The organism is Dethiosulfovibrio peptidovorans DSM 11002, from assembly GCF_000172975.1.
GTDB lineage: Bacteria > Synergistota > Synergistia > Synergistales > Dethiosulfovibrionaceae > Dethiosulfovibrio > Dethiosulfovibrio peptidovorans.
Genome location: NZ_ABTR02000001.1, coordinates 1301545 through 1416887 on the forward strand (window position 1 = coordinate 1301545; position 115343 = coordinate 1416887).

At 55.1% G+C, this 115343-nt stretch carries 103 protein-coding genes (1 of these 103 running past the window's edge); 57 read left to right on the top strand and 46 right to left on the bottom strand.

Annotation, left to right across the window (positions count from 1 at the left end):
• The 4 genes from DPEP_RS06240 to DPEP_RS06255 all read right to left on the bottom strand — a co-directional run.
• A protein-coding gene (locus tag DPEP_RS06240) for a 3-isopropylmalate dehydratase small subunit (protein ID WP_005660557.1) crosses the window boundary here: on the bottom strand, positions 1–455 show its 5' portion. 34 nt of this gene lie to the left of the window's left edge; 455 of the gene's 489 nt are visible here — the first part of the coding sequence; it begins with the start codon at positions 453–455; the stop codon falls past the left edge of the window.
• Positions 456–457: 2 nt separating this feature from the next.
• Positions 458–1717, bottom strand: coding sequence for a 3-isopropylmalate dehydratase large subunit (locus DPEP_RS06245; protein WP_005660558.1), 1260 nt, complete (start codon positions 1715–1717; stop codon positions 458–460).
• Positions 1718–2073: 356 nt separating this feature from the next.
• Positions 2074–2997: a carbon-nitrogen hydrolase family protein gene (locus tag DPEP_RS06250; protein ID WP_005660560.1), complete on the bottom strand. Its 924-nt coding sequence runs from the start codon at positions 2995–2997 to the stop codon at positions 2074–2076.
• A 27-nt stretch (positions 2998–3024) separates the two neighbouring features.
• Positions 3025–4635, bottom strand: a complete 1611-nt coding sequence (locus DPEP_RS06255) for a peptide chain release factor 3 (RefSeq protein WP_005660563.1) — start codon at positions 4633–4635, stop codon at positions 3025–3027.
• A gap of 258 nt (positions 4636–4893) precedes the next feature.
• Between DPEP_RS06255 and DPEP_RS06260 the strand changes: the two genes are divergently transcribed.
• Together DPEP_RS06260 and DPEP_RS06265 are read left to right on the top strand one after the other, a co-directional pair.
• The gene (locus tag DPEP_RS06260) at positions 4894–6444 is read left to right on the top strand and encodes a S10 family peptidase (RefSeq protein WP_005660564.1); all 1551 of its coding nucleotides are present in this window, start codon (positions 4894–4896) and stop codon (positions 6442–6444) included.
• Between the two features lie 22 nt (positions 6445–6466).
• Positions 6467–7360 carry an MBL fold metallo-hydrolase gene (locus tag DPEP_RS06265; protein WP_005660566.1) on the top strand — a complete coding sequence of 298 codons (894 nt, stop codon included), beginning with the start codon at positions 6467–6469 and terminating at the stop codon, positions 7358–7360.
• A 49-nt stretch (positions 7361–7409) separates the two neighbouring features.
• On the opposite strand, the gene DPEP_RS06270 is transcribed toward DPEP_RS06265, so the two are convergent.
• The 4 genes from DPEP_RS06270 to DPEP_RS06285 form a co-directional block, all read right to left on the bottom strand.
• On the bottom strand, positions 7410–7958 hold the full coding sequence (locus DPEP_RS06270; RefSeq protein WP_005660568.1) for a phosphoribosyltransferase family protein: 549 nt from the start codon (positions 7956–7958) through the stop codon (positions 7410–7412).
• Between the two features lie 13 nt (positions 7959–7971).
• Positions 7972–9075, bottom strand: a complete 1104-nt coding sequence (locus tag DPEP_RS06275) for a hypothetical protein (RefSeq protein WP_005660569.1) — start codon at positions 9073–9075, stop codon at positions 7972–7974.
• Positions 9076–9143: 68 nt separating this feature from the next.
• Positions 9144–10463, bottom strand: coding sequence for an SH3 domain-containing C40 family peptidase (locus tag DPEP_RS06280; protein WP_083797545.1), 1320 nt, complete (start codon positions 10461–10463; stop codon positions 9144–9146).
• Between the two features lie 4 nt (positions 10464–10467).
• The gene (locus DPEP_RS06285; protein WP_005660574.1) at positions 10468–11277 is read right to left on the bottom strand and encodes a ZIP family metal transporter; all 810 of its coding nucleotides are present in this window, start codon (positions 11275–11277) and stop codon (positions 10468–10470) included.
• A 157-nt stretch (positions 11278–11434) separates the two neighbouring features.
• Here DPEP_RS06285 and rlmN point away from each other — a divergent pair, with 157 nt between their 5' ends.
• Positions 11435–12460 carry a dual-specificity RNA methyltransferase RlmN gene (gene rlmN / locus DPEP_RS06290; RefSeq protein ID WP_005660576.1) on the top strand — a complete coding sequence of 342 codons (1026 nt, stop codon included), beginning with the start codon at positions 11435–11437 and terminating at the stop codon, positions 12458–12460.
• Position 12461: 1 nt separating this feature from the next.
• A complete protein-coding gene (locus DPEP_RS06295) occupies positions 12462–13049 on the top strand; it encodes a ribonuclease HI family protein (RefSeq protein ID WP_005660577.1) in 588 nt (195 codons plus the stop codon).
• A 51-nt stretch (positions 13050–13100) separates the two neighbouring features.
• Here the strand turns inward: DPEP_RS06295 and DPEP_RS13485 are convergent, their stop codons facing one another.
• Entirely contained in the window at positions 13101–13250 is a 150-nt protein-coding gene (locus tag DPEP_RS13485; protein WP_156775083.1) for a hypothetical protein, read from the bottom strand.
• A gap of 136 nt (positions 13251–13386) precedes the next feature.
• On the opposite strand from DPEP_RS13485, the gene DPEP_RS06300 reads away from it, so the two are divergent.
• Positions 13387–15504, top strand: a complete 2118-nt coding sequence (locus DPEP_RS06300) for a PAS domain-containing sensor histidine kinase (protein ID WP_005660580.1) — start codon at positions 13387–13389, stop codon at positions 15502–15504.
• 21 nt (positions 15505–15525) lie between these two features.
• On the opposite strand, the gene DPEP_RS06305 is transcribed toward DPEP_RS06300, so the two are convergent.
• Together DPEP_RS06305 and DPEP_RS06310 are read right to left on the bottom strand one after the other, a co-directional pair.
• Entirely contained in the window at positions 15526–17463 is a 1938-nt protein-coding gene (locus tag DPEP_RS06305) for a DUF2207 domain-containing protein (protein ID WP_040382451.1), read from the bottom strand.
• A 4-nt stretch (positions 17464–17467) separates the two neighbouring features.
• Complete coding sequence (locus DPEP_RS06310) at positions 17468–18025, bottom strand: LemA family protein (RefSeq protein ID WP_005660582.1); 558 nt, start codon at positions 18023–18025, stop codon at positions 17468–17470.
• A 197-nt stretch (positions 18026–18222) separates the two neighbouring features.
• Between DPEP_RS06310 and DPEP_RS06315 the strand changes: the two genes are divergently transcribed.
• The 3 genes from DPEP_RS06315 (at position 18223) to DPEP_RS06325 (ending at position 25701) form a co-directional block, all read left to right on the top strand.
• Positions 18223–21099 carry a PD-(D/E)XK nuclease family protein gene (locus DPEP_RS06315; protein ID WP_005660583.1) on the top strand — a complete coding sequence of 959 codons (2877 nt, stop codon included), beginning with the start codon at positions 18223–18225 and terminating at the stop codon, positions 21097–21099.
• A complete protein-coding gene (locus DPEP_RS06320; protein WP_005660584.1) occupies positions 21086–24568 on the top strand; it encodes a UvrD-helicase domain-containing protein in 3483 nt (1160 codons plus the stop codon). Before DPEP_RS06315 ends, DPEP_RS06320 begins: the two co-directional genes overlap by 14 nt.
• Positions 24569–24735: 167 nt before the next feature.
• Entirely contained in the window at positions 24736–25701 is a 966-nt protein-coding gene (locus DPEP_RS06325) for a hypothetical protein (RefSeq protein ID WP_005660586.1), read from the top strand.
• Positions 25702–25774: 73 nt separating this feature from the next.
• Here the strand turns inward: DPEP_RS06325 and DPEP_RS06330 are convergent, their stop codons facing one another.
• The 3 genes from DPEP_RS06330 to DPEP_RS06340 are packed head-to-tail and all read right to left on the bottom strand — an operon-like array spanning position 25775 to position 27824.
• On the bottom strand, positions 25775–26551 hold the full coding sequence (locus tag DPEP_RS06330) for a polysaccharide deacetylase family protein (RefSeq protein WP_005660587.1): 777 nt from the start codon (positions 26549–26551) through the stop codon (positions 25775–25777).
• Entirely contained in the window at positions 26548–27033 is a 486-nt protein-coding gene (gene ybaK, locus DPEP_RS06335; protein ID WP_005660588.1) for a Cys-tRNA(Pro) deacylase, read from the bottom strand. Before ybaK ends, DPEP_RS06330 begins: the two co-directional genes overlap by 4 nt.
• Positions 27034–27083: 50 nt before the next feature.
• Positions 27084–27824 (bottom strand): IclR family transcriptional regulator, encoded by a 741-nt coding sequence (locus DPEP_RS06340; protein WP_005660589.1) that lies wholly within the window; start codon positions 27822–27824, stop codon positions 27084–27086.
• Between the two features lie 251 nt (positions 27825–28075).
• On the opposite strand from DPEP_RS06340, the gene DPEP_RS06345 reads away from it, so the two are divergent.
• The 6 genes from DPEP_RS06345 (at position 28076) to DPEP_RS06370 (ending at position 33008) form a co-directional block, all read left to right on the top strand.
• Positions 28076–29470, top strand: coding sequence for a YfcC family protein (locus tag DPEP_RS06345; RefSeq protein WP_005660590.1), 1395 nt, complete (start codon positions 28076–28078; stop codon positions 29468–29470).
• A gap of 15 nt (positions 29471–29485) precedes the next feature.
• Complete coding sequence (locus DPEP_RS06350) at positions 29486–30679, top strand: M20 metallopeptidase family protein (protein WP_005660591.1); 1194 nt, start codon at positions 29486–29488, stop codon at positions 30677–30679.
• Positions 30680–30788: 109 nt separating this feature from the next.
• Entirely contained in the window at positions 30789–31100 is a 312-nt protein-coding gene (locus tag DPEP_RS06355) for an ArsR/SmtB family transcription factor (protein ID WP_005660594.1), read from the top strand.
• The gene (locus DPEP_RS06360) at positions 31090–31335 is read left to right on the top strand and encodes a thioredoxin family protein (protein ID WP_005660596.1); all 246 of its coding nucleotides are present in this window, start codon (positions 31090–31092) and stop codon (positions 31333–31335) included. Before DPEP_RS06355 ends, DPEP_RS06360 begins: the two co-directional genes overlap by 11 nt.
• Before the next feature lie 93 nt (positions 31336–31428).
• Complete coding sequence (locus DPEP_RS06365) at positions 31429–32592, top strand: permease (protein ID WP_005660597.1); 1164 nt, start codon at positions 31429–31431, stop codon at positions 32590–32592.
• Positions 32589–33008: an arsenate reductase ArsC gene (locus tag DPEP_RS06370; protein ID WP_005660598.1), complete on the top strand. Its 420-nt coding sequence runs from the start codon at positions 32589–32591 to the stop codon at positions 33006–33008. The genes DPEP_RS06365 and DPEP_RS06370 overlap by 4 nt, the downstream gene beginning before the upstream one ends.
• A gap of 114 nt (positions 33009–33122) precedes the next feature.
• Here the strand turns inward: DPEP_RS06370 and DPEP_RS06375 are convergent, their stop codons facing one another.
• The 4 genes from DPEP_RS06375 to DPEP_RS06390 are packed head-to-tail and all read right to left on the bottom strand — an operon-like array spanning position 33123 to position 35589.
• Entirely contained in the window at positions 33123–34067 is a 945-nt protein-coding gene (locus DPEP_RS06375; RefSeq protein ID WP_005660600.1) for an NAD(P)/FAD-dependent oxidoreductase, read from the bottom strand.
• Positions 34068–34080: 13 nt separating this feature from the next.
• Complete coding sequence (locus tag DPEP_RS06380) at positions 34081–34611, bottom strand: YeeE/YedE thiosulfate transporter family protein (RefSeq protein WP_005660602.1); 531 nt, start codon at positions 34609–34611, stop codon at positions 34081–34083.
• 10 nt (positions 34612–34621) lie between these two features.
• Positions 34622–34852, bottom strand: coding sequence for a sulfurtransferase TusA family protein (locus tag DPEP_RS06385; RefSeq protein WP_005660603.1), 231 nt, complete (start codon positions 34850–34852; stop codon positions 34622–34624).
• A 44-nt stretch (positions 34853–34896) separates the two neighbouring features.
• The gene (locus tag DPEP_RS06390) at positions 34897–35589 is read right to left on the bottom strand and encodes a YeeE/YedE thiosulfate transporter family protein (protein ID WP_198003048.1); all 693 of its coding nucleotides are present in this window, start codon (positions 35587–35589) and stop codon (positions 34897–34899) included.
• 94 nt (positions 35590–35683) lie between these two features.
• On the opposite strand from DPEP_RS06390, the gene DPEP_RS06395 reads away from it, so the two are divergent.
• Complete coding sequence (locus DPEP_RS06395; protein WP_005660606.1) at positions 35684–36589, top strand: LysR family transcriptional regulator; 906 nt, start codon at positions 35684–35686, stop codon at positions 36587–36589.
• Here DPEP_RS06395 and DPEP_RS06400 read toward each other — a convergent pair.
• Both DPEP_RS06400 and DPEP_RS13810 read right to left on the bottom strand, forming a co-directional pair.
• Positions 36555–36794, bottom strand: a complete 240-nt coding sequence (locus DPEP_RS06400) for a sulfurtransferase TusA family protein (RefSeq protein WP_005660608.1) — start codon at positions 36792–36794, stop codon at positions 36555–36557. The two genes, DPEP_RS06395 and DPEP_RS06400, sit on opposite strands and share 35 nt — an antisense overlap.
• A gap of 405 nt (positions 36795–37199) precedes the next feature.
• Positions 37200–37568, bottom strand: coding sequence for a hypothetical protein (locus DPEP_RS13810; protein WP_198003049.1), 369 nt, complete (start codon positions 37566–37568; stop codon positions 37200–37202).
• A gap of 63 nt (positions 37569–37631) precedes the next feature.
• On the opposite strand from DPEP_RS13810, the gene DPEP_RS13655 reads away from it, so the two are divergent.
• Complete coding sequence (locus DPEP_RS13655) at positions 37632–38003, top strand: transposase (protein WP_050771307.1); 372 nt, start codon at positions 37632–37634, stop codon at positions 38001–38003.
• Positions 37964–38599 carry an IS66 family transposase gene (locus DPEP_RS06410; RefSeq protein ID WP_005660611.1) on the top strand — a complete coding sequence of 212 codons (636 nt, stop codon included), beginning with the start codon at positions 37964–37966 and terminating at the stop codon, positions 38597–38599. Before DPEP_RS13655 ends, DPEP_RS06410 begins: the two co-directional genes overlap by 40 nt.
• On the opposite strand, the gene DPEP_RS06415 is transcribed toward DPEP_RS06410, so the two are convergent.
• Together DPEP_RS06415 and DPEP_RS13270 are read right to left on the bottom strand one after the other, a co-directional pair.
• The gene (locus DPEP_RS06415; RefSeq protein ID WP_005660612.1) at positions 38550–39299 is read right to left on the bottom strand and encodes a P-loop NTPase family protein; all 750 of its coding nucleotides are present in this window, start codon (positions 39297–39299) and stop codon (positions 38550–38552) included. The two genes, DPEP_RS06410 and DPEP_RS06415, sit on opposite strands and share 50 nt — an antisense overlap.
• A 27-nt stretch (positions 39300–39326) precedes the next feature.
• Positions 39327–39584, bottom strand: coding sequence for a methylmalonyl-CoA mutase family protein (locus DPEP_RS13270; RefSeq protein ID WP_005660613.1), 258 nt, complete (start codon positions 39582–39584; stop codon positions 39327–39329).
• 294 nt (positions 39585–39878) lie between these two features.
• Between DPEP_RS13270 and DPEP_RS06425 the strand changes: the two genes are divergently transcribed.
• A complete protein-coding gene (locus DPEP_RS06425) occupies positions 39879–40871 on the top strand; it encodes an ABC transporter substrate-binding protein (RefSeq protein ID WP_005660614.1) in 993 nt (330 codons plus the stop codon).
• 19 nt (positions 40872–40890) lie between these two features.
• Entirely contained in the window at positions 40891–42636 is a 1746-nt protein-coding gene (locus DPEP_RS06430; protein WP_005660615.1) for a choline/carnitine O-acyltransferase, read from the top strand.
• Between the two features lie 71 nt (positions 42637–42707).
• Here the strand turns inward: DPEP_RS06430 and DPEP_RS12820 are convergent, their stop codons facing one another.
• Both DPEP_RS12820 and DPEP_RS06440 read right to left on the bottom strand, forming a co-directional pair.
• Positions 42708–44837 carry a CHASE2 domain-containing protein gene (locus tag DPEP_RS12820; RefSeq protein ID WP_005660616.1) on the bottom strand — a complete coding sequence of 710 codons (2130 nt, stop codon included), beginning with the start codon at positions 44835–44837 and terminating at the stop codon, positions 42708–42710.
• Positions 44834–45724: a hypothetical protein gene (locus DPEP_RS06440; protein WP_005660617.1), complete on the bottom strand. Its 891-nt coding sequence runs from the start codon at positions 45722–45724 to the stop codon at positions 44834–44836. The genes DPEP_RS12820 and DPEP_RS06440 overlap by 4 nt, the downstream gene beginning before the upstream one ends.
• 117 nt (positions 45725–45841) lie before the next feature.
• On the opposite strand from DPEP_RS06440, the gene DPEP_RS06445 reads away from it, so the two are divergent.
• A complete protein-coding gene (locus DPEP_RS06445) occupies positions 45842–47074 on the top strand; it encodes an HD-GYP domain-containing protein (RefSeq protein WP_005660618.1) in 1233 nt (410 codons plus the stop codon).
• Here the strand turns inward: DPEP_RS06445 and DPEP_RS06450 are convergent.
• Positions 47055–48248, bottom strand: a complete 1194-nt coding sequence (locus DPEP_RS06450) for a M20 metallopeptidase family protein (protein WP_005660619.1) — start codon at positions 48246–48248, stop codon at positions 47055–47057. The genes DPEP_RS06445 and DPEP_RS06450 overlap by 20 nt on opposite strands.
• Positions 48249–48771: 523 nt before the next feature.
• Here DPEP_RS06450 and dapA point away from each other — a divergent pair.
• From dapA to DPEP_RS06475, 5 genes are read left to right on the top strand one after another with little or no spacing between them, the layout of a single operon-like run.
• Positions 48772–49650: a 4-hydroxy-tetrahydrodipicolinate synthase gene (dapA, locus tag DPEP_RS06455; RefSeq protein ID WP_005660621.1), complete on the top strand. Its 879-nt coding sequence runs from the start codon at positions 48772–48774 to the stop codon at positions 49648–49650.
• Between the two features lies 1 nt (position 49651).
• Positions 49652–50302 (top strand): 4-hydroxy-tetrahydrodipicolinate reductase, encoded by a 651-nt coding sequence (locus DPEP_RS06460; RefSeq protein ID WP_005660623.1) that lies wholly within the window; start codon positions 49652–49654, stop codon positions 50300–50302.
• Positions 50284–50982, top strand: coding sequence for a 2,3,4,5-tetrahydropyridine-2,6-dicarboxylate N-acetyltransferase (dapD, locus tag DPEP_RS06465; RefSeq protein WP_005660625.1), 699 nt, complete (start codon positions 50284–50286; stop codon positions 50980–50982). The genes DPEP_RS06460 and dapD overlap by 19 nt, the downstream gene beginning before the upstream one ends.
• Before the next feature lie 2 nt (positions 50983–50984).
• Positions 50985–52205, top strand: coding sequence for an aspartate kinase (locus tag DPEP_RS06470; protein ID WP_005660636.1), 1221 nt, complete (start codon positions 50985–50987; stop codon positions 52203–52205).
• Positions 52205–53302: an aspartate aminotransferase family protein gene (locus DPEP_RS06475; protein WP_005660638.1), complete on the top strand. Its 1098-nt coding sequence runs from the start codon at positions 52205–52207 to the stop codon at positions 53300–53302. The genes DPEP_RS06470 and DPEP_RS06475 overlap by 1 nt, the downstream gene beginning before the upstream one ends.
• On the opposite strand, the gene DPEP_RS06480 is transcribed toward DPEP_RS06475, so the two are convergent.
• Positions 53286–54899 carry an ABC transporter permease gene (locus DPEP_RS06480; protein ID WP_005660643.1) on the bottom strand — a complete coding sequence of 538 codons (1614 nt, stop codon included), beginning with the start codon at positions 54897–54899 and terminating at the stop codon, positions 53286–53288. The two genes, DPEP_RS06475 and DPEP_RS06480, sit on opposite strands and share 17 nt — an antisense overlap.
• Positions 54875–55876, bottom strand: coding sequence for an ABC transporter substrate-binding protein (locus DPEP_RS06485; protein ID WP_005660646.1), 1002 nt, complete (start codon positions 55874–55876; stop codon positions 54875–54877). The genes DPEP_RS06480 and DPEP_RS06485 overlap by 25 nt, the downstream gene beginning before the upstream one ends.
• 176 nt (positions 55877–56052) lie before the next feature.
• On the opposite strand from DPEP_RS06485, the gene DPEP_RS06490 reads away from it, so the two are divergent.
• The 3 genes from DPEP_RS06490 to gyrB all read left to right on the top strand — a co-directional run bounded on the left by DPEP_RS06490 (position 56053) and on the right by gyrB (position 59663).
• Complete coding sequence (locus DPEP_RS06490; protein ID WP_005660649.1) at positions 56053–57480, top strand: hypothetical protein; 1428 nt, start codon at positions 56053–56055, stop codon at positions 57478–57480.
• A gap of 73 nt (positions 57481–57553) precedes the next feature.
• Positions 57554–57745, top strand: coding sequence for a hypothetical protein (locus DPEP_RS06495; protein ID WP_005660650.1), 192 nt, complete (start codon positions 57554–57556; stop codon positions 57743–57745).
• Positions 57746–57749: 4 nt separating this feature from the next.
• Complete coding sequence (gene gyrB, locus DPEP_RS06500) at positions 57750–59663, top strand: DNA topoisomerase (ATP-hydrolyzing) subunit B (RefSeq protein WP_005660652.1); 1914 nt, start codon at positions 57750–57752, stop codon at positions 59661–59663.
• A 71-nt stretch (positions 59664–59734) separates the two neighbouring features.
• Here gyrB and DPEP_RS06505 read toward each other — a convergent pair whose 3' ends face one another.
• Positions 59735–60097 carry a response regulator gene (locus DPEP_RS06505; protein ID WP_005660654.1) on the bottom strand — a complete coding sequence of 121 codons (363 nt, stop codon included), beginning with the start codon at positions 60095–60097 and terminating at the stop codon, positions 59735–59737.
• Between the two features lie 156 nt (positions 60098–60253).
• Between DPEP_RS06505 and DPEP_RS06510 the strand changes: the two genes are divergently transcribed.
• The 5 genes from DPEP_RS06510 (at position 60254) to DPEP_RS06530 (ending at position 65014) form a co-directional block, all read left to right on the top strand.
• Positions 60254–61015, top strand: coding sequence for an acyl-CoA dehydratase activase (locus DPEP_RS06510; protein ID WP_005660656.1), 762 nt, complete (start codon positions 60254–60256; stop codon positions 61013–61015).
• A 5-nt stretch (positions 61016–61020) separates the two neighbouring features.
• On the top strand, positions 61021–62172 hold the full coding sequence (locus DPEP_RS06515; protein WP_040382460.1) for a double-cubane-cluster-containing anaerobic reductase: 1152 nt from the start codon (positions 61021–61023) through the stop codon (positions 62170–62172).
• A gap of 43 nt (positions 62173–62215) precedes the next feature.
• Positions 62216–63208 carry a sugar ABC transporter substrate-binding protein gene (locus tag DPEP_RS06520; RefSeq protein ID WP_005660659.1) on the top strand — a complete coding sequence of 331 codons (993 nt, stop codon included), beginning with the start codon at positions 62216–62218 and terminating at the stop codon, positions 63206–63208.
• An 85-nt stretch (positions 63209–63293) separates the two neighbouring features.
• Entirely contained in the window at positions 63294–64052 is a 759-nt protein-coding gene (locus tag DPEP_RS06525; protein ID WP_005660661.1) for an ATP-binding cassette domain-containing protein, read from the top strand.
• Positions 64052–65014 carry an ABC transporter permease gene (locus DPEP_RS06530; protein WP_005660662.1) on the top strand — a complete coding sequence of 321 codons (963 nt, stop codon included), beginning with the start codon at positions 64052–64054 and terminating at the stop codon, positions 65012–65014. Before DPEP_RS06525 ends, DPEP_RS06530 begins: the two co-directional genes overlap by 1 nt.
• Here the strand turns inward: DPEP_RS06530 and DPEP_RS06535 are convergent.
• From DPEP_RS06535 to DPEP_RS06550, 4 genes are all read right to left on the bottom strand, one after another.
• On the bottom strand, positions 65011–65970 hold the full coding sequence (locus DPEP_RS06535; RefSeq protein ID WP_005660664.1) for an ABC transporter ATP-binding protein: 960 nt from the start codon (positions 65968–65970) through the stop codon (positions 65011–65013). The genes DPEP_RS06530 and DPEP_RS06535 overlap by 4 nt on opposite strands.
• Complete coding sequence (locus tag DPEP_RS06540) at positions 65945–67639, bottom strand: ABC transporter permease (protein WP_005660666.1); 1695 nt, start codon at positions 67637–67639, stop codon at positions 65945–65947. Before DPEP_RS06540 ends, DPEP_RS06535 begins: the two co-directional genes overlap by 26 nt.
• On the bottom strand, positions 67599–68615 hold the full coding sequence (locus DPEP_RS06545) for an ABC transporter substrate-binding protein (RefSeq protein ID WP_005660668.1): 1017 nt from the start codon (positions 68613–68615) through the stop codon (positions 67599–67601). The genes DPEP_RS06540 and DPEP_RS06545 overlap by 41 nt, the downstream gene beginning before the upstream one ends.
• Before the next feature lie 71 nt (positions 68616–68686).
• Positions 68687–69463, bottom strand: a complete 777-nt coding sequence (locus tag DPEP_RS06550; protein WP_005660670.1) for an HD domain-containing protein — start codon at positions 69461–69463, stop codon at positions 68687–68689.
• 118 nt (positions 69464–69581) lie between these two features.
• Here DPEP_RS06550 and deoC point away from each other — a divergent pair, with 118 nt between their 5' ends.
• The 7 genes from deoC (at position 69582) to DPEP_RS06585 (ending at position 77094) form a co-directional block, all read left to right on the top strand.
• Positions 69582–70259: a deoxyribose-phosphate aldolase gene (gene deoC / locus DPEP_RS06555; RefSeq protein WP_005660672.1), complete on the top strand. Its 678-nt coding sequence runs from the start codon at positions 69582–69584 to the stop codon at positions 70257–70259.
• 82 nt (positions 70260–70341) lie between these two features.
• On the top strand, positions 70342–71748 hold the full coding sequence (gene pepV, locus DPEP_RS06560; RefSeq protein WP_005660674.1) for a dipeptidase PepV: 1407 nt from the start codon (positions 70342–70344) through the stop codon (positions 71746–71748).
• A 10-nt stretch (positions 71749–71758) separates the two neighbouring features.
• Complete coding sequence (locus DPEP_RS06565) at positions 71759–72433, top strand: RraA family protein (RefSeq protein ID WP_005660677.1); 675 nt, start codon at positions 71759–71761, stop codon at positions 72431–72433.
• 93 nt (positions 72434–72526) lie between these two features.
• Entirely contained in the window at positions 72527–73105 is a 579-nt protein-coding gene (locus DPEP_RS06570; protein ID WP_005660679.1) for a DNA-3-methyladenine glycosylase I, read from the top strand.
• Positions 73106–73209: 104 nt separating this feature from the next.
• Complete coding sequence (locus DPEP_RS06575; RefSeq protein ID WP_005660681.1) at positions 73210–74550, top strand: sodium-dependent transporter; 1341 nt, start codon at positions 73210–73212, stop codon at positions 74548–74550.
• A gap of 27 nt (positions 74551–74577) precedes the next feature.
• Positions 74578–75342: an ABC transporter substrate-binding protein gene (locus DPEP_RS12825; protein ID WP_198003051.1), complete on the top strand. Its 765-nt coding sequence runs from the start codon at positions 74578–74580 to the stop codon at positions 75340–75342.
• Positions 75343–75561: 219 nt separating this feature from the next.
• Positions 75562–77094, top strand: coding sequence for a glutamate synthase-related protein (locus DPEP_RS06585; protein WP_005660685.1), 1533 nt, complete (start codon positions 75562–75564; stop codon positions 77092–77094).
• A 250-nt stretch (positions 77095–77344) separates the two neighbouring features.
• Here DPEP_RS06585 and DPEP_RS06590 read toward each other — a convergent pair whose 3' ends face one another.
• Together DPEP_RS06590 and DPEP_RS06595 are read right to left on the bottom strand one after the other, a co-directional pair.
• The gene (locus DPEP_RS06590) at positions 77345–79195 is read right to left on the bottom strand and encodes a hypothetical protein (RefSeq protein ID WP_005660687.1); all 1851 of its coding nucleotides are present in this window, start codon (positions 79193–79195) and stop codon (positions 77345–77347) included.
• A 49-nt stretch (positions 79196–79244) separates the two neighbouring features.
• Positions 79245–79754, bottom strand: coding sequence for a hypothetical protein (locus DPEP_RS06595; RefSeq protein ID WP_005660689.1), 510 nt, complete (start codon positions 79752–79754; stop codon positions 79245–79247).
• A 208-nt stretch (positions 79755–79962) separates the two neighbouring features.
• Here DPEP_RS06595 and DPEP_RS06600 point away from each other — a divergent pair, with 208 nt between their 5' ends.
• The 4 genes from DPEP_RS06600 to DPEP_RS06615 all read left to right on the top strand — a co-directional run bounded on the left by DPEP_RS06600 (position 79963) and on the right by DPEP_RS06615 (position 86450).
• Positions 79963–81600, top strand: a complete 1638-nt coding sequence (locus DPEP_RS06600) for an ABC transporter substrate-binding protein (protein WP_005660691.1) — start codon at positions 79963–79965, stop codon at positions 81598–81600.
• Positions 81601–81707: 107 nt separating this feature from the next.
• Positions 81708–83138, top strand: coding sequence for a leucyl aminopeptidase family protein (locus DPEP_RS06605; RefSeq protein ID WP_005660693.1), 1431 nt, complete (start codon positions 81708–81710; stop codon positions 83136–83138).
• A 433-nt stretch (positions 83139–83571) separates the two neighbouring features.
• Positions 83572–85206, top strand: coding sequence for an ABC transporter substrate-binding protein (locus tag DPEP_RS06610; protein ID WP_005660695.1), 1635 nt, complete (start codon positions 83572–83574; stop codon positions 85204–85206).
• Positions 85207–85295: 89 nt separating this feature from the next.
• Positions 85296–86450, top strand: a complete 1155-nt coding sequence (locus DPEP_RS06615; RefSeq protein ID WP_005660696.1) for an amidohydrolase — start codon at positions 85296–85298, stop codon at positions 86448–86450.
• A 50-nt stretch (positions 86451–86500) separates the two neighbouring features.
• Here the strand turns inward: DPEP_RS06615 and DPEP_RS06620 are convergent, their stop codons facing one another.
• From DPEP_RS06620 to DPEP_RS06650, 7 genes are all read right to left on the bottom strand, one after another.
• The gene (locus DPEP_RS06620) at positions 86501–87694 is read right to left on the bottom strand and encodes a M20 family metallopeptidase (RefSeq protein ID WP_005660699.1); all 1194 of its coding nucleotides are present in this window, start codon (positions 87692–87694) and stop codon (positions 86501–86503) included.
• 28 nt (positions 87695–87722) lie between these two features.
• Complete coding sequence (locus DPEP_RS06625) at positions 87723–88397, bottom strand: hypothetical protein (protein ID WP_005660700.1); 675 nt, start codon at positions 88395–88397, stop codon at positions 87723–87725.
• A 12-nt stretch (positions 88398–88409) separates the two neighbouring features.
• Positions 88410–89147 (bottom strand): DUF5058 family protein, encoded by a 738-nt coding sequence (locus tag DPEP_RS06630; RefSeq protein WP_005660701.1) that lies wholly within the window; start codon positions 89145–89147, stop codon positions 88410–88412.
• A gap of 172 nt (positions 89148–89319) precedes the next feature.
• On the bottom strand, positions 89320–90930 hold the full coding sequence (locus DPEP_RS06635; RefSeq protein WP_198003052.1) for a PucR family transcriptional regulator: 1611 nt from the start codon (positions 90928–90930) through the stop codon (positions 89320–89322).
• Positions 90931–91016: 86 nt separating this feature from the next.
• Positions 91017–91811 (bottom strand): family 1 encapsulin nanocompartment shell protein, encoded by a 795-nt coding sequence (locus DPEP_RS06640; RefSeq protein WP_005660703.1) that lies wholly within the window; start codon positions 91809–91811, stop codon positions 91017–91019.
• Positions 91812–91830: 19 nt separating this feature from the next.
• Positions 91831–92184 (bottom strand): encapsulin-associated ferritin-like protein, encoded by a 354-nt coding sequence (locus DPEP_RS06645; protein ID WP_005660704.1) that lies wholly within the window; start codon positions 92182–92184, stop codon positions 91831–91833.
• Positions 92185–92261: 77 nt separating this feature from the next.
• Positions 92262–94445, bottom strand: a complete 2184-nt coding sequence (locus DPEP_RS06650; protein WP_005660705.1) for a sensor domain-containing diguanylate cyclase — start codon at positions 94443–94445, stop codon at positions 92262–92264.
• Positions 94446–94658: 213 nt separating this feature from the next.
• On the opposite strand from DPEP_RS06650, the gene DPEP_RS06655 reads away from it, so the two are divergent.
• Positions 94659–96104 carry a chemotaxis protein CheW gene (locus tag DPEP_RS06655; protein ID WP_005660706.1) on the top strand — a complete coding sequence of 482 codons (1446 nt, stop codon included), beginning with the start codon at positions 94659–94661 and terminating at the stop codon, positions 96102–96104.
• 40 nt (positions 96105–96144) lie between these two features.
• Here DPEP_RS06655 and DPEP_RS06660 read toward each other — a convergent pair whose 3' ends face one another.
• Positions 96145–97119: a biotin--[acetyl-CoA-carboxylase] ligase gene (locus DPEP_RS06660; protein ID WP_040382466.1), complete on the bottom strand. Its 975-nt coding sequence runs from the start codon at positions 97117–97119 to the stop codon at positions 96145–96147.
• A 120-nt stretch (positions 97120–97239) separates the two neighbouring features.
• Here DPEP_RS06660 and DPEP_RS06665 point away from each other — a divergent pair, with 120 nt between their 5' ends.
• From DPEP_RS06665 to DPEP_RS06680, 4 genes are all read left to right on the top strand, one after another.
• Positions 97240–97797, top strand: a complete 558-nt coding sequence (locus DPEP_RS06665; RefSeq protein ID WP_005660708.1) for a CD3072 family TudS-related putative desulfidase — start codon at positions 97240–97242, stop codon at positions 97795–97797.
• Between the two features lie 120 nt (positions 97798–97917).
• On the top strand, positions 97918–98943 hold the full coding sequence (locus tag DPEP_RS06670; protein ID WP_005660709.1) for an endonuclease/exonuclease/phosphatase family protein: 1026 nt from the start codon (positions 97918–97920) through the stop codon (positions 98941–98943).
• A gap of 96 nt (positions 98944–99039) precedes the next feature.
• Positions 99040–100731, top strand: a complete 1692-nt coding sequence (locus DPEP_RS06675; RefSeq protein ID WP_005660711.1) for a methyl-accepting chemotaxis protein — start codon at positions 99040–99042, stop codon at positions 100729–100731.
• Between the two features lie 37 nt (positions 100732–100768).
• Positions 100769–101500 (top strand): cyclase family protein, encoded by a 732-nt coding sequence (locus tag DPEP_RS06680; RefSeq protein WP_005660713.1) that lies wholly within the window; start codon positions 100769–100771, stop codon positions 101498–101500.
• A gap of 56 nt (positions 101501–101556) precedes the next feature.
• Here DPEP_RS06680 and DPEP_RS06685 read toward each other — a convergent pair whose 3' ends face one another.
• The gene (locus tag DPEP_RS06685; RefSeq protein WP_241760466.1) at positions 101557–103494 is read right to left on the bottom strand and encodes a S9 family peptidase; all 1938 of its coding nucleotides are present in this window, start codon (positions 103492–103494) and stop codon (positions 101557–101559) included.
• A 103-nt stretch (positions 103495–103597) separates the two neighbouring features.
• On the bottom strand, positions 103598–105220 hold the full coding sequence (locus DPEP_RS06690) for an ABC transporter substrate-binding protein (RefSeq protein WP_005660718.1): 1623 nt from the start codon (positions 105218–105220) through the stop codon (positions 103598–103600).
• Between the two features lie 484 nt (positions 105221–105704).
• Between DPEP_RS06690 and DPEP_RS06695 the strand changes: the two genes are divergently transcribed.
• From DPEP_RS06695 to DPEP_RS06710, 4 genes are read left to right on the top strand one after another with little or no spacing between them, the layout of a single operon-like run.
• On the top strand, positions 105705–106631 hold the full coding sequence (locus DPEP_RS06695) for an ABC transporter permease (RefSeq protein ID WP_005660719.1): 927 nt from the start codon (positions 105705–105707) through the stop codon (positions 106629–106631).
• Positions 106632–106644: 13 nt separating this feature from the next.
• Positions 106645–107553 carry an ABC transporter permease gene (locus DPEP_RS06700; RefSeq protein ID WP_005660721.1) on the top strand — a complete coding sequence of 303 codons (909 nt, stop codon included), beginning with the start codon at positions 106645–106647 and terminating at the stop codon, positions 107551–107553.
• A gap of 12 nt (positions 107554–107565) precedes the next feature.
• Positions 107566–108558: an ABC transporter ATP-binding protein gene (locus DPEP_RS06705; protein WP_005660723.1), complete on the top strand. Its 993-nt coding sequence runs from the start codon at positions 107566–107568 to the stop codon at positions 108556–108558.
• Positions 108555–109544, top strand: a complete 990-nt coding sequence (locus DPEP_RS06710; RefSeq protein ID WP_005660725.1) for an ABC transporter ATP-binding protein — start codon at positions 108555–108557, stop codon at positions 109542–109544. The genes DPEP_RS06705 and DPEP_RS06710 overlap by 4 nt, the downstream gene beginning before the upstream one ends.
• 44 nt (positions 109545–109588) lie before the next feature.
• Here the strand turns inward: DPEP_RS06710 and DPEP_RS06715 are convergent, their stop codons facing one another.
• Together DPEP_RS06715 and DPEP_RS13565 are read right to left on the bottom strand one after the other, a co-directional pair.
• The gene (locus tag DPEP_RS06715) at positions 109589–110731 is read right to left on the bottom strand and encodes an amidohydrolase (RefSeq protein WP_241760504.1); all 1143 of its coding nucleotides are present in this window, start codon (positions 110729–110731) and stop codon (positions 109589–109591) included.
• Complete coding sequence (locus DPEP_RS13565) at positions 110628–111707, bottom strand: MBL fold metallo-hydrolase (protein WP_005660729.1); 1080 nt, start codon at positions 111705–111707, stop codon at positions 110628–110630. Before DPEP_RS13565 ends, DPEP_RS06715 begins: the two co-directional genes overlap by 104 nt.
• Positions 111708–111836: 129 nt before the next feature.
• Between DPEP_RS13565 and DPEP_RS06725 the strand changes: the two genes are divergently transcribed.
• The 4 genes from DPEP_RS06725 to DPEP_RS06740 all read left to right on the top strand — a co-directional run bounded on the left by DPEP_RS06725 (position 111837) and on the right by DPEP_RS06740 (position 115341).
• Positions 111837–113207, top strand: a complete 1371-nt coding sequence (locus DPEP_RS06725) for an MATE family efflux transporter (RefSeq protein WP_005660730.1) — start codon at positions 111837–111839, stop codon at positions 113205–113207.
• Positions 113208–113315: 108 nt separating this feature from the next.
• Entirely contained in the window at positions 113316–114380 is a 1065-nt protein-coding gene (locus tag DPEP_RS06730) for a DUF362 domain-containing protein (protein ID WP_005660731.1), read from the top strand.
• 3 nt (positions 114381–114383) lie between these two features.
• The gene (locus DPEP_RS06735) at positions 114384–114860 is read left to right on the top strand and encodes a hypothetical protein (RefSeq protein ID WP_005660732.1); all 477 of its coding nucleotides are present in this window, start codon (positions 114384–114386) and stop codon (positions 114858–114860) included.
• A 1-nt stretch (position 114861) separates the two neighbouring features.
• Entirely contained in the window at positions 114862–115341 is a 480-nt protein-coding gene (locus DPEP_RS06740; RefSeq protein WP_005660733.1) for a methylated-DNA--[protein]-cysteine S-methyltransferase, read from the top strand.
• Positions 115342–115343 lie beyond the last annotated feature (2 nt).

The following is a 115343-nucleotide window of genomic DNA, read 5'->3' on the forward strand; positions in this document are numbered from 1 at the left end:
AGTCCGCCGGCGGCGATTATCCCACGGAGGTATTCGGGGAATGCCGGTACGGTCCAGCTTTCTCCGGTCGTTTCGTCCGAGATTACCCCGACCTCCATGTCCGCCGTCACCTCGTCGCCCTGAGATATCTTCTCTGCCGCCTCGGGGCAGACGAAGATGGGCAGCCCCACGTTTATGGAATTGCGGAAGAAGATCCTGGCGAAGGATTTAGCTATGACGCAGGAGATCCCCGCTCCCTTTATGGCGATGGGGGCGTGTTCCCTGCTGGATCCGCAGCCGAAGTTCTCTCCTCCGATAATGATGTCCCCCTGGGATATCTTTTTAGCGAAATCGGGGTCGCCGTCCTCCATGCAGTGGGCGCCCAGGGTTTCAGGATCGGCCGTGACCAGATATCTGGCCGGTATTATTACGTCTGTGTCCACGTGGTCTCCGAATTTCCAGGCTTTTCCTCTCATCGCTATGCCTCCTCCTGCGCCGGATCGGCGATGTGTCCCTTGACTGCGCTCCAGGCCGCCGTCACAGGGCTGGCCAGATATACCTCGCTCTTCGGGTGTCCCATCCTTCCGACGAAGTTTCTGTTGCTGGTGGACACGCATCTCTCGCCTTCCGCCAGAATCCCCATGTGTCCTCCCAGGCATGGGCCGCACGTCGGAGTGCAGACCGCCGCCCCCGCCTCGGTGAAGGTCCGGATGTAGCCCTTCTCCAGACAGGCGTTATATACCTCGTAGGACGCCGGTATGACTATGCATCGAACCGACGGATGGACCTTCTTCCCCTCGAGCACCGATGCCGCCGCCGCCATGTCCTCCAGCCTTCCGTTGGTGCAGGATCCGATGAAGACCTGCTGTATCTCGGTGTCTCCGAAGGTGGATGCCGGCCTTACGTTGTCCGGAGAGTGGGGCGCCGCCACCAGCGGCGTGAGCTTCTCCACGTCGATCTCCACCCGTTTGGCGTATTCGCATCCCTCGTCGGGATATCTGGCGGTGAAGGGGCGTGAGGCTCTAGCCTCGGCGTAGGCCAGGGTGGTTTCGTCCGGAACGAATAGTCCGGCCTTGCCTCCGGCCTCGACCGCCATGTTTGCTACGGTGAAACGGTGATCCATCGACATGGAGGCCAAGGCGTCTCCTCCGAACTCGAGGGCCATATATCTGGCTCCCTGTACCGATATCTCGCGCAGGACCGCCAGTATGAGGTCTTTTCCCGTGATATGTCTGGATATGGAGCCTCGGAAATCTATCCGTACCGTCGGAGGAACCATGAGCCAGGTCTCGCCTGTGGCCCAGGCCCCGGCCAGGTCGGTGGAACCCATTCCGGTTGAGAAGGCTCCCATGGCTCCGCCGGTGCAGGTGTGGCTGTCGGCGCCCAGAACTATGTCGCCCGGCAGTATATAGCCTTTTTCGGGAAGCATGGCGTGTTCGATACCGGCCCGTCCAACCTCCCAATAGAGCATTTTCTGCTCCGAGGCGAATATACGGGATTTCTTGGCCTGTTCCGCCGAGGCTATGTCCTTGTTGGGGGTGAAGTGGTCCGGAATTATGGCGCATCGCTTCCGATCGAACACCCGGCTTCTTCCCATGGCCGCCATGGCGTCTATGGCGGGAGGAGCGGTGATGTCGTTTACGAAGGCGAAGTCCACCGATACCCGGCAGATGGCTCCCTCTTTGACGGGATCCGTGCTGTGGCTGGCTATTATCTGAGATGCGAGGGTTCTCTTCATGTTGTCCTCCTTGCGTTTTTTGTGAGCACCGCCTTGGGAGGACCCGAGAGAAATAAAAAAGGGCCGATCCGCAAGACTGTGCGAAATCGGCCCTTGGAAGGTCGTTATCGATAGACGAAGGTAAACGCTACCGACGACTCCGGAGGGAGACTCCGCGGTCGATGGTTAGCGATAGGACGAGGCTGTTGACGATTACGTTTATATTCATCTCGCGGTTCTCCTTTCAGAGTTCGGTAAGTTGAGGAGGATTCTAGGGCATATGGGGGGAGATGTCAAGCCCGACAGGACGACTTTGATCGGAGCTGGCGTAGGCTCTCCGTTTGTATAAATACGTCTGAGATAATGCAAACTAAAATTTATTTATCCTGCACCACCAGTTTCAGCACGTCCGGTCTGGAGTAGTGGCCGCAGGGGTCGAACTCCATTCGGCTGGCCGGAACCTTCTGCATGTCCAGCTCGGCAAATATTATGGCTTCCTCGTCCCATAGGGTCTCAGTCACGGCGTGACCGTAGGGATCTATGACGCAGCTTCCGCCACGGCACACCGTGTCAGGAAGTTTAGCGATTTCGTCGGAACAGTTCAGGTCCTTGGGGTACATGTCCTTCGTGAAGTACATGTCGCAGTTGACGAAGTAGCATCGTCCCTCTATGGCGATGTGGCGAATGGTGGACTGCCATTCTTCGTTGTCGTTGGTGTTGGGAGAGATGTAGAGGGTCACTCCCTTTTCGTAGAGGGCGACCCTTGCCAGGGGCATGTAGCTTTCCCAGCAGATCAGGCTTCCGATCGGTCCCCAGGGCGATTCCGCCACGGGGAAGAGGTCTTTGTCACCGTCGCCCCAGACCACCCGTTCCGCCCCCGTTGGCTTCAGTTTCCTGTGGGAGAAGAGCAGTTCCCCTTTCGGGGAGAACAGCAGGTTGGAGTTGTAGAGCGTCGCCGATAGGGCGTCCCGTTCCGACACTCCGATGCTCAAAAACGCACCGGCCTCCTCGGCGGCTTTACCTAGAGCCTCTGTCTCCGGACCAGGGACCACTATGGAGTTATCGTAGTATTTTTTCCAGTCCTCCCGGCCTTCGGCGGTCCTGCTTCCCACCGTGAACCCGTAGGTGATCCCGTAGGGATAGCCTGGAATGAAAAGCTCGGGAAAAACGATCAGCTCCGCCCCTTTCTCGGCGGCTTTCTTGGTAAGGTCGACGGCTTTTTCCGTGGAGGCTTCGCTGTCGAACATGACCGGTGCCGCCTGGACCACTGCGATCCTACATGTGTCCTTTAACGTGAGCATTCTGTTTCCTCCTCAATAATGTTTAGGTTATTCCCCCGAGTGTTCGCAGGTCTTCAGAAACTGTACTTCCGGCCAGTGGTTCTCCACGTACTTAAGGTCCCAGTTGTTGGCCGCCAGGTAGACCAGCTGGTCGGCGCTGTCTTTGGCCAGGTTGTTCTGCTGGGTTTTCTCGAACTCGGCCATTTTCTTGAGGTCGTCGCAACGGACCCACCGTGCCACCGAGTATGGGGTGGAGTCGTAGCTGGCGTCCACCGAGTACTCGGCCTTGAGCCTGGCCACAGCCACGTCGAACTGAAGCACGCCGACGGCTCCCAGTATGAATATATTGTCGTTTATCGGCCGGAAAACCTGTATAGCTCCCTCTTCGGATAGCTGCAACAGCCCCTTGTGGAGCTGTTTGGATTTCATGGGAGAGTCCAGCCTGACCCTTCTGAAATGCTCCGGCGCGAAGCTCGGTATGCCAGTGTACTGAAGGGGCTCTTTGTCGGTAAAGGTGTCCCCTATCTTTATGGTGCCGTGGTTGTGTATGCCCACGATGTCCCCCGGCCAGGCCTCGTCGACCAGCTCTCTGTCCTGGGCCATGAATATGGTGGGGTTGGACATGGTTATGTCCTTGCCTATTCTGTGGTGCTTGACCTTCATCCCTCTTTGAAATTTTCCCGAGCATATTCTCATGAAGGCCAGACGGTCCCTGTGGGCCAGGTCCATGTTGGCCTGTATCTTGAAAACGAAGCCGGAGAACTCCTCCTCGTCGGGAGATACCGTCCTGGTCGTAGTCTTCCTGGGGCCGGGGCAGGGGGCTATTTCCACGAAGCTGTCCAGCATCTCCTTGACCCCGAAGTTGTTCACGGCGCTTCCGAAGAAGACCGGGGTTTGGCTGCCCTTAAGGTAGTCGTCCAGGTCGAAGGGGTTGGCCGCTCCCTCCAGAAGCTCCACATCGCCTCTCAGGTCGTCCGCCTGGGATCCCAGAAGCTCGTCCAGCCTGGGGTCGGACAGGTCGGATATCTCCGTCACCATGTCCTGTTCCCTCAGGGACTCGAAGCCGGCACGGAAGAGGGTGAGCTTTTTTCTGTATATGTCGTAGGTTCCCTTGTAGCCCTTGCCCATTCCCACCGGCCAGGTGAGAGGGGCGCACTCTATCTGTAGGGTTTCCTCTATGTCGGACATCACCTCTAAGGGTGACATTCCCTCCCTGTCCAGCTTGTTCACGAAGGTCATGATGGGGGTGTTTCTCATCCGGCAGACCTCCATGAGCCTCCTGGTCTGTTCCTCGACCCCCTTGACGCTGTCTATAACCATCACGGCGCTGTCCACGGCGGTGAGAACCCTGTATGTGTCCTCGGAAAAGTCCTTGTGTCCCGGAGTGTCCAGCAGGTTTATCTCGTAGTCCCGATATTCGAACTTCATCACCGAGCTGGTGACGGAAATTCCCCTTTCCTGCTCGATCGACATCCAGTCGCTGGTGGCGTGACGGGAGGCCTTGCGTGATTTCACAGCTCCCGCCATTGTTATGGCTCCTCCGAAGAGCAGGAGCTTCTCCGTAAGGGTCGTCTTTCCCGCGTCGGGGTGGCTTATTATGCCGAAGGTCCTGCGACGCTCTATCTGTCTTTTAAGTTCCGAGGAGTTGCTAACGGTCATGTGAATCCTCCCGATATGTCTCAGTATGAAAGGGGAGGTCAAAGGCCGGGAACCTCCCTAGAACAAGAAATTATACATCACATGGAGGGAATCATAAAGGATTATAGGTGTCGTCCGCTCGCACCCCTTGGGCTTTAACGCACCTTGCGTGTATAATTACAGCGCGTAACGAAAGGATCTGAAAGGGCTTATTGTTGAAGATGTTTAATTTAAAAATCCTGCTTTGTCAGTGTCTACCGAGAGGAGATAGTCGAAAAAATGAAAAAATCTTATCTGGCCCTGTTGTTGGGGGCGTTTATCTTAACCTGCCTGTCCTCCGTAGGATGGGCTGAGACGGAAAAGGATGTAGTTGCTCCGGAGGAACAGCCTAGGTCTCAGGAGGTCGTCCCGGAAAAGGCGATCGTGCCTTTGGACGCCTCCGTAACCGACCACACCGTGACGGTGGCAGGCAAGAAGTTGAACTATCGGGCCAGGGCTGAGTTGATGCCGGTGTTCGACGATAAGGGCGACGAACTGGGCAGGGTCTTCTACGTGGGCTACTCCAGGACGAAGGTCTCCGGAAAGGACAGACCTGTTACCTTCGCCTTCAACGGAGGCCCAGGCTCCTCGTCTCTTTTTCTCCACATGGGGGCTTTCGGCCCCAAGGTGGTCAAGTCCTCTCCCGATGGCATAGGCCTTCCCAGGCCTCCCTACGTCGTTCAGGACAACGGAGACACTATTCTGGAGGAGACGGACCTGGTTTTCGTCGATCCCATAGGGACCGGTTTCAGCAGAGGGTTCGATCCGGAGTCGAGCGAAAGTTTCTGGGGAGTTTCCGAGGACGTAGCTTCGGTCGCCCAGTTCATAAGGATGTATCTGACCAGAGAGGGCCGTTGGGGATCGCCTATATACATCGCCGGAGAGAGCTACGGTGGCATCAGGGCCACCGGGTTGGCGTCGGCTTTGATGGACATGGGCATAATGCCTTCCGGTATCATACTGGTGGCTCCGGTGGCGAGCTACGGCGACTTGGTTCCGGACAGCAGCAACGACAGGCCCTACATCCACGCTCTGCCCGCCATGGCGGCAGCGGCCTGGTATCATGGCAAGCTTCCGGAGGATCTTCAAAGCCTGCCTCTGGAGAAGGTCCTCTCCAATGCTAGGGACTGGGCCTCCGGCGCCTATCTGAAGGCTCTTTGGGACGGCAACGGGCTGTCCGAGGAGGAGTTCGAGGTAGTGCTGGAGGGGCTGAACCGCTATACGTCTCTTCCTGAGAGAGACATAAAAAGTCTGAACCTGAGGGTTCCTCCGGCGGTATTTCTCTCCGGGCTCCTCCAGGAGGATCGTCTCATGATCAGTCGCTACGATACGAGGCTCACCGGCCCGGGCGGCTGGTACGACTACGGAGAGGATCCCATGTTCACCCTGGTCGGTGCCCCTTACTACACGGCTTTCATGTCCTATCTCAGGGACGATCTCGATTTTTCCACCGACAGAGAATATCTGAGCGGTAACGACGAGGCTCTCTACCGCTGGAACTTCCAGTCCGGATCGGAGGGATTCGTAGGGTATCCCAACACAGTGGACCTCCTGGCCAGTGCTATGAGACGGTGCGACTTTCTCAAGGTATTCGTCGCCATGGGAGCTTACGATATGACCTGTACCGCCGATTCCATCCTCTATACGCTGGGACGTCTGGACGTTCCCGTGGAGAGGCTGAAGGAAAACGTCACGGTTAAGACCTACGACGGTGGTCACATGATGTACACCAATCCATCCGCCAAGGCGGCGCTTAAATCCGATCTGGACCGGTTCTTCGGGGGTAGATAGACATGAAGGGGATGGAGTCGCCATGGCGGATCTGAAACTGACACATCTCTTGGGAGATAGCTATGTCGTGGAGGGGCGCATAAAGCTGGGGCTCTGGGGACCTAAGGACGATACGGTTCTTCTGGATTCGGGCATGGACGAATCGTCCGGCAGGGCTTTGAGGCGCATGATCGAAAGGGAAGGCCGGCATCTGAGCTGGGTAGCCTGCACCCATTTTCACGCCGATCACGTCGGCGGATGCGCCTATCTGAAGAAGTCCACCGGCTGTTCCGTAGCGATGCCAGCCTTCGAGAGTCCGTTTCTGGAGGAGACGACCTACGAGCCGTCGTTCCTATGGGGGGCGTCGCCTTTCGGGGCTCTCAGGAACAAGTTTCTTATGGCTCCTGTGTGTCAGGTGGACCGACGGTTACCTCAGTCCGGAGAGTGGGAGGAAACCGACCTGAGGCTGGTCTCACTGGCGGGGCACTCTCCGGGGATGGTGGGCTACGTCACGCCGGACGAGGTCGCCTACGTGGGGGACTCGTTGTTCGACTCCGATATGGTGGAGGCCCACGGAATGCTTTACGTGGTGGACGTGGCGGAATGGCTCGTTACCCTCGATTTTCTGGAGAGGCTGGAGGCCCGGTGGTTCGTTCCCTGCCACGCTTCGACCGTGGAGGATCCCTCCGAGCTTATCTCCGTGACCAGGCGGCATCTATTGGATATATCCGACAGGGTTCTCACCCTTTGCAGAACCCCGATGACCAGAGACGACCTGTTGGGAAAGTTGATGGAATGGCTGGATAAGAAGATGGATCCCCTGAGATACGTCTTGAACCTCGGGGCCCTTTCGGCCCATCTCAGTTATCTGATAGACCGTGGAGAGGTGGAGCCCCTGGAGGATCGGGGGAGATTGCTCTGGAAAGCGGTGGATTGAGAAAAACAGGAGGGACCCGATCGTGGGTCCCTCCTGTCTATCGGTCGATCTATTTCTCCGTGGGGAATACCGGCAGAGTCTCCAGGAAGGTCACTCCTTCTCCGTCGTGACCTCCCTCCTCGAGCAGAGGTGCCGCCTGAGCCACCGTTATGGCTCCGGCCCTGTCGAGTATCTGTCTGGCCGATCGGAGGGACGCCCCTGTGGACACCACGTCGTCCACCAGACACACCTTTCGCCCTCTTATCTTGGCTACGTCCGATCCGTCCATTACGAGGGTCTGCTCTTCTGTGGTGGTTATCGACCTCACCGTCTCGACCAGAGGCTCCACCATGTAGCCTTTCACCGATTTTCTTATGACAACGTAGTTAAGCTTCATAATCCTGGCCATGGCGTGGGTCAGGGGAATAGCCTTCGCCTCGGGGCAGACCAGTGCGTCCAGGGATATATCGCCCAGTTTTTCGGTCAGCTTCTCGGCGCATCGTTCCACCAGTTCCGTGTCTCCCATCATCACGAAAGACGCTATGGACAGGTCTTTCGAGATGGCTACCTTGGGCAGTCGCCTGACCAGTCCCGCCAGGTGTAGCTCGTAAAAGTCCATAGAATACACCCTCCTATATCCCGAAAGCCAGTCTTACCGCCACTCCCGCCAGCAACCCGAAGAATGGATTCCACCTGGCCGAGGCGAACACGGTAGCTCCGATCACCATTCCCCAGGGGGTCATGCCGAAGGGGCCCTGAAAATCCGGAACCAGAGATACCGCTGCGGCCATGTTGGTGGAGAAGGTCACGAATACCCCCAGCACCAGCAGGAAGCCGGCGATGGACGAGCGGTGCACGTACCGTCCTATGGTGGGCAGCAGCTTGAACAGCAGCAGGACAGCCATTATGGCCATCATCATGACGGACGATCTAACCGGGTTCGGAGCCGTGGCGGTTCCGGATATGATGGATTCCACCGGAGCCCCTCCGAACAGAGTGGAGGCCATGTCGGCAAGGCTGGAGTAGATGGCCAGGTGATCTATGTCGGTGCCGACCCCTGCTATGCTGCCGGTTATCTTTCCGAAAGAGATGTTGGCTCCTATGTTGAGACAGGCCATGGCCAGGGCTCCGTAGAGTATCCTGGGATGGCGCCATATGTCCCACTTGACCATCCCGAAACGGAATTTTTCGTTTGCCCCGTCTATTACGTGAACGTCCAGATCCATCCCCCTGCTTCTCAGCAGGTAGTTGTACAGAAGCGTCGAGGCCAGGACGGACACGATGATGGTTTTGGCCAAATCTCTGGTCAGGAACCATACCACGAGAGCCACGGCGACCGAAGCCGAACCGGACCAGCGCTCCGACGAGAAAAGGTCTATGGCCACGTTGGCCAACATCAGGCCTACCCCGGCCATCATGGAGTTTACCACCACAGGACCTATCGCCGAGACTATCTTTTCGTTCATGCCCAGCATCGACGGTATCAGCAGGAACAAAGCCCCCCAGAAGACCATGCTGAGCCTTTCGGACAGATCCTTTCCCATTGTGCCTGCCAGCGTGATGGTCTCGGCCTGGAACGATATGGTGGCTACCGAGTTGAAATAAAGGGATCCGGCTATTCCCACCCCGAAGGCCAACGCCGTCGGCAGGGCGGCGAAGCCGAACATAAGGGCCAATAGCCCCTGAGGTATTCCGTTGACTACCACCGCAAGAGCGGCGAGTAAATCGGTAAACATAGCTGTGAGCAACTCCCTCCAAAAACGATATGGCTTACTTTATATCTTCTTGGAGGTAGAATGTCAACTTATGTTTCGGGAAGCCATGGAATCGTCAATCTGTCGATTCGATCCAGTATCAGTTTGCCCGGGGCGTGGTCCGGAAGGTCCTCTCCCAGATTCAGTGTGGATATCACGGTTTTGCCCACTATATACCGTCCTTCACTGCCTTTTTTCTCGGTCCTTATTCCCCACATGTCGTGGAGTATCAAGGGTTTTCCTCTGTAGGTTCCTATGTAGAGCATTATGTGTCCAGGCTGGCCTATCAGGGAGAAAAAAGGTATTCCCTCTCTCGAAATCGTATCTATCTTTTCCTGCCGAGACATCCTCTCCAGGGATATGACCTTACCCTCCTTTGCCTGAGCTCTTGAGTTCCTGGGCAGCCAGATGCCTAGAGGCAGCATAAGGTCTCTGGTTGTGGCGCTGCAATCCCGGTTTTTCAGGAAGCCTCCCCAGCCGTAGGGCTCGTTCATCAACTGTTCCGCCAGGGTCGCCGCACTCCAGGCGGTAGGTCTCAGGGGAGCCGGGGACACGGAGGTCATTGGTGCCCTCAGCTCGACGGACGAGGCGATTCCGTCCTGCCCTGCCATGGGAATCTCCACTGTGACGGTGGTCGCCCCTCTGCTTTTCATCGGCAGCAGTGTCCCTATCTTGGCCTTGAAGAGCGAACTACCGCGATATGCCAGGACGACGTCTTCTCTCGCTACCGCCGCCAGCTCCATGGATCTCCATTGCGTCGCCATTTCGTCGTTCACCGTCGCCAGGTCGGCCATGTCCACCCATCCCGAGGCGTAGGATGTATCGCACCATCCCCAAAGTCCGTCTTCCGAGAAATGAGACAGGTAGAGAGGTTCTCCGGCGTGGACCAGACTGTTCTGTAGGTAGTCGAAGGGGTAGCCCTCTCCCGGCAGTTCGGGAGACAGAAAGGCGGGGGATTTCGTAGGGAGCAGCCTCAAGGATGTCTCTCTCAGGGAGACTGCCCTCGTGCCCAGCTCTCCGACCGAGTCGACCCGGCAAGATTCGGCCATCCTTTTTTTCCATTCGTCGGTGCGAGGGGAGAGGTTTTCGCCGTAAACCCCGTCTCTACAGTAACGGTCCAGAACCCATAGGATAACCTCTTTGCCCTCTCTCGGCTCGTCCTGGTCCCAGGGAGAGTAGAAGCGTTTTTTGAGTTTTTCATAATGTCTCAGCTGAATTTCCTTGGGTATTATCGGTAGGTCCGGCTGGGAGACTGCGTGATACATTGGCGACTGTGGTATTCCCTCTATGCCTCCGAGTCCCCATGCGGGGAGTCGGAGGCATAGAAAAACCGCGACTATTGCGGTCGCTCGAACGGTTTTTAACCTCATCCCGCTAACCCAAAGCCACGTCTAGGATCATCATAATGGTGAACCCCAGCATGACTCCCATCGTTGCCAGGTCGCCGTTACCGCTCTGTTGGGATTCCGGAATAACCTCCTCCACCACGACGAATATCATGGCTCCGGCGGCGAAAGCCAGGGCGTAGGGAAGTATCGGCCTGGATATTCCCACTATGGCGGCTCCGATCACACCGGCGATGGGCTCGACCACGCCGGAAAGCTGGCCGTAGGTAAAGCTTTTGTTTTGCGAGAGTCCTTCCCTTCTGAGAGGTAGGGACACCGCCATTCCCTCGGGGAAGTTCTGTATGCCTATTCCCAGGGCAAGAGCTATCGCTCCAGCCAGGGTGGCAGAGGGGAGACCGTAAGCCACTGCGCCGAAAGCCACGCCAACCGCCAGGCCTTCCGGTATGTTGTGCAGGGTTATGGCCAGTACCAGCAGGGTGGTCCTTTTCCATCTGGTCTGTACTCCCTCCGCCTCGCTGGTAGGAAGTCCCAGGTGCAGGTGGGGCAGGTATCGGTCCACCAGCCTCAGGATGCCGCCTCCGGCAAGAAAACCTACGGCGGCCGGAATCCAGCCGGGAACTCCCATATCCTCGGACATCTGTATGGCTGGAGCCAGAAGGGACCAGTAGCTGGCTGCTATCATCACTCCCGCCGCGAAGCCTAGCATGATGTCCAGGGTCTTTTGCCCCGGTTCCTTGCTTACGTACACCATCCCGGAACCGGCGGCGGTCATTCCCCAGGTGAAGAGGGTCCCTATAAGCGCCTGAAGTACCGGGTGTAGTTGAATAAAACTTTCCATGTCGTAAAGGTCACCTCTCTTTTCTAAGAAAATACATACAGATATTCATAGCATGCCGGTAGGATTTTTGCAACTGGACCGTTTTTTTTAGCTATCTTCCGTCTATGTAGGTTACAATAGAGGACATATAAGAGGTTTATTTTTGAGGAGGAACACCATGTCGGATATGACCTACGGTCTAGAGTTCAATTACGATGAGTGGCGGAATTTCGTCGACGAGGCGGGAGAGCCGTCCTACAGAGCGGATCAGCTCTGTCAATGGATATACGGGAAAAAGGTTTTCGATATACATAGGATGACTAACCTCTCCAAGGATCTTCGTTCGAAGCTGGAGGGGCATCTGTACGTTCAGCCGCCCTTCGCCGTGGACGTTCAGAAGTCTTCGGACGGAACGGTAAAGTTTTTGTGGCGTTTTCTCGACGGTCAGGAGGTGGAGTCGGTCCTGATGGATCACGGCAACCACCATACCGCCTGTCTCTCCACCCAGGTGGGATGTCCCCTCAGGTGCGATTTCTGCGCTACCGGAAGACAGGGTTTCGTTCGGAACCTCACCGTGGGAGAGATAGTGGGGCATTTCCTGGCGATGGAATCCTGGCTGGGGCAGGACATAAAGAATATAGTCTTCATGGGAATGGGAGAGCCTCTGCTCAACTGGGAGAACGTAAAGAAGGCCATAGAAATCCTTAACCACCCCAAGATGAGGGGAATGGGAATCAGGAGGATAACCATATCGACCTCCGGGGTCGTCCCGGGAATTCTGGCCTTGGCCGATTCGGGGCTCGACGTTCGACTCTCCTTTTCTCTGCACGCTCCGAACGACCAAATTCGCTCGAAGCTCATGCCGGTCAACGAGCGTTATCCCCTGGGTCAGGTGGTAGAGGCTCTTCAGGAGTTCCAGAAAAAGACCGGCAACAGGATCACGGTAGAGTACGTTCTGCTCAAGAGGATCAACGACGAGCCCTCCATGGCCTACGAGATAGCCGCTCTTCTGTCCGATTTGGACGTGTACATAAACCTGATTCCCTATAATCCGGTGGTGGAACGTTACGGCAGACCCTCGGCCAGCAGGATAAATCCCTTTATGGCCACCTTGAGAGAACTGGGGTTGGAGGTCGAGTTGAGAAAGGAAAAGGGAACGGATATAGACGCCGCCTGCGGACAGCTCCGAGGAAAGAGAGGCTGAGATGGTCTGGAAGGCCCATTTCGACGGCGGTTCTCGAGGCAATCCCGGCATAGCCGGAGCGGGGGCGGCCTTGTATGACGACGAAAATCGTCTTGTATGGAGAGGGGCCGAACCTCTGGGAGAGAGGACCAACAACGAGGCGGAATATATGGCGGCCATCTTGGTTCTTAAAGAGGTACTCCGTCGTGGCTTGAGCGAGATAGAACTCTGTGGGGACAGCAAGCTGGTGATCAACCAGCTCTCGGGAGCCTGGAAGATAAAGGAGCCGAGATTGGGCGTTTTGGCCGAGGAGTTCAAGGCATTGGCTAAAGGTCTGTCGGTGAGGTTCCGCTGGGTTCCCCGGAAGGATAACTCCGAGGCGGACCGCATGGCCAACCTCGCTATGGACGGCCTGGCTCCTTCAGACGACGTTTCCTCCGAAAAGGAAGAGACTACCAGTCAAGCAGTGGTGGAGATAGTGGTCTTCTCCGATGGAGATGAACGGTATTTCGTAGATCTGCCCCGTCTTAGGTGCAGCTGCGAGGAGTTCTGCTCCAAAGGTGACTGCGTTCACCTTAAAATCTGTAGAGATGCGGGGTTCGCGCCCTGAAAAAAGGACGGGACCTCTAAAGGTCCCGTCCTGCGTTTATGTTTTTACGGATCAGTGAACCGAAACGGCGCTTTCCTGGACGACTCTTCGGAGATACCAGTTCCCCTCGCTGTCCTTGTCCCACAGAGAAGACGTCGATTCGATCTCGGTTACCGAGCTCATCAGGGGATACCAGTTCCCGCAGTCGTCCTTATTCCACATGGTTCGTTCCTCCTTAGTATAGTTTATTCTGATGTCGTTCTTGAAGTTGAGTTTATGATATACCTCGGTCGTGAACCTGTCAACCCTCATTCATAAAAAATATTGGATTGAACTTTTGTAAAAAGGAGGTCTCCAGATGGTGTTGCCTTTCCCCCACGGCGAGATGTGTCTTTCCATACTGGACTCGGTGCTCTACGGGCTGTTGGTCTACGATGGCGACAGGGTATCGTTCGCCAATAGAAAGGCCGTCAGCATCCTCGGTTACGAGGATCAGGAAGCCATAGTCGGTCGTCCCCTGCTCGATCTTATACATCCCGACGACAGGGCCGTTCTCTGGGAGAGGATCCCCAATGCCGCCGCCAGACATACGGTGGTGGGAGAGGAGAGGCTCCTTAAAAAGGACGGATCCTCGGCCCTGGTAGACATAGAGATTTTCCCGATGAAACCGGATGGGTCGGGAAAATCCCTCATGTTCCTGAGGGACATCTCCATGAGGAAGAGGGCGGAAGAGTCTCATTGGGAGAGCGAAAAGAAATACTGGCAGCTTTTCAACTCCATGGGCGACGGTGCTTTCATAAGCGGTACCATCCGTTCGGACATGCCGAATAGGATATCGGAGATCAACGACAGTTTCTGCCGTATGTTGGGTTTTAGCAGGGAGGATCTTGTCGGTCGTCCTGTTATAGATATGGTGGATTCCAGCTCCAGGGACGAGGCTGAGGGTATGTTCGACAGGCTTCTGGACGAAGGGGAGTTGCTGCTTACTCTAAATCTGTTGAGAAAAGACGGCCGGACTTTTCCGGCGGAGCTGTCGGCCAGGGTTATACCGCTTTGGGATTATCCCGTGGTGATGACGGTCGTGAGGGACCTTTCGGATAAAGTAAGGGCCTCCAGCAGGGTGCGATTCGCCGAGAAAAGATACGAATCACTGTTCGATAACCTGGTGGACGCCATGTCTCTCAACGAGATAATGACGGACGAAGAGGGCAAGCCGTGGAACTACAGGCTGCTGGAGGTCAATCGGGCCTACGAGACTTTGACGGGGATGGGAAGAGAGGAGCTCGTTGGAAAAACCGCCTTGGAGCTGTTCCCCGGCGAGGATTTTCTTCTTTTCGACCTGTACCATTCGATAGCTACATCCGGAGAGTCCAAGAGGTTCGTCCATTCCTCTATCGAAAAGGGAACGGTCTGGGACATGGTGGTTTTCTCGCCGGAAGAGGGGCAGTTCGCCCTTCTGATCAGGGATATCACAGAGGAGAGACGGCTGGAGAGACTTATCCGACAGACGGAGAAGCTTCGTTCCCTGGGAGAGCTCACTGGAGGTATCGCCAACGATTTCTTGGCCTATTTCCAGGCCGTCTCCGGCTACGGCGAGACCCTTCGAGAGGATTCCAGCGATCCTTCGGCCAGGGTCATAGGGAGCAGGATCATCGATGTTTCCGAAAGGGCCTTGTCGCTTATAAGAAAGCTTCTGGCGTTTTCCAAAAAGGGAGATGTAGACTTCTGCCCGGTGGACGTACACGACGTTTTATTGAAGCTACGGGGCCTTTTTTCCCACGGATTCGAGGAAGGCCCCGAGGTCGAGCTGTATCTGAAGGCCCCTATCGGTCGGGTGCTGGGCGACGAGGGGCAGCTGTACAACGCCTTCATGAATTTGATGCTGAACGCCAAGGAGGCCGACCCCGAGGGCGATGCAGTCACTGTTCACACCGGTTTTGCCCGTCTGGGCGAGGAAAGCTGTGGGGAGCTGTTGGGGGAGCCCTCCCCGGGCGATTTTATCCGCATATCGGTGGAGGATCACGGCTCGGGAATCGGAAGGAGCGATCTTTCCAGGATAATGGAGCCCTTTTTCTCCACCAAGAAAAACTCGATAGGCATGGGTTTGCCGGAGGTCTTCGGTATAGTTCGGTCTCACGGAGGAGGTCTGTCCATAGAAACGGAGGAGAGGAAGGGAACCACCGTTTCCCTGTTTCTGCCTCTTTTCAAGGAGGAATACGGTGGCAGCAGTTTTGAAGGGTTCGACTCGGTGTTGGAAGACTCCGGTCGGAGCAGGGAGTTCAAGCCGGTCCGTATAGTCTGCTCCCTCGAGGAATCCCTCTTAGGACATCGTCCTCGAGAGTCCAGGTTGGCTCTCGAGGAGATGGTCGATCGAGGTGAACTGTCCCTGGGGAATGCAGAGAGGATAGGCCTGATGATAGCGGAATATCGTTTCGAGGAAGCTTTGGGGCTTTTGAACGAAGAGGGCGGGGAGTGATCCCCGCCCTCTCTCTTGCGTCTACCAGCCGCCACCACCTCCACCGCCGCCGCCTCCGCCAGCAGAGCCACCGCCACCTCCGCCTCCGGAAAAGGCGGAATCCGATCCCGGGGCGGTAGAGGCCGAGGAGATCGCGTCCGAGAAGGAGGACCCCAGAGAGGATGCGAAATCTCCCATTCCTGCCGCATACAGAGGAGCGGATCCCACGTACCACGTCGGATTATATCCGCCGTCTCCTGAATCGACGGAGGAGAGCACCGATGCGAACTTCTCTCCCCATTTTTGCTCCAGTCCCAGAGCCAGAGCGTAGGGCAGGTACCTCTCGAACAGCTCGGGGGTTCTCTCCGGAGGGTTGAGGAGGTTGAGGCGATCTTCCTCCGCGACCTTTAGGTACATGGAGAATCCCTCTATCTCGTCCATCAGGCTCCTGCCCTCTTTGGTAGGTGCACTCAATATGGGAATGAAGAACACCGGTATGAAGGCTATTATCGGCATGGTCATTGCGCATATGGGTGAGAGTACGTAGAAAGTCAGGGAGATGGCCATCAGCATCAAGAAAAGCGTCAGAAGCAATACCAGCGTTTTTGTCAGGATCTTGAAGAAGGCCTTGAATCCGGAGTTCTCCCTCCACGTCTTTCGCAGGTTTCTGACCAGCCCCATGACCATGAAGCCCATGACCAGTGTGGCCACGGTTACCCCAAGTCCGAAGAAGATCTCTTCTTCTCCTTTCCCGAACAGGAAGAACGACGGAACCAGTATGGCCGTCATGATCAGCACCCCTATTATCCCGTAGCCGAGGTTGTTATCGTAGAGCCTTCCGTATTCGGCGTTAAGGCTGTCCGAAAGAGCTTCCTTGGCCGCTCCCAGGGTTTCGTGGTTTTCCTGTTTCAGCAGGATGCTCTCCCTGTCGCCCAGCAGGGTGTCGAATAGCCTTTTCTCCTCCGGAGGAATGGCTCCCTTTCGCCTGTCATCAGGGGTCTTCGTTATCTTGTACTTTTTTAAGAACCCCTCCTCCTCGGATATCACCAGATAACCCTTTACGGCCAGGGATATTATGGCGGAGGAGAAGGACCTGCCGTCGAAGCCCATTATGGACAACTGTCTCACTGCTGCGGGAGACATTCCCTCGGGAGGCAGGAACCTCGGAACGATGATGCCTTTCTTAGGGTCTTTGCCGACCTTCAGCCAGGCCCAGAAGAAGTAGATCAGACCGATCAAGACGGTCCCTCCGAACGCCAGGTCCAGGCCGTGATCGGTCATGAAATAGGCGTTTTTAGCAGGAGGAGCTACGATTCCCTTTGGCCATGACAGAGCGATGGTAAGCCCCTCTCCCGGAGCTAAGGGTCTGGTGATGGCAAAGGATGCCTCGCCTCCCTCCGCCTTCATGACAGCGAGCCTGTCCTTCGATCCCTGAATTCCGGTCCAGGCTCCGGTCTGGAGTATTCTAGCTCCTTCCGGGAGGTTAACGGTGCAGGATGCCTTTTCGATGGGGAACATCCAGCCGTTTCCCGTGACGTTCCAGTATAGCTCGTCGTACTCCTCGTAAAAGCCTATCTGACGGGCGGTCGTGTAAGATATCGTGTAGCGGTGTTCCCCCCTGGACAGAAGGTGGTCCGGGTTTCCTATCCTTACCCTGATTCCGTTGGACAGTCCCTCGGTGCTCCATTTCTCGGGTCTTCCGTCTCTCGTCACCTCGCTCACCTCGAAGGGGACCGTCATGGTTCCTCCTTCGGGCCTCTCGTAGACGGTGGGGAAGTCCCTGAATATTCCCCTCTTTATGTTATGGCCTTCCGCTACTACCGATATGGTCTCCGTCACCTTGACGGTACCGTCTATCTCGACGGATACGTCGCTTCGGAAATCGGATATGACCTCCGCCGCCTCGACGGGCATAACGCAGAGAAAGAGTCCCAGAATAAAGAGGGCGACCGCTTTCGCCAGCCTCATATCTGACCTCATGTCGCTAGAAGGACACCAGAGGAACCTCTCCCTCGGAGCGGTCCTCCAGTTCGAAGAACTCGGCCTTCTTGAATCCGAACGTCGACGCGATCAGGTTGGTTGGGAAGGTCTGTACCGCTATGTTCAGGTTTCTGGCAGAGCCGTTGTAATAACGTCTTGCCATCTGGATCTCGTCCTCCAGGGAGGAAAGCTGTCCCTGAAGCTGGACGAAGTTTTCGTTGGCTTTCAGGTCGGGATAGGCCTCGGCCACGGCGAAGAGGCTTCTCAGAGCCCCGGTCAGCATGGATTCGGCCTTTGCAGAGTCGCCTACTGATCCGGCTGACATGGAAGCCGATCTGGCCTCTGATACCTTTTCGAACACCTCTTTCTCGTGGGATGCGTATCCCTTTACCGTGTTCATAAGATTCGGTATCAAGTCGTGTCTCCGTTTTAGCTGGACCGATATCCCGCTCCAGGCCTCCTCGACCATGGTCCTCTTCTTGACGAGACCGTTGTAGGCCATGATGGCCCAAAGAGCCCCGACTGCCGCAATCGCCGATAATATGATCGCCGATGTTCCCATTTCAAGTCCTCCTTCGATTACATAGATTTTCACCATTGTAGCATCAGTTAGATTGATATGAAACTTGAAGTTTCCGTTCTACTGGTAGATACTATAAAAATAAAGTCGGTCGCTGGGTTGGTGATGACCTGACGATAGGTGGAGTCAGGGGAGGCGGGGCGGCCTCCCCTTTAATTTGCCTGCATCGGAGGATTTTTATGGCTTTGAGGATATACGAATACAGAAAAGTCGGATCGATGAAACCGATCCTGTCGAGGATTTCGATAGAACAGGGCAACCCGGTGGTCTACCTCGTCCCGGGATCGTCCGATCGGGAGTGGCTCAAGGATATCCTGCTCGAAGAGGGAACCTTCGGCAGGGAGGCCTTCCGAATCTGGCGTTGGGATGACCTATATCGGGAGGCCTGCTCCGCCACGGGATCGGTGCCTATGGTGCAGATCGATCCGCCTGACCACTGGCTGGCCCTTCATCATCTGGTTCGGGAAAGCCTGACCAGATGGAGCGATTTAATGCCTCCGGGGACAGGACAATCGAGTTTCGTTCAGACCCTGGGGGAGACGGTCAGGGAGCTCATAAGGGAGGAGGTTCCCCCGGAAGCCCTGTCGGAGGCTCTGTACCCCGACGGAGAGGATCATCCTGAAGAGCCGTCCTGGCTGCTGGCGAACCTCTACCGTCGTTATCTGGAGCTGTTGAGATCCAGAGGCCTTATGGACAGCGCCGCGGTCTCCACCGAGATTGCCTCCCTTATCGAGGAAAATCCGGAGGCGGCAAAATGGCTTCGACGATGGAGGATCGTTCTGGTCGGCTTCTACAGTTTCACCCACTCTCAGCTCGGCATGGTACGGGCCATGGTGAGGAATGGGGCGGACGTCACGTTGCTGTCCCCCGAGGCGGGACTGGAAGGAGAGTACGGAGCTCCTTCCCAGCTGGAGGGAGCGGACGTCTTAAGATCGAAGCCTTCCCAATCGGGATGTTTCGTCATATCGGGAGGGGCGGCCAGAGGCGAGATGGAGACCGTGGTCAGGGACCTGGCCCTCTGGAGCTCTGGCGAAGGCCCTCTGGCGGATAAGGGGAATTTTCCAGGTTGGGGGGAGGTCGGGATGACCGTCGACTTCAGGTCTACCTCTTTGGCCTCGGAGGTGCTGAGGCGCTACGCCGTTCCGTTCAGAAGGTCTGAGGGCCGCACCGTGGCGGAGACGATCCTGTGGGACACTGTCAGGAGGGCTTGGGATTGCTACAGGGACGGATGGCAGCCCGAACCTACGGCGGAGCTTCTCTGTCTGCCCTGGTTTTTCCACGGTCTCTCGGAGCGGTGGCTTGTTATGGCCTCTCCCAGAGGCCTCAAAGGGTGGAGGGATCTGGCTTCCTCGGAGGAGAGTCTAGCTGAACCTTTGGAGAGAGTGGTTGCATTTGCCGAAGCCATCGGAAAAGGCGGTACCGCCGAGGAGCTTCTGACCGCGATGAAAAGACTGGTGACCTCCTCTCCGGATTGGCGGGAAGTGCTGTCTTCACGGTTGGAGGACCGTCCCGAACTGGACGAGGTCGTCCTGGAGCTCGGATCGGCGGTCCAGGAATTGGATCGAAAGCTCGACCGAATCGCCGAGCTCCAGGCCGACCTGGGCGATCCGGGAAAGGCGGTTTTGAAAGGTGGCGACGCAATGGCGTTTCTCTCCGTCTGGGCAGAGAGCGCCGTCGTCTGGCCCGGAGCCTCCCGAAGCGGAACGATGACCCTTTACGGAGGCACTCCCCCGGTGTTGGCCCATCATCGTATCTGGGCCTTCTGCGGGGTTACCGCGAAGAATTGGCCCGGACCCATGGCGGAGTCGCCCCTTCTCGGCGACTGCCACAAGGAACTGCTTCACGATATGGATCTCAGGGGCAGCAGGCTGGACAGGACCCATCTGCCTCTCATGTCGGAGAAAAGGGCTCAGAGGGAGGTCCTGTTCAGGAGAATTCTGGCCTGTGGCGACGATCTAGTAATACTGTCTTATCCGTCTCTGGACGGGGCGGGACGGCCACTGCCGGAGAGCCCCTTTATCGGCGGTGCCTTGAGAGATCGTTGGATAGACGAATTGGGGAAAGAGGTCCGTTCGGTGGGGAACGTCCTTCCCCGCTGGGAGGAACCGGCGCTACTGCCATCGGAGGTTCAGGAACCGCCCAAGGGGATCGTGACGGCCAGGCCGGACCGTCGGTTGCCCTCGGATCCGATCATGGCGGAGATCCGCTCCATAAGGCTCAGCTCGATAGACTCCTTCGCGGCCTGCCCCTTCATGTTTAGATGCTCCCAGATAGTGGGTCTCGAACCCCCGGAGAGGCCGGGATACGACGGACGACTGGCCGGAACGGCGGCTCACAGACTATGGCGGGATGTCTGGAAGGCCTACGAGGTCGATAGAGACGCGGATCTGGCCTCTCTGGCCTGCGATATCTGGCCCTCCGTCCTCGAGGAGGTCTACAGAGGGTTGCTCTACTCTCCGGATCTCAAGCGAAGAGGCGACGCTCTTTTAAAGGACATCCTCAAAACCGCCGATTATCTGAGCGAACTTGAGGATATCGGACTCAAAAACATGAGGGTCGCATCCTTTCTCGAGTGGGAGCTGCCGGTCCTTGAGCTCGACGGGGTTCCCTTTACGGGCATAGCGGACAGGATAGACCTGTTGGACGACGGAACCGTTCTGATATGGGACTACAAATCCGGCGGCTCCTCGAAATACGATCGTTCTCTTCAGTTGGCCTGTTACGCCAGGTCTCTCGAGCTATCGGACAGCCTGCCCTTCGAGATGTCCAGAGTGGGAGGATACGGCTTTATCTGTCAGAGGGATCAGAAGGTCGTGGGAGCCGCCGACGAGGATCTTCGGGAGTTTATGGGGCTCTCTCCCAGGAGCAGGGTCGCCCTGGACACCCGGTTGAAAGACGCCTCGGATGTCATAGAGGCAGCCGCATTCGCCGCCAACTCCGGGCTTTTCCCTCCGAACTACGATAACGATCAGGCCTGTAGAAACTGTCCCTACAGCGGCCTCTGTCGCAGAGGCGAGCTCCACGGAAGGGAGGACGACGAAGATGACGATCGATAGGGAGATAGCCTCTCTGACCGATATGGTGAACTCTGCTACCCTTCCGGCACAGAAGGAGGCCATTACAGCCGAGGAGTCTCTGGTGGTGGTCAGCGCCGGAGCCGGCACCGGTAAGACCTGGACCTTGGCCTGGCGCTTCGTTTGGGCCGTGGCCACCGGAAGGGCCAGGGCGGGGGAGATCCTCACCCTAACCTTCACCGACAAGGCCGCCACCGAGATGGCAGAGAGGATCCGACTCCTTATGGAGGGGCTTCTTCCCAAGACGAAGGAACTCCCGACCGTAGCAGCCGCTCTAAGGGAGGGGCTGGAGAGTCTGGAGGATTCCTATATATCGACCATACACTCCTTTTCCTCCAGGGTAATAAGGGAGTCGGGGCTCTCTCTGGATCTGGATCCGGCCAGCCGGGTGGTCTCCGCTCCGGAAGAGGATCTGTTCTGGTCTCAGATGACCGATTGTCTGGACAGGCTGGACCGTCGCTGGGTGGGTCGTAATCTCTCCGGCGAGGTCAGGGATTTCGGCATAGCCCTGATGGAGGATCCCATGACCCTGGAGCTTCTGGAAAACTACGGGCCCTCCGGCGTGGTCCGTTTCGCAAGAGGTCTTATGGACATATCCTCCAGCAGAGGGGATCGTCCGGAAGATCTGCTCTCCTGGGCGGAGGAGCTCGACGAACGTCACGAGGCTGTGATCGCCCCCTTGATCGCGGCCTCGGTGGAGGAATGGCGATCGATCCATCGGATGTGGTGCGGGCCGAGGGGGATACTGTCCGGCCTGACCCTGGGCGACACGAAGCTGGGAATTCGTCTGGCCGGATTGAGGGACCGATGGTGCGAGGATATCGATGAGGATCGCTACATAGATTTTCTTAGGGACCTCTGCGAGGCGATAAAGGGAGCCCGCGGGAAGCTGGCCGACTCCATAGCGTCGCTTCTGCCGGAGGAGAAGGTCAAGGACCATCGAGAGAGCATATTGAGCCGGTCCTTCATTTGGAATCTGGCAGAGGAGGGGTGGAGTCAGAGAGAGTTGGACCTCACCAGAGGGCTGTTGAGACTCGTCGCCCTGTGCTGGTTCTGTTGGGAAAGCAGAAAGAGCGGAAGAGGGCTCATAGCCTTCGACGACATGCTCCTTCACGCCGGTCGAGCCCTGGAGAGAAACAGGGAATACGCCGGGCGGTTCAAAGAAGTCCTGGTGGACGAATTTCAGGACACCAACGGCCTTCAGGACAGGCTCATCCGTTCGGTGGTATCGGACGGGGACGCAAGGCTCTTTCTGGTGGGGGATCTTAAACAGTCCATCTACCGGTTTCGTCACGCCGACCTGTCCCTCTTCGGAAGCTATATATCGAAAGCCCGGAAGGGGGGACGTTACGTATCCCTCGACGTCAGCTTCAGAACCAGGGATGTCCTTCTCGACCGAGTGAACCGTCTGTTCGGCCATATATGGAGAGATGGTCTGGGAGCCACTCTGCATCACCGTTACGAATCGCTCCGGCCGCCGGTGGATCAACCCTGGCACGGGGCCAGACAAGACGTATCGGTCGCTCCCTGGGAAAATATAATACTGGAAGCGGGAGAGGACGAGAAACTATCCGCCGAGGACAGGCGGGATCGTTCCGCATCCCTTCTGGCGGCCAAACTGACCGGCATGGTCGGAGAGGAAACGATCTGGGACAAGGCGGAATCGTCGGCGAGGACCATGAGGTGGAGGGATGTCGCCATACTTGTTCCCTCCAGGACTCTTTTTCCATCGATCCAGAGGGTGCTGGGAGATCTCTGGGGCATTCCTCTTCATTTCGAGAAGAACACCGGCTATTACGCCAGGACCGAGGTGCAGGATTGCGTCGCCCTGCTGAGGTGTCTATTCGACCGAGAGGACCATCTCGCCTTGGCGGGATACATCTGTTCCCCCTTTTCCGGTCTCTCTCTGGCGGACGGATCGCGGTTGCTCGACCGGTCCGCCGGAAAGGATCTGTCGGAGGAACTGAGGGGCCAATATCCGGAGATATTCGCCCGGCTCGAGAGATGGAGGGAGATAGGGCTGGTCCAAGGCGCCTCCCGCGTCATGGAGGAACTGGTCGCCGACGGAGCCGTTCTCGACCGTTTCGCCGAGTGGAAGAGGAGGGGAGTGGCGGCGAATCTGAGGAGGACGGTGGATCTCCTTCGGGAATACGAGTCTACCCTGGGCAACGGACTTTCCGGCGCCGCCTCGTGGCTGGGGGAGGCCCTGAGGAAGAGGGCCAAGGAAGAGGAGGCCGGGGCTGTCGGCCCGGACGAGGACGTGGTCAGGGTTATGACGGTCCACGCCTCGAAGGGGCTGGAGTTTCCCGTGGTGGTTGTTGCCGGTTGCGACTCCAACGGAAAGGGTTTCCCGTCGTCGCTTATGCCCTCTGCCTATCTGGGAGCCGCCCTTTCCAGGGACGACGGCGGGAACGGAGATCCTATCAGCAGAAAGGTCCACAGACTGTTGGAGGAGACAGCCGAGAAAGAAGAGAGCGAGAGGCTCTTTTACGTGGCCTGCACCAGGGCCAGAGATTGTCTGATGTTGAGCGGTTCGTGGGATCCCCCGGAAGACTCCTGGTTCGACATGGCGATCCGGTCCGGAGAGGTCGATAAGGCGTCCGATGTGGATGGCGATCCCCCGGAAAGATCGATCGAGAGGTCTCTGCCAGAGAGAGGCCCGATAGTGACCATCTCCGGATCGCCCGGAGGCCTGGAGAGAATCAGCGCTACCTCCTGGGCTCTTTACCGTCATTGTCCCTACGGTTGGAGGCTCCGTTTCCGTCAGGGCTTGGACCTGACCTGGGAACAGCCCGACGGCGAGACGGGAGGCGGTCCGGACATGGGAAGCCTCGCCCATTGGATCCTGGCCCGATGGGACTTCTCCGTAGATGGCCTGGAAAAACTGCTTTCCTCGGAAAGATCCTTGCTCCCAGGAGATCTTAGACCTATATGGGGCGATAGGGAGACCAAGGATAGGCTGAGAGGGTGGCTCGTCGACCTGATCTCCTCCGAGGAGGGGCGAAAGCTTCGCCCTCTGAGGGACTCGGGATATCTCATGAGAGAGGCTCCTTTCAGGGTTCCCTTGAAGGACGGCCCCCTGTTGGTAGGGGCGGTGGATGTTATGTGGCCCGGAGACGACGGAGCCTATTCGATTCGGGATTACAAGATAACCCTGGAGGGAGGGGCCCCCGAAGGGCTATACGAGGACCAGCTTAGATTCTACGGCTTGGCCGTGACTCTCGGCATGGACGCTTCATCCGTCGATATGGCCCTGTGGCGTCTCAGGGAAAGGGGACGATCGGAGAAAGTCTTCCTGAGCCCCTTCGAAGACTGGGAAGGTCTGGCCGAGGAGATCCGTAAGGATTCGCTGGAGGCGGCTGCCGGTCCCTGGCCGAAGAGAGAGGATCGCTGCGAAAGCTGTCCGTTTTTCCGGCGCTGCCGCGGTGTGGACCGTTTGTCTAGAGGATAGCCATCGATAGCGACGTGTTCGACCTGGTGGTGCCTCTTCACGTGGTGTAGGTCATTATTTTTCAATAGGCGAAATCGCCCCGTCGAGAGCATCCGGCGGGGTTTTTTCTTGCGGTGTGACCGATGGGGTGTCAGAATTCGTGGAAATGGAGGAGAGGAGGAAAGAGCTTGAAGGAATTGGCCAACATATCGGTATACCCCTTCGATCTGGAGCCCTTCGGTTCCTGGGAGAGGGCGCTGGAGTTCCATCTGTCTCTGGGGCTGGACGGTCTGGAGGTCTTGACGGCCTTCGACGGCACCATGGGGGTTCCTAAGGACGTGGTCACCGCGGTCCATCTGCCATTCTGCATGGACTGGATGCCTCTTTGGAACGGAGGAGAGCTTGAGGGATCGTTCTCCCCGGAGGAGGAGGTCTATTTCAGGGGAGGTTCCTCCAGGGAAGATCTGGTGTCCAATCTGAGACGCTATCTCTTCGACGCGTCGTCCCTTGACCCGGCTTACGGGGTATTCCACCTAACCAACACCTCCGTAGGGGAGGTACTCGGGGGGATGAAAGCCAACGGCTCCCGTTCGGTGCTCCTCTCCGCGGCGGAGATGGTGAACGAGGCGGTGTCGATTTTCCCCCAAGGGGAGCCCCCCGTGAGGGTTTTCTTCGAGAATTTGTGGTGGGAGGGCTTGACCTTTCTTGATCTAGATTTACTAGACCTCTTTGCGTCGTCGTTGAACTTCTCCAACTGGGCCTTTCTGCTGGACACTGGCCATCTTCTGAACACCACGACGACCTGTCGGAACGAGGACGATGCCATGGATTATCTGACGTCAGTTTTGGGAGGGCTACCAAAGGAGATTCGCAGTCGCATAGAGGGGGTCCATCTGAGCTTGAGTCTGTCCGGCGAGATGAGGGAGGTCCATGATTGGCTGGATCACGATCCTGAGGAGGACTTTATGGTTCGACTGGACAGGGCCTGGAGAAGGATGTCCAAGATAGACCAGCATCGTCCGTTCAGGACCTCGGCCTGTCGCCGGTTGCTGGATCTGATGGAGCCCGACTATCTTACCCACGAGTTCATATGCGATGATATCGAGGACCGACGGAGCAAGATACTGACCCAGCGAAGGGCCCTGAACGGATAGAGTTGACCTAGTGAGGGCCAGAGCGGCACAGGTTAGATCCTGTCGGGCTATGCCGGTCGAGCCGAAAAGGGAATTATCTTTGCATGTCGTAAAGCTCACTCAACGTTAGGAAGCGGAAGCCTCTTTTGGTTAGATCCTCCACGGCGGCGCGAATTCCCTCGGCGGTGCCGGACTCGGGGTGATTCATGTGGCAGAGCACCACTCCGCCGGGCCTGACCGACGATATACTGTCTCTGACCCGATCGGCCGAGAAGGTAGCGCCTCCGTCGCCGTTGACTGAGAAACCTGCCACGACGTATCCCAGCTCCGTTACGATCTTCACCGAGGCCCTGTCGTAGTGGGCCGTTCCGGCCCGGAAGAATCGAGGTTTCTCCCCTGTCGATCTCTCGATGGTGTCCCCGCAGGTCTTTACCTCTGAGATCACCTCTGCCCGGTTTTTAGTTCCTGCTATGCCGTAGGCCGATCTTCCCGTCAGGGAAAGAGGCACGTGTCTGGTACCGTGGTTTCCTATCTCGAATAGGGGGTCTTCCGCCAGGGACGCGAACTCGTCTGGATGGGCCTCGATCCATCGCTCGTTTACGAAGAGGGTCGCAGGTATATCGTCTTTTCTCAGAAAAGCGATGAGCTCTTCGTCGTAGTCTCTTTCTTCTCCGGTGTAGGAGCTCTTGCCGCAGGCGTCGAATGTGAGGGCCAGGACCTTTTCGTCGGTGTCTATCTCCTTAAATATCCCCGGCAGATCCACGCCCCAGTCCATATCGGACGGTTCCGATGCTGCATATGCCGATATAGCCAGGAGGGCCGTCGCCGAGCCCACCAGGAGGGTTTTCAGAATCCTGGAGAGGGATGTCATCTGGTGAGCCTCCCCACCGTGGCGTCGGTGGCCCTTATCAGGTCCTCCGGGGACAGTGTCATCTGGAGCCCCCTCTGACCGGCGCTTACCGCTATTGTCTCGTGTCCTACGGCGCTCTCGTCCAGGTAGACCGGGTAGCCTTTCTTCGCACCTACCGGGGAGCAGCCTCCGCGCACGTAGCCGGTCAGAGGCTGCAGCTCCTTCAGGTGGACCATCTCCATCCTCTTGTTCCCGCTCAATGCGGCCAGTTTTTTCAGGTCCAGCTCTGAGGCTCCGGGGATACAGGCCATCACGATATCCCTCTTGGGGTCGTCTCCCCGGGCCACCAGGGTCTTGAATATCCTCTCGATCGGTAAGTTCACCTTGCTCGCCGCCGCTACGGCGCTGAGGTCTTCCTCGTCCACCTCGTATTCCAGGAGTTCCACGGAGATCCCAAGTCTTTCCAGTTCCCTGACGGCGTTGGTCTTCCTGTTTCCCTTCATTGCATTTTCCTTCCTTTTCGGAAATAAAAATCTTTCGATCAAGGTTCGATCTATGCCAGATTTCTCTCTATCCTTTTGGCCGTCTCCATGACCGGGATCACGAGATCTCTGCTTTTATCCTCGAACTTGAATCTCGGTCCCGAGAGGATGAGTCCGGCTATGAGATCTCCCCTCGGAGACAATACCGGAGCTCCTATGGCCATCCCTCCAGGGTTTATCTCCTCGATGCTGATGGAATACCCTCTCTCTCGAATCGCCGACAGCTCCTCCCTCAGCCTTATTGAGTCTATGAGGGTGTTTTCCGTAAAAGGTCTTAGAGTCTGATCGAGCATCCACTCTCTGAAGGTCTCCTGACAGTATGCCAGGAGGATCTTTCCCATCGCTCCGGCGTATATGGGAAGCTCTCCTCCTACCGAGAAGGAAAACTTTATCGCCTTGGGGGTCTCCACTATATGGACGCATCGAGCCACCTCGCCATCCGGTACGGCCAGGACCGTGGTCTCTCCTGCCTCCTTGACCAGATCCCTCATAGGGATATCGCTCTGCCTGACAAGTTCCTGTCTCATCTGACGTTCCTTCGCGAAGATCATCATCCTCGGTCCGAGGCGGTAGAGTCTGGTCCTGGGGTCCTGGATCACCCATCTGTCTTTTCCTAGGGACGTCAATATGCGGTGCACCGTGCTCTTCGGTATGTCGCTTCTTTCCGATAACTCCTTCAGGTCCATGGTTCCTCCGGCCAGAAAGAGGATCTCGAGAAGTTTCATGACCTTTTCCGTCAGTCCGTTGGACATTTTCAGAGTCCTCCCTCCGAATTACCCGTGTTTTTCAAGAGGCAGACAACATTTTCCACTCATAGGGGAGGTAAAGTCAATTGACATAATCCTGCAAATTGATAGAATTTCAAAATGGGAATGGCGTCCTGTAGAGAGGAATAGTATTCAATTGATGAGAAGGGGGCCCGATAAAGACGAGAATACCCGTCCTCTCCGGCGTTGTAGTTCCCGAAGTCTTTTTTATAAAACTAAATAGGGAGTGGTTCCAGGTGGAGAAAAAGCGTTGGTATAATAAGCTTCCCAATCCGTATGTCCTTCTTTTCATGATCATAATAGTGGCAGGGATAATGACCTACATCGTTCCGGCCGGGGAGTTCGATAGGGCCCAGGTGGGTACCCGTATGGGAGTGGTCGCCGGTACCTATCATCACGTGGAGCAGTCTCCCGTCGGTTTTTTCGACCTTTTCAAGGCCCTGCCCATGGGGATGGTCAAGGCGGCCAGCATCATATTCATCACCTTTATCTCCGGGGCCCTTTTCAATCTGCTTAACGCCACCGGGGCTTTGGAGAACGCCGTGGGAGTGATAGTCCGTCGCATAGGGGTGAACAAGAGTAACCGTCTCATATGGCTTATGACTTTCGTGTTCGGATTTCTAGGCGCTACGGTGGGTTTCGAGAACAACATAGCTCTGGTTCCCATAGCGGTTTTGGTGGCCCTGGCCCTCGGAGGGGATCTCATGGTGGGTGCGGGAATGGCCGTCGCCGGTATCGGGGTGGGATTCGCCACGTCGCCTATAAATCCCTACACCGTAGGTGTAGGAGCTGTCATAGCCGATCTCCCCATGTTCTCCGGGGCCCTGCTGAGGACCGGTTTTTGCCTGGCGAGTCTGGCTTTGGTGGCCCATCATACCTGTAGATATCTGGGTAAGATAAAGAAGAATCCCTCCGCCAGTCTGGTAGCGGGAATCGGCACTGATGGACTTTCGCTGACCCATCCCATAGAGGAATATTCCCTCTGCGGTAAGGACAAGATCGTCCTGACCTCCTTCGTTTTTGGGATGGCTACCATCCTGTTCGGCGTGTTCACCTGGGGATGGTATATTACCGAGATCTCGGCGGTCTTTATAATAATGGCGGTTGTGGCCGGGCTTTTGGCCGGTATGAACTCGGACGAGATTATAGCTAAGATGGTAAAGGGAGCGGGCGACATAGTGGGAGGAGCCTTGATCATAGGCGTGGCCAGAGGGATTCAGGTCATACTGGATGCCGGTCATATAGGCGATACCATAGTACAGACTCTGGCGGCTCCCCTTGCCGATCTGCCTGTCACCCTCTCTGCCATATTGATGACGATGGTGCACAGCGTAATCAATTTCTTCATCCCCTCCGGCAGCGGACAGGCCATGGCCACTCTGCCTATAATGATCCCTCTCAGCGACCTTATAGGTATGACCAGACAGACCGCCATACTGGCCTTCCAGGTGGGAGACGGAGTGATGAACCTCCTAGTACCGACTTTAGGAGGCCTTCTAGCCATGATCGCTTTGGCCAGGGTTCCCTTCGATCGCTGGTTCCGTTTCGCCTTCCCGCTGGCCCTGAAGATACTCGTCATGAGCTGGTTCTTCCTGGCGGTAGCGGTGGCGATAAATTGGGGTCCGGCGTAGAGGGAGGTCGTCGTTTTGTCCGTTTCGAATTCGTTTAAAGGCCATTCCCGTGATATCGAGAGGAAGATAATAGACTGGTATCGTCATCTGCACAGACATCCGGAGCTTTCCTTCAGGGAGATAGAGACGAGCCGTTGGATAGCCGAGAGGCTGGAGGAGATGGGAATCGACGATGTCCGAGTAGGGTGTGGCGATTTTTCCTCCGGCGTAGTGGCCGAGATAGGGAAAGAAGGACCTACCGTGGCACTTAGGGCCGATATGGATGCCCTTCCGGTCGTCGAGGATACCGGGCTCTCTTTCGAGTCGGAGAACGTAGGGGTGATGCACGCCTGCGGACACGATGCCCATATGGCCATATTGCTCGGTGCCGCCGAGATACTTTCGTCGAGGGCTAGAGAACTTCCCGGTCGGGTCCGTCTCGTCTTTCAGCCTTCGGAGGAGGCCTCTGTGCCTCGATCCGGTGCGGATGCCATGGTAGATTCCGGCGTACTGGATGGAGTCGACGGCATATTCGGTCTTCACGTCTGGCAGCCTCTGGATTCGGGGATCCTCGGATGGTCAGACGGCCCCCTTATGGGATCCTCCGATTTCTGGAAGGTCTCCATCGAGGGTAAGGGAGGTCACGGCGCCATGCCCCATCAGACGGCGGATCCTACAGTGGCCGCCGGAGCCTTCCTCATGGCGTTGCAGACTATCGCCAGTCGCCAGACCGATCCTCTCGACAGCGTTGTGGTCAGCGTGGGGAACCTGAGGGCGGGAGAGGCGTTCAACGTGATCCCCGACATGGTGACGATCGAGGGAACTGCCAGAACCCTCTCTAGGGAGATACGGGACGAGCTTCCGGGAAGGATCGAGACATTGGTGGTCAACACCGCTCGAGCCTTCGGATGCGGGGCGCGACTTGAATATCTCAAAAACCTGCCTCCGGTCATAAACGACGGGAAAATGGCCCGGCGGATTTCCGACGTCGCTTCGGGGCTCTTCGGAGAGGACAGGGTGAGAAAGATCCGTCCGACCATGGCGTCGGAGGATTTTAGTTTCTATCTCGAGAAGGTGCCGGGGGCCTTCGTATTCCTGGGAATGGGAGGTGAGGGAGGAGCGGACTGGCCCCATCATCACCCGAAGTTCAGGGTGAACGAGTCGGTCCTGGTCGACGGGGCCTCTCTCCTGTCGTCGGTGGCGTGGGATTTTCTGGATAATAGAGATTGATCCACAGGAGTCGGGCCCGGTTCAAAGAACCGAGCCCGATTTTTTACCCTCGGTCCCTTGCCTCCGATGTTTTTATGTGGTAATATTGCCACACAAGGGAGGGGGTCCCATGGCGGATAAGGATTGGACCGTCGCCGTTTTCAAGGCCTTGGCCCATCCCCTCAGACTGGAGATAGTCAGGAGGCTGGGCGTGGGCGAGGTTTGTGCTTGCGAGATAGCCCGGTGGTTCGAGTCGGATAGAACCACAGTCAGCAAGCATCTGGCTGTGTTGAGGGATGCAGAGGTACTGAAGGATCGCAGAGAGGGACAGAAGATCCTGTATTCCATAGCTTTGCCCTGCGTCTCCGACATGATAAAGTGCGTCGACTCCGATCGATGCGCATCTATTTGTCCTAATGGAGGTTGTCGAAATGACCGTTAAGATTCAGATACTGGGGACAGGCTGTCCCAAGTGCAAGAAACTTGCTGAACTGGCCGAGGCCGCTGCAAAGGAGTTGGGTTTGGATTACTCCATGGAGAAGGTAACCGATATCTCCGAGATCCTGGAGTTCGGCGTGGCCGGTACGCCGGGATTGGTGGTAAACGATAAGGTGGTGGCGGCTGGAAGGATCCCGACCCCTCTGGCGGTCAAGAGACTCATCTCCGAGGCTCTTTAGGGTTGTAGGCCCCTCGAGGGCCTTTTTTTCGAGAAGATATGTGGTGTTTATGTCACATATGCAGGGGAAAATAAAGGAAAGAGGGTTCTTACATTGGAGGATAAGAGGAAATTTGCGTGGATATTAGGGGTGTTTCTCCTGGCCTACTGGCTTCCTATCGACTCTCAGGGAGTGCGGTCTGGTGCGGTGGAGGCCTTGGCGATGCTCCACGAGTACGCCAGGGAACACGTGCTCTTGTGTCTGATACCGGCTTTCTTTATCGCCGGGGCCATCTCCGTCTTCGTCAGTCAACAGGCGGTTATGAAATACCTGGGGGGTCAGGCTAAAAAATGGGTGGCCTATTCGGTAGCGGCGGTCTCCGGGACAATCCTGGCCGTGTGTTCCTGCACTGTGTTGCCTCTTTTCGCCGGTATATACAAAAGAGGAGCAGGTCTCGGCCCTGCCTCTGCGTTTCTGTATTCCGGACCGGCTATAAACGTGTTGTCGATCATTCTTACCGCCAGGGTCCTGGGGTTCCAGTTGGGTTTAGCTAGAGCAGTAGGAGCGATAATCTTTTCCGTGTTAATTGGAATTTCCATGGCGTTCATCTTCCGTGGTGAGGAGGAGGTGCGGCAGAAGGGTTTTGCCCAACTTCCCGACGACGGTTCCGAAAGACCCCTTTGGAAGACGGTTTGGCATATGGCCAGTATGGTGGTTTTTTTGGTCTTCGCCAACTGGGCTGCGCCGAAGGTTCCCGGTGGAGTCTGGGAGGCCGTTTATTCCGTCAAATGGTATGTAGCGGCGGCAGCCCTCCTCTCCACATTGGTCGCGACTTTCGTGTGGTTCAACAGGGACGAAAAAGAGGAATGGATGGGGTCTACCTTTGAGTATGCCCTACAGGTATTGCCGCTTTTATTTGGCGGGGTCCTGGTTGCTGGTTTTCTACTGGGACGGCCTGGACACGAGGCTCTTATCCCTAGCAGATGGGTAGCCTCTTTGGTGGGAGGAAACTCGGTGGGGGCCAATTTCTTCGCCTCCATCTCCGGGGCCTTCATGTACTTCGCCACCTTGACGGAGGTGCCTATACTCCAGGGGCTTCTGGGGTCCGGAATGGGGCAGGGACCAGCGCTGGCGCTTCTGCTGGCGGGGCCTGCACTTTCTTTGCCTAATATGCTGGTCATTAGAAGCGTCATTGGCACCAGAAAGACCGTTGTCTACGTGGGGTTGGTGGTCGTCATGTCCACTATAGTGGGAACCATATTCGGGTATATCTCATGAGGATATTGTTTCTGTGCACCGGGAATTCCTGTAGAAGTCAGATGGCGGAGGGTTGGGCCAGGCACACATGGGGGGATCGATACACCGCCTTTTCCGCTGGATCGGCCCCTCATGGCCTGGACCCTCTGGCTGTAAGGGTTATGGCAGAGGCGGGAGTGGACATCTCCGGACATCGATCCAAGAGCGTTACAGAGTTTTTCGATTCGTCCATAGACCTGGTTATAACCGTTTGCGACAAGGCCAGAGGAACCTGTCCGGTCTTCCCCGGAGACGTCGATACGATTCATGCGGGATTCGAGGACCCTCCGGCATTGGCAAGAGAGGACCAGAGCGAGGAGGAGGCGTTGATCTTTTACCGAAGGGTTCGAGACGGGATCAAGGCCTTCGTGGAGGGCTTGCCCAAATTTGTAGGATGATTGAGAGCTTCGCTAATTGGACCCTGTCTCGAACGGGTTCCGTCGGGGTGGCCTTGCGGAGGATTTATGGTTAATGCAGGTGGCGGTATCTAATAGATGCCGCCACCTACATAATTACCTGGTAAGTATGTAGTTTTCCGCTTCCACCGCTGCTATTGCGCCATCCGAGGCTGCTGTGACGACCTGCCGGAGGGTCTTTGTCCTGACGTCTCCTGCCACGTACACGCCCGGGCAGGATGTCTCCATCTTTTCGTTGGCTTTTATGAAGCCTTGGTCCATCTCGACCTGGCCCTGGAAGATTTGGGTCTTAGGCGTCAGTCCTACATAGGGGAAGACGATAAAGTCCTTCGTCCCCTCTCCAGGGAGGATAGTCCTCTGTTCTTTGGTCTTTACGTTTTCTATAACCATGGATGTCACGCAGTCCGTGCCTCCGATGGACTTGACGACCGAATCCCATATGAAGTCGAGGCATTTGCATTCGAAGGCTCTCTCCTGTATGGATTTAGCTGCTCTAAGCTGATCTCTTCTGTGGATCAAAGTCACCTTGTTGGCGAACTTGGTGAGGTACATGGCTTCCTCCACAGCGGAGTCTCCTCCGCCTACGACGTAGACGTCCTTGCCGATACAGTTGTTAGCGTCGCAGGTGGAACAGAAGGAAATACCCTTGCCTATGAGTTCGGCTTCTCCGTCGCAACCGATTGGTTTGGGTTTTACCCCCGTGGCTATTATCACGCTTTTGGCGTGGTACTCGTTCCTAAAGGTATGGACTATTTTATCCATCCCTGTGAGTTCGACCTCTTTTACTCCTGTAAGCTTGAATTTGCATCCAAACCTTTTGGCCTGTTTGTAAAAGAGGTTCATCAATTCCTCTCCGCCGACCCCTTCGGGAAAGCCAGGGTAGTTCTCTAGCCCCTGTGTGGAGGTTATCAATCCGCCGACCAATCCCTGTTCTATTACCAGGGTGTTAAGCCTAGCTCTTCCGCAGTATATCCCTGCCGTCAGTCCCGCTGACCCTGCTCCTATGATAACTACGTCGTAGTCCTCTTTCTTCTTAGCCATTAAGGACCTCTCCTCACATGAAGAATTTCACCAGCAGTTTGCTGCCCACGAAGGCCCCCAGAAACATGAACGCCAAATAGATCCATCCGGATAGGGCCATGGAGGCCACCCCGCTGAAAAGGGCTCCTATATTACATCCGAAGGCAATTCTTGCCCCGTATCCCATGAAGAGACCACCTAGAATGGCGGCGACCGCCTGTCTCAGGCTCTTTATCTTCTTTATCTTGAACTCCGATGCCAACAATGTCGCAAGGAGGGCTCCTACGATTATACCTATGTTTCTGATGCTTCCTCCGTTGGCCAATAATCCCTTGGATAACGCCTTTCCGTGACTACCAGCGTAGTATACCCATGTATCGACCGATCCTCCCAATGTCTCGTAGATCCAGGTTCCCCAAAGGGCGAAAGGAGATGTCACTCCCCAAGGTTTGCCGGATGAAGCGAAAATAGCGATGTTGAGGACCGCCAGGATAACCGCACCTGCGTAATAAGGCCAAGGGGTTTTAAGGAAAAGCCTGTAGTATTTGTTATCCCTTATATTCACCTTTATCCACTCATTTCGTCTTCTCGATCCAAATCTCCCACTGCCCGTCGTCAATCTCCTCTATCTCGCAGTTGTAACCCTCTTTGTTGGCCCACTCTGGGACGTTCTTTACCGCACAACTGTGATCGATCTCTATTGTTATGGTGTCGCCGACGGACATCTCGGCCATTTTCTTCTGAGCCTTTATAAGCGGTATGGGGCAGGCTTCCCCGAGGCAGTCGAGAGTGTATTCTTTCGCCATGGTGTGTGTCCTCCTTGGTTTTTTTTGTAAGATATGTCTATCGTTTATTTTTCTAGGCTTTTTCTGTTGCTAAACCAGTCTGCCAGGATGAAAAGCCCCATCAGAAGGCCAAATTGAACGACCAAAGCGGGGAACCATCCCAGTACGTCGGGAAGAAATATCTTTACGCTTCCATCGATAAATGTCGGTTTCCAGTAATTGAAGTCACGAGCTCCCCATACAGAGCCGACGATGAAGAATACCAGTGAGAGCCACTGCATAGAAAAGCCTTCTCCTACTCTCATCAGGGTTCCTGAAGCGCAGCCTCCTGCTATGACCATGCCTATCCCGAACATAAACGCTCCGATGGCTATGTGAACTCCCACAGGAGATATGTTCCCGGGAATAGGCTGCCCAGTTAGGCTGGCTTTGTACTGAATAGCCGCAAATCCTACAGTGGCCAGTGCGATGGCGACTATCACCGCCTTGGTTAGGTTCGTTCCACCAGTAAGAACCGGATCCCTCATTGAAGCGGTGAAACAGAAACGAGAGGCTCTTAGGGTCAATCCCAGTAATATTCCAAAAAACCAAAAAGATGGGTTACTAGGACTGAAGTTGCTTAAATAAAATCCTACAGCTACAATAACAACCAGTAAAAGAAGGGCGATTGGGAGCTGATTTGCCTTCTTCTTCCGGGTGGATCTCTTTGCTCTCTCCACGTCTCTCACCTCCCTTCTGGTTAAATATTTAACTATCATGCTCTATGGTCATTATATTCTTTTCCTTAGTGAAGTAGTTAACGGATAAACTTATGCACCATCGCTCTTACCGATGGACAGGAGGGGACCGTATTTGAATCAATCGACCATAAAGTATTTCCTTAACATAGTTGAGGAAAAGAGCATCTCCAAGGCCGCTCAAAAACTCCATATGAGTCAGTCGGCATTAAGTCAGCAGCTTAAACAGCTTGAGGAAGAGATGGATACATTGCTTTTAGAGAGGAGCAATCATGGTATCTCCCTGACAAAGTCGGGGGATCTCTTTTATTGCTATGCCCAGATATTCGAGGAGTTATACGAGAAGATGAGGTCCGAGATGGAGCTTCTGAAACATCGATCAATATCCGTTATCCGCGTGAGTTCATCCACCAGCATCTGCGAGTATCTTGTACCCTGTGCCTTGACGGCTTACCAGAGGAGAAATCCCTCTATTAGGTTCAACAACATCTGTAACTATACCGAGGAGGTCCTGGAGGACGTCAGAAATTTTCGGTCCGATATAGGGTTCATCTCCCAGGAGAAGGGGAGTGACGAGGACCTTTTTGTGCACAAGTTGATGGACAATAGGTTGGCGATAATAAGTTCTCCAAAAAATAGAGCGATCGAAGATATCCGATCGCTCTGCGAGCTCGCTAACATGAACCTATTGTTGTGTCCTAAAAAGTCCGGTCTTCGTGGAATAATAGATAAAGCTTTCTCCGATAACGGAGTGTCTCCGGAAAAACTGAACGTGGTAATGGAGATGGGCAGCTTAGAGGCATTGAAAGCATCTGTGGCGAACGATGATGGAGTTTCTATAGTTCCTTACGTTACAATTAAAAAAGAGCTTTATCTTGAGATGTTGAAACAACATATTATTCCGGATGTGGACATGAGCTGCCCCGTCTCGATAGTCTATCATCGGTCGTCTCTTCAGATGCCCGAGTTGGATTCTTTTATAGAGTTTATGCTTCATGAGGGGAAAGACAGTTTTTGCTGATGATGATCTCGAAAATGCCAGGTATGACCTCTTCCAGCTCGATAGAGCATCCCATCTCGTCGGCGATATCCTTGACGTTCAATGGGGCGCAGCTATGGTCTGAAACAAGGAGGATGCTCTCTCCCGGCCTCATCTTCTCCATCGCCACCTTGGCTTTCATTCCAGGTATGGGGCAAAAGTCCCCTAGACAGTCGATTTTTTTCAATTCGATACCCCCTTGTTCCTAATATACCTTAATGTATCTGGGGCCTCCCGATTATCGGTGGTCTCGTTCTGGATATTCCCCCATATTGAGGGGTTTGGGGTTTAAGGTATAAAAAAGACGATTACCCTTAGCCTCGTAGGGTAACCGTCTTTTTTATACCTTATTTTCTCGACCTGTGGCGCTGTGCTCTTATCAATTTATCCATTTCTCCGCTCTCTAAGGTTCCCCAGCCTACGAAAGTGTAGGGACGAGGAGTCCCAAAAAGCTCTTGGAATGACTTGAGGGGAAACTGGTTTAGAACGTAAGCCCTGTTGTCGTTCTGTTTTTGTTCTTCCTGTTTCGTGATGGTCCCGGTCTTTTTCTTCTTCTGTAACTATTCAGTCGCCTGCCGATTTAGGTCCTAAATCAGCAGTTCCTCAGGCTCTTGCAACGTGATATCATGGCATCAGAATAAATCTGAAGGGAGGCCTCCCTGTGTTTCAGAAGCCCACCTACGAAGAGCTCTTCGAGGAAAACCAGATGCTCAAGGCGATAATCAAGAGCCTTAGCGAGAGGATCTCTGAGCTCGAAGCCATCCTGAAACAAAACAGCCAGACCAGCTCCAAGCCTCCTTCCAGCGACGGCTATAAAAAGCCCAAGCCGACCAGCTCCCGGAAGAAAAGCGACAAGAGTAAAGGGGCTCAGAAAGGCCATAAAGGAAGTGGCCTTTAGCTTCCCCATGAGCCGGATAAAATCGTGGAGCACCTGCCCAAACAGTGCGAGAGCTGCGAACATAAGGATGTCTGAACCGCCGATAAGGCTTCCTGCGGTGCAGGATACGTAATAGAGACCAAACTGGTGACCATGGTGGAAAAACATCAGGTGATAAAACGAACCTGTCCCTTGTCCAGCGAAACGATAAGGGGTCATCTATCTGTAACCGTGAAGTCCACCATCCAGTATGGTCCGGAGACTACAGCTCTGGTCTCTGTCCTAAATACCCTAGGAGCCGTATCCGCCGTAGCATCCTCTGTGGAGGTCATAAAGGAGAAGGTCAAAGCTCTTCCCTTAGCTCACTTCGACGAAACAGGGGTCCGAGTAGATAAAGGACTCCGCTGGGCTCATGTGGCCTGTAACCGTGACTACGCCTACATCTCCGTCGAGAAGAAGCGAGGCTATGATGGAATGGAATGGTCGCCTCCGGGATACTTCCCTGTTTCAGAGGGATAGCTGTCCATGACTTCTGGCGCCCCTACGAGAGGTTTGACGTAAACCACGTCTACTGCAACGCCCATCTTATTCGGGAGCTGAAAGGCATCCACGAAAACACCGGCCAGGAATGGGCTTTAAAGCTGAGAAAACTCCTGGTATGGGTCCAGCACAAGAAGAAGGCGTTTATCGTGGCCGGTAAGGACCGTTTTTCCCCTTATTGCTGCCGCTACAGGATCGACAAACCCTTCGATGAATTACTTGCCTCCGGTCTGGCCCAAAACCCTCTACCTATTGGAAAGGGGACAAGAGGCAGGCCCAAAAAAGGCAAGGCCAGGAACCTCCTGGAGAGATTTAGGGACCATAAGGAGGAGATCCTGCTCTATTCCAGGGACTTTGCGATCCCCTTCGACAATAACGAGGCTGAGCGAAACATCCGCAACTTCAAAGCGAAGCTTAAAATATCGGGCTGCTTCCGAACCTCGGAAGGGGCTAGTGACTATGCCAAAATAATGTCGTTTCTCATCACGGCGAAGAAAAACTCGATCAATATATTCGAGGCCATGTCTATGGCTCTCGATGGTCAGATTCTCTTCCTGGCTGGAGCGACTGAATAGTTACCTTTGCTATGGAGGGATCCTGAGAGATTTTGTGGTGAATGTACTCTTCCACCATGGTGTCCATCCATTGGAGGGCCTGTCTGGCTCTCCTCTCTTGGAAGAACCCCGATTCCTTCATTGCTTTCTCGAACTTGGTAACGAGCTTCCATAGGTCGTCTATACCGTCGCCGGTAAGGGCGGAGCAGGCGTAGGCTCCGGTGGTCCATCCCTCCGTTGCGGGACGGAGATAGTGAAGTATCTGCTCGTAGTCCGCCCTTGTGACCAGGGCCTTTCTTCGGTTGTTTCCGTCGGCTTTGTTGACCACTATGGCGTCGTATCCGGCGGCCTCGCATAGCAGCAGGGGCTCCCTGCTTTTTCTGGTGACACCTTCCAGAGTTCCGCTGGAGGGAGAGGCCCTTATGAAGGCTCTGGTTCCCCTGGTCAGTTTTTCCATCCTGGTCTTGTCTCCCAGTATGCTACCGCCAGAGACGCCGCTGCTGGGGTCCACGGCAAGCACCGCCATCTTGTATCCTCTCTCACAGAGTGAGTAGCCAAGGGCCTCTATGAAGGTGCTCTTCCCGACTCCGGGAACCCCTGTTATCCCTACTCTGACGGCGTTTCCAGTATTCGGTAATATCCTCTGGACGAGCTCCTGGGCAGGGCCGAAGTGTCTGGGGACGTTGCTCTCTATAAGGGTTATCCCTCTGGAGAGAATCATCCTGTCCCCTTCGAGGATGCCCCTCTCCTATGCCCAGAAAAACGAGAGCCTCGGGGCGAAGTTGTCCACGTCCAGTCCCGCATCTATGCCGGTGCGGATGTATTCCAGGCCGTCGGCCGAGGAGTAGCCCAGTTCTATGTCGGCTGTGGCGCCTGCCTCCTGCATCTGATAGCCCGATATACTTATGCTGTTGAACTTGGGCATATGCCGGGATGTGTAGGAGAATATGTCCCCTATGATCCTCATAGATGCGTCAGGGGGGTATATGTAGATGTTTCGGACCATTAGTATCTCGTATTATTCCAGCGTCCCGACCGATGTCAAGCTATATCGATCACGAGCTGTTCGTCGTCCCGTTCGGGAGGTGGTCGTTTTTTGACTTTTTGTATAATAGAGACATCGTCTGGAGATCTCTCCCTTGGTTAGCGTTTTAGAGCGGGATGAGGGGGGGAAGATTCCGTCAATTGTCGGTCCGAGAGATAAATTTATGTTATTATATAAATTTACAGCGGTAAGGCCCTTGCATGGGTCAGGCGTTCTCCCCGATATTGGGGAGACTTTTTCGAGAGGAGTCGATGTATGAGAAAGAGTACGAAGTTTTTCAGTGTAATTTTGACGTTGGGGGTTATTCTCTCCTCCGTGGCGGCCTCGGCTGGGTCTAAGATAGTCTTTGCCGATTTCAGCTGGGAAAGCGCCCAGTTCCACAACAGGGTGGCCGGTTACATACTGGAGCACGGATTCGACCGCGAGGTAGCCTATTCGCTTACCGAGGAGATGCCCGGTTTCCTGGGACTGGAGAGAGGCGATCTTCAGCTTGCCATGGAGACGTGGGTGGATAACTCCATAGCCATCTGGGATAAGATAACGAAGAAGGGGAAGGTCCTGGAGATGGGGAAAAATTACCCCAACGCTCCTCAGGGCTGGTATGTCCCCACGTTCATCATAGAGGGAGATCCCGAGAGAGGGATAGAGCCTCTCGCCCCGGATCTTAGATCGGTTACGGATCTTCCTAAGTACTGGAAGATCTTTCAGGATCCGGAGAACAAGGATAAAGGCCGTTTCCTGAACGGGCCCACCGGTTGGCCGATCAGCATCAAGAACGTCGACAGGCTGAAAGCGTACGGACTCGACGATACATACGTTAACTTTTACGCCGGTTCCGGTGCGGCTCTGGCCGTCGGTATAGCCAGTGCCTACGAAAAGGGAAGGCCGGTTCTGGCCTATTATTGGGAGCCTACCCCTCTGCTCGGAAAATACGACATGACCAAGCTGGAGGAGCCGCCCTACGATCCGAAGGTATGGAAGGAAACTGGTATGTGCGCCTTCCCCGCCTGTAGAGTCCTCAAAACCGGAAACCGTGCATTTCTGGAATCCGAGCCGGAGATCAGGGATTTCGTAGAGAGGTACGAGACCTCCTTAGAGCTGACCAGCGAAGCTCTCGCCGTCATGGATACCGAGGGGATGAGCGGTCCCCAGGCGGCGGAGTGGTTCCTGAAAGAGCATCCCGAGGTGTGGTCGTCCTGGGTAGACGAAGAAGTGAGGGCGAAGGTATCCAAGGCCTTAGGCCTTTAATTAAGGGGAGGTGATCGTCTTGTCCGGTTCGGCTATGGAAGGTTCGTCTCGACGTCTGCCTTTCGACGATCCTTACGGCAGCGCGGAAAAATTGGTTTCATGGGCGGAACCACTGCTTTCTACGGAGGAGTTGGATCTTTCAAGAAGGGCGGTCATGGACTTCTGCGCCGGGCCGGCCTCCCTTTTGCAGCGGGAGCTGAATCGTCTCAGAAATGACGACGACGAAATATTGGAGCTTCTGCCCTATTGGAGAGGATGGTACCTAGAGCAGAGGGAGCCTCTGCCGGTACACGTCAATCCATTTTACCTGTTTGACGGAGATGAGATCACCGAGGACGATCCTCTCCGTATCGCCGCCCGTCTCTCCTTGGCTGCGGCCTCCTTTTGTTCCCGTATAGATCTGGGGGATATCCCTCCGGACGAGTTCAGAGGGGAGCCTCTCTGTATGGATCGTTACGACACTTTGTTCCGGTCCTCCAGGGGAGCCTTTTCCGGTAAGGACAGGGTGATGGTCGGAGATCCTGAAAGCCTTGCCGGTCGATCCGCTCTCATATCGGTGAGAGGACGACTTTTCCTGGTCGAGCTTATATCTCCGGAGGGGGAGCTTAGGGATTTCGACGATCTCGTCGACGTTCTGAATTCCCTTTGGCTAGATTATAAAGAGGATGAGCTTCCCATAGGACTGATGACCTGTCCCGACAGAGATGGAGCCGCGAGGATCAGGAGGGAGCTCTGCATGGACGAGGAAAACGTCCGTGCCCTTGCCTCCTTGGAGGGGGCTTTGTTCGCCCTCTGTTTGGACGGCGACTGCGGCCCGGAGCTCTACGACGGAGCCAAGCATTTTCTCTTCGACGGAGGGAGGAACCGATGGTTCGAGAAGTCCTTCCAGATAGTAGTGACATCTGACGGACACTGCGGGTTGAACTTCGAGCATTCGGGCAGGGATGGAACCTACGTCGGTAGGCTGGTTCGAGAGATCCTGACCGGTTGCGGTGCGGCCGGAACCGGTCGGTCCGATATGTCCGATCCTTCGGAGCTGATTTTCTTCCGTTCTCCCAGACTGGTCGATCTTTTGGAGAAGGCCCGGAAGGACTGTGAGGAACTGGGAAACTCGATAGTCCAGCGTCCTTTCGTCTTCGATCTTTTCGGACGGGATAGGATAAAGAGCGGCGGAGTCAGTCCAGATGCATTCGTACAGATCGCCATGCTCCTGGCCCAGAAAGAGATATGGGACGAGTGGCAGAGCGTCTACGAATCGGTTCAGCTGCGTCGTTTCAAGGGCGGTAGGACCGAGGGGACCCGGCCTCTGACCACAGAGTCCGCGGCTTTCGTCGACGCCTTTCTGTCGGGGAAGTCCTGCTGCGATACGCTGAAGTCCCTTCTACAGAAGGCGGGAGAAGCCCACAGGGACAGAATAGCTCAGTGCATGGACGGCAAGGGGCCGGAGGGGCATCTATCCCTTCTGAGAAGGATATGGAGGGAGAGAGGCGAGGATCTGAACATCCTTAAAGAGCCGGAGCTCTATAGCTCTCCCGCCTGGCGAAGGCTGACCAGAAACGTCATATCCTCCAGCACCACCAAGGGCGACGGGTTGAGGCTGGCTGGCTACGGACCGGCGGAGCCCGGAGGACTCAGTTCCAGATACCTTTCCAGACGGGGGGAGCTTATCTTCCACGTGGCTTCCTGGAAGAGCGACGGAGACCTGGCCGATAGATACGTGGCTTCACTGAAAAAAGCCCTCTCCGAGATGGAAAAGATACTCTAGGGTTTCTTTCCTAGGAGCCCCGGACGAAAGCCGTAAGGCGCGAGACCCCTAGGGATCTCGCGCCTTACGGCTTATATGTCTCTATGGTTTTTCTCGTACCAGGAGGGGCCTATCCTGTGAAGGGTCTCCACTACCTGAGGGTCGAACAGCGTCCCCGAGCCCCGGTCGAAGAGCTCCAATATGTCCTTGAGATCCCAGCTTTCTTTGTAGCTCCTTCTGCTGGATAAGGCGTCGAAGGTGTCTGCCACAGCCACGATTCTTCCGGCCAGGCTTATCTCTTCCCCCTTCAGTCCCAGGGGATAGCCGCTCCCGTCTAATTTTTCGTGATGTTCCAGCAATGCCTCTTTCGCCACCTCGCTCAAGGCAACAGTAGCCATGATATCCTTGCCGATGGAGGGATGTTCCTTTATCCTTCCATATTCTTCTTCGGTAAGTTTATCCGGTTTCTGGAGGATCGCATCCGGTATCCCTATCTTGCCTACGTCGTGCAGGGTCGCTCCCAGGTATAGCTCTTCTACGAAGTCGTCCGAAAGGCCCATCGCTATGGCCAGCTCCCTCGACAGGGATGCGACCCGGTCGGAATGCCCCCTGGTGTCCTGATCCTTGGCGTCGACCGCCGCAACGATGGCCTTTATGGCGCCCTGTATGGCCTGGCCCCTTTGTTGCTCTCTTTGCAGGGCCACCGAGAACCAGCAAGCGGTCAGGACCACCGCGACGGCGCTCCCGAGATCCTCCTCGGAGACCTTGCCGGTCCAGCCGAGTTCCACCAGCCCCTCCCATCCTGATGGTGGTTTTATGAACATATGGTACCTTTCCGAGTCTCCCGGAAGCTTCACCAGGGAGGTACCGTCGTCCTGGGATATTACCTCTCCTCTTTTCATGATTTCGGAAACGACTCGGGATGATACGTGTTTTTTTATCAATTTTATGGAGGTCAGCTTATCTATCTCCGGCCAAACTCGATCCAGAACCGTCTCCGGCGACTTTCCGATGTCCCCGTCCTTCCAAGCACCGAAGGTTATCGATGCCAGAAGGTTGGAATAAAGGGCTCCCATCTTGGCCGATCGAGAGAGCCCCAGCAGTCTGTATGCCACTGATATCAGATAGGACGAGAGCCCCAGGACCACAGCCGTACCGGGAGAGAGCCAAAGACCCCACAGAGAGAGCAATATAAAGGGTATTGTCGTCGTGCCGATAACCATTATAGATACTACGACCCAGCTCCATATCGGAGGAGCCAAAAGTCCGATCGCTCCGCAACAGAGTATGGATATAAAGCTCAGCAAGGTTTCATAGGTTCTGGGCCCCGACCGGATGCAGCCAGGGTCAAGAAGGGTCGCTATAGAGAGAGCCATGAAGGAGGCACCGGGAATCGGCCTCACCGCCCCTTGGCTATAGAGGGAGACAGTGTCCTGTATTCCCAGGCCGGCGGCATTTACTCCTACGACGACCAAGGCGTCCTCGAAGGCGTCTTTGGGTACCCTGCCGGCCAGGACGTCCGAGTATTCGTAGACAGGTATCTCCTCCAGGGGACGATGGGTTAGCCATATGCCTCCTTCGTCGTTCATGGGAAAGGCCCGATCTCCGAGCATAAGAGTCGGCCGCTCCATCTCTTCCGATATGGTCAGCGCTCCTCCTTCGTGGGTGAGAGCCGCTGCCAGAGGAAGTGACGGCTGTTTCCCCTCTCCGACGGTCCACAGAGGGACAACGAACCTATACAGTCCGTCTACGTCGGGGACCACATTGGCGATTCCGAAGGATTTCGCCGATAGAACCAGGTCTTTGTATGGTAGCACCGGTTTTACCGTTCCGTTCTGTTCGGTCAGATGGTAGGCTACGACGCAGTTGCTCTGTTCCTCGACTTTTTCTGCCAGGAAGCGATCTTGCCAGGAGACCGATTTTTCCGGGAATATCATGTCCAGCACTACGGTGCGGGCATCGTGCAGCTGGGTTAGAAGTCTTCCGTGTACCGACCTGGGCCAAGGCCACCCTCCGAGCTCCATGAAGGAAGGCTCCTGTGCCAGGACCAGGATGATCTTGTCTCTCATCTCGGGGGCGGCGAGAGAGTCGGCGTAACGGTCCATGAGGAGCCGATCCAATCGGACGAATATGTCCAGGGGGTATATCGCCAGTACCGTTCCTAGGGCCGTCACCATGAGGAGGAGCAGGCCTCTGCGTCGAAAGTATCTGGAATGTCTCATCTATCACCCTGTCGGGTTGGGACCTGTCGGGCCATTCTTATATTTATAACGTTTCCTCTGACCGCCGCGACTTTCGATATTACCGTTACGTTGCAGGGTATCCTGAAATCGAAGCCGTTGGCCTCTATGACGGAGGCGGCCTCGTCCGATATTGTCACGGTTCCGTCCTGGGCGACCGATATGTCGTCGGATATGACCAGAGGTTTCCCCTCTGCGGCCCAGGCGGGGGAGATCCCCCAGGATATACCCCTTGAAGAGAGCTCGCCCTTTTCAAGGGAGAACGCGCCTCTCTCGACGAAGGTCTCTTTGTCCATGAATGGAGCTCCATATACCTGTTTTCCCGATCTTGACACCACTGTGAGTATCATGGATGGTTTAAAGGGACGATCCCCAAAGTTCAGCACCAGACGGTTGAACCCGTTCCCCTCGTAGGTAGGGACCTCCTTGTTTTTAAGGTTGGGAACTTTCGAGGCCACCGCTCCTCGGAGGTCTTTCATCGGTAGATGTCCTACAACGGTGTAGATCTGTCCGTCCCAGGAACCTCTCTCTATGGAGACTCCCTTTATGGTTCCCTCTACGGAGGTCCTTACCTCGTCGTAGGTCATGAAATCCTTTATTGTGGTCGTGGATTGGATGGATATGCCGTTTACGAACTCCAGAAGGTTTCTCCTGAGGTCTAAAATGGCGGCCCTTTGTGCCAGCAACTTTGCCCTGCCGGGCGACTCTACCCAGTCCGGAGCGACTCCCTGCCCGGTCGCGGCGATCCTGTCCTCGGACCACAGTATCAGAGGATCCACGAGATCCGATCCCTCGATGGATCTAAACGACGCTGCCAAAGCGACTATCGCAGCCAGGAAGGCGAAAAACGGTTTAGGCGATCTTCTCATGGCGAAACCTCCTTTTCCCATATAATACTGTAATCCTAGGCTAGTAAACAAGGAGAGCGGCCTAGCGAGGTCAACTCGGATAGTGCATAATGTCGCTATATTTTGGGGGTTTTTACGATGGCAATATATATAGCATCCATAGACGTTCTAGAGCCCGGTATGGTGGTGGGACGGCCTATCTTCGGAGCCGGAGGGATCCCTCTGGTCACCCAGGGGATTCCTCTCTCGAGGGCTTTGATAAACGCCATACGCAGGCAGAAGATAGAGCAGATATACATAAAAGACGACTCCGATGGGCCGTCCGAGACTCCGCAAGGACTTTTATCCCACGAACTGGAGAGGGAGGGCAGACGAAAGGTCGAGGCCATCTTCTCGAAAGCGGTGGAGAAAATGTCCATTTCCGTGAAGGATATCGAGGTCTTGTCCGATTTGCTCTCTTCCGTTATGGCGGAGCTCTCAAGAGGCGGTTCTCTGACCATGGGCAGCCTAAAGGCAGTGGCTGACATGGACAAGGTGACCTTCGACCACTGTTGGTCCGTGGCTGTGTTGTCCCTTGCCCTGTACAGGGAGGCCATAGAGGACGGCTGGCTTCCCTTGGGGACCTTCCAGGACGGTATAAATATGGGACTGGGAGCGGTTCTACACGACATAGGAAAACTGAAGGTTCCGCTGGAGATACTCAATAAACCGGGCATGCTGAACGAGAAGGAGTGGGAGGAGATGAGGCTCCATCCCTGGCATGGACTGGAGCTCGTAAGGAACCAGCCGAACGTGATGCCCATGGCGAGGGGGATCATAATCCACCATCATCAAAGGTTGGACGGCAAGGGGTACGGTCCTAGAAGCAGTGAGAATATCCTGTCCGGCGATAAAATCCCCAAAATAGTCCGTCTCGCCTCCGTGGCCGACGTGTACGACGCCATAGCAACCGACCGCCCCTATCGTCCGGGTTATCTTCCCTGGGAGGTCCTTCGGACGATGAGGAAGTCGCTGGGCGACGCACTGGACGCCAAGGCCTTCTCTCTTCTGGAGAGGATGGTGGTCCCTTTCCCTATAGGGTGTTTCGTCCTTCTCAAGAGGGGGGAGGTCTGCATGGTCACCCGCTCTGATGGCCCGTGGGGAAGGGTATTGGCACTGATGACTCCCTTAAAGGGACGGGCTTTAGGGGATATCTTCAGTTTTGGAGCCGAGGACGTGCTTTTGGGTGGTACCACCCTCCAGGGGTTGGCCTGGAGGGTTAGGCGGGAGTTCTTCTCTGTTTTGGGAAAGGATGACAAAAGGCTTGATCCGTCAGGATGGTCGGTCTTGTCCGACTGGAAAGATCGACTCCTCAAGGCATTCGGTCGGTGAGTCCTTCTTTCAGCAGGGTTGCCGCGGATTTAGCGAGGATAGCCGCTCCTATCGGAAGGGCCGATTCGTCCAGATCGAAATAAGGGCTGTGCAGCGGGGCCGATATCCCTTTGCCTCCGTTGCCTACTCCCAGCATGAAATAGCAGGAAGGGCAGAGTTCGGCGAAATAGGCGAAGTCGTCGACCCCCATGGAGGGATTGTCCATAGGGATCACCGAGCCGTCGCCAAGTATTGATCGTGCCGACAGGGAGACGGCGGAACAGACCCTCCTGTCGTTTATCAGAGGAGGATATCCCTGCACAAAGGTTATATCCGCCTCGCCTCCCATGGCTTGGGGGAGTTCTACCGCCATCTTGGCTGTTTCTTCCCTCAATTTTTTTCTGAGGTCTCTGTCCACAGTCCTTATTATTCCCTCAAGCCGGACCTCTGAGGCCACCACGTTCCTGCCGTTGCCCCCGTGGATGGACCCCACGGTCAACACCGCCGACTCCACCGGGTCGGTCCTTCTGCTGACTATCTGCTGTAACGCCGTGACGGTCTGACAGGCTATGGCCACGGCGTCTACTCCGCGGTGGGGTTCCGCTCCGTGGCATCCCTCTCCTCTTATCGCCAGGTCGAACATATCCGATGCCGCCATGGTCTTGCCCGGGTTTATCCCCACCGTTCCGACCTTCAGGTTGGGGTTCACGTGAAGTCCGAGGGCCGCCAGTGGCCTTCCCGAGTCCAGCAGTCCGTCGTCGATCATGGGCTTGGCCCCTCCGGATGTCTCCTCCGCCGGTTGAAAGACCAGCAGTATATCTCCCTCTAGGGAGCCCTTAGCCGAGTTCAGTAGTTTCGCCGCTCCTAGCAGACAGGCGGTGTGTCCGTCGTGTCCGCAGGCGTGCATGACCCCCGGGATCTCCGACGAGTAAGGTCGACCGGTCAGCTCCTTCACCGGAAGGCCGTCCATGTCCGCTCTGAGAAGAACGGTAGGTCCCTTGGAGTTCCCCTCTATTCTTCCGGCTATTCCGGTTCCCGCGTGTCTTCTGAACGGTATCCCCATCTTCTCGAGCTCTCTCTCCACCAGCAGAGCTGTCTCCTCCAGGTCGAAATCCAGCCCCGGTCTGAGGTGTATCTCTCGGCGGAGATCGGTGAGCCACCCGCTCAGTTCTCTGGCCTGAATCATGGTATCCATTTATCTCATCCTTTCCACTTGACTTCATATATACAGGCGTATATAATTCTCGGAAATCTCCGGATATCGGAGTTACACAAGCATACCGTCAAAGGCGATGAACCGGAAGCCCCTGTGACGTATGACGTTTCGCCAGAGAGAGGTCTCCATCGGCTGGAAGAGACCTGAGACGTCGTTTCGGGGGGTAAGGTCCGGTGAGCCGAGGCCGAAAGGCGATCTTTGCGGAGGTCGTCGTAGTAAGCTCTCCGGGAGGCTCCCGTCACAGGGCCGTAAGCGGGGCGTCGGAAGATGCTCAACCAGGGTGGTACCGCGGGTTTTCGGCCCGTCCCTCGACGAGGGACGGGCCTTGTCTTTAGGACAGGCCTTCGCGAGATCTATCCGGTGAAACTTCCGGTCGTCCAATCAGGGTGGTACCGCGGGCTCAAGCTCGTCCCTATGTAGGGGGCGAGCTTTTTTCGTAGAATAGGGATATCATTTACTGGGATCCCGGAGGGTCCCGAAATTCGAGAGGAGGAATGGAGAGATGTTCAGAGGAACCGGAACGGCTTTGGTAACCCCCTTTGCCGAGGGGCGTTTCGACGAGGAGTCCTTTCGTCGTTTCATAGAGTTTCAGATAGAGGGCGGCGTGGAGGCCCTGATCGTCCTCGGCACGACCGGGGAGGCTCCCTCGGTCTCCGAGGAGGAGCGGACGGAGATAATTTCCTGTGCCGTCGCTACTGCGGCAGGCAGGGTTCCTGTGATAGTGGGAACCGGCAGCAACTCGACGAATCATGCGGTGTCGTCCAGCTTGATGGCTCAGGAGCTGGGAGCGAATGGGGTCTTGGTCGTCACCCCCTATTACAACAAGCCCACACAGGAGGGGCTCTATCGTCATTTCCGGGAGGTGGCCAAGGCCATATCCATACCGATGGTGATATACAACGTCCCGGGACGCACGGGATGCAACATCCATCCCGATACGGTCCTGAGGTTGGCTGATCTGGAAAACGTCGCAGGGATCAAGGAGGCCAGCGGTGACATGGCCCAGGTGGACGATCTCATACGGAGGGTCAAGAAGGTCCGTCCGGAGTTCAAGGTCTACTCGGGCAACGACGACCAGGCCTTCCACCTGGTCTGCAGCGGAGGGGACGGAGTGATCTCCGTTCTGTCCAACGTGGTTCCACGGGAAACCTCGACCATGATCAGATCCGCCCTGGACGAGGATCTGCCTGCGGCCAGAAAGGCCCATATGAAACTCTTCCCCATGATGAAGGGGCTTTTCGTGGAGACCAATCCCATACCGGTCAAGTGCGCGGTGGCCCGTCTCGGCTATTGTTCTCAGGAGATTCGTCTGCCTCTGGTCCCCCTGTCGGAGAAAGCCAAAGACGGTCTAGATTGCCTGATGGACGAGCTGGGGCTCTGATATGAAGTACGGAATAACCGGGGTCTCCGGCCGAATGGGTCGGGAGCTGCTGGAGGTATTTGGTCCGGACGACTGTGTAGCCACAGTGTCCCTGGAGGACGAGGCCGTTCTCGATCGGCCGGAGGTGATGGTCGACTTCTCTCGTCCCGAGGCGCTGGAGAGGACTCTGGGTATATGCAGGGAGTATCGGTCGGCTCTGGTCCTCGGTACCACGGCACTGGAGCAAAGACATTTCGAGGCATTGGCGGACCTGGCTAGGACCGTACCGGTGGTCCAGGGATACAATTTTTCCATGGGCATAGGGCTCTTGAAGATGGTTCTTAGGGATTATTCCACCGCCCTCGATGACTGGGATGTCGAGATATGCGAGACCCACCACGTCCACAAGGTGGATGCCCCTTCAGGTACCGCCATCTTACTTAAGGACGCTGTCGGCAGGGATTGTCCCACACACTCGCTCCGGATCGGCGGAGTTCCAGGGGATCACTCCGTATCCTTCGCCAACGAGGGGGAGGTGTTGTCCTTCGGACACAGGGCCTTATCCAGAAAGGTCTTCGCCATGGGAGCCTACAGGGCGGCTCGTTTCTCCTTGGATAGCGAGCCGGGACTTTACGATTTCGAGGAGGTAGTTCGATGCGCACTGAAGAGGTGATCCGACACATAAAAGAGTCGGTCAAGAAAACGCCGGTCAGGGTTTTTATCTCCGGTAGGCTGGATGAGTTGAACTGGGGCGACCTCCGTTTCGTAGGAGGTTCCGAGTTCGGCGTCGTCAAGGGAGACAGGGCCGAGGTGATGACCTTTTTGGAGGGCAACTCGGACAGTATCGACGATTTCGAGATCGAGGTCGAGGCCAGAAACTCGGCCGTTCCGATGGCGGATCTCACCAAATACGAGGCCAGAATAGAGCCCGGAGCGATCATCCGCGATATGGTGGAGATAGGCAGGGGGGCCGTCGTCATGATGGGGGCGGTCATAAACATCGGAGCGGTGATAGGAGAGGGCACTATGATAGACATGAACGCCGTGCTTGGAGGTCGGGCCACGGTGGGGAAGAACTGTCATATCGGTGCCGGAGCGGTCCTGGCCGGCGTCATTGAGCCCCCCAGCGCCCTGCCTGTGGTGGTGGAGGACGACGTCCTGGTGGGAGCCAACGCTGTCATATTCGAGGGAGTGAGAGTCGGAGCCCGTTCTGTGGTGGCCGCCGGAGCCATAGTCACCAAGGACGTTCCTCCTGGAGTAGTGGTGGCCGGTATTCCGGCCAGGGTGGTAAAGGACGTGGACGCCCAGACCACAGATAAAACCCGCATAGTGGCGGACCTGAGGGAACTTTAGTCATGGCCTTGGTGGTCCAGAAATACGGAGGTTCGTCGGTCGCCACTGCGGGGCACATAAAGGCAGTCGCCCGAAAGATAGTCGACAGGGTGGCCCGAGGGGATAGGCTGGCCGTGGTGGTCTCCGCCATGGGAGATACCACCGACGACCTGATCTCCCTGGCGGAGCAGGTTAGTTCGTCGCCGAGCCCCAGGGAGATGGACATGCTTCTGTCGACGGGGGAGCAGGCCTCTGCCGCCCTGCTGGCGATGGCCCTGCACGACATGAAGGTCTCCGCCCTGTCTCTCAATGCCTTTCAGCTCGGCATAGAGACTACCGGACGGTTTCGCGACGCCCGCATCGTTGATCTGGACCTGTCAAGGCTCAGGCATCGCCTCGAGGACGTTCAGGTGGTGGTCATCACCGGATTTCAGGGCATATCGCCCGACGGAGATGTTACCACACTGGGCAGGGGAGGCTCGGACACCTCGGCCATAGCCGTTGCGGCCAAGCTGGGGGTCCCCTGCGAGATATACAGCGACGTAGCAGGTATATATGCCTGCGATCCCAGGGTCGTTCCGGAGGCCAAGAAGCTGGACTACGTGGTCTACGACGAGATGCTCGAGATGGCCGCCTTGGGAGCCAGGGTCCTCCATTCCAGAGGGGTGGAGATAGCGAAGAAATACAAGGTGGACCTATACTGTGGCTCCACATTTTCCGACGAGGAGGGGACGAGAATAGTGAATACGCTTCCGGAGTGGCTGGAACAACCTGTGGTAACCGGTATCGCCGTCGATATGGATCAGATGAAGGTCACCCTGGAGGGGCTGCCCGACGGGGTAGACCTTCTAACGAGGCTCTTCGGGTGTCTCGCCGCCGACGGAGTCAACGTGGACATGATATCCACCGTCTCCGCCGGTGAGAGAACCTCCATAACCTTCTCCGTTGTGTCGGGGCATATATGTCAGGTCCGTGATTCCGTGAGGGAGAGCCTGGAGGGCATCGACGGTTGGTCCCTGTCGGACGACTCCACCGTCGCCAAGGTGTCGGCTGTGGGAGTCGGAATGAAGACCAGCTCCGGCGTGGCGGCCCGTTTCTTCTCCGCTCTGGACGGAGCGGAGGTCTCGGTTCTGGGGACCACCACGTCGGAGATCAAGATATCGGTTCTAGTTCCGAGGGATCAGGCCGGCGATGCCGCCAAAGCCCTGGTGGCGGAGTTCGACCGTAGGGAGGAACAACCTTGATGCTGGCACCTCTCTACAGCCCCCTCCCGATCACGGTGGAACGTGCCGAGGGGGTCAGGATCTTCACCGACAGGGGGGAGTTTCTGGACTGTTACTCCGGCATAGGAGTCATGGCCATGGGCCATTCCTACGGACCGACCTTGAAGGCCATCGAGGCCAAGGCAGGCCGACATCTTCACCTGGGAAATTACTTTCTTGATCCCGACGCCCTTCCCATGGCCGAGGCCGCTCTGGCACTGGACGGAAGAGACGGACAGGTCGCATTTTCCAACTCGGGGGCGGAGGCCATCGAGGCGGCTATCAAGGCTGTTAAAGCTCTCAGGCCGGGCAAGATAATCTCCTTCAAGGGGAACTTCCACGGCAGGACCTGCGGTTCTCTGTCCATCACCTGGGGTCCGGGCATAAGAAAGCCCTTCGAGCCGCTGCTTTCCGACGGTATATTTTTACCTCTAAGCGGCGAATGCCTTAAGCTCTTCTGCGAGGCCAACGAGGTGGCGGCGGTCTTTCTGGAGACCGTGCAGGGCAACAGCGGAATTCTTCCCTGCTCGGAGGACCTGGCCGAAACTATACGGTCCCTTCATGAGGAAGGTCGGTTCCTCTTGGTGGCCGACGAGATCCAATCCGGCCTGGGGCGAACCGGAAAGGGCTACGGTTACCAGCATTATGGTCTGAAGCCAGATCTGGTCACCTTGGGGAAAGGGCTGGGAGGGGGGCTGCCTCTGGGAGCCCTCATGGCTTTCGGATGTGCTCCCTTCGCCCAGGGGGAACACGGCTCCACCTTTGCACCCAACCCTCTATCCCTGGCGGCGGGGCTTCCTGTCCTGCGGGTCATGACCGACGATTTTCTGTCGGAGGTGACCCGTAAGGGGCGGCTTCTGTCCGAGGGGCTGAGAGGGCTTCCCTGGGTCGAGTCGGTCAGAGGTTTGGGGCTCATGATAGGTGCCGTTACGGAAGACGCCGGTGCCGTTCGCCAGGCGGCCTTTGATCGAGGGGCACTGCTCAACGTAGCCGGAGGAGCCATACGTTTCCTGCCGGCCCTGAACGTGACGGACGACGAGATAGAGGCGATGTTGGATAAGCTCAATTTCTCCATCTGACTCGAAAGAACCGGTCTATCAGCTTCGAAACGGAGAAGACGATGGTAACCAGCACCACCGACAGGGCCGCCGCCTGGCCGAACATAAGTTCGGTGATGCATTCCAGTATCCTCACCGTTAAGAGGTTCCATCTGACCGAGACCAGAAATATCATGGCGCTTATCGCCGTCATGGATATCACGAACAGGGATTTCATCCCTCCCGATATGGCTGGGGCTATAAGAGGGACGGTTATCTTTCTGAACACGGTGAACCTCGAAGCACCTAGGTTCATGGCGGCCTCCTCCAGGGAACGGTCCATCTGGCTCAGAGACGCTATCGTGAGCCTCATAGCCGCGGCGCCGTAGCGGAAAACGCACAGGGCCACCAGTATGGTCATTGTTCCGGTCAAGACGATCGGGCCTGAGTTGAAGGCTATCACGTAGGCTATCCCGACGGCTGTGCCGGGCAATATGGAGTTCAGAAGGGAGACCGCCTCCATGGTTCGTCTGAGAGGGGTCTCCCTTTTAGTTACCAGATAGCCCGCCGTGACCGATACGACCGTGCCGATCACTGTGGCGGTGGTGGCCAGCAGAATAGTGTCCTTTATGGAGCCCAGCCCCGAGGACAGGGCGTAACCGTAATGTTCCAGCGTAAAGGTGTTGTCCAGCCCCCACGCCCGGACCAACGACGCCGTCAGTATGGTGCCGTATACGATCAGCAGGAACGACGATATGGATGCCACGACGGCGAGAATCCACTTCTCCCACCTTTCGACCGGTCTTGGAGGGCGGCCCCTTCCTCCTTTCCCTGAAATGGTGGTGAAGTCTCTATTGTCGGTCCACCTTCTCTGGATCAGATAAACCCCTATAGCGGGTATTATCAGAAAGAGAGAGAGGGCCGCTCCTCCCTGGAGGTCGTACATGCCTGTTATCCTGAGATAGGCCTGGGTGGTCAGGACGGGGAAGTCGTGACCTCCCATCACCATAGGCGACGCGAAATCGGCCAAAGAGGCCCCGAAGAGCAGCAGGAACGAGTTGGCCAGACCAGGAATTGCAAGAGGAAGGGTCACCTTTCGGAAGGCCTGGAGCCTGGTGGCCCCCAGGGTCATGGCCGATTCCTCCAGTTCTCCGTCTAGCCCCTCGAGGACCGCCGACAGTGCCAGATAGGCCAGAGGGAAATAGGTCATGATCTCTGCGAGCCAGGTTCCCCAGAACCCGTAGAGGTTCAGGTCGGGCATGCCTATCAGGTTCGGTATGGTTCCCCCCGGTCCCAGCAGTATCGACAGGGATATCCCGGTCATGAAGGGCGGGGAGACCAGTGGCAACACGACTACGCTGTCGACGGTTCTTCCTAGCCAACGGGGAATCGGTATCCCCGAGGAGGAGAGTGCGAAGGCGAAGCCTATTGCCGTTCCCGCCGTAGCCACAGCCGTTGCCAGTACCGCTGTGTTCCTCATGGCGGCGAGGCTGTAACCGTCGGTAATAACGTTCAGCAGGGGGGCCGGCGAGAATTCTCCGCTATTGGTGGTCGCTACTACGAAGAGACGGCCCAGGGGATAAAGCACGAATATCCCCAAGGCCGCCCATAAAGCTAGCGAAGCACCTCTTCTACCCATCTCTCGACCAGCCTGTCCCTGTTATCTCCCGCCCATTCGACGTCCAGAGGCAGGATTTTTATCGACTTGATATCCAGCTCCGGCGTTGCGGGAGGAACGTCGGGATTGGTAGGTATGAGGTTGATGCCGTTCTCCCTGTAGAGGCGCTGCATTCTCTCTTCCGAGGCCCAGTCGAGAAAGACTTTAGCCAGATCGGGTCGCGACGCTCCCTTCACGAGGGCCATAGCCTCTATCCCTGCTACCACCCCTTCTTCCGGATAGCTGACCACGACGGGGTAGCCCTTCTGTTTCATCTCAAGGGCGTCCACCAGGAAGAATATTCCTCCGGCGGCCTGACCTCGAGCGATCGGCAGGGCTCCTCCGGATCCGCTCTTCGTGTAGACCTGTACGCTCTCATTGAGTTTCGTTTGGTAGGAGTAGGCTTCGTCCTCTCCCATTGCCTGAACCAGGCTGAGTATCCTGTACATGGCCGTTCCGGAGGTCCTGGCGTCGGCCATCTGCAGTTTCTTCCCGTAGCGGTCGTCCAGGAGGTCATTCCAGGATTTCGGTGGAGTCATGCCTTTATCCTGTAGAAACTTTTGGTTCGTCATGAAACATATGGGATCCAGAGCCACCCCCGTCCAGTAACCTTCCTTGTCCCTGAACTCTGGGGGAATCTTCTCCGCCTTTTTCGGGAGATAGGGATCGAACAGTCCCTTAGCCATTCCGTCCACGAAAGCCTCCGCCATGTTGCCGAAAACCACGTCCACCTGGGGGTTGGCTTTCTCTGCCTCCATTCTCGCCTGGAGCTCCCCCGAGGAGAACCTCATCCATTCGACCTTTATTCCGGTGTCCGACGTAAATGCGTCGAAGATCGCCTTTGCATATCGTTCGGACCATATAGTATAGGCCCTCAGGCTTTCTTGGGATGCAGTTGCGGAGGAGGCAGAGAGAGCCAGGGCGATGATCCCGATCGCCACTGCTAGAGTCTTTTTCATAGTCGTCATCCTTTCTGGATTTTTACCCTCGATTGACTTTGTCTGGATTGTAGTCCTTTTGGTTCTCAGGCTCCATAGCCAGATAGGCCTGAAATCCCTGCTCAAGTGGCACAGGTCTCGGCCGGTTACGGTACAATAGGAAACGTATATATCTAACTATGAAAGGGGAGTCCCCCTTGGTTCAAGAGGTAGTGCTTTCCGCTCTCGTGGAGCGATGGAAAAAGGAGGAAGGAATAAGGACCCTTTGTTCCGATTACGGTAAAGACATAGGGGCATACAAAAAATATCAGGAATCCTCGGAGAGAGAGGCCCGAGTGAAGGCCAGAAAGCTATGGAACTCCATGTCCGATCGCTATTGGCAGATCTTCAGGGAGATACTTATCGCCATGATCAAGACACTTCCGGTGTCTCTTTCTTTTTCCTCTAAGGAGAGGCTCTTCCTGGACTGCGGTTTTCTCTCCCCCGGCGTGACCCCGTTCAACGAGGATCTGCCAAGTTGGCTGGACCAGGAGATACCGGACGATATGTTCCGTTATTTTTCCTTCACGGATCTTTGGATCGAGAAATACGCCTTACTCTACAACAGAGATAAAAGAAGCGGTGTCGGAAGGTTCGGTGACAAGTTTCAACGATATCAGGCCCAGCTTTCCGGGGCTCTTAAGAGGGCGGCCTTTTCTCTGAGGGCCATGTTGCCTCAGATTCCCGAATGTCCCAAGGAAAAGGCGGACGAACTGGTCGACAGGTTGGAGAAGAACCTGGAACCTTTTCTTGAACGTCATATGAGGACCCGTTATTTCAGAGAGCTGGAGAAAAAGGAATACAACGAGGTCGTGGATGGGGCTAATTCTTTCTTCTATGCCAGGAAGGAAATAGAGTCGATCCTCACGAGGGCCGTCCGATCGGTGGAGGGATTCGAGGATAGCCAGAGGCGCAAGCTCAAAGGGCTTCTGGACGACGTCGTTTTCTTGGGATCGGTGACCATACACATAAGAAACGAGATGGACCGTTGGGATAAAGCGGTTGAGAGAGGTTCCGCTAAGTTCGGAACGGAATCGGACGGAGATCGTTTGGTCCAGATGGAAGAGGCTTTGAAGGTTAAAAGGGAGATAGCGGCTCAGATGGCCGGAATGGCCCGAACCGACACGTCGCCTCTGTGTCAACAGTCCCATCAACCTCCTCTGACCTTTGAGGCCGTGTCGGAGATATTGAACCGTCTAGTACCTCTGGACAACGACATGCTAAGGGTTCCCAGGGTACGGATGTATGGAATTCCCCGGGTGGTAATAGTTCCCGGTCAGGGATACGGAACGTACGATTGGACGGACAATACCTTCATGCTGCCTCTATTCCCCAGCTACAGTGCAGAGAGGGCTGTAGCCTATTCCCTGGCGACCTTCAGGTGGGATGCCGACGAGGACAGGGAGTTCAAGAACACCTACGAGCTTCTCAAGGAGAATCGTGGCAAGTCCATAAAAGGGTTGGCTTCGTCTTTTTCCAACGATTACTATCTATGGCTCACCAAGGAGAGGTTCGGCTTCAGGGTTCTACCCAGAGAGGTCAGAGATTGGTTCAAGACGAAGTTCGACTCCGAGGGAGTTCGTTAGCCCTGTTACTATATATTCCTCTGTTGAGTTATAATATATCGGTTGAGGACAGTGTTCCCGAAAGGGGGATGCTATGTTTTTGATGTTGGAATCCCAAGACGTCCTGTCACTCGAGACGGTAGTGGCTCTCGTCAAGGACGGAGATGGGACATGTATATATCGCGACGATGGGACCGTGGAGCATTCGGTTTTCAGACCGGATACTCTGGCACGGCGCTGTTTTCCGAGGCGAACCGATCTGGTTTCCCGAAAGGAAGGAGAATGAATATATGACGGCAACTTCGGCCCAGTCTCAATATACGGCACAGAGCATACAGATTCTCGAGGGCTTGGAAGCGGTACGCAAGCGCCCGGGGATGTACATAGGAGACACCGCGACCCGGGGACTTCATCACTGCGTCTACGAGGTCGTCGACAACGCCGTTGACGAGGCTCTGGCCGGTTACTGTTCCGAGATAAAGGTGACCATACATACCGACGGAAGCGTGTCCGTGTCGGATAACGGCAGAGGCATCCCCGTCGATCCCCACCCCTCCAACGGACGTCCCGCCTGCGAGGTCGTTTTGACCGTTCTGCACGCCGGAGGCAAGTTCAACAACGATACCTACAAGGTTTCCGGCGGGCTGCACGGAGTCGGCGTATCGGTGGTGAACGCCCTTTCGTCCTGGCTGGAGCTGGATATATGCAGGAACGGCAAAACCTGGGGACAGAGGTTCGAGAAGGGCATTCCCGTGACCGACCTGGAGGGTGGTTACGAGACGGATAAAAGCGGAACGACCGTCCACTTCATGCCCGACGACGAGATCTTCGAGGAGGTCTGCTTTTCCGCCGAGATCCTGGGGAACCGGCTCAGGGAGATGGCGTTCCTGATTCCTGGACTGAAGATAACCCTGATCGACGACAGAGAGGAAAAGGAGTGGACCTTCCACTACGAGGGAGGACTGGCGTCCTTCGTGGAATACCTCAACCGCGACAAGAGTTCTCTCTTCCCTAAGCCCATAGTGGTGTCGGGAGAGAGGGATTCCATCTTCGTCGAGGTGGGACTTCAGTACAACGACGGATATCACGAGAGGCTGTTTTCCTTCGCCAACCTTATCCACACCATGGAGGGCGGAACCCACGTCATAGGGCTGCGTTCTGCCATCACGAGGGCTATAAACGAGAGCGCCAGGAGGAATAAGGTCCTCAAAGACAAGGACGCCAACCTGTCAGGAGAGGACCTCAAGGAAGGTCTAACCTGCGTAATATCGGTTAAGCTCGGCGACCCCCAGTTCGAGGGGCAGACGAAGACCAAGCTCGGCAACAGCGAGGTCAAGGGGATAGTGGATTCCATCGTCTACGAGGGGCTTTTGGTGGCCCTGGATGAGGACCCCTCCGTCCTTAAGCCCGTGGTTGACAAGGCGGTCAAGGCCCGTCAGGCTAGGGAGGCTGCCAAGAAAGCCAGAGAGCTCGTTCGCAAGACAGCCATGACCGGTCTGAACCTGCCGGGAAAGCTGGCGGACTGTTCGGGCCGTATCCCGGAAAATTGCGAGGTCTACATAGTCGAGGGAGACAGTGCCGGAGGAAGCGCCAAGCAGGGCAGGGACAGGGCCTTTCAGGCCATCCTTCCCCTGAGGGGAAAGATCCTCAACGTGGAGAAGGCCCGCCTGGATCGGATTCTCAGCAGCAAGGAGATAAGGACCATCATACAGGCCCTCGGCTGTGGAATAGGGGAGGACTTCGACACAACGAAGCTCAGGTATCACAAGATAATAATCATGACCGATGCCGACGTCGACGGAGCTCACATCAGCACCTTGCTCCTGACCTTCTTCTATCGCTACATGAAGGAGCTTGTAGAGGGAGGATACATATACCTCGCCCAGCCGCCTCTCTACAGGGTTCAGATCGGCAGACATTCGGAGTATATCTTCAGCGACAAGGACCTTCGTACGTTCATGAACAGCCATAAGGACACGGGAAAGAAGATAGGGGTTCAGAGGTATAAGGGGCTGGGAGAGATGAACCCGGAGCAGCTTTGGGAGACCACCATGGATCCTGAAAACAGGGTCATGAAGAGGATAGAGGTGGACGATGCCCTGGCCGCGGACGAGTACTTCAGCATACTTATGGGCGACAAGGTCGAGCCCAGAAGGGAATTTATTCAGGCTCATTCCCATGAGGTCCAAAATCTGGACGTGTAGCGTTGTCTTAACGATCGGATAAAGATAAAAAAGGTGGGGACATCCGGCTAAAGATGTCCCCACCTCGTTTTTCAGCTTCCCATGGCCTGTTCTATCGCCTTCCAGACCGCGTCTTCCTTGAAGGGCTTCACGATGAAGTCCTTCGCTCCCGCCCTTACCGCCTCTATTACCATTTCCTTCTGTCCCATGGCGCTTACCATCACTATCTTCGCCTTCGGATCGAATCCTATGATGCCCTTTACCGCCTCTATGCCGTTCATATGAGGCATGGTTATGTCCATAGTGACCACGTCGGGAGAATGTTTTTTGTACATCTCCAAGGCCGTTTTCCCGTTGTCCGCTTCGGCCACCACTTCATGTCCCATCTTGGTGAGCATGTTGGATAACATCATACGCATGAAAGCGGCGTCGTCCACCACCATAATTCTAGACATCGGTCTCCCTCCTCTCGGGTCCACTCTATTTTTTAAGTATATCAGTCCTGTCGCCATCGGTCATGACGCAGTTGACTCATTTATCCGTGACCTATATACTATTCGCTTGGATCATAATCAAAGTAAATAAATAATATTACCGATAGGGGTGATCCTTTGCTAACCATAGGTGTCGATATAGGTTCGGTGGGAACCAAGGCAGTTCTGTTCGACGGAGACATAGTGGACCGGCATCTGGAGCCCACCGGTTGGAATCCCTCAGAGGCGGGGCATAGGGCCATGGAGTCCCTGTTGAAAAGGAACTCGTTGTCGCCAGGCAGGATCGACCGGGTGGTCTCCACCGGATACGGCAGAAAGTCCTTCGTGGAGGTGGATAAGGCGGTCACGGAGATAACCTGCCATGCCAGAGGGGCCCACTTCATGGACCCGGAGATCCGTACCGTTCTGGATATAGGAGGTCAGGACAGCAAGGTGATACTCCTGGACGATCAAGGCAGGGTTTTGGACTTCATGATGAACGATAAATGCGCCGCCGGTACCGGCCGTTTTCTTCAGGTAATGGCGACCTTGCTGGAGTATCCCATAGAGGAGTTCGGAGCGGTGGATCCAGATGGAGAGATGCAGAAGATCTCCAGTATGTGCACCGTCTTCGCCGAATCCGAGGTCGTCAGCCATTTGGCCAAAGGAATCAGTAAGAATGCGGTGGCCTTGGGGTTGCTCGAGTCGGTGGCAGTCAGGGCCTCCTCCATGTTGGGGCGTATGGGGGTAAAGCCCGTCGTGGGCTTTACCGGCGGGGTTTCCCGCTGTCCTTCCCTGGTCTCTCTTCTGGAGGGGCAGCTGAACTGCGACGTTAGAACTTACGGAGACTCTCATTACGCCGGAGCTCTTGGCTCCGCCTTGATAGCCTCCGAACTGTGAGGAGGATGAAGTCTGTGTCGAGGATAGACGAACTGCTGGCCGATGTGGAGGCTCATTTAAAAGACGGGGTCCTTCAGGTGAAGGAGGCGTCCGAGAAGGGACGTCCTATCGTCGGAACCTACTGTACCTTCGCTCCCTGGGAGCTTATCACCGCGGCAGGGGCCATTCCGGCCACACTGTGCGCCAGAGGGGAGGACCCGATAACCGCGGCGGAGGAGCATCTGCCCAGGAATCTCTGCCCTCTGATAAAATCGAGTTACGGCTACGCCCTGACCGATAAATGTCCCTACTTTCATTTCTGCGATATGGTAATAGCGGAGAGTACATGTGACGGCAAGAAGAAGATGTACGAGCTTATGTCGAGGATGAAGCCCCTCCATCTGATGATGTTGCCTCAGACCGCCGAGGGAGACGTGGCCCGTTCCGCATGGCGGTCCGAATTGGATCGTCTGAAGGCTCGTCTAGAGGATGCCTTTTCCGTAACTATAGACGACGAGGCGATCTCCAAACGGATCGCTCTTAGAAACAGGGAGCGTATGGCCCTGAACTCCCTTTGGGAACTGTCCAGGCTGGATCCCCCCGCCATAACCGGCAGGGAGCAGTTCCTCATCTCCGAATACTGTGAGTTCCATTTCCACAAGGAAGAGCTGGTTCCCTGGTTGGGCAACCTGGTATATCAGATCCGAGAGGCCTACGACCAAGGGGAGAGGCGGGTTGGCAAGGACGCCCCGAGGATATTGATAACGGGCTGTCCTCTGGGAGGGGCTCAGAAGGTTATCCACGCCATAGAGGATGCTGGAGCAGTGGTGGTCTGTTACGAGAACTGTGGAGGCGTCAAGGAGTTGGGTTTCCTGGTGGACGAGGACAGGCCTCCTATGGAGGCTCTGACGGATAAATATCTCAACGTAGGCTGCTCCGTAATGACCCCCAATACTTCCCGGATGGATAACCTGAAAAACCTCATCGAAAGCTACAATGTTGATGGAGTGGTGGAGGTGGTCCTTCAGGCCTGCCACACCTATGCCGTGGAGACCTACGAGGTCAGAGAGCTGGTCCGTTCAACCGGACGGCCCTATATGTCCGTAGAGACCGATTATTCCAAGAGCGACATAGGCCAGCTCGCCACCAGGATAGGCGCCTTTTTGGAGATGCTGTGATTTTTTAGGATCGATTTCTTTATCGATGGAGAGGAGAGATATCATGAGAGTTTTGTCCAAGCTGATCGCGATGCTGTGTCTTGTTGCCGTTATGACCGCCGGAGTGTCTTCGGCCGGCACCGCCCGCAGCGGAGAGGGAATGAAGATCTGGTTCGATACCGGTGGTCCCGTGGGAGGTCCTTACAATACCACGGTGGCCAAGGGAGCCAAGCAGGCGGCAGTCGATCTCGGTTGTGAGCTTACGCTGGTGTACTCGGACTGGAATCCGGAGAAGATGCTGGAGAACTTCAAAAACGGCATGGCCATGGATCCCGACGGCATGGTGATCTACGGTTCCCCGGGGGACGACGCCTACGAGCCTTTGGTCAAGGAAGCCTTCGACAGAGGGATAATCGTAACCGCCATCGATACCGAGCTGCCCCGTCTTCAGCCGATGTTCCAGTCCAAGGGTTTCGGCTACATAGGGCCCGACGGATGGAAGCAGGGTGAGGATCTCGCTAAGGAGGTTCTCCGGAGGGGTGACTTCAAGGAAGGTGATCGGGCTTTCGTGTGGGGGCTCAAGAGGCTCAAAAACAGGGGACGCAGGGCCAGGGCCATAATAAAGACCTTGGAGGACGCCGGCATGGTTGTCGATTATCTGGAGATCTCCCCCGAGGTGGACAAGGACACCGCCCTGGGGACGCCGATAGTTACGGGCTATCTGTCCAGCCATCCGGACTGCAAGCTCATGATCATGGACCACGGGGCTTTGACCTCTCAGGTTGGAAACTTTCTCAGGGCCTCGGGGGTGAAACCAGGGGAGATGTTTACCGCCGGTTTCAGCCTCTCCCCTGCTACGGCTTCCGCCATAGAGGAGGGCTACCTGACCTTGGTATCGGAACATCAGCCATATCTGCTGGGGTATTTGTCGGTGCTTCAGATAGTCCAGACCAAGAGGTATGGTTTCGGAGGATTGGTAATAGACACAGGCGGCGGTTTCGTGTCCTCCGAGAACGTGGATGTCATAGCGCCTCTGGCGGCTAAGGGTATTCGCTGATATCCTGATATAAGGAACGTAACCGAACGGGGACGAGAGCGTTGGCTTCCGTCCCCGTCGCGATCGTCATGAAGGCGGTGAGGATTTGGATAAGCTGGTGGAGATGAAGGGGATCGTCAAGTTTTTCGGTCACGTCGAGGCCCTCAGAGGGGTGGATTTCTCCCTGAAAAGAGGGGAGATAGTAGCCCTATTGGGGGACAACGGCGCCGGGAAATCGACCTTGATAAAGGTGCTCTCCGGGGTCCATCGTCCCGATCGCGGAACCATGTCCGTCTCGGGGGAGGATATCGATCTGGATCGTTACGGCGTAGCTCGTGCCCGTTCGTTGGGCATAGAGACGGTCTATCAAGAGAGATCATTGGGAGAGAAGCAGCCCCTTTGGCGCAACGTTTTCATGGGAAGACATCTGACGAACCGGTGGGGGGTTATCGACGTGTCCCGAGAGAAAAGGGATACCATGGATCTTCTCTCGTCTGTCCTGGGCCTTAGAGGGGTGGGGCTTGACCCAGACGCCAGCGTCGGGACCCTCTCCGGAGGGGAGAGGCAGGGCCTTGCTATAGGGCGGGCCATGTACTTCGGGGCGGAGATAATAGTGTTGGACGAGCCTACTACGGCTCTTTCTCTCGGGGAGGTCTCCAAGGTGCTCTCCTTCATACGTTCCATAAAGGAGGACGGGCGATCTTGCGTCGTCGTAAGCCACGATCTGGGGCACGTGGCACAGGTCGCGGATCGATTCGTCCTCATGGATAGAGGGCGGGTAGAGTCCTCCTATCCGAGGGACGAGGTGACGGTGGACGAACTGATGAAGGCCATGCTCCATCTGGTGAACGGGGAGGCCTCGTGATGGGAGCTGTCCTGAAACGCTATCGACTTCAGATCCTGGTGTCCCTCGCTTTCGCGGGGTTGTTGCTCGCCTTTACCATCGCCAGCCCCAGGACCTTTACCGGTATGAGGATATACCGGTCCTTCATGTCCACCATTCCGGTTACCGCCGTCCTCGCCATGGGTATGACCCTTCTCGTGGTGGACGGGGACATGGACCTGAGTTTCCCCTCTGTGGCCGCGGCGTCGGCCTATCTCTTCGCCGAGGTCTTCGTTCGGACCGGGTCTTCCTGGTTTGCCTTCGGAGCCGCGATTCTCTCGGGGGCTTTCATCGGTTGGACCAACGGTCTCGTTGTGGTTCGAATAGGGGTGCCGTCCATAATCGCCACCATCGGTACCCAGTTTTTTTGGCGTGGCCTCGTCCTGCTTCTGTCCGACGGGGTCGCGGTGAGCCTGGCTTCCATAAGGGGCAACGGCCTACACTCTCTTTTGGTCGGGAGACTGGGCGGCGAGATCCCGGCCCAGTTTCTGTGGTGTCTGGCGATAGCCCTGGGTCTGGCCTTGCTTCTAAACCGGCATAGTTTCGGCGACTCACTGCTCTTCGTCGGAGACAACCGCCGTGCCGCCGCCATGATGGGCATACCGGTGGAGCGGGTTAGAATACTGGCGTTCGTTCTGATGGGAGTATTGTCCGCTTTCGCCGGGATGTTGTCCACCTTGGAGTTGGCCAACTGGTGGCCGACCCAGGGCGAGGGATACATGCTGTTGGTCTTCGCGTCGGTCTTCGTGGGCGGTACGTCGGCCTATGGAGGAGAGGGCACCATATACGGTTCGTTGATAGGGGCCGCCATGATAGGCATCATAGAGGCTGGCATAGTGAGTGCCGGGCTGGCCGGGTTCTGGACCAGGCTTATATACGGACTGATCATAGTGGTGTCGGTCTCGATCTACACCTTGATGGCCAAAAGAGGAGGGACAAGCTAGTCCAGATAGACCAGCTTGTCCCTGTTCAGCTTTAGATGCACCGGATTTCCCTCGTCCCATCGCGGGTCGTCTCTGCTGAGAACGTCGGCCTCCATCGTCGATTGTCCGACCCTTACGGAGTAGGTGGTCATGGCACCCTTGAACTGTCGGCCGATAATCGTTCCGGTGAAGTCTCCTCCGTCCCAGGAGAGGGATACGTCCTCCGGATGAATGGCCGCTCTGCGGCCGTCGCCCATATCCACGAAATTGCTCCTTCCGATGAAATCCGCCACGAAAGAGGTATCGGGATGGCTGTATATCTCGTAGGGTGTGCCGGTCTGGGCCACGATTCCCTTTTCCATGACGGCGATCCTGTCCGAGAGGGCCAGTGCCTCCTCCTGGTCGTGGGTGACGTATATGGCCGTTATTGCCATGTCCCTTTGAATCCTTCTGATCTCCGATCTCATCCTGATCCTCAGCTTGGCGTCTAGGTTGCTGAGAGGCTCGTCCATCAGCAACACCTTGGGACGGATCACCAGCGCTCTGGCCAGTGCCACACGCTGTTGCTCTCCTCCGCTCAGCTGATGTATCGTCTTTTCCTGCGACGTGGTAAGTCCGACCCTCTCGAGCATCTCCTCCGCCGTCCTCAGCGCCGCTTTTTTCTTTATTCCTCGAAATTTCAATCCGTAAGCCACGTTCTGGAGCACCGTCATGTGTGGGAAGAGGGCGTAGCTCTGAAAGACCGTGGCGGTCGGCCTCTTCTCCGGGGGAAGCTCCGTGATGTCCTCTCTGTCCAGGGTGATAGCGCCCTCATCTGGGCTTACAAAGCCTCCTACCATCTTGAGAGTGGTGGTCTTGCCGCATCCGCTAGGTCCCACCAGGGAAACCATCTCGCCTTCCTCTATGTCGATGGAAAGCCCGTTCACCGCTGGAACTTCATCGAATATTTTTTTAAGATTGTTTAGCTGAAGATACATTTTGGACCTCCCGTTTCTTCCCTCCGAGGACCAATCGGGAGAATATCAAATTTACAGTCATAGTCACAACCACTATGACGGAGGCCATGGCGGAACTCGCCCCTATGTCGCCGCTCTGTATGGCCTCGAACATCTCCGCGGTCATCACCTTCGTGTAGGGGGTTATCAGGAATATTATTCCCCCTACGGTGGTCATGGTGAAGGTAAAGGTATTTATGAAGCTTACAGCGAAGGCCGGTGCCATCAGGGGAATCGTCACGTCCCTGAGAGCTGTCAGTGGGCCTCCTCCCTGATCCCTTACCGCGTCCTCCAGTTCGGGGTTGATCTGTCCCATGACGGATATCCCGCTTTTTATACCTATGGAGAGCTGTCTGTAGACGCAGTTCGTGACTATCAGAAATCCCGAGGCCAGTACCGCCTCTGGCATCCAGTTGAAGGCCAGGAGATAGGCTATGCCGAAAAACGGTCCCGGCAGAATGAAGGGCAGATCCGCCACGAAGTCTATCATCCTGGCCAGAGGACCTTCGGAACGTCCAAGGTATCTGGCCATGAGTACCCCCATGAGCCCCGCCGCCGTCGCCGCCGTAAAGGCGTACTTAAGGCTCCTGAACAAGCTGCCCATTTTGGCTATCTTCAGGGCTTCCATATGTCTGTAGGTGGGGGAGAAGTCCACTCCCCAGGTCTTCACGAAGGCACCGCAGAAGATGGCTCCGTATTTGGCGATCTCGAAGGCGACGTAGCTCCAGACCACTAGGTATATGACCGTTCCCAGTGCCCTTGGAAGGCCGAATTTGGACGATGCTCCGCCTCCGGGTTTCACCGAGAAGAGAGATTTGTTTCCCATAAGCCTTCTGTATATCACGAAGGCTACGAGGGCGGGCAGAAGCAGCAGAGCGGATATGGCTGCGGCCTTGGGAAGGTCGTAGGATCCCACTGCCGTGGTGTAGGCGTGAGTGGCGAGGACATTGTAGTTCCCTCCTATGAATATAGGGGTTCCAAAATCGGACAGAGATTTTATGAATACTATCAGTCCCGCCGTAACTATGCCCGGTCTGGCCAGGGGGAGGGTGATCTTCGTCAGGGTAGCTCCTTTTCCGGCTCCGAGGTCCAGCGACGCCGTCTCCAGGTCCTTGTCCATCCCCTTGAGCACCGCCATTATGAGGAAGGCGGCGATGGAGGCCAATCCCACCGACTCCATCAATATTATGCCGTGAGGACCGTAGGGGTTCCAGTGAAGTCCCAGCAGTTTCCACGATATCAGCCCTCTCCTGCCGAACAGCATGATGTAGGACAGAGAGGACATGAATGGCGGCGATATCAGGGTCATCATGAGCACCGCCAGAACGACTCTCTTGCCGCGATAGTCCGTGTGGGTGACGTAGAGGGCGCAGCATAGTCCGATTGCCAGGGCGAACAACGTGGTCCAGAACCCTATGAACAGGCTGTTTTCGATCAGGCCGTAGTTTTTTACGATGAGGTCTTCATAGCAGGCGAGGCTGAAGCTGCCGTCGGGATAAAGGCTCTCCCTTAGGATTGCGATTGTAGGCCACAGTACGAATGCCAACACCCCGACGGAGAGAAGGACGAACGGCAAAAGAGGGGCATCTTGAGATGCCCCTCTTGCGTGTCTACTCGGCTTTCTCACCGAATTCCTTCTGCCATCTGCCAAGTATCTCCTCCCGTTTTTCTCCGGATTTTATCGGATCCACCAGGATTATCTTGGCGTTTTTCAGTCCCCTGAGATACTCCGGTACCTCCGCGTCCGGCCTGGTCCCGACCTTTGCGGTGTTTGCCATCTGGACCTCCTGGCCCCTCTTGGATAGACACCAGTCGACGAAGGCCTTAGCTGCCTCCATGTTCTTTGCGCCCTTCATTATGGCGATAGGCGCTAGCGACCCAGGGGTGCCTTCCTTGGGAAAGATGGAGATCACCGGATGACCCTGAGCTATCAGTTTGACTCCCACGTCATAGGGGTCTATGCCGACTGCCACCTCGCCCATGGCCGCCTTGTTCGGCGGAGCGGAGCCTCTCTTTGTGTAGAACGGGATGTTGGCGTCGATGTTTCGGATGACCTCCCAGCCTTTTTCCTCTCCGAATATCTCGAGGATCTCGAAGATAACCGAGTAGTTGGTGCCGGATATGGTCGGGTTGCTCATCATCACCTCGCCCTTGTACTCCGGTTTGCCCAGGTCGATCCAGCTTTTAGGGGCGGAAAGTCCCTTTTCCCTCAATATATCCTTGTTGACGATGAAGTCCACCGCCACCATGGACAGTCCGGTCCAGAATCCGTCGGGATCCCTGTATTTCTCGGGGATCTTCTCCGCCTCGGGAGAGACGTAGCTTTCCAGGAATCCCTCCTGGCCCGCGACCATGAAGCTGTCGACTCCGCCTCCGAACCAGGCGTCCGCCAGGTTTTTGCCCTTGGAAGCCCTGAGCCTGGTGAGTACCTCTCCGGAGGACATCTCCAGATAGTTGACCTTGATCCCCGTGTCCTTGGTAAACTCGGCGAAGGTTTCGTCTATGCCGGTGGCGGCGGCGAAAATGCTGATGCTCTGCCCCTTCAGGGGTTTATCCGTCTGTGCGAACGAGATAGAGGCCATCGCCAAGACCGCCGATAAAGCTATTAAAATCGTCGTCTTTCTCATTTTTTTTCCTCCTCCGTTATGCCTTGAATCTATAAAAAGGATTATCTATAAGAATGTACGAGCTGTCAACATCATCGGCAGGTCTGCGATGGCAGCATGGACCCCTTCAGGGATCCCAGGATTTCTGCGGCGGTGGAATCCTCCGGCAGGCGGTCCAGAATCCACTCTAGGTCTCCTCTGTCCCTTAGGAGCTCTACCGATTGAGGGTGAGCCATGTCCTTGATCCAGCAGAGCTGAAACAGCAGCACGTCCGACAGAGTCCTTAACTGGTCGTAGCGGGCTTTGCCGTGACCTCTCAATTCGTCCAGTACCGCTGGGGTGAACCGCCCCTCCGGTCCTATCCCTGGGTATATGGAGTCGGTCTCCCCTCTTTTGATGTGCTCTCGGACCACCCGGAAGATGTCTATCCTGTCGCTGTCTTTTATTAGTTTCAGAAGTTCCATCTCTTTCTCTGTGCGTCCTACCGGAAGATCCTTCTTGTTGTGTTCTCTCGTCGTGAAGGCGATAAGCTCCAGTTCGATAGGGTCGATAATGTCCCCGGGGAAATCCTCTCTGAGAACCCTCTCTCCTCTGTCTCCGTGATCCAGAGACCTGAAGTCGTAGAAGGTGCCGTAGTCCAGATACTGAGGGAATCGGCCTAGGTCGTGGAGGAGCCCGGCCGCAACCGCCAGGTGTCTGGTCGATTCATCCCATCTGAGTTCGTCCGCCAGTAGTCCGGCATTTTCCGCGACCCTGTGGCTGTGCCTTTCCTTCAAATCCAGTTGATGAAGTCTTCCGCAGGTGCTGTAGAAAGAGGCCACGTAGTTGTCGAACCAGCGGCGTATTTCGTCGATTTCTTTCAACCTCAAAATTATCTCTCCTTCCCGATTCATGAGCCATTATACTCTCCATAACGGTACCCTCGTCCCTGTTTCCTTTTTGGAGGAAGGGATATTATGTATCCGATGATAAAAGGAGGTCGATGTCTTGGATTTGTTGCGGGATCTTTGCAGAACGATAGATAACACCCTTCTCCGTCAGGATGTGTCGGTGGTCGAGGTAGAGGAGTTCGTCTCCCGGTCGGTGGAGGCCCGTTTCCGTACGGTGGTGGTCCCTCCTTGGATGGTAGCCCATGCCGTCTCCATGACGGAGAATAGTGAAACAGGGGTATCCGTCGTAATCGGTTTTCCCCTGGGGTATCATCCCCTTGGGGTGAAGTTGACCGAGATAGATCATTATATGGAAATGGGGGCGGGGGTTACCGATTTCGACGTGGTGCTGAACCTGTCTGCCTTGAAATCCGGCATGTGGGACTACGTGGAAAACGAGATAAAAGGTCTGTCCGATAGGCTTTCGGACAGGGTCTTCAAGCTTATAATAGAGACACCTCTTCTATCCGAAGACGAGATACGTAAAATCGGCCGTATCTGCGCCGGCGTCGACGGGCTGGACTACGTCAAGACCTCTTCCGGTTTTTGCGGAAGCCCCACCACGGAGGACCAGGTCAGGATTTTAGCGGAGACCATGATGGGCGAGAAGAGGATAAAGGTCTCCGGAGGTGTGAGATCTATGGCCGACCTGGAGAGGTTCGTAGTGGTAGGAGGAGATGTCTTCGGAACCAGTTCGGGACTCTCCATAATCAGGGAGACCTGCCCGGTTTTGTAAACAAGTGTTATCCCGACCAAGTCGGATATCCCCTATAATCGAATTCGGTGAATTTTATCGAAATATTTTAGGAGGTAGAGACGTGGAACGACTTAGACAGAGTATCGATGCCATGAAGGACGATATCGTCGCGGCCATCAGGGAAAACGTAGCGGTCAAAAGCGTGGAAGGTCCCGCCGAGCCGGGAGCTCCCTTCGGTCCCGGACCTAAAGCGGCGATGGATAACTTCGTTCAGATAGCCAGTCGCCTCGGTTTCGAAACCGGTGTATTCGAGGATATGGTCGGTTGGGCCGAGTTCGGAGATCCCGATGCCGATATGGTGGCCATCCTCGGTCACGTCGACGTGGTTCCCGAGGGAGACGGCTGGAGCTGTGATCCCTACGAGGGCAAAATAGAGGACGGCAAACTCTACGGTCGAGGAGTCATGGACGATAAGGGTCCGGTGATCTGCGCTCTCTATGCTTTAAAGGCCATAAAAGATCTCGAGATTCCCCTCAAGAAACGGATTAGGATCCTGGTCGGAACAAACGAGGAAAGTGGCAGCAAGGCCGTAGCCCGTTACGTAGAGGCAGGACAGGATCTCCCCGTCGCGGGCTTTACCCCCGATGCGGAGTACCCTCTGATAAACGGAGAAAAAGGTATCGTCATAGCCAGACTCTCTGCCCCCTTCAAGGCGGAAGGAGACATCCAGGTGGTTTCCTTCGACGGAGGCGTAGCGCCTAACTCGGTGCCTTCGGTGGCCAAGGCGGAGATTCTCGTGAAGGCCGATATGGTCGAAAGGGTCAAGTACACCGTATCGAACTGGCATGGCCCGGAGAGGGCAAAACTGTCTTTGGAGGATAAGGGAGAGGGCCGTTTCCTGCTGTCCATGGAGGGAGTTCCTGCCCACGGTAGTCTTCCGGAGCAGGGAGTCAACGCAGTGGCCTGGCTGGTAAAGGTCCTGCTCACACTTGGTGTTACCGGCGAGCAGGGGCGTACCTTGGCCGCCTTGGATCGCTACGTGGGAATCGACTGTCACGGAGAGAACCTGGGAGTCTGCGTCTACGACGACGTATCCAGATACACCTCTGTCTGCTGGGGCACCATGAAGACCGAGGGAGACAGGGTAGTCTTCAGCCTGAACCCGAGGTTCCCCGTGAGCTATCGCACCGAGGACATGGTAAAGACCCTCGAGAAGACCTTCTCCGATGCTGGATTCGAGATCCTGTCCATGAGAAAGGACGAGCCTCTCTATATGCCGGAGGACTCCGAACTGGTGGTCAATCTGATGGAGGTCTATCGTAGGGAGACCGGTCGGATGGACGACAAACCTATGTCCATCGGAGGAGGAACCTACGCCAAAGCCATGCCGAACGTATTGGCCTTCGGTCCGATCCTTCCGGGCGAGCCGTCCAACATACATGAGGCTGACGAGTGCTGGAGTATCGAGAATATGATGACCAGTACCAAGATAATGGCGGCCGCCATAGTCTCTTTGGCCGAGGACTAGAGGTGTCGTAATGACTGATTCCGAGCTGTTCGGGATCATGAGGGAAGAGCTTTTCACCGCTCTTTGCGGAGACGTCATGGACGCCATGGGCCGTACATGTCAGTTTCTGCCTCCCTGGATCCGTCCCTTGAAGGAGGGAATGGTGATAGTCGGCCGAGCCATGCCAGTCTTGGAGGCCGATTGTTATGGAACCAGGGTGGGTCATAAAGACAGAGACGAGCCTTTCGGACTGATCTTCGAGGCTCTGGACAGTCTCGAGGAGGGAGAGGTATATATCTGTACCGGATCGTCTCCTTCCTACGCCCTCTGGGGCGGTTTGATGACCATGAGAGCCAGCTATCTCAAGGCTGCAGGTGCCGTGGTGGACGGATATAGTAGGGATACCTCCCAGGTATTGGAGCAGTGCCTGCCGGTCTTCTCGAGAGGAAGCTACGCCCAGGATCAGGGGCAGAGAGGTCGTGCTGTGGATTATCGCTGTCCCATCCGTTTTACCAACGGTGTGGTGGTAGAGCCCGGCGACCTGGTGTTCGGCGACGACGGAGGAGTGGTCATAATACCGAGGTCCGTCGAGAACGAGGTCCTGGAGAGGGCCCTGGAGAAATCCAGAGGCGAGGACCTTGTGGCCAGGGAGATCTTCGAAGGCATGTCCACAGTGGAAGCCTTCAAAAAATACGGCATAATGTGAACTTGCGGTATAAAGACAGAGTGGAGGCTGCCCTTTGGGGTCGCCTCCACTCTGTTCTTTTAGTATTAGATTTTAGTCGGGAGGACGAATTTAGTGAACGATATCTTTCGATGTCCATGGTGCGGGGAAGATCCACTCTACGTCGCTTATCACGACAGTGAATGGGGTGTCCCTCTGAGGGATGACTGGGCGCTTTTCGAGCTTCTCTGTCTCGAGGGAGCGCAGGCCGGTCTCAGCTGGATAACGGTTCTCAGAAAAAGGGAGGCGTACCGCAGGGTTTTCGATCGATTTGATCCTGGGACGGTGGCCCGCTACGACCAGCGACGGATAGAAGAGATCCTGACCGATCGAGGAATAATAAGAAACAGGCTAAAGGTCCGATCGGTCGTGAAAAACGCCAGAGCTTTTCTGGATTTACAGGAAAGAGAGGGAAGTTTCTCCCAATATCTATGGGGTTTCGTCGAAGGGAAGCCTATTCAAAATCGATGGCGGTCTCTCTCTCAGGTCCCGGCGGAGTCGGAGCTGTCCAGGAGGATCTCCAAAGATATGAAGAAGAGGGGATTCCAATTCGTAGGTCCGGTCATAATCTACTCTCTGATCCAATCGGCAGGCTTGGTCAACGATCACCTGGTGGATTGTTTTCGATATGATGAATGCTTCAAGATGCAATAAACCGTATATTCTTTATTTTTAGTCTTTTTTTATTGCTTTATGAGCTATGATACACTTCTTGTGTGAGTAGTCTGACTAAATTTCTATCATAAGGAGGCGTTATCGTGAAGGATGAATCGTCCAGGGGCGAATGGAGCAGTAAGATAGGTTTTGTTCTTGCCGCCGCAGGTTCCGCCATAGGGTTGGGAAGTATCTGGAGGTTTCCCTATATCGCGGGACAATCGGGAGGAGCCGCTTTCGTGGCGGTCTATCTCGTCCTTGTTTTTTCGATCGGGATCTCCCTGATGATGGCGGAGATAGTCATAGGCAAAAAGGGAAAGCTGAACGCCGTAGGTTCCTTCGGGAAACTGGGCGGACGGAGGTGGTCGCTGGTCGGTTGGGGAGGCGTCGTGGCGGCTTTCGTCATATTATCCTACTACGGTGTCATAGGAGGATGGACCATCGCCTATATCTTCAAGTCCTTTTTCGGGCTTATGGAGGTCACCGGTGCCGGCGAGGTAGCTAGGGTTTTCGAGGATTTCATATCCAGCGGGACTCAGATGGTCTTTTTCCAGTGTCTCTTTATGGGGGCGACCGTGTTCGTCGTTTTCCGAGGGGTCAGTGGAGGTATCGAGAGGCTCTGTACCTTCTGTATGCCAGCCTTGTTCGTCCTGATGCTGCTTTTGATAGGGAGGTCGGTTACTCTGCCGGGAGCCATGGAGGGTGTCGCCTTTTTCTTAAAGCCCGACTTCAGCAAGGTCACCGGAGAGGTCTTCCTTTCAGCTCTCGGGCAGGCTTTTTTTTCGCTCTCTCTCGGTATCGGGGCCATGATAATCTACGGCAGTTACCTTCCTGAGGATTCGGATATACCCAAGTCCAGTCTTCAGATCTGCCTTCTCACCTTTTTGATCTCCCTGATGGCCGGTCTGATAATATTTCCCTCACTCTTCGCCTTCGGGATGGAACCAGGGGCCGGGGCCGGACTTACCTTCATAACCTTGCCGGTGGTCTTCTCCAGGATGCCCGGAGGAGTGCTTTGGTCGGCGTTGTTCTTCGTCTTGTTTTTCTTCGCGGCCCTGACATCGTCGGTATCCCTTCTCGAGGTGGCTGTGTCCTATCTCATCGACAGTCTAGGTTGGGCTAGGCGGAGGGCGACGATCTTCTTGGGGTGTCTCATAACTTTGGTCGGAATCCCTTCCGCCCTGTCTCAGGGGGCGGTGAGGATAAATGTTTTCGGACTTTCTTTTTTGGACGCAGCCGATTTTTTCGCCTCCAATCTGATAATGCCGATCGTCGGCTTTCTCATCTCCGTTTTTCTCGGTTGGGTCGTCCCCTCAGTCGCGGAAGAAGGCATCACCAACGAAGGTGCCAGGCCGTTTAGGGGAAAGAAGGTCTGGCTTTTCATCCTCCGTTTCGTGGCTCCGATATGTATCCTGGTCATCTTCGTGGCCGGGCTTAAATGGTAGTAGGGAGGGATATCGGCGATGTTCAATATGTTCAAAACGAGTGCTTCTGTGAGGTTTATATCCTCGGTTTTCTTGACGGTTTTTCTCTCCGCCTCCTGCGCTTGGGCCGGAGACAGACTGGACGATATAGTAAAACGGGGCGAGATGGTTGTGGCTGTCGGCGATTTCGAGAACGAGCCGTTTTTCTTCGTCGAGGATGGCGATCTCGTCGGTTTTGACGTCGATCTGGGCAGGATGATAGCAAAGGAGATCGGAGTGGACGTCCGCTTCGTCAGGGTTCCATGGGACGGTCTTATAGCTCTGGCCTGGTACAGCCGTTATCCTTGGAGTCGTTACGATATGGCGATCGCCAGCATAACCATAAGGCAGAGTCGAACCAGAGCCTGCGATTTCTCGGACTGGTATTTTTACACGGGACAGAAGCTTTTGGTCAGAGAGGAAGACGGTTACGAGACCCCTCTCGATCTGGAGGGAAAGACTATCGCGGTGATGGCCGGTTCCACCGGGTATGAGACGGCCAAGAGGGATCTGGCAGCCCAGACTGTGGTTATGGATAGTCCTCAGGAGACCGTGGATGCCCTGAGGGCTGGGAGGGTTGATGGTGCTCTCTCCGATGCCACCATAGTTATCGCTGCGGCTGAGAGGTACGACGGTCTGGTGGCTCTCGAGGGTATGGTTACCACCGAGAGATATGGAGTGGTGCTTCCCAAGGGGGAGGAAGATCTGAGGAAGGTGGTCGACTCCGTGGTGGTTGAGGCCCGGAGGATCCTCTACGATAAATGGTTTCGTTGAGGGACGTCGGGGCTCTCCTGTACGAAAGGGGCGACATCCTGTCGCCCCTTTCGTACCACACGACGGCAGCTAGAAAATACGGGCTCGAACGGACTCTGCCGAAACGATCTCTCCGAGGAGGGGCCTAGAGATTTTTCAAAACTACAATGTCAGGAGCAAATATTTTGTTTTTTTGCAGTATTATAGAAGGTGGTATAGCGTATTTTCAGGAGGTCGTCGTTGGGAGTTTTTATAGGGGGTATTATGATGTCCTTTTCACCTAGTTTGAGTTCCGGTTTTACGGCAGCGAGGAATAGAAGTAAGTTTATCTCTCCTCAATCTGGAATGTGTTCTTTATGTACGGAGGAATGTGCAGGAACTTGTGAGATCGCTCAGGCCGCGGTTTTAGGAAAGTTGTCTGTCTATCCGACGACTACAGGTTCCAATCAAATAGCGTCGGAAAAAGATTACCCTGTCGATTTTTCTCATTTTAATATAAACGGTCGGGCCTTCGGTGCGGTAGGGCTAGATCCAGATTGTGGGGACGCTGAGATATTCAAGGTTAACTTGGCTTCCGAATATGGCTATGACTATAAAATAAATCTTGAGTTGCCTATCGTTCTGCCCGCACTGGTTAAAATGAACTGGATGGATTACTTTGCCGGAGCTGCTATGTCAGGCGTTACCTGTATGGTAGGGGAAGATGCTAGAAATAAGGATTCCAGGCTTGAAATAGAGAAGGGTAAGATCACCTCGTTCCCCATGCTCAAGGAAATTCACGATAGTTTTTATAAATATTATAGGGGTTTCGGTCAGATGGTGCTTCAGTGTAACGTAGACGACCATCTTATGGGAGTTCCCGAGATAGCTCTCGATAAATACGGTTTTGAGGCCCTGGAGTTTAAGTTTGGACAGGGTGCAAAGGGGACTCAGCCGGTTAATAGGCTTAAGGACTACGACGAGGCTGTGAGAAAAGTCGAGTGTGGGAGCCTTGTCATGCCAGACCCATTTGATCCTGAAATACTGGCTCTTAGAGAAAAGGGTTGCTGTCCTAATTTCTACACATATGGCAGGCTCCCAATGTGGACCGAAGAGTCCATGGCAAAGAGAATTTCCGAGCTTCGTGCCATGGGTATGAGGAACGTTTACTTTAAGATGGCTGGCTTCGATCTTCCAGATATAGAACGGGTTATCAACATGGCCATTGAAAACAGAGTAGACATGATAACCTTTGACGGTGCTGGTGGCGGATCGGGTTACAGCCCTTCAAAGATGATGAATGAATGGTCTCTACCGACGATTCTACTCGAAAAAGTTGTCGTTGATATCTGCTCAAAACTGGAAAAACAGGGCAAGATCCTTCCTGCCATGGTAATGACCGGTGGTTTTGCCAGTGAAGATCAGCTTTTCAAGTCCCTTGCGTTTGGCGATGGATTTATAGACGGCATCGGTGTCTGTCGTGCCTCTATGGCAGCTGCCATGACTGGAAAGAAAGTTGGAGATGATATAAAGGCGGGCAATACGCCGGAGCTTTTCAAAAAGTTCGGTAACACCGTTAACGAGGTGTTCCATGATCTGGCGGACCTGAGGGCAATATACGGAAAGGAAGCGGATAGTTTTTCCACAGGAGCCGTTGGGGTTTTCTCCTATCTCAACAAGCTAGGTTGCGGTTTGAGACATTTTGCAGCCTTAAATCGCAAGTTTGATCTTAAATATCTGGATAGAAGCGACCTGATCCCTCTCACGTACTATGCAAGCGATCTAATGGATTAGATTTGTCTCTAGGTAACTTCTAAAAAACGCGAGTCCTCGGATAGGTCGTTTCGATAAAACCCGTTCGAGCTCCCGTCGTTTAGTACTAACGGAGTGACAGGACGTCGCCTTAAACCTGGGGGGCACAAGGGCGTGCCCCCCAAGGCGGTCCCGTACGAAACGGGCAGGTCGAATTAGACGTTCGGGCGAGACATGGTAGAGGCGAAAAGACCTCTCTGAGGAGGCTCGGATGTGAGTTATTGAGGATAACCTAACGGTCTCCCGATATGTTCCTGACTTTCTCTTCGCCGGAGATATCCGGTGATAGGACTATATCGGGAGATAGTGCGTCCTCCGATATAGCATCTCCCGGTCTCTTCGGCAGGGAGTCCTTCGAGATCGGTTTTTCCAATAGGGGAACGGGTGGAGCGGTGATGGTCTCCTCGGAGGAATCTTCTCGCTCTGCTGGCTCTTTCCTCATGGATCTGTCTCCGATACGGTAATAGACCAGCTCATATCGGCCGGTCTCCGGTCTATAGAAGGGGAAGGCCTTACCCAAGGCCAACCTTATGTCTCTGCCGATCCCATCGTCCGGAGGGATCAGCTCCCACTCGGAGGACACCTCGAAGAGCCGGTGGTTTATCTGGGCGTACAGTTTTTTCGGAAGTTCCGGGCCGTTAGGGATGCTGTATGTCTCGACGAGACGGTTCTTCTCGTCTACAGTTCCCTCCGGCAGGACCGCTATGGCGGTTGGTGAAAGAGACGTATTCCATCCCCTCTCGTCCCTCGACCACGAGACGTCTACATCCATGGAGCAGGGGTAGGAGAGCCAACCCGATGGTATCTCCATCCTGATGCAGCTTTCGTCGCTTTTCGCTATGGACAGGGTTAATTTGGACATCTCTCCGTCCAGCCACTCTCTGCACTTTTTCTGGTCACAGTAGGAGGCCAGCATGAGAATGTCTCCTGGAAGAACCCTGTAGTCCTCGATGAAATCCGCCATTACATCGGAGAAACCCCTTATGTCCTTGCTGTCCATAAGTATCCTTCCGAGAACGGCGCTGCAGAGGGAGACCTGTCTTCCGTTGTCGATGTTTCTGTAGAGATCCTCTCGGGCCTGGGGTATCATCCCCATCTCGCCCTCCAGGATGGAGGCGAAGAGATAGAACTGCCAATCGGTGGACGAGCAGTTAGCTCTCACAAGCTCCAGGTTTTTAAGCCTCTGGACCCTTTCTCTGGCATGAAGGAGGTAAAGTCTCTCGATCGCCGTCATGGCCAGAAGTGGGTCCTTTTTGAATAGGTCTCTGTATGTCTGGTGATACCGGTTGAAACAGTTCAGTCCGTAGTTGTCGTGGACTCTTCCTGCCTCTATCTCCGCCATTCCCGAGTAGAACCAGAAGGGGGGGAAGGCCTCGAAGGCTGGCTGGTCTTTGAGGAGTCTTCTGAGCTGTCTTGCCATGAGATCTGGATCGTACTCGTCTATCACCGCGACGAATCGATCCATCTCCTTCTCCATGATCCTCTCTTCCTCGCCTATCTGGTACTTTCCGAAGAGTTCCCAAGAGACCCTGAGCATCTCCTTTCGCAGCTCCGTCAGTTTTCTGAGCTGCCCCTCCGTAAGCTTTATCTTTCCACGCAATATAGCGGCGTATTCGTCCCGGTTTTTGCGATAGTCGTACCATGGGGCTCCTAGACGGGGTATCTGTTGCCTTATAGAGTCCAGGATGTCTTCGGATCCGGATAGGTTCCCGTAGATCCGTTCCCTGGTCTTGGCGGAGAAGGCGGCTTTGACCTGTTCGTCGAGCCTGTCTGTCTTCGTCCTGTCGACCAGCTTTCCTAGAGCTTCTATCACCTCTATCAACTGTTCGTCTTTGATGACCGCTAGATCCAAATTTCCCGCCAGTATCTCGTATTGTCGGGCCAGTACGAGGGCGTCCTCGGTCTGTATAGCCTCGGATAGTCCGAAATCTATGTAGTTCAGAAACTGGAATACCCTCAGCGCGTCGGCGTGCTCCTTGTTCCAGGGGAGGACGATCGCCTCCGCTTTCGGCTGAAAGGTGCAGGTCGTCCCCAGTATCGCCAACGAGATGGCGACGATGAAACCGATAGCTCCCTTTCTCATGGTAGCACCTCCTGATTCCAAAAAAGGAGGGGACGGATCCCCTCCCCGTCTATTCCACCTCTTCGCTTCGTTCCGTGTCGGTCTCCGTCACGGTATCGTCGCTTTCGGTCTTGGCCGATAGAGACGGGTGGAAGACTTTTTTCATCAGAGGTATTAACCCCGATTCCGCCTTGGCGACCTCCTGTTCGGCCTCCTTTATCACGCTCTCCCAGGCGGTGGCGAATCCCGGGGTCCTGGCGTACATCAGGTGGACCGCCTTGTCGTAGACGTAGAGGGTCTTAAGCTCGGCTCTCTTCGGCTTTTGGGAGAGGGTGGCCAGGGTCATCTCCATGTTGGCCAGTTTCTTCTTCATCTCCTCGTTTTCCCTGATGTACTGGGCGTTGTTCTGAGCCGAGGTGGATATCTGGGCGTTTAGACCGTCCTTGAGTTTGTTGACTTCCTTGTTGAGTTTTCCGTTTTTCACTATCCCCTGTAGCCAGGCGATGGCGGCCACGGCCAGGCCCAACACCAAGCCCTGCACGAAGGGGTTGTTTACCAGTAGATCGGTTAAGCTTTGCATAGAAAATCCTCCTCGAACTGATTTCCACGGCTCAAGCCGTATACCGACTCATTATACTTTCCCTGTCGGGCTCTGTCATGAGATTGGGTGTATTTATTTTTAGCAATATATTGACAGAGGTGGTATTATGAAAATGAACGGTTAAGCCTCAGCCGTTTCGTAATATGCTTAGGTATCGAGGCTATCATATCAGGAGGTGTTTTGGCGAATGAAGAAAATATGTGCTTTGTTGGCTCTCGGTGTCGTCCTGGCTTTCTGTCTTTCCGGGGTCTCCCTGGCGGCGGAGAAGCCCGTTTATGGCGGGACTCTGGTATGGCGTCTGGTCAACGATCCTCCCAAGATGGATCCGGCTTTTTCAACCGATACTACGTCCAGTCGTGCCCTCAACATGGTTTGTCAGGGGCTCGTAGGGTACCATCCCGACGGAGAAGGAGTCCTTCCGGAGATAGCGGAAAGCTGGGATGTCAACGACGACGCCACGGTGTGGACTTTCCATCTCCGCAAGGGAGTCAAGTTCCACAAAACCTGCGAGGGGCAGCCCACCGCCAACGGCGGCAGGGAGGTCACAGCTCATGACTTCAAGTATTCCCTTGAGCGTCTCGTGAAGGAGAACTCCCCCAGGGCTTATTTCGTCGAGCAGATAAAGGGCTATCAGGATTTCACCGATGGCAAGGCGGACGAATGGGTCGGCATAGAGGCCGTAGACGACTATACCCTTCGTTTTACCCTCGACTATTCCTTCGCTCCCTTCCTGTCCATACTTGCCTATAACTCATTCACCGTCGTCCCCAAGGAGGACGCCGAGAAGTGGGGCAAGGACTTCAACTTCCACCTCGTAGGATCCGGTCCCTTCATGCTGGAGAAGTGGGATCACGACAACGAGGTCGTCCTGGTCAGAAACCCCGATTATTGGAAGAAGGACGCCGAAGGCAACAGCCTTCCCTATCTGGATAAGATCGTCTACAGGGTCATTCCCGACAACAGCGTGGCCTATCTGGAGTTCAAGAAGGGCAATATCGACATCCTCCAGGACGTCCCAGACGAGTTCTACGAGGAGATCAAGGGCTCTTACTCCGAGAGCGGTCAGTTCCAGGAGAGGGCTCACATGGGAACCTACTACTACGGTTTCAACAACGCCGAGGAGCCCTTCAAGAGCAACAAGAAGCTTCGTCAGGCTCTCAACTACGCCGTCAACCGTGAGGGGATCAGCGAGCTGGTCATCAACGGACGTTACGGCCCCGCCAAGGGAATACTGCCTCCCGGAATGCCCGGTTACAACCCGAACATAAAGGGCTACGAGTACAACCCGGAGAAGGCCAAGCAGCTTCTCAAGGAAGCCGGATATCCCGACGGTATAGAACTTACCCTCATGTATAACAACAACCCCAGACATAGATCCATCGCCGAGGCTATACAGGCTCAGGTGTCGGAGCTGGGGATAAAGCTGAACCTGAAGGTTCAGGACTGGGGAACCCATCTGGACGCCTGTTCCAGAGGCGAGTTCGAGATGTTCAGGATGGCCTGGGTCGTCGACTATCCCGACCCGGACAACTTCCTTTTCGTGCTGCTCGACTCCTCAAACATAGGCTCCAAGGGTAACTACTCCCGCTACAGCAACCCCCAGGTGGACGAGTGGCTCAGGGCCGCCCGTTCCGAGACGAACTGGGATAAGAGGGTCGAGCTTTACCAGAAGGCGGAACAGCAGATAGTGGACGACGCCCCGTGGATCTTCCTCTTCCACTACACCACCAGCCTGGTACACGGCGCCGACGTCGAGAACGTCTACCTTCCGGCCATGGGAGACTATACCACCGATCTCACCGAGGTATGGATGGAGAAGAAGTAACCCAATCTTCGATCGGGAAAACGGAGAGGTCCTCCTTCAGGGGGGCCTCTCTTTTGGTTTTTTGGTGCTATACTCGTTAATGGATACATTTTTCGGAGGTGATATCGATGGATATAGCGGTTTTCAGTGGTGAACTCCCCGCCGTGAGGGCGGTGGCGGTTTTGTGTTTTGACGATGGAATCTCGGAGGACGTGCTGGATGGAGCTCCGACCAGGGCGATGGCCCATTTCGAAGGCAAGGGTAAAAAGGGCGAGTTCCTTCGTTATCCCTTGGAGGGAGAGGTAAGGGATCTCTTCCTCGTCGGTCTGGGGAAGAGGGACGAATGCGGTCTTGGGAACTACAGAAACGCAGTGTCCGATGCCGTGAGGAAGGTTGGGGCCATGGGAATCTCCGAGTTGGCCTTCGTCCTTCCGGTGACTCCCGACGAGGCGATCAGCTCCGCCGTGGCGGAAGGAGCCGTTTTGGGGAACTATCGTTTCGACCGTTTTCGTTCTCCCAAGGAAGAGGAGCGTTCCGTATCGGTCGATACCCTGTATCTCAAGGATGGACAGAGATCTGGACTCGACAGGGGGATCGTCCTAGGCGAGGCTCAGGCTGCCTCGAGAGATCTGGCAAATCGCCCCGGAAACGACGTGATCCCGGAGACGATGGCCGACGAGGCCGTGAGAATCGCGAAAAAACACGGTATGGAGTGCGATGTCTGGGACGAAGACCGCATCCAGGAGGAAAGGATGTCGGCTCTGTGGCACGTCGGGAAAGGGTCGGAGAACAAGCCTCGCTTTATCCACATGGTCTATCGTCCCGCAGGAAAGCCTCGTCGAAAGGTGGCCTTGGTGGGCAAGGGAATAACCTTCGACAGCGGTGGCCTCTGCATAAAAGGGCGGACCGGCATCAGGACGATGAAATGCGACAAGACCGGAGGTTGCAACGTCCTGGCGATAATGGAGGCGGTGGGCCGGCTTAAGCCGGACATCGAGGTCCACGGAATAGTGGGAGCGGCGGAGAACATGCCCGATGGGGCCTCCTACCGCCCGGACGATATAGTGAGGGCCAGAAACGGTAAGACTATCGAGATAGTCAACACCGACGCCGAGGGCAGGGTAACCTTGGCGGACAGTCTATCTTTCGCCTCCGAGCTGGAGGTTGATGCGATAATCGACATGGCGACCCTCACCGGTGCCGCCGTGACTGCCCTCGGGAACTATACTGCAGGTCTAATATGCGACTTCGACGACCTGAGCCGTCAGGTGATGTCGGCATCCGAGAGGGCTGGGGAGAGGTTCCACCGTTTCGCAATGGACGACGAGAAGCTAAGGGAGCAGATCGATTCTCCCGTCGCGGATGTCCTTAACTCCGGCGGTCCCGGTGGCGGCATGATAACGGCTGGCATGTTCCTCAGGGAGTTTGTGAGCCCCGAGATACCCTGGGCCCACATGGACATAGCCGGGGTGGACTTCTACGAGAAAGCCTTCGATTGCTACGGCAAGGGAGCCACCGCCTTCGGGGTCAGAACCTGTCTGGAGTTTCTCTTGAGTTAAAAGAGTAAGTTAAAGAGAGCTCCTCTATCTTTCGGAAGTTCGTAGGCTCTTTTTGGGATGCCTCTAAAAACTCAATTTTCGAGTATTCTCGGAGAGGTGATCTCACTTGTCTTTGTCTCGTCCGAGCGTATTTTGACCTGCCTGTTTTGAACAGACCATCTCGGAGGGGTCGGTTCTGTGCCCTCGCGGCTTGGAGAGACGTTCTGTCGTCCCATTTGTAATACACGACGGCAACTCGTAAATACGGGCTCGAGCGGTCTTCGCCGAAACGACCTCTCCGAGAAGTAACGTTTTTAAATATGCCCCAAAGACTGTCTTTCGAAAACTTTATATGATCGGAAAAATACGACGCTAGCTCCTTGGATTTACTTAGTAGATGTGATAACGTGTCCAATTATCACCATATTTTTTCACCAGGGAGGTATTTTATACCATGAAGAGAATTGTCGTTTTGGTTGTTTTAGCCTGCGCCCTTGTGTTCATCTTTGATTCTGTATCGGTTGCTGAGACTGTCGATAGGTACGGAGGAACCCTAAAATGGAGGATAGTTGCCGATCCGCCTAGGCCCGATCCAGCTCAAGCTACCGACACGACCTCGACCATGGTCATATTCAAGTACGCTGAGGGGCTGGTCAAGACCGATCCAGACACCATGGAAATCCTTCCTAGCTTGGCAGAGAGCTGGGAAGTCAATGACGACGCAACGCGGTGGACTTTTCACCTTCGCAAGGGAGTTCATTTTCAAAAAGAGGCCGGTGGAGAACCCACGTTAAACGGCGGCAGGGAGATGGTGGCCTCTGACGTCAAGTACTCTTTCGAACGTCATTTAAAGATGAATTCTCCCAGAATGACCAGACTTGAGTCCATACTTGGTTATCAGGATTTCCTTGACGGCAAATCGGATAGCTGGGAAGGTATAGATGTTCTGGACGACCATACGGTGAAATTCACCCTGTCCAAGCCTTTCGTGCCGTTTCTCATAAACCTGACTCAGGCCTATTTCGTCATAGTCCCAAGGGAGGACTGCGAAAAGTGGGGAAAGGATTTCGTCTTTCATCCCGTAGGGACAGGTCCCTTTGCCTTCAAAAGCTGGGTCCATGATAGCAAATACATCATGAAGCGAAACCCCGATTACTGGCGTAAGGATGAAGAAGGAGGGAGTCTACCCTATTTAGATGGAGTCGAATACGTCGTAATTCCGGATAATGCCATAGCCTATATGGAGTTCAAAAAGGCTAATTTGGATGTCTTGCCAGATATACCGGATGCCTTTTACGAAAAAGTCAAGGGGAACTACAAACCCAAGGGGCTTATGGTTGAAAAGCCTTGGACCGGAGTGTATTACTATGGGTTCAACCTCATGAGGCCTCCTTTTGGAGATAATCCTACCCTTAGAAGAGCCTTGAATTACGCCATAGACAGAGAAGCTCTTAACGATCTTGTTATAAACGGTCGTTACGTGCCATCCGATGGTGTAACCCCTCCTGGGTTCTTTCCGTACGAAAAGCCTATAAAAGGTTATAGCTACGATCCTAAAAAAGCAAAGGCGCTTCTTGCCGAGGCAGGTTATGCCGATGGATTCAAGACCGTTCTCCAGATCAACAATGATCAGAGACACAGATCGTTGGGAGAGGCTATTCAGGCTCAGATGAGAGATATCGGAGTGGATATGAGCATAAGGGTAGTAGATTGGGGAGTCCATCTGGATACTCTGGCCAGAGGTGAATTCGAGATATTCCGACTTGGTTGGATTGCGTCACCGGATCCGGACAGTTTCCTCTACGACCTTCTTCATTCTTCCAATTGTGGTGGAAAGGGCAATAGAGCACGCTACAAGAACGATAAGGTGGACGACCTTCTGGAGAGGGCCAGGGCCGAGACCGATCCTAAGGCCAGGATGGCCCTCTACAACGAGGCAGAGCAGATCATAGTCGACGACGCTCCGTGGCTTTTCCTGTTCAACTACACGTCCAGCATGGCCTGGAACGACAGTGTAAAAGGGCTAGTCCTCCACAGTGCTGGACCCGATACTTGCGATCTCTCGGTCGTATGGAAGAGCTCTAAGTAATCAGTTGTCCGTTTTACAATAAATCAAAAGGACAGGGCCGGTGATCTTCTCCGGTCCTGTCCTTTAGTGTGAAAGGTGGTTTTTATATTATGAAGGCTATAGTCAACGCAACGGTTATAACGGTCTCTGGGGAGGACCTCGTCGGATCCACGGTTATCCTTAAGGACGGAAAGATCCAATCGGTGGGAGCTACGGAGATCCCGTATGGGACCGAGATCATTGACGGAATGGGGAAGTTTCTCTCACCTGGACTGATCGACGCTCATACCCATCTTGGTGTTTCCACCGAGGGCTCCCCTGCGGAGTTCTACGATCACAACGATCGTTCTTCATCGGTTCTGCCTGAACTCAGGATAGTGGACTCGCTATACCCTGGAGATCCCGGTTTCGAGGAGGCCAGGATGGGGGGTGTGACCACGGTTCAGAGCCTTCCTGGAAGTGCCGACGTGGTCGGTGGAACGGGGGCCGTCATAAAGACGGTCGGAAACGTCGTGGATCGGATGATCGTAGTTGCTCCCTCCTCTATGAAGGCCGCGTTAGGCGAGAACCCCATAAGGACCTTCCAGGGAAAAAACGGCCTCCCCTCCACCAGGATGGGATGCGCTGCATGCCTGAGGAAGGCACTGGCTGACGCTCAGTCCTACATTTTGGACAGGTCTGATAAGGAGGCTGACAGCAAGCCGTTCAAGAGGGACCTGGCCATGGAGCAGATGGCTCTAGTTATAGAGGGCAAGATCCCTTTAAGCGTACACGCCCACAGGGCCGACGACATCTGCACCGCCATAAGGGTGGCGGAGGAGTTTAAGGTTCCCTACACGATCGAACACTGCACTGAGGGCCATTTAATAAAGGACTTCTTGGCTGAGAAATCTGTGAAGGCCGCAATTGGGCCGCTGAACACGTCCCGAAGGAAGATGGAGCTGGCCAACAGAAGTTGGGAGCTCCCTATCACTCTGGAGAAGCAGGGGGTGCATTTCTGTATTATCACCGATCATCCTGTGATACCGATATCCGACTTGATCCTTGAGACATCCCTGGCGGTCAGGGCCGGGCTGGGGATTAAGACCGCCATGAGGGCCATCACCTTAAGCGCCGCGGAGCATCTAGGCATAGACCACATGGTTGGGTCCATTGAGGAGGGCAAAGACGGCGATCTGGTGCTCTGGAGCGGCCATCCTCTGGAGTTTAACTCCAAGGTGGAGATGACCTTTATAGACGGAAAAACCGTATATAGTCGAGAGTGATAAGGAGAGGCGGTCCTTAAGGACCGCCTCTCCTTATCACTCTTTTCCCGTTAGCTCAGTTGTTCCGCAGCCCAGAGGGCTATCAGCTTTGTCGCCTCAACGATAGAGGCCGTGTCCGACCTCTCGTTGGGCTGATGTGCCATTGTTGGATCCCCTGGTCCGAAAATGACAACCGGAAGGCCGCAGTGGGGCCCGAAAATGGATGCGTCGGTGTAGAACGCCACCGCCTTTTTTACGGGGGATACGGACAGAAGCTGCTCCACCTGGTTTGCAAGGGATTCTACCGCAGGGTCCCCTTTGTCTATCTCGTATGGAGCGCGGTCGTTCAGCACTTTGATCGAGATATCAAGCCCTGGCCTGTCTCGCATCAGCTGATTCGCCCAATCGCTCATCTCCTTCAGAAGCTCCTGATGGTCCTGTCCTGGGATGGTCCTTATGTCCACGCTGGCTGTGGCCAGATCCGGTATCACGTTGGTTCCTACACCTCCCGACATCAGGTTTACGCTGGCCGTAGAGGGACCGAGGTCCTGGTGAGGCTGACTCTGGAACTCGACCCATCTGGATCTGAGCTTCCACATAAAATCGCACAATCCCTCCAGGGCGTTTACCCCGCACTGTGGCATCGATCCGTGGGCGGTCTTTCCCTTCGCCGTTACTGTGATCCAGAAACAGCCCTTCTCCGCGGTGTAGATCTCCAGGTTGGTGGGCTCTGCGATGAGGACCGTCCCTATATCCTTTACCGAGTCCGATGAGGCTATGGCTCTGGCTCCCATGCTTACAGTCTCCTCGCTGGAGGACAGTGCCAGCGTAAGGGGCCCCTTCAGTGCCATTCCCGATGCAGCGAGGGCGGCGGTCGCGTATGTCATCGCTGCGTCTCCAGCCTTCATGTCGGAGGCTCCTCTGCCGTAGATGTAGCCTCCTTCCACCTTGCCTGAGAAAGGATCCCTGTCCCATGTGATCTCGCCTGGCGGAACCGTGTCTAGATGGCCGTTTAACATGATCCCTGGAACGTCCTTGGCTTTGCCCACCGTTGCTACCACGCTCCGATAGTTATCGCCGTGGTCCAATATCTCGCACTCCAGCCCTAGCGACCTGATCTCCCTTGCCGCCACGTCGGCCACCTCCCTCTCGTCTCCAGGAGGGTTTACCGAGTTGGCCTTTATCAGCCGTGACGTGAAATCAAGGATCTTGTTGGTATTGCTGTCCACGAAGTCTATTATGGATCGCCTGATATCGTCTCTCATGGTGATGCTCCTTTCGGTCTTTCGCGCTCTAGATCAGCTTCTTAACGTACAGGAGCCTCCCTATGGCTATGGTCCCGAATATTGACATTACTATAACCACCCATGTTTGGGTAAAAAACCCTATTCCGCTCCAATATAGCCCTAGAGGTATGGCTATTCCCGGTATTGCCAGTACCGGATATTTTAGGGCGAACTGACCGAAAACCGCCCCGAATATGGCCGCCACGGTGTATTTCTTGAAGGCCAGGGCTATGGCAGGAGGGAACGCCGCAAGCAGAGCAGTACCAGCCAACGCCGCTAATGTAACGAAAAACAGGTTTGTCACCACCGATCCGGTAAGCCCCAACGTGGAGATTATCTCAGCCTCTGGAGTTCCGGGCTCTACACCAACCACGTCCTGGGCCACGGCGGAGCATGGTACTCTCAGGTTTCCTATATTGCCGGTCAGGAAAGATATATAGGTCCCAGTCAGTCCCAGTATCGGAAAGTATGACACTGGTTCTACTATGTAAAATGCACCGAACATGGAGATTATCATAGCCCAGCTTTTCATGGCTACGGTCATCGAGGGAAAGGCTCCATGGACCAGATAGAGGTAAACGCACGGTAAAAATGTGAGGGCCGCTGTTAGCAAAACGGTGAAACGGCCTATCCTGATGGCCGGTGCCCTCCAAAGGGAGTCAAATACGTTTTTATTGCTCATTTTCCTTGCCTCCTATACCATGACCACGGCAAAGGCCATTCCTATCAGCATAGCTATGCCGAGGGTGTATTCTTTTAGCCAGGTGTGCTTCTCGGCGACCTTGAGCAGGATCATCATGGAGATCAGGCCTCCTACGGCGGCGTAGAGGGGGCCGCCCGCTCCCTCTATCTGTGCTGACGCGGATAGCTGATCTATTCCAGTCTTTATGTTGCCTGCGTTGAGAAAACCGAAGCATCCCAAAGAGGCCGCACCGGAGAGGATCGCCAGCCATTTGGTGTCCCCTCCTCCGACTCTCTCCCTCAATGCCTCCAGTTTATGGGTGAACAACCCAACAAACAGGAGCCATCCGACCCCGTTTATGGTCATGGTCCACCAGGATGTGGCCAGAGCTGTAAGGTCGTAGGATGACGAACCGAACTCGACCCCGTATGCCTGGGATCCTACCGTAGCCGCTGTCAGCTCGGTCGGTGCTGCTCCGATTATCGATAGCCTAAGCCAGGTTATAGGTGCTCCTACTACCGACATCATCCCGACCATTACGATGAAGACCGCTATGGAAGGACCTATGGCTGATATGCTTCCCGATCTGAGTCCTTTTACGCAGAGATCCCTCGAAAAACCGACCTGGTCAGCTGTTTTAAAGGCTAATCGAATGTATAATAAAGATTGAATCAAAGCTATTAGCACTATAAGCACAGCTATCGCCCACACTACGCCGCTGTTGGCTATCCTTAGAACTTCCGCTGGCAAGATGAATCCCTCCTCCTATTTTTATCCAGATCCCCTAGAACCCTCCGGATGTCCATATGATAGGGTTCAATATGATAAGGGTCATCCTATATAAAGGACGAAAAAAAGCCTATATTTAGAGCTTAATTGGCTAAGCTTCAAATATAGGCTGGGAATATTTAGTTCCTTGGGGTCAATATTCCTCAAGGTCTTGGTTCATGAGGTACAGCTTTAGCGATAGAGCCAGGTTCAGCCTTTGCTCGCTGTCCTCGGGGTCAAACTCAAGGAGGTCGCATATCTTGGCGTAGCGGTATTTCAGTGTGCTGTAGTGGACGGAGAGGTCCTTGGCCGCCGCCTTCATCTGCCAGTTGTTTCTGACCATGGCTTTGAGGGTCCTTAGTAACTCCGATTTTCGCCTCTTGTCGTGGTCTATTATCGGCCCGATGTACTCCCTGTAGAAGGAATGTCCTGTGTCGGTGTCGTATAGGGATCCCAGAATCTTGTAAGCTCCCAGGTCCTTCCAGAAAGTTACCCGGTTACCGCCTGTTGCCGCCCTGACCATCTCGAGGGCTTTTCTCGCCTCATCGTAGCTGTGGTGACACTCGAAGACGCTGTCTTTGGGACTTCCGATCCCTATGGTCACGGTAAAGTGGGTGTCCTCCTTTATGGAGGTCTGAATATCCCTAAAAAGCGGTGTGGTCTTGGCCTTAAAGGCCGGGAACCCTTCTTCTGTGGGCAGTATGAACGAGATGGAGTCGCTCATTTCTGTATAGGGAACCGATTCGAACAGGCCATGAACGTGATTTTTGCAGATGCGGTATATCCGCTTTTTAGTGCTTTCCAGCATAGGAAGAAAATCCCTCTCCCTTGATCTCTTCTCGAACTGGTGTTTGTAGTTGTCTATGTCCATGACGACGACGCAGTGGGATCCCTGGAGGTCCCATCCGAACATCTTCGCTCTGTTCCACACCTCCCCCTCGAACCTTAGGTTATGTATGAGGATATCCTGTACGAACTCGTTACGATATCGACTCTCCGCCTGGATCTCGGCTACGCGTCTCTGCATGTAGAGTAATATTGCTCCCTTGGCCTGGGTGATGGGTATCTCGCAGTTTCGCTCCGCTAGGTCCTCCTGTTTGCAGTCGAAAAGGAGATATCCGTATACCTTGCCGTTTAGCGATATGGAGTCTGGAGTCCCCGACGAGAGCAGGTCTCTCAGCGGGATGGAATCGAACCTGGACCGTAACGACTGGGCTTCTCCGAAGAAGTATCTTTCCCCTGTGAGGGTGTCGACGAACCCGAAGGGTTTATGGGTGAAGTTCTGTAGGTTCTCCAGTATAGTCTTAAGATCCGCTCCGTTTACCGAGAGGTTGAAGAAGGAGTGACGGACCGTTTCTGAATAGCGTAGAAGCCTGGCCTGTCTGTTGACTATCTCCGACAGTACCGGATGGATTATGTCGGCAAAGGCGAAGTGGTTGGGGACGTGGATCAGAGGTATCGATGAGGATTCCGCTAGCTCTATCGCTTTAGATGGGACCTCCTTTATGTAGCGATCGGTCTTTATGCCAAGACCCGCCGCCCCTATCTCTGCCAGGCTTTTTATCAGATCCATCAAGAGCTCAGTCGAGTCCTTGAAAATATAGCCGGAACTTACGATGAGATCCCCTTCCCTGACCCATGAACAAGCGTCAGGTGCGTCCATGACGGTCACGCTTCTAACCTGTCTGGAAGCGATGTTAGCGGCTCCAGCTATAACCCTGAGCCCCTTCATGGGCGGCAGATCCAGGATTTCTTGAATTGTCATGCTCAATCGAGATACGTCCCTTCTAAGAGAAAAGGGGAGGAAGCGATATCGCTTCCTCCCCGTCGGTTATGCCGTTTTTTCCGTTATTACAGTGTCAGAGGTACTATTGCCTCCGGGCCGGGAACGAAGAATGTGAAGGATTCTGTGAGGAACAGCTCCACCATTCCGTTGGAGGATCCGGAGTAGCCTATGGAGAGATCCTGTCCAAGGACCAGGTCCATGTCCCCGCCTCTCTTGGAGATGACGAAGGAACGATCCACCATGGGGGACAACACGACTTCATCCACCATGGATTCTATCCTCTTTCTGAGGGGATATCCCTTGGAGAGGGTGGCTATCCTCTTCCACAGTTCCTTTTGGGCTATGAGGACGTACGGTCCCTCTACCGAGCTGGCTTTCAGAGTCATTACGGCGTCGGCGATGGCCTGTATGGCTCCGTCGTCGTCGGAGGATACCTTTACAGCTCCGTTCTCGGAGGAGTTCTCCATTCCCAGTATGCAGCTGGAGTCCATTCCGGTGTAGATCGCCTTCTCCTCGAAGAGAGCGATCTTTCTGGCCGCCTCCTCGAGGGGACTCATGTCGGTGGTCTCGCTGCCCCTGCTGATGTCGTCCAGATCCCAGCGACTCATGGCGAAGGGAACCCTGACCTCCACCAGAGGCTGAATTCTCCTTATTCCGTGGCTTGCTCCCTCCACGAATGGAGATTCGGATACGTCCAATCTTCCCATGGGCCAGCCGTGATAATCCCAGCCGAAGGGTCCCTTGACGTCAACGACCCTTCTGGCCGAAAGGCAGCCCTTGAGGACGTCTCTGGCCTGTTCGTCTATAGCGTCCCAGGCTTCCTGAGTGATAGGAGCCAAAGATCTTCTCAAAAGGTCCATTTCTGTTCCTCCTTATTCGTCAGCTAAGCTTGCCGAGCCCGAGGTCCGATCCTCCGGCCGATGTTCCACTGGAATCGGCGTCCCCGCCGTCCTCCAGGGAGAGTATCTCGGCTTCGGTGAAGAGGTAATCTCTCAGTTCATCGTCCCATTTGTCCATGTTGCGGCGCAGCCACTCGATGGTCATACAGGCGTGTTCTATTTCCTCGTCTCTGTTATGGGCCATTATGGCCTTCAGTTGAGCGTCGGTGGACGTTGCCACCCTCTGGTTGTAGTAGTCAACCGCTTCCAGTTCCTCTTTCAGGCTGCTGATAGCACGAGAGATCTCTCTGGTCTTGTCGTCAAGCGCTTCATAGGGTTCGAAATACCCTGCCATAATTCCGCCTCCCTTAGTGTGATTTTATCCTTTACTAACTATAACATCTCATCTTTTCCTGTCAAGAACGTCTATCACTAGCCCAGAGCGGTTCCTGCCGCAGCGGACGCCCCGGCTTTTCTGACGAAATCCAGCTGTTCTTCCGTGTCTATTCCCGTCGCCACAGTGTCCAGGCTCAGCTTTTCGCCCAGGCCGATCATGGTTTTCAGGGCGAAATAGGACAGATCTTCCTCCATTCTGTCTATTTTCGTCATCTCCGGGTAGATTTTCAGCGATTTAAGCGGCAACTCTATCAGAATGTCGATTGGGATGTAGTGTTTGCCGAAGTTTCTTATGGCCAGAGAAATCCCGATAGAGGATAGCTCGTCCAACAGGGAGGTCAGTCTTTCTACGTCCTTGGCCAGAAGAGCGTCGTCGATAGACAGCTCCAAAGACGACGGTTCTCTGCCCTCGTCTTTAAGCATCCCGGAGAGGCATAGTGATAGGCCGCCGTTCCAGAGATGCCAGGAAGACAGATCCATGGTCAGAGGTGTCCGGGGTTTTTCCTTCATGGCTTTTCTGAGAACCGTCAGGTCTATCTGGGTAGCTATGCCCGTATTTTCCGCCCTTTCCATGTAGGGTAGACCTTCTAGTGCGTCACATCTTGGGACTACCTTTATAGCCCTGAGTCCTCTATCTCCCTGTATGTGGAATTCCGGCAGATACTGGGGGTAGAAGGCGTCCATTTCCATTGCCTCTCGGATGTTTTTGTCGAGCTTCGTACCCTCTTCGTCGACTCCGTCCTCTTTTTCGTCGTATACCGCGATGCCTAGACCTCTTCTCTTGGCCCTGTACATGGCGGAGTCGGCGGATCGGAAGAGAGAATCGGGGGTCTCGCCGTCTTTAGGATAGAAGGCTATTCCTAAGCTGGCCGAGACCAGGAGAGAGGAGTCCTCCATGGCGAAAGGCTCTCTCAGCGAGTTCAGGATTCTCTCGCTCTGTGCCATGGTGCTCGAAAATATATCGTCTTGCCCTACCACTATTGCGGAGAATTCGTCTCCTCCTATTCGGGCGATGGAGTTTTTCTCGTCCATGACAGATAAAAAACGACGGCTGACTTCTTTCAGTAGTAGGTCTCCCACGGAATGACCGAACCTGTCGTTTATGGCCTTGAAGCCGTTGAGGTCTATCATTACCAGTCCCACCTGAAGTTTTTCCGATAGGGATTTATCGAGGATACCGGCTAGCTTTTCCTCCAGTGCCCTTCGGTTTTCGAGACCGGTCAGCACGTCCTCGAGAGACTCTCTCTTTCTGGTCCTGAGAAGGTTGTTGAAGGCCTTGCAAAGCGTTCCTATTTCGTCGTCTTGATAGTCGTCCAGGAGGAGAGGGGTATCCCTGGATGCCTGTCTCTCCAGGGACTCTAGCCTCTTGAAGAATTTTCGGTCCAACCATAACAACGTGCCGGACCCCACGATAAGACTGGAGATGACCAAGGCCAATATGCACCAAAGAAGGAGGCTTTCGCCGGCGTGTATCAGATGAGACGGATGGTCGATGACCATTTTTACGGGGGTAATGCCTTTTATCTCTGGTAGGTCGACCGTCAGGTACACCCGATCCTGAAAGATGTTTTCCGGGAACGACCTCTTTGGTAGACCATCCTCCGGGATCAGCCTTACCTCCGCCGTCTCTCTCGAAGGGGTGAACCAGCTTTTATTCGGGATCGATCCCATGACCATCCATCCCGCCGACGGACCGGAACAGTCGTTCTGGAGAATAGGAGACGCCGTGACGGCGGTTATCCCGAGTATAGGCAGTACTCCGTATCCGGATAGGCTACAGTTTTCATCTTGAATCTGATCCATGAGAATTTCTCGAATAGAATGTATTATAGGGTTGGGGATGGTTACGACGGTTGGCCGTTCTTCGCCCCTAAGAGCGCTCCAGATCGGCATACCGCGGTCGTCGAAGACGGCTATCAGGGCTAGTCCGTTGTCCCATAGAGATTCGGGGGGGATGTTTTCATCTATGTAAGAGAGATCTTCGTTACGAGCGAAGTCGTAGGTCGCGTTCCACCAGGACCAATCCTCGTTCAGACGGAGCTGGGCTCCCAGCATCTTTTCGGCGGCCGAGGTCATATGTATCGAAAGGTCCTCCAGCTGCTGTACCTCCAGTTTTCGGAAACGAGCCGTCTGGATGGTCCCGACCAGCAATGTCGCCATGAATAGCAGGGCTGTCGTGGCTATGACTATCACCGATAGAGATTGAGATCGCAATTTCATGAATAACAGCTCTTTTCCGAGAGATCGTGTAGGTAGCCTCCGACACTTTAAACAAAAACGGTGCCTTAGGCAAGTTTATGTTGCCTTTCTTCCCCGATTTCCCGGTGGTTTGAGCGGAAAGGCCCGGTGTAGCTATCGTAGAATGACCCATTCGGGGTGTTATCTGTAGTCTTTTTGAAAGTGGATTTGAATCTGTGGAGGGAGGTAAGTGAGATGATGGCTAAAAACAGCTGTATCGAGTTCGTCCTGGACGGGCGTTATTTTGCTCTGCCGTTGGAGAACGTCAAGGAGATAATTTCCCGCCCTGAGATTACCCCTTTGCCCATGGCGTCGAAACACGTCAGAGGGATAATCAACCTTCGAGGTGACGTTATTCCGGTCGTCGATCTGGCGATACGACTGGGAAGCAGCGAAGATAAGGTCGATCGCTCAGAGGTGCTTATACTGGTCCTGGACGGCCTTACCGCAGGGGTCATGGTGGATTCTGCGTCGCAGGTCGCCGAGTTGGATCTCGGCGACCTCTCCGAGCCGGAGGGGAATGAAGGTGCCGGATTGGACAGGAGCGCCGTCAAGGGAGTGGTCAGACACGAAGACCGTCTTGTGGTTCTTCTCGACGCGGCGGACATACTGTCGGTGGACAGGGAGATGTTGAAGCGCATAGCCGCTGAAAACCACGACGATCGCATGGACTCTCAGAGTAAATACGAAACGATGAGAATAGTGACCTTCGATCTAGACGGGGATAATTACGGTTTCCGCCTGGAGGAGGTCAGAGAGATCCTTCGGTATCAGCCTCCGGTGTCGGTTCCCGACGCGCCTCCTTTCGTCGAGGGGGTACTCCAGGTAAGGGGCAATATCCTTCCTGTGGTCAACCTGAGGGAAAGGCTTCGCCGAGGCGGGGAGCTGGACCAGGAGAAGGGTAAGATCCTCGTGGCGGATTACGGGGACTTCCGTCTAGGATTCGTCGCGGATGCGATAAAAGAGGTGTTGGAGGTTCCCATGTCGGAGGTCAGCGAGCCTCCTTCCGTGGTCAGAGGCGATTCGAACAGGCAGACCGTGAGCGCCATAGTCCATCACGACGATGATATCGTGACCATCTTGGATAAAGACGGTCTGGTGGATCGTGAGAGGCTGAGGGAAATGGGCTCGGAGGACGACAGGGCCTTTGCGGATAAGGAGGACGGCGGAGGCTCGGAGACACTGGTGGTCTTCAAGGTCAGCGGCCAGCCTTTCGGTCTTCCGATAACCAGGATCAAGGAGATCAATCGGGTCGGCAACCTGTCCGAGGTCCCCGGTATGCCCGATTTTGTGGAGGGGGTGTTGGACCTTCGAGGGGACGTCATACCTGTCGTGAGTCTCAGCAAGAGACTGGGCCTTAAGTCCAGCGAGGGCTCCGAGGAGGACGGCAGGATCTTGGTGGTCGAGCTGGACGACTCCTTTCTCGGTTTCATGGTCGACGATGTCACCGGCGTGATGGAGGTTCCCCTGTCCCACATGAGCGAGCCTCCTCTTTCCATGAAGGAGCTGGGAAGGGCCAGGGATTTCGTGTCCCAGGTGGCCAGGACGGACGTAGAGGGCGAGAGGATGGTTTTGGTATTGTCCCCCGAGAGCGTTTTGTCCTCCCAGGAGGTCGTATCGGCAAGAAACTCGATTTCCTGATGCGATCGGGAGAGGCGGCTTTTTGCCTCCTCTCCCGATTTTATCTTTTTAAAACGGATCCTAGATGTACCTCTCCGGACAGAAGTTTTTCGCTGCTTCCCCCCGGAAAATGGACCTCCAGTCTTCCCTCTTCGTCGATGTCTCCTGCCGTAGCGGTCACGGTGATTCCATCTTTCTCGAAGGATATCTCCTTGCCCTCGAGCCAGGAAAGCCTGCGGCATATCTCCAGATAGGTTTTCCCGTTTCCTTTTAGGTATCCTCGGTAGAGAGGCTCGAAACGGTTCAGTACCTCCGCGGCGATTTTTCTTCGGTCGAGAGATCTGCCCCCTTCCAACAGCAGCGATGTCGCCACCTCGTCTACCGGTTTAGGAAAGGCTTTTACGTTTACGTTTATGCCTATTCCCATCACTATGAAGTCTATTCTGTCCAACTCGCAGGTCATCTCGGTCAGTATGCCGCATACCTTTTTACCCGATATCAGGACGTCGTTGGGCCACTTTACCTTGGGGGCGAATCCCATAGCCTCCAGTGTCACTGCGACGGCAGCCGCCCCTATCTGGGTTATCGGCGGCGCCGTTGCCGGAGGGGTCCCCGGTCTCAGCACGATGGACATTTGAACGGCCTCGCCGGGAGAGGAGCTCCAGCTTCTGCCGCTTCTTCCTCTTCCTCCGGTCTGATGCTCCGTCGTAACGACCGTGCCGTCGACGCAGCCCGATCTTCCCTCCGCCTTGGCGGTCAGGTTCGTCGACTCCACCTCGTGGTGGTTTATCACGTTTCTTCCTATGAAGTCGGTGTCTAGAAGAGGAACGATTTCCTCCGAGGTCAGGACATCGGGAGACGAGATTATTCTGTATCCCTTTCTAGGCACGGACTCGACCTGGTAGCCGTCCTCTTTCAGCTGATTGACGTGCTTCCATACCGCCGTCCTGCTTACTCCCAAACTGTCGCAGATGGACTGCCCCGAGACGAAGTCGCCTTGTCTTTTCTTGAGCATCGTCAGTATCTTTCCCTTCATGACCACCATCCCTTTCGGTTCCCATTGTACTAGTGGATATCTTTTCGGAAAAGCCGCCTTTCCGTGCAGATAAAGGTGTCTTTTTTGTTATAATCAAGATGCCTGATTGGAGGGGTGCCTGTGAACAGATCTAGACGCTATGTACTTATATCTCATTGTCTTTTGAACGTAAACTCCAAGGTCGATGGCTACGGGCTATATTCCGGAGCTCTGGAACCTCTGGTCCTTCCGTTGATAAAGTCGGGGATCGGGATATTTCAGCTTCCATGTCCCGAGGCCACCTTCGCCGGAGCCAGGCGATGGGGAATGACCGTAGAACAGTACGATATCCCGGCCTATCGCCGTCACAGTAGATCGTTGTTGGAGCACGTGGTAGATCAAGTCGAGGACGATCTTGCCAACAAAGTGTCGGTTCTCGGCGTCGTAGGGGTGGATGGAAGTCCGAGCTGCGGGGTCGACTGCACCTGTTACGGTTACACCGGAGGCATGATCGGAGGTGGCGATGCCGTCGCCCGAAGTGTGGATTCGGTAAAAATGGGGCCGGGGCGAGGGGCTTTCATGAAGGTCCTGTCGGTCATGTTGGAGGAAAGGGGTATCGTCCTTCCCTTCGCGGCGGTAGACGAGGAAAGTCTCGACGGAATCTCGTGGAAATCGATCGAAAAGCGTTTATCCGTGTAAGGGGTTTCTGGATTATCGTCAAAAGCAAATAGGGCAGGGGAAATTCCCTGCCCTATTTGCTTTTTGATATGCTTATTTTCACGAACCTAGGTGATGTCTGTAATGGAAGGGAGTTTTTTTATGAGAAGGTTTACGAAAAAGGTGATTTTGGGGGCGCTTTTGGCGGTCATATGGGCGGCTCAGGCCCCTGCTTTGGTCATAGGGACCTTCAACATCGAGTATTTCAACGTGTCGGGAAAAAAGGCATATTCGCAGGAGGACTGTAGCTACCTGGCTCGACTCATAAAGGAGAGCGACGTGGACCTGTTGGCCCTGCAGGAGATAGAGGGCGACGCTACTATGAGGTTTTTCGTGACCAAATTCCTGCCCGGATGGGCTTATTCGGGCAACGACACTGGAGGCAGGCAGGACCTCTATTTTCTATGGCGGAAGGACAGTGTTCGAATCTTGGACGGCCCCGTTGTTTACGGCGCCAACGGGTCCTTCCGGTTCGAGGGAAAAAGCTATCGTCTCCACGACAGGCCTCCAATGGTGGGACTCTTCCTGGATATCGAGGGAGACAGACGGTTCCACATGGTCAACGTCCATCTAAAGAGCCAGAGTACCAGGGGCAAGGACGATCAGGACAGGGCGAAGCGTTACAACGATTTCAAGAGAGGGGCTCAGATCGACGGTATAAACGGTATAGTCGGTTCTCTCAAGGGGCCGGTCTTCATCCTAGGCGATTACAACGTGGACGATCCAAAGGGAACGAACTTTCCCCTTCTCTCCCTGCCGAAGGGGAGCTACAGCTACGACGATAGAAAGAGCCGTCTGGATTACATAGGCTACCTCGGCATAGAGAAGTCCGATTCATGGAGGCTCTTTGAGGTGGAGACGTCGATCCCCGCCAGATCTACTAAAAGAAGTCAGAGCCCCGATCACGATATGGTGCTTTTGGACCTGAACTGGGATGGAAGCCCATCCTCGAAGAAAGACATCAATGACGTGGAGAAAAGGGAACAGATCGTCTACGTGACGGAAACGGGTAAAAAGTATCATTCCAAGGGATGCTCGTATCTGAAGGGCAAGGGAGAGCCATTGTCGTTGGATAAGGCTAAATCCCTGGGGTATTCTCCCTGTTCCCGTTGTAATCCCCCTAAATAGTTTTTGGTTTTTTTGATGGATTCGATATATACTGATATATATAGCTTGTATGGGATTGTCTTTTTTCCGAGATAAGAGTGAAAGGGAGGGCTTTATTTGTCTCGTAGTATCGTTTCCAAATTGGGGGTTCTGACGGCATTCAGTTTAATCCTGTCGATAGGGGCCCTGGCCTTCGTTGCCATCAGAGGTGTGGGGAATATGTCCCTTTCCGTCGGTTCCGTGGCTGAACGTATGTTGAACGAGGACATAGAGAACAAGAACGCCATGAGCGCCAAGGGAGCCGAGGATTACGGGAAGGCCATGTCGAGCTATCTGGCCTGGATATCCGCCGCCCCTCTGTGGAACTTCAACGAGGAGTCGCTGTCGGATTACGCTGCCGGGATGTTGGAGGTTCCCAACGTCGCCTATGCCGTGATCTACGACGACGGCGGTGCGGTGGCGGCGGGAGAGAAGCCCGAGGGGCGCGGCTTTTCCCCCTTCAAGGCAGATATCGTCCACGAGGGAGAGGTCATCGGCTCCGTGGAGGTCGGTCTCGATCTGTCCTATCTGGGAGATCTTAAAAAGGGTAGCGAGGAGACCAGAGATCACCTGATAGCCGAGTTCAACCGACAGGCCTCCGAGACTGAGAGGTCCATAAGGAACAGGACCGTAACCATATCGATAGTGTTGCTGTCCGCCGTGTTGGCATTGAACGTTTTCGTTCTTCTAAGGGTCGCCTCGCCTCTTCGGAAGATGACCGAGGTCGTCAGGGACCTCGGTGAGGGAGAGGGAGACCTCACGGTCCGGATGGACATAAAGACCTCCGACGAGGTCGGCAGGCTCTGCGGCTCGTTGAACCAGTTTATGGACAAGCTTTCGACTCTCGTGGTCGACATGATGTCCATCGCTCGAAGGCTCGGGGAGGATTCCCACGTCTTGGCGGAGAGATCGCAGAGCTCTCTCGGCACGATAGATACGGTGAAATCCTCGATGGAGGAAATTATGGGGCTCTCTCAGACCAACGCTGCCGCTGTGGAGGAGTCCAACGCCGGGGTAGAGGAGATGGCCGCCACAGCCGAGTCCGTGGCGAAGGCCTCGGAACGGGGAGTGGAAGCCTCGTCCAAGACCTATAAGTTCACCGAAGGCGTCTCGGTGCAGATGGAGCAGGTGGTGCAGGACATAAACGGTGTCAGCGTCAAATCTCAGGAGAACAGGAAAAAGATGTCCTCTCTGGAGAACGCGGTGGAGTCCATAACCGATTTCGTGGGGGCCATAACTGGTATAGCCGATCAGACCAACCTGCTGGCTCTCAACGCCGCCATCGAGGCTGCCAGGGCGGGAGACGCCGGAAAAGGTTTCGCCGTGGTCGCCGAGGAGGTTCGCAAGCTCGCCGAGGAGTCCAATTCCGCTGCTCAGGAGATATCCTCCCTGATAGAGACTCTGTCGGTCTACGCCAAGGAATCAATCCAGGGGACGGTCGAGGAGGAGGAGATCCTGGGTAAGGTGGTGGATCGGGCCGATAGGCTCAGGAACGATCTAGCCTCCAGCATGAAGGAGATCGAGGCGGTTGATGGCGTCATGAACGAGGTCTCAGAGCTGAGCAAGGCTCAGTCTATGTCCAGCACGGAGATGGCCAACGCCGTGGACAGCATAGCTAAGGGAACCTCCGAGATAGTCGAACGTCTGGGCGATATCGGAGGGGTTACCGAGGAGGCCAAGAACGCTTTCGAATCGGTGGTTTCCCAGACAGAGGTTCTTTTGGAGGGGATGGAGCAGCTTAGAAGGCATCTGGATCAGTTCAAAGTGTGATCCCTATGGTCCGGATGGCCGATAGGAGGTGTCTCTAATGGATTTGATGGAGCTTTACCGCGAGCTGAAGGGCAGGACTTTCGTCGATCTCACCCACTCGTTTTGTCCCGGAATACCCCACTATCCCGCTCTTCACGATATGGAGAGGCGAGACCTCTATACGGTGGAAAACGACGGGTTCTGGGTGGAGAAGATGACTTTGGTGGGGCAATGGGGAACTCACGTCGATTCTCCGAGACACTTTGTCCCGGGAGGAAGGACGGTGGATCTTATCGATGTGAAGGAGATGTTCCTGCCTCTGGTCGTCCTGGACCTCTCTCGGGATGTCTCGGAAAATCCGGACAGATGTCTCTCCAGAGAGGATATTATCGCCTGGGAGGACTCCTACGGCAGGATCCCTGAGGGGTGCTTTTTCGCCCTCAGGACCGACTGGTCCAAACGCTGGCCCGACTGCGATGCCATGGACAACAAGGACGAGAAGGGCATTGCACATTATCCCGGGTATAGTCTGGATTCCCTCAGGTTCCTCTACGAGGAGAGGGGAGTGACTGCATCGGGACACGAGACCGCCGATACGGACTGCGGTGTCGACTCTTCCAACGGTAACATGGTCTGCGAGCATTACGTTCTGGCCCAGGATCGCTATCAGATAGAGCTGATGGCGAATCTGGATAAGGTGCCGCCTAAAGGGGCTCTGATAGTGGCGGCTTTTCCGAAGCTTAAGGATGGTTCGGGCTTCCCCGCCCGCTGCTTCGCCATACTTCCCTGATCTGTCTCCGTAACAATCGGAGGGAGAGCGATATCGCTCTCCCTCCGATTGTTTCTCTAGTCCTTGAGATATCTATCGAACCAACGGGAGATCTCCTCCAGACGAGCCAGTCTCTCCCGTGGTTTTCCCCCTCGACTTAGCTCGTGGTTTTCTCCCTTGAAGACGCATATTTTGCTGCCCACTCCGTGGCGCTTAAGGGCGGTGAACATCTGAAGCCCCTGGGACAGCTCGCACCGATAGTCCTCATCTGAGTGGATGAATAAAGTCGGAGTTGTCGCGCGGTCCGCGTATTTCAAAGGTGAATGCCACCATAGCTTCTCGACGTCGTCCCATATGTCGGCGTCCTGCTGGTCAGGGACGAAATAGTATCCTATGTCGGAGATCCCGGCCTTGGAGATCCAGTTGGAAATGCTTCTCTGGGAGACAGCGGCCTTGAATCGGTCGGTGTGGCCTATTATCCAGTTGGTCATATAGCCTCCGTAGGACCCTCCAGTAACCCCCATGCGGTCTTCGTCCACGAAGGGCAGTTTTTCCACCTCGTCCGTGAAGGCCATGATGTCTTCGTAGTCCACCGTGCCGTATTTACCCCTGATATCGTCGAAGTCGTTGCCCTTGCCGTCGCTTCCCCTGGGGTTGCAGAAGGCCACCACGTAGCCTCTGGCGGCCCAGAGCTGCATCTCGTGAAAATACACCTCGCCGAATGCAGTCTTGGGGCCCCCGTGTATGTGGATTATGGCGGGATACCTCTCTCCTTCTCTGTAATCCGTGGGTTTCATGATCCATCCGTCTATGGGGCAACCCGGGTCGGAACGGCTCGCCAAGGGCTCGGGAACGGACAGTATCCTATCGGACGTCGTCCATCCGTTGAAGCCCGAGACCCTGCGCTCCTCTCCGCTCTCAACGATGTAGAGCTCCTGGAGGGCGAGCCCCTTTAATCCGATCACGGCGGCCTTCCTTCCGCTTACATGGTAATCGTCCACGGAGGAGATTTTTTCGGTCTCCTGAACGATCTTTCCCGACAGGTCCAGAGAGTGTAGATGCGACTCGATTCCGTCGGTGGAGACGAACCAGATCTTGCCGCTGTCCACGAAGAAGGCCAGGTTGAGATCGGAGGTTCCGTAACGGCAGTCGCAGCCTACGGAGTTTCTGAGTCCTCTGTCGAGTCCGGGTGTGATCTCTCTCGGAACGCCGTCTTTGAGCACATGGAAGGCGACGTTCTCGTTTATGCCGTGTCTGTCGAGTTTCGACCCCGTGAGCACCACGGATTCGTCCAGATAGTCGGCGCACTTGCAGGCGAAGGCCCCGTCGGGGATCAACTCGTCGATCTCCCCTGTTTTCAGGTCCAGCTCCCTGAGGCCGCTCCTTATGGGCCTTACGTCGGTGAAGTCCGGGCCGGTTATCAGGACCTTGGTCTTGTCTGGGGAGAGCCTGTAGCGATCCACGTCCAGCGTGTCGGGGGTCAGCTTTCTGGCTTCGCCACCCCTTTCGTAGATGTACAGAGCCGTTCTCTTCTGGGCGGTGTACCCCTTGCCGTTGGAGCAGAAAGGCACCTGCTCGAAGACCATGTAGTCCGCTTCCGCCAGCTTTTCCGATTCCCTGGGATCCTCTCCCGACAGGAGATAGCGGTTCCCTCCAAGGTGGACGATGGACGAGATCGCGAACGTCAGGGATCCGATAGGCTGAGCTTCCCCTCCCCCTAGAGCTATGGCGTACAGGTCGGTGGTCCCCTTTTCTGGGTCTTTCCTGTCGCTGGCGAAGACGATCTCCTCGCCGTCGTTGTTCCAGCAAAAAAACTTTTCCCATCCGGATCCCGTCAAGGGGCGATTTTCCCCGGAGTCCAGGATATGGAGCCACAGTCTCGAATCGTAGCGGTTTTTCTCCAGGTCCGCCTTATGGACCGAGTAACAGATAGATCTTCCGTCGGGAGAGATGGACGGACCGGAGAGAAAGCGAAACTTCAGCAGGTCCTCAGGCGACATATTTCCCCTTTTCACGATAGGTCATCCCTTTCTTTCATCCAGTTCCAGAGAAGGGAGGCCGCAGGACGCGGCCCCCCTATCGTCTTGTAGTTTCGACTTGATTTTCCTACCCTAACCCCTATCTGTCCAGCCAGACCTCGGTCAGTTCGGTCATGTAATCTCCCAAAAATGCCAGATCTACCCCCTGGACGTCGGGGCGAGTGACAAGGCTGGTGGTCTGGTAGAAGAGGAACATCCAGACCGCGTCGTCCACTATTTGCTGCTCCGCCTTTCCGTAGAGCTCCCAACGTTTGTCGGGGTCGGTCTCTCTTCTGGCTTCCTTCAGCCAGCGGTCGACGTCGTCGTTTTTATATCGGCAGTAGTTGCCCTTGGGGCCGAAGTTGTCGGAACAGAACAGGGTGTAGAGGAAGTTGTCCGGATCGGCGTAGTCCCCGGCCCATCCGGCCCGGAAGAACTTGAAATCTCCTCGCCTAACCGCGTCGTAATGGGCTCCTACCTCGGAGGAGGACAGCCTGATCTTTATTCCCAGCTCTCCAAGTTGGGCCTGCATGGCCTCCGCTATGGAGCGGTGTCTGGGGTTGTTGTTGAAGTACAGCGTAAGCTCCAGACCTTTCTCATAACCCGCCTCCGAGAGGAGTTGTTTAGCTTTTTCCGGGTTGTACTCATAGCCCTTCAGATCGTCGTTGTATCCCGGCATCCCAGGAGGCAGCACACCTTTGGCCGGTTGGTATCTGCCGTTGAGGACCAGCTCGTTTATGCCCTCTCTGTTTACCCCGTAGTTGAGTGCCTGACGGAGTTTGAGGTTGTCCATGAACGGCTCGCCAGTCTGGCTCATGCCGTAGTAGTAGGTGTTGAGCCCCGGACGTTCCTGGAAGTAGGGGGCGAAGCCGTCCTTAAGTTCCTGATAGTACTCGTCCGGTATGTCCGGAAGGACGTCTATATTGCCCTTTTTGAACTCCAGATAGGCCACGCCGTTGTCCGGTATGACCATGAGATCGACTCCGTCCAGGTATGGCAGCTTCACTCCTATATCGTCCTTGCCCCAGTAATTCGGGTTTTTGCGGAAAGAGGCGATGCTGTCGTGTTTCCATTCCTGGAGGATGAAGGGGCCGGTCCCTACGGGATGAAACGTGAAACTCTTGCCCCATTTTTCGGCGTCCTCTCGGGGAATCACCCCGAAGGACGGATAGGTCAGTACCGCCAGAAACGGCGCGAAAGGCTCGTCCAACGTAAACCGAACGGTGTAGTCGTCCAGGACCTCCACTCCGGCCCACTCGGAGACCTTGCCATCGTTGAGCTCCTGGTAGCCCTTTATCTTGTTTGCGAAGAAAACCCTGGCGGATTTCATCTTTACCAAACGTTCGAAGGAATATTTTACGTCCTCGGCGGTCATCTCTCTGCCTCCGTTGAGAGCAGGTTCTCCCAGTACGTTATCGTGAAAAAGCACTCCCTTTCTGAGATGGAAGGTCCATACCCTGGAGTCGTCGTCAACCTCCCAGTTTTCGGCGAGGCAGGGAAGTATCTCCTTGCCGGAAGGGCTCGTCTTGACCAGTGTCTCTAGATAGAGATTGGTTCCCCTCGTGGCTGTGGTTATGTTGGATGTAACCGGGTCGAGCGAAGGTGGGTCGTTTATTATCCTCCATCTGAGGATTCCCCCGCTTTTAGGATTCGCCGATACCGTGGTAGACAGGATAGCTACGATAAGGGTGCCCAGTAATGCCAGCGCAAAGGTTCTTTTCATTTTTTCTTCCCTCCGTTTTCTCTCTGCCGAGATGATCGATCCCCATGCGTCCCCTGTGATGTCGAGTTTTTAGAATCCACAAAGGAATCCATTTTGAGGATACATTATGAGTATGCTGTCCTTTTGGTATCGGGGCAATAGTGGCGGTGTTAAAAAATAGGTGTTTCTATCGACAAATAGGAGTATAATAAACTCGTTGATCCTCATGTTACATCGTCTTCATCTCTCGAGTTTCCTCAAAAAAGACTATTTTTTTATCTTCCTGTTTGTTGAGTCCTGTTGTTAGCGGCAATTACTCTGACACCCGCGTCGTCGGGAAGGGGTTTTGTAACTTATGTTCATGGCTTTGTTTGGGGAGGTGATTAGTTTGTGCGATAAAGTTATCCGCTTTGTCGTGGGAGACCTCTGAAGGGGAGGTTCTCTCGGCATCACGGCGTCTCTTACGGTAGAGTCTTCATCACGATAGATAGGAGGTGGCCCTGGTATGTTCACTTACATAATGAGGCGAATTTTGTACACTATCCCCGTGGTCTGGGGAGTCGTTACGGCCGTTTTCATATTGATCAATGTGGTTCCCGGAGACCCGGCCATGATTATGATGGGTCAAAGAGGAGATCCCGAGACCTTGGCCAAGATCCGTCACGATCTGGGGTTGGATCTGCCCCTTCATAAACAATATATAAATTTCATCAGTCAGTTGATCAAGGGGGACCTGGGAACATCCTACAGGACCAACGAAAAGGTGGCAGATGCCATCAAGGATCGCTTAGGAGCGACGGCACGGCTCGCCATGTGGGCATTGGTGCTCGGTACGGTGATAGGTGTCGGTGCCGGGATTCTCTCGGCGGTCAAGCAATACTCGGTGTTCGATTATTCGGCCATGATAATAGCTATCGCAGGGGTGAGCGCCCCGGTCTTCTGGGTCGGGCTTCTGCTTCTTCTGATCTTCGCCTATGGTCTGGGGTGGTTGCCAGGAGCGGGATATGGCGACGGATCGTGGCGCTATCTCATACTTCCGGTGATTACCTTGGGAGTGAGACCGGGGGCTTTGACCGCCCGTCTTACCAGGTCCTGTATGCTTGAGGTCTTGAACCAGGACTACATAAGGACCGCCAAGGCCAAGGGATTGGCGGGCAATGTCGTGGTGATGAAGCATGCCCTCAAGAACGCAATGATCCCCGTGGTGACCATAGTGGGGACTCAGATAGCCTCGTTGCTTTCCGGTGCGGTCCTCACCGAGACGATATTCGCCTGGCCCGGAATAGGTCGTCTCTCGGTGGAGGCTCTCATAGCCAGAGATTTCCCCATGATAAGGGGGACGGTCATTTTTATGGCGTTGATTTTCCTCGTCGCCAACCTGATCGTCGATATCTCCTACGGCTTCTTCGATCCCAGGATCCGTTACGATTAAGGGGGGACCGAGGTTGAATAAAAAGGATAAAGCGGTCGACACCGCAAAGAACCGCAAGCACGGCAGTCTCTGGTACGAGGCATGGGTGCGTTTTCGCAGGAATAAATTGGCCATGTTGGGGCTTATCATGGTCCTCTTTCTCCTGGCCGTGGCCCTCTTCGCTCCTCAGATAGCTCCCTACGATCCCTTTAAACAGCTTATATGGACCGAGGGAAAGGCGGCCAAACTGGCCGCCCCTACAGCTAGTCATATCATGGGCACCGATCTCTACGGAAGGGATATCCTCAGCAGGGTCGTATTCGGGGCCCGCATCTCCCTACAGATAGGGGTTTTCGCCACGTTGGTGTCCCTAATGATAGGCATCCCTCTGGGGGCTCTGGCCGGTTACTTTGGAGGATGGGTCGACGATGCCATATCGTGGCTGATAAACGTGGTTTTCGCCTTTCCCTTCTTTCTCTTCGTTCTGGCTATAATCGCCGTATTCAACAATCCCAGCATGATGGTCGTCTTCGTTGCCATTGGTCTGGTTTCCTGGGTGCCGGTCGCGAGGATCACCAGGGCTCAGTTCATCTCCCTCAGGGAGAGGGAGTACGTAGAGGCGGCTAAGGCGCTCGGCATACCGACCTGGAGAATAATCTTTTCCCACATCCTTCCCAACGCTCTGGCTCCGGTCATAGTTCAGGCGACCCTGGGGTTGGGCAGCATCATAATGGTGGAGGCGGGATTGGCCTTCCTCGGTTTCGGAGCTCAGCCTCCCACTCCAAGCTGGGGGCTGATGATCTCGGTAGGGCAGAAGTACCTGGCCACCGGTCAGTGGTGGTGGGCGATCTTCCCCGGTCTGGCCATAATGTACACAGTTTTGGCCTTCAACTTCGTCGGAGACGGCCTGAGGGACGCTCTGGACGTCCGGCTTAAGAGATAGGAGGTGTCGGGCATGGCATTGTTGGAAGTCAGAAACCTTAAGACCTATTTCGATACCGATGCCGGAACGGTCAAGGCCGTGGACGGTGTCTCCTTTTCCATCGAGCCCGGCAAGACCCTGGGCATAGTCGGTGAATCGGGATGTGGAAAGTCGGTGACCTCCCTGTCCATAATGGGACTTCTCCCCAAGCCGGTTGGTCGAGTGGCCGGAGGAGAGGTCGTCATGAACGGAGTCGACCTGTTGAACCTCTCCGAGCCGGAGATGAGGAAGATCCGAGGCAACGATATCTCCATGATATTTCAGGAGCCCATGACGAGTTTAAACCCGGTGTACACCATAGGGGAGCAGATCATGGAGCCTCTGAGGCTTCATCAGAAGATGGACGATCGGCAGGCCAAAAAGAGGGCCGTCGAGATGTTGGACCTGGTCGGAATCCCTTCGCCGGATCAGAGAGTGGACGAATACCCTCACCAGCTTTCCGGAGGGATGAGGCAGAGGGCCATGATAGCCATGGCCTTGGCCTGTAACCCTGCTCTGCTGATAGCGGACGAGCCCACCACTGCTTTGGACGTGACGGTACAGGCTCAGATACTGGATCTCATGAACGACCTGAGGGAGAAACTGAACTCGGCTATAATGTTCATAACCCACGATCTGGGAGTCATAGCTCAGATGGCCCAGAGGGTGGTGGTGATGTACGCCGGTAAGGTCGTGGAGGAGGCCGATGTGATTCCCCTCTACAAGGAGCCCCTTCATCCCTATACCCAGGGGCTTCTTCGGTCCATACCGAGGATGGACAGTGACAAGGAAAGATTGGATGTCATCCCCGGGGTGGTGCCGAACCCGTTGGACTTCACGGAGGGGTGTAAGTTCCACAATCGCTGCGATCAGTGCCTAGATCGATGCAGCGTCGAGGAGCCTCCCATATACAGGCTCAAGGGCGACCGCAAGGTACGTTGTTGGCTGTACGAGGATCATCCCGACAGAGAGGGGGTCGAGGAATGAGCGTTCCCGTCGAGAGGGAGGAGTTTCTGAGGGTAGAGAGCCTTAAGAAATATTTCCCCATAAGGAAGGGTATATTCAAGAAGGTGGTCAACCACGTGAAGGCGGTGGACGGCGTTTCCTTCTCCATCCGAGAGGGAGAGACGCTGGGATTGGTAGGAGAATCGGGATGCGGAAAGTCGACCACCGGCAGGACCTTGATGCATCTTCTGGAACCGACCGATGGCTCGGTCTACTTTCAGGGTCGAGAGCTGGGGCAGATGCTCAAGGATAACCCCGGACAGGTTAGACAAAACATTCAGATAATATTCCAGGACCCTTACGGTAGCCTCAATCCCAGGATGACCGTGAGCGAGATAGTGGGAGAGGCGGTGAAACTGTACGGTATCGCCAAAGGTCGTAAGGAGCTTGACCGGTACGTCACCGACGTGATAGTCAAGGCCGGTCTTCGTCCCGAACATCGTTTCCGCTATCCTCACGAGTTCTCCGGCGGTCAGAGACAGCGAATAGGTATAGCTCGGGCCCTTGCCTTGAATCCCAAGTTCATCGTGTGCGACGAGCCGGTCTCTGCCCTGGACGTGTCCATTCAGAGCCAGGTTTTGAACGAGCTGAGGGATCTTCAGCAGGAGCTGGGCCTTACCTATCTCTTCATCACCCATGATCTGTCGGTGGTCAAGCATATCTCCGACAGGATCGCCATAATGTACCTCGGCAAGGTGGTGGAGATAACCTCCAAGGACTCGATATTCATCAATCCCCTTCATCCCTATACCAAGGCGTTGATGTCGGCGATCCCCCTTCCCGATCCCACCGTGAAGGTGGAGAGGATCCCCCTGGAGGGCGACATCCCCTCTCCTATAGACCCGCCGTCGGGATGTCGGTTTCACACCAGATGTCCTTACGCCATGGACAGATGTAGAGAGGAAGAGCCACTTTTGGTGGAGGTGGAGAAGGATCACGAAGTGGCGTGTTTCCTTCTTGAAAGGTAGAAAAAAGGCGGAGCCGAGATGTTGTTCTCGGCTCCGCCTTTTTTCTAGGCCCTGTAGACCTCTGCTCCGTCTATGAAGGTTATGGCTACCTCCGTTCTTGCGTCGAAGGGGTCGCCCTTCCATAAGACTATGTCTCCGTCCTTCCCCGGCTCCAGAGATCCCATTCTAGCCTCCAGGCCAAGATGTTCAGCCGAGGACAGGGTTACTGCCCTTAGGGCCTCTTCCCTGGACAGTCCAGCCCGGTGGGCCATGGTGGCGCAGAGCATCAGGGAATGGACCGGGGTCACTGGGTGGTCCGTTATTATGCAGAAGTGGATCGCCCTTTCGGAGAAAACCTTAAGGGTGTCCCAGGTCATGTGTCTGAGCTCTATCTTAGGACGGCAGGAGAGGGTGGGGCCTACCGCCGCCATTACTTTCTTCGACGCCAGGTAGTCCGGTATGAGGTGTCCCTCTGTGCAGTGTTCCAGGGTCAGCTCTATCCCGAATTCTTCGGCGGTCCTTACGGCCGTCGCTATGTCGTCGGCCCTGTGACAGTGCACCCTGAGGGGCATCTTTTTCTCCACTACCGGCAGCAGAGCCTCCATGCCGGGTTTTATATCGAAGGGATCCTTGTCTTCGTCTTTTTTGGCGAGCCAGTGTTCCTTGGCGGCCTTGTAGTTGAAGGCTTCCTGAAGGGTGTTCCTCATGCAGGCGGCGTTGCCCATTCTTGTGGTTGGAAGCTGGTTTTTCTCCTTGTAGACCCCTATGGGATTCTCTCCCAGGGCTGCCTTCATGCCGGACGGGGCAAGTACAGCCATCTCGTCCACCACTAGACCTCTAGTTTTTATGACGGCCCCCTGTCCTCCTATGACGTTGGCGCTTCCCGGAAGGACCTGCACTGCCGTCACTCCTCCTTTTCTAGCCTCGCCGAAGGCTTCGTCGAAGGGGTATATGGAGTCCAATATCCTCAATTGAGGGGTGCTCGGGTCGGTCATGTCGTTCTCGTCAGTCATGGAGTAGGGAGTTCCCTCAGGGCAGGTTCCTATATGGGTGTGTGCGTCTATGAGGCCCGGGGTGACCGTCATGCCCGAGGCGTCTACGATATCAGCTTCGATTGGTATGGAAAGTCCCGCTCCGACCGCTTTTATCCTGCCGTTCTCTACCAGGACGGTACCTCCCTGAATCGTTCCGGACGATATCGTTTCCACCGTTCCTCCAACTATGGCTTTCAGCATATAGTATGTCTCCTTTCAGTATTTTATCCGATATATCTTTCATAATCCCCATCACGCTGTTGGTCATGAAGTTTCTCTCTCTCGATGCCACCTCGGGGAGAAATTCCTCTATGGGCTTCAAGGCCGGGTCCGTCTTGATGAGATGGTCCACCAGGGCGTCGGGGTCTTCGTCTTCGCGAGCTAGGGAGATAGTTTCCTCCCAAAGATCCAGCTGGTCAAGGGCTTTTTTCATGAAGGTCGCTCCGTCGTCGACCGGCCCATAGTGTCCCGGACAGAACAGGTCGTGATCCAGTTTCAAGACCGATCGGAGCGATTCTCTGCCTATGTCGATGCGGAAAGGGGGAGCGGCTGCCGGTCTCAGGTAGGGAGCCTTTTTTGTTTTATCACTGTGCCACCGATTCACCATGCGATCCGCGCATACCCCTGCGACCTCCCCTGCGAAGAGTATCCTTCTGTCCCCGGAGTATAGGAACGACAGGTGATGGTGAGCGTGTCCCGGGGTTTCTATGGTAAATATATCGGAAAGGGCATAGTTCAGAGATTTCTCCGGTACCGGCAGTGGCTTTCCGTAGGATGTCGCCGTGTCTCCGAGCACCAGAAGGCTTCCCTCCCAAAGTCTTTCGGGATCCACCAGGTGACGATGCCCTCTTTGATGTGCCGTAACAGTCATGTCGGGGTAGAGTCTACACAGATATCCCGCACCTCCTCCGTGGTCGAGGTGTACATGGGTGAGAAGAAGTCTGTTCGGCCGGAGCTTCAACGATCTCAGGGCTCCGTCCAGCACCGGTATGGTGGAGCGGGGGCCGCAGTCCACAACCGATACCGTTTCCTTTGCTCGATCCTCCAGTATCCAGGAACATATGAAGTGTTCGAATCCCTCTATCGGCTGAGGAAGATCCACAAGGTATAAAGACGTGTCGGAGGTCTCTAACACGAGATCGATTTTCATGGCAGCACCTCCTTGGGGTTTGGTATCTAACTTTTTAGATTCTCGATATAAAAATCGCCATTTTTTCCTATCTTGTCGTAGAATGGGTTGACCGAACTGCGAGTCGCATGAAATATGGAGGTAGCAAAGATGACATCTAAAGAACGTTCTGAGCGTATGGGTAGTGACCCGATCTGGCGGCTAATTTTTCAGTTTTCCCTTCCGGCCATAGTGGGAATGGTCGCCAGTGCCCTTTATAACATAGTGGATCGAATGTTCATAGGTCACGCCGTCGGTCCTAACGGGATAGCCGCTATAACCGTGGCTTTCCCGTTTTTCCTTCTCGTCATATCCACCGGTATTCTTATAGGCGTGGGAACCTCGTCTCAGATATCCAGAAGACTTGGGGAAAACGAGCAGGACAGGGCTCAACTTGCCATGGGAAACGGCTTCCTGGCCATCCTGGTGTTCTCGGTGGTTCTCATGGTGCTGGCCTTTTTCTTTATGGAAGAGCTTATGTATCTCTGCGGTGCCAGCGAGACCCTGATGCCTCTGACGCGATCCTATATGTTGGTAATACTTTGGGGCGTCCCCTTCCAGCTGATAAGCTTTTGCTGCAATTACTTCATAAGGGCCGAGGGGCATCCGAGATACGCCATGTGGACCCTTATCCTCGGGGCCTGCGCCAATGTCTTTCTGGACTGGATTTTCATAGTGAAGATGGGCATGGGGGTTAAGGGGGCGGCTCTTGGGACGGTGCTGGCTCAATTGGGAGCCGCCTGCTGGGTGTTGCTGTTTTACCTTAAGGGGATGGGCGAGCTTCGTTTCACCCGAGAGAGCTTTCGTCCCAGAAAGAGGATAATGGCGGAGATGATAGCGGTAGGCTTTTCTCCCTTCATGATGGAGATGTTCTTTGTCTTCGTAATGGTCATATTCAACCGTACCCTGAGCCGTCTGGGAGGGGAGCTGGCGGTCTCCGCCATGGGCATCTTCTTCAGCCTCGACAGCCTGCTGTTTATGCCGGCGGTCGGTATAGGAGAGGCGTCTCAGCCCATAATAGGGTACAACTACGGGGCGGGGAATTTCGACAGAGTTAAGAAGACCGTCAGCATGGCCATGGCGTCCGCGGTGATTTTCTTCCTCTGTTCGTTGATCGTTGCAGAACTTTTCCCGAGGCAGATGGCCATGCTGTTCAACAAGGAGAGCGAGCCTCTACTGGATATGGCTGAGAGGGCCATCCGAATAGGCTATATAGGGGCCCCTCTGGCGGGAGTCGCCATAATATCGGGGTTCGTATTTCAGGCCCTAGGTAAGGCGAAACAGAGCCTCATACTCAATATGTGCCGCCAGGTGATCTTTCTGTTGCCTCCGTTGTTTATACTTCCCCCTCTGTTGGGCGTGGACGGAGTATGGCTTTCCTTCCCGATCGTCGACGTGGGTGGCGGTATACTGGGTTGGTACATGGTCAGAGCGGAGATGCGCCGTTGGGTGAATCCTCCGGATATGGTCGTCAAGGTTTAGATCCCGTCCCGGCATTTCGTGCTTTTGTCCCCTAAAGTTGCTATTATAGAGGACGGGGTTTTTTAAGTCTTATGGAATAGCAGATCAGTTTTTATAGGGGGGAAGCCGATGACTTCGACCGTTTATTTCAGCGATATGAGGAGCAAGACGCCGGAGGACAACAAGGGCAACAAGATACGTCGTCTTCTAGAAGCAGCCGGAGGAAGGACTTTACGAAAAGGGGACCTTACGGCGGTAAAGCTTCATTTCGGCGAGAGGGGATGCGATGGTTTCATACGCCCTATCTTCGTGAGAAAAGCGGTGGACTGGGCCAAGGAAAAGGGGGCTAAGCCCTTTCTTACAGACACGAACACTCTCTACACCGGCAGCAGGAAGAACTCGGTGGACCACCTCCTGACCGCTATAGAGCACGGCTTCGGTTTCGAGGTAACAGGGGCTCCCCTGGTAATAGCCGACGGACTCAGGAGCGGGAACTTTCAGGAGATCCCCGTGAGGGGAGAGGTTTTTTCCTCGGTCAAGATAGCCTCGGACATTCGTTCTTCCGACTCGATGGTAGTACTGTCCCATTTCAAGGGGCACGTCATGGCTGGTTTCGGAGGTGCGGTGAAAAATCTAGCCATGGGATGTGCTCCCGCCGAGGGTAAGAAGGAGCAGCATTCGGCCAGGATGTCGGTGGACGACGAAAAATGCGTGGGATGCGGCCGTTGTTTCAGAAACTGCCCGGTCAAGGCCATCTCCATGACGGGAGGAAAGGCCGTTATAGATAAGGATGTCTGTATCGGCTGCGGCGAATGTCTCACTGTCTGTCCCGCCTCGGCGATCTCCCTGGACTGGAGGACCGACGTAGTCCAGTTTCACCGGAGGATGGCCGAGTACGCTCTGGGAGCCGTGGCGGACAAGGAAACAAAGACGGTTTTTTTGAACTTCATAATGGACGTGACGCCTCAGTGCGATTGCGTCCCTTGGAGCGACGCCTCGGTGGTGCCCGACATAGGACTTGCTGCCTCGACCGATCCCGTAGCTTTGGACAAGGCCTGTCTCGATATGGTGATCTCCAGGGCCGGGACCGATCCCTTCAAGGATCTGTACGATAAGATAGATTCGATGGAGCAGCTTCGTCACGGAGAGGCCGTCGGATTGGGCCATCTGGATTACGTTCTGAGGGAGATGTAGAGCATGAAAGCCTTTTCTTTCACCCTGTCGTTGATACTGTGGGGATACATCATAGCGGTGCTATATGCTCGGTACGTGACCCCTTTTGTATCCGGAACCAGGCGTTCCATAGCCTCCGGGGAATTCGGCGGTACCACTGGCGACGATCTTCAGAGCAAGCTGTTGAGGGTGGGCCTGGACCTGGTGTTTTTCATCGCTCAGGCCTATTTCCTGATGGGATGGTCCGCCTACGCGGTCCTCAAGATAAGGATAATGACCCATCTACCCGACGCGGGCAGTCCGGTGATCTTCTACCTTATAGGGATGGCCATATGTATGTGGACCTTGGGCTATATCGCTTTGAGAGAGAAATACGAGGGGTTCCTGTCGATTCTCCACAGCGTGGTCGCCATGGGGGCCTTCGCGACCTTCGCCTTTAAACCTCAGCATATACCGGTTCTATACGGTTGGATGGTAAACATAATGGGAGGCTTGAGGTAAGATGCTCTACGACAACGTCGAGACCGAATGGGGCGGTGCCTTGGTGCTCATGGACGAGGTCGGGGTCAGCGGGATCAAGCTGTACGAGGACAAGGATATCCCTATGCCGCTTTTCGACCGTTGGCGACGGTCTCCTTCGGATCTCAGAGAGGCAGTTGGACAGCTTAGGGCCTACTTCGCCGGAGAGCTGAGGAATTTCGACCTGCCTCTTTCCCTGAAGGGAACCGATTTTCAGCTGAAGGTATGGAACGCTTTGAAGGCCATTCCCTACGGTACCACGGTGTCGTATTCCCAACTGGCCGCAGCGATCGACAAGCCGAAGGCCTGCAGGGCAGTAGGGGGTGCCAACGGCAGAAACCCTGTGCCGGTGGCTATCCCCTGTCACAGGGTTATAGGGGCCGATGGCTCTCTCGGTGGATATTCCGGTGGACTGGGGATCAAGAGGAGACTGCTGGCTATAGAGGGAGTTTACTTCGACTGAAG

Coding starts and splice junctions, on each gene's coding strand:
- DPEP_RS06495 (WP_005660650.1), top strand. CDS start 57,554: ATGTTTTTGATGTTGGAATCCCAAGACGTCCTGTCACTCGAGACGGTA.
- DPEP_RS06640 (WP_005660703.1), bottom strand. CDS start 91,811: ATGGACCTTTTGAGAAGATCTTTGGCTCCTATCACTCAGGAAGCCTGG.
- DPEP_RS06390 (WP_198003048.1), bottom strand. CDS start 35,589: ATGATAGTTAAATATTTAACCAGAAGGGAGGTGAGAGACGTGGAGAGA.
- DPEP_RS06460 (WP_005660623.1), top strand. CDS start 49,652: ATGAAGTACGGAATAACCGGGGTCTCCGGCCGAATGGGTCGGGAGCTG.
- DPEP_RS06695 (WP_005660719.1), top strand. CDS start 105,705: ATGTTCACTTACATAATGAGGCGAATTTTGTACACTATCCCCGTGGTC.
- DPEP_RS06320 (WP_005660584.1), top strand. CDS start 21,086: ATGACGATCGATAGGGAGATAGCCTCTCTGACCGATATGGTGAACTCT.
- DPEP_RS06650 (WP_005660705.1), bottom strand. CDS start 94,445: ATGAAATTGCGATCTCAATCTCTATCGGTGATAGTCATAGCCACGACA.
- DPEP_RS06670 (WP_005660709.1), top strand. CDS start 97,918: ATGAGAAGGTTTACGAAAAAGGTGATTTTGGGGGCGCTTTTGGCGGTC.
- DPEP_RS06285 (WP_005660574.1), bottom strand. CDS start 11,277: ATGGAAAGTTTTATTCAACTACACCCGGTACTTCAGGCGCTTATAGGG.
- DPEP_RS06340 (WP_005660589.1), bottom strand. CDS start 27,824: ATGTCCAACGGACTGACGGAAAAGGTCATGAAACTTCTCGAGATCCTC.
- DPEP_RS06255 (WP_005660563.1), bottom strand. CDS start 4,635: ATGACCGTTAGCAACTCCTCGGAACTTAAAAGACAGATAGAGCGTCGC.
- DPEP_RS06620 (WP_005660699.1), bottom strand. CDS start 87,694: ATGAGAGACGATATCAGGCGATCCATAATAGACTTCGTGGACAGCAAT.
- DPEP_RS06740 (WP_005660733.1), top strand. CDS start 114,862: ATGCTCTACGACAACGTCGAGACCGAATGGGGCGGTGCCTTGGTGCTC.
- DPEP_RS13565 (WP_005660729.1), bottom strand. CDS start 111,707: ATGAAAATCGATCTCGTGTTAGAGACCTCCGACACGTCTTTATACCTT.
- DPEP_RS06660 (WP_040382466.1), bottom strand. CDS start 97,119: ATGAAGGGAAAGATACTGACGATGCTCAAGAAAAGACAAGGCGACTTC.
- DPEP_RS06545 (WP_005660668.1), bottom strand. CDS start 68,615: ATGAGAAAGACGACGATTTTAATAGCTTTATCGGCGGTCTTGGCGATG.
- ybaK (WP_005660588.1), bottom strand. CDS start 27,033: ATGAAGGGAAACAGGAAGACCAACGCCGTCAGGGAACTGGAAAGACTT.
- dapA (WP_005660621.1), top strand. CDS start 48,772: ATGTTCAGAGGAACCGGAACGGCTTTGGTAACCCCCTTTGCCGAGGGG.
- DPEP_RS06535 (WP_005660664.1), bottom strand. CDS start 65,970: ATGTATCTTCAGCTAAACAATCTTAAAAAAATATTCGATGAAGTTCCA.
- DPEP_RS06600 (WP_005660691.1), top strand. CDS start 79,963: ATGAAGAAAATATGTGCTTTGTTGGCTCTCGGTGTCGTCCTGGCTTTC.
- DPEP_RS06735 (WP_005660732.1), top strand. CDS start 114,384: ATGAAAGCCTTTTCTTTCACCCTGTCGTTGATACTGTGGGGATACATC.
- DPEP_RS06410 (WP_005660611.1), top strand. CDS start 37,964: ATGGTCGCCTCCGGGATACTTCCCTGTTTCAGAGGGATAGCTGTCCAT.
- DPEP_RS06295 (WP_005660577.1), top strand. CDS start 12,462: ATGGTCTGGAAGGCCCATTTCGACGGCGGTTCTCGAGGCAATCCCGGC.
- DPEP_RS12820 (WP_005660616.1), bottom strand. CDS start 44,837: ATGAGACATTCCAGATACTTTCGACGCAGAGGCCTGCTCCTCCTCATG.
- DPEP_RS06275 (WP_005660569.1), bottom strand. CDS start 9,075: ATGTTTACCGATTTACTCGCCGCTCTTGCGGTGGTAGTCAACGGAATA.
- DPEP_RS06480 (WP_005660643.1), bottom strand. CDS start 54,899: ATGGGTAGAAGAGGTGCTTCGCTAGCTTTATGGGCGGCCTTGGGGATA.
- DPEP_RS12825 (WP_198003051.1), top strand. CDS start 74,578: ATGTTCAAAACGAGTGCTTCTGTGAGGTTTATATCCTCGGTTTTCTTG.
- DPEP_RS06310 (WP_005660582.1), bottom strand. CDS start 18,025: ATGGGAACATCGGCGATCATATTATCGGCGATTGCGGCAGTCGGGGCT.
- DPEP_RS06485 (WP_005660646.1), bottom strand. CDS start 55,876: ATGAAAAAGACTCTAGCAGTGGCGATCGGGATCATCGCCCTGGCTCTC.
- DPEP_RS06610 (WP_005660695.1), top strand. CDS start 83,572: ATGAAGAGAATTGTCGTTTTGGTTGTTTTAGCCTGCGCCCTTGTGTTC.
- DPEP_RS06370 (WP_005660598.1), top strand. CDS start 32,589: ATGAGGATATTGTTTCTGTGCACCGGGAATTCCTGTAGAAGTCAGATG.
- DPEP_RS06730 (WP_005660731.1), top strand. CDS start 113,316: ATGACTTCGACCGTTTATTTCAGCGATATGAGGAGCAAGACGCCGGAG.
- dapD (WP_005660625.1), top strand. CDS start 50,284: ATGCGCACTGAAGAGGTGATCCGACACATAAAAGAGTCGGTCAAGAAA.
- DPEP_RS06595 (WP_005660689.1), bottom strand. CDS start 79,754: ATGCAAAGCTTAACCGATCTACTGGTAAACAACCCCTTCGTGCAGGGC.
- DPEP_RS06645 (WP_005660704.1), bottom strand. CDS start 92,184: ATGGCAGGGTATTTCGAACCCTATGAAGCGCTTGACGACAAGACCAGA.
- DPEP_RS06530 (WP_005660662.1), top strand. CDS start 64,052: ATGGGAGCTGTCCTGAAACGCTATCGACTTCAGATCCTGGTGTCCCTC.
- DPEP_RS06450 (WP_005660619.1), bottom strand. CDS start 48,248: ATGGATACCATGATTCAGGCCAGAGAACTGAGCGGGTGGCTCACCGAT.
- DPEP_RS13485 (WP_156775083.1), bottom strand. CDS start 13,250: ATGTGGAATAAGGACGACTGCGGGAACTGGTATCCCCTGATGAGCTCG.
- DPEP_RS06415 (WP_005660612.1), bottom strand. CDS start 39,299: ATGATTCTCTCCAGAGGGATAACCCTTATAGAGAGCAACGTCCCCAGA.
- DPEP_RS06265 (WP_005660566.1), top strand. CDS start 6,467: ATGGCGGATCTGAAACTGACACATCTCTTGGGAGATAGCTATGTCGTG.
- DPEP_RS06590 (WP_005660687.1), bottom strand. CDS start 79,195: ATGAGAAAGGGAGCTATCGGTTTCATCGTCGCCATCTCGTTGGCGATA.
- DPEP_RS06625 (WP_005660700.1), bottom strand. CDS start 88,397: ATGAGCAATAAAAACGTATTTGACTCCCTTTGGAGGGCACCGGCCATC.
- DPEP_RS06270 (WP_005660568.1), bottom strand. CDS start 7,958: ATGGACTTTTACGAGCTACACCTGGCGGGACTGGTCAGGCGACTGCCC.
- DPEP_RS06565 (WP_005660677.1), top strand. CDS start 71,759: ATGACTGATTCCGAGCTGTTCGGGATCATGAGGGAAGAGCTTTTCACC.
- DPEP_RS06705 (WP_005660723.1), top strand. CDS start 107,566: ATGGCATTGTTGGAAGTCAGAAACCTTAAGACCTATTTCGATACCGAT.
- DPEP_RS06385 (WP_005660603.1), bottom strand. CDS start 34,852: ATGGCGAAAGAATACACTCTCGACTGCCTCGGGGAAGCCTGCCCCATA.
- DPEP_RS06520 (WP_005660659.1), top strand. CDS start 62,216: ATGAGAGTTTTGTCCAAGCTGATCGCGATGCTGTGTCTTGTTGCCGTT.
- DPEP_RS06680 (WP_005660713.1), top strand. CDS start 100,769: ATGGATTTGATGGAGCTTTACCGCGAGCTGAAGGGCAGGACTTTCGTC.
- DPEP_RS06635 (WP_198003052.1), bottom strand. CDS start 90,930: ATGACAATTCAAGAAATCCTGGATCTGCCGCCCATGAAGGGGCTCAGG.
- DPEP_RS06425 (WP_005660614.1), top strand. CDS start 39,879: ATGAGAAAGAGTACGAAGTTTTTCAGTGTAATTTTGACGTTGGGGGTT.
- DPEP_RS13270 (WP_005660613.1), bottom strand. CDS start 39,584: ATGGTCCGAAACATCTACATATACCCCCCTGACGCATCTATGAGGATC.
- DPEP_RS06710 (WP_005660725.1), top strand. CDS start 108,555: ATGAGCGTTCCCGTCGAGAGGGAGGAGTTTCTGAGGGTAGAGAGCCTT.
- DPEP_RS06260 (WP_005660564.1), top strand. CDS start 4,894: ATGAAAAAATCTTATCTGGCCCTGTTGTTGGGGGCGTTTATCTTAACC.
- DPEP_RS06250 (WP_005660560.1), bottom strand. CDS start 2,997: ATGCTCACGTTAAAGGACACATGTAGGATCGCAGTGGTCCAGGCGGCA.
- DPEP_RS06690 (WP_005660718.1), bottom strand. CDS start 105,220: ATGAAAAGAACCTTTGCGCTGGCATTACTGGGCACCCTTATCGTAGCT.
- DPEP_RS06355 (WP_005660594.1), top strand. CDS start 30,789: ATGGCGGATAAGGATTGGACCGTCGCCGTTTTCAAGGCCTTGGCCCAT.
- DPEP_RS06440 (WP_005660617.1), bottom strand. CDS start 45,724: ATGAGAAGATCGCCTAAACCGTTTTTCGCCTTCCTGGCTGCGATAGTC.
- DPEP_RS06515 (WP_040382460.1), top strand. CDS start 61,021: ATGAAGTCTGTGTCGAGGATAGACGAACTGCTGGCCGATGTGGAGGCT.
- DPEP_RS06505 (WP_005660654.1), bottom strand. CDS start 60,097: ATGTCTAGAATTATGGTGGTGGACGACGCCGCTTTCATGCGTATGATG.
- DPEP_RS06375 (WP_005660600.1), bottom strand. CDS start 34,067: ATGGCTAAGAAGAAAGAGGACTACGACGTAGTTATCATAGGAGCAGGG.
- DPEP_RS06305 (WP_040382451.1), bottom strand. CDS start 17,463: ATGAGGTCAGATATGAGGCTGGCGAAAGCGGTCGCCCTCTTTATTCTG.
- DPEP_RS06280 (WP_083797545.1), bottom strand. CDS start 10,463: ATGAGGTTAAAAACCGTTCGAGCGACCGCAATAGTCGCGGTTTTTCTA.
- DPEP_RS06445 (WP_005660618.1), top strand. CDS start 45,842: ATGGCAATATATATAGCATCCATAGACGTTCTAGAGCCCGGTATGGTG.
- DPEP_RS13810 (WP_198003049.1), bottom strand. CDS start 37,568: ATGTTCGCAGCTCTCGCACTGTTTGGGCAGGTGCTCCACGATTTTATC.
- rlmN (WP_005660576.1), top strand. CDS start 11,435: ATGTCGGATATGACCTACGGTCTAGAGTTCAATTACGATGAGTGGCGG.
- DPEP_RS06605 (WP_005660693.1), top strand. CDS start 81,708: ATGGATATAGCGGTTTTCAGTGGTGAACTCCCCGCCGTGAGGGCGGTG.
- DPEP_RS06725 (WP_005660730.1), top strand. CDS start 111,837: ATGACATCTAAAGAACGTTCTGAGCGTATGGGTAGTGACCCGATCTGG.
- DPEP_RS06615 (WP_005660696.1), top strand. CDS start 85,296: ATGAAGGCTATAGTCAACGCAACGGTTATAACGGTCTCTGGGGAGGAC.
- DPEP_RS06315 (WP_005660583.1), top strand. CDS start 18,223: ATGGCTTTGAGGATATACGAATACAGAAAAGTCGGATCGATGAAACCG.
- DPEP_RS06655 (WP_005660706.1), top strand. CDS start 94,659: ATGATGGCTAAAAACAGCTGTATCGAGTTCGTCCTGGACGGGCGTTAT.
- DPEP_RS06360 (WP_005660596.1), top strand. CDS start 31,090: ATGACCGTTAAGATTCAGATACTGGGGACAGGCTGTCCCAAGTGCAAG.
- DPEP_RS06300 (WP_005660580.1), top strand. CDS start 13,387: ATGGTGTTGCCTTTCCCCCACGGCGAGATGTGTCTTTCCATACTGGAC.
- DPEP_RS06470 (WP_005660636.1), top strand. CDS start 50,985: ATGGCCTTGGTGGTCCAGAAATACGGAGGTTCGTCGGTCGCCACTGCG.
- gyrB (WP_005660652.1), top strand. CDS start 57,750: ATGACGGCAACTTCGGCCCAGTCTCAATATACGGCACAGAGCATACAG.
- DPEP_RS06245 (WP_005660558.1), bottom strand. CDS start 1,717: ATGAAGAGAACCCTCGCATCTCAGATAATAGCCAGCCACAGCACGGAT.
- DPEP_RS06475 (WP_005660638.1), top strand. CDS start 52,205: ATGCTGGCACCTCTCTACAGCCCCCTCCCGATCACGGTGGAACGTGCC.
- DPEP_RS06330 (WP_005660587.1), bottom strand. CDS start 26,551: ATGACATCCCTCTCCAGGATTCTGAAAACCCTCCTGGTGGGCTCGGCG.